Origin of the sequence: Pseudomonas sp. 51_B (genome assembly GCF_017491595.1) — a bacterium.
Lineage (GTDB): Bacteria > Pseudomonadota > Gammaproteobacteria > Pseudomonadales > Pseudomonadaceae > Aquipseudomonas > Aquipseudomonas promysalinigenes.
Genome location: NZ_JAFGYW010000005.1, coordinates 106,073 through 217,628, shown reverse-complemented (window position 1 = coordinate 217,628; position 111,556 = coordinate 106,073). Strand labels below are relative to the sequence as shown.

The following is a 111,556-nucleotide window of genomic DNA, read 5'->3' as shown; positions in this document are numbered from 1 at the left end:
GCTGCGGCTGCTCCCACCCAAGTGGGCTGCACCTGCAAAGCTACTGGGATGCCGACGGCATTCACCTGCTGTGCCGGCATTCACCCGACAGCACCTTCATCGGCTGGCCTGGCCTGGTCTATGGTGGCCTGCTGGCCATGTTGGTCGACTGCCATTCGAACTGGACGGCGATGGCGCATCACTACCGCGCCGAAGGCCGGGAAGCGGGGAGCCTGCCGCGCATCGATTGCGTTACCGCAAGCCTTGGGCTGAACTACCTCAAACCTACCCCCATGGGCGTGGAGCTGCTGCTCAGGGCCCGGGTCGAAGGTGAAGTCGGGCGCAAGACGCGGGTGATCTGTGAAGTCTGGGCCGGCGATGTGCTGACGGTGAGTGCCGACTCGGTATTCGCGCGGGTGGATACCGAAAAGCTCAAACTCAAGGCCCATGGCAAGGCCAGTTGATCAATGGCCGGTGATGGTCAGCCGCGCGGGATGTCACTACAGTGGTACGTCCACCCACAAGGCTAAAAACCACCATGACCGACTTGAGCGCTTTCTCCATCACCCGTAAATGGCCCGCCAAGCATCCCGAGTGGCTGCAGCTGTACTCGCTGCCCACTCCCAATGGCGTGAAGGTCTCGATCATGCTCGAGGAGATTGGCCTGCCCTACGAGCCGCACAAGGTCAGCTTCGATAGCGATGACCAGTTGAGCCCCGAGTTCATCTCGCTGAGCGCTAATAACAAGATTCCGGCCATCCTCGACCCCAATGGGCCAGGCGGCCAGGCGCTGGGGCTGTTCGAGTCGGGGGCAATCCTGCAGTACCTGGCGGAGAAAAGCGGCCAGCTGCTGAGCAACGACCCGGCCCAACGTTATCAAACCCTGCAGTGGCTGATGTTCCAGATGGGCGGCATCGGGCCGATGTTCGGCCAGGTGGGTTTCTTCCATTTCTTCGCTGGCAAGGAATACGAGGACAAGCGCCCCCGTGACCGTTATGTCAATGAATCGAAGCGTCTCTTGGGTGTGCTCGATCGGCACCTGAAGGGGCGTGATTGGATGGTCGATGAATACAGCATTGCCGATATCGCCATTTTCCCATGGGTGCGCAACCTGGTAGAGCGCTACAACGCCCGCGAACTGGTAAGTTTCGATCAGTTTGCGCAGGTGCAGCGGGTATTGGCGAAATTCCTCGAGCGCCCGGCGGTACAGCGTGGCCTCAAAATCCCAGCCTGACCAGCGAGGCTGAACCTCGAACGCCGCAGGTGTGCAGCATGCCCGTTGAATTGATTGGCGCAAGCGATGCCCATCGCGACTTCGCCCGTGACCTTACTCGGCGGGCGATGTTGCCCTATTACCACGAGTTCGGCCTATTGTGGGTCGAGGAGGCCTTCGATCAAGCGTGGGCTTGGCGCGAGCAATGGCTGGTGATGCAGGATGATCAGGTGCTGGGTTTTTGTAGCCTTAGCCAGGATCGGCAGGCACTGTTCATTCGTGAACTGCACCTGAGTGAGCAACACCGGGGGCGAGGGGTAGGCAGTCAGGTATTGCAGACACTGGCGGGATGGGCCGCGCAGCGCCGTTTGCCGCTGCTGCGATTGATGGTGTTCAAGAGCAACCCGGCGCGGCAGTTGTACCTGCGCCAGGGTTTCATCGACATGGGTAACGATGAGTGTTTCGTGAGGATGCAACGGGCCATTGGTTGACCGCTACCGGCCCGGCAAATCACTGCAACCGATACCTCATGGCTGCCTTACCCGCACCGTTGCGCCCTGGCGAACAGTCGCCTCTAGCAGCTGCCCTTGCAGCGGCAACAAGTCACCAATCAACAGGTTCTGCAACAACGGTTTGCCGTCGAAGCTGTTGCCGCCCAACACCACGTCCCGAACCCCCTCGACCCTGACCAGCGCCTTGCCGACCCGGCCAAGGCGGTTGCCACTGAGCAGCAACGGCCCGGCCAGCGGCGTCGTATTGCGCAGGCTGACGGCGTATTCGGCGGTATTGCCGATACGGTTGTCCAGCAGGGCCACGGCGCCGACCTCGCTGGCGTCCACTGCGCTGCCTTGGCTGCTGGCCAGCAGGTTGTCGTCGATTACCAGTGGCGCCGCCGCAGTTGGTGTCAGGCTGCGCAACTGAATGCCGTTGCCGCGGCTGTCGCCGATGCGGTTGCCAGCCAGCAGCACTGCGCCCTGTTGTTCGGTGATTTCGATCCCAGCCTTGGTCGCGCCAAGGATAAGGTTGTCTTCGACCAAGGCCCGCGTCTTGCCACGCAGTCGTACGCCGCTGTTGTTGTCGATGCCACGTAGTTGGTTGCCTTGCAACTTGACCTGGCTGTTCTGCACATCCACGGCGTATTGTTGCGAGCGCTCGAACTGGCTGGTGCTGATGGTCGCCTGGCTATGCTGCAACTCCACCGCCGTGGACATTTCGCTGAACTGGCTATCGCGGATGATCACCGTGGCCAGGCGAGTACTGGCTGCCTGCTGAGAACTTAAGGCGGTGGTCAAGCCCCGCGAGAGGTTGGCGTTGTAGCCCAGGCGCTTGAGGGTCGAACCCAGCACCTGGGTATGGCTGCCAGCCCAGGCCACAACGAAGGGCCGCCACGCGCGGTCGGTGCTAGCCGGTTTGTCGCCGGCCATGCTCTGCAGGCTGGACTGGTTTAGGCTAAGCCAGCCCTGGTTGATCAGTGCCGTACCGGAGAAGCTCGCCAGGTACAGACTGGTGCCTTCAAGGACCAGGCCGGCGTCGCTGCCGATCATCAGCGGGTAGCTCAACAGGTAGCCGTCTTTGTAGCGCTTGAGCACTCGCGGGTTGTTGAGTGCGTCATGCAACTGCGCCAGCGTGATACTGCCACCACGGAGCATCACCACTTGTGGGTGGTGTGCCTGATAACCGGCGATGGCGCGGAACAGGCCGTTGTTGACCAATGGCTCGAAGGGCCAGCTGCCGGCCTGAGAAGAAAACATCGGTTGCAGGCTGACACTGGCACGCCCGGCCGGGCGCTGCCGTTCGGTTTGCGCAAAGGCGACTGCCTGGCGCACCTGCTGGCGCAATTGATCGGCCTTGAGCTGGCGTTGCTCAGCCGGCAGGGTATCGACGATCTGGTTGGCCGGTAGCGCCTGGCTGGCGGCCTGGGCAGCGCCTGCCAGCCACAGCGCAGCCAGGCAGGTGAAGGAAAAGCGGGCGAGGGCAGCCATGGGTCAGCTCCTTGATCCGGGCACAGGGGAATAGAAGGCTTTGATCGGGCCGCCGAGCTGGCTGTAGTTGTCCACCTCGCCGTCTTGGCTGTCGTACAGCTGACGCGCCAGCGCATGGCCAGGATTGCGCTGCAGAAACGGGATCAGCCACGCCATCTTGTATGGCGCCACATCGCTTTGCGACTGGCCTTTGAGTTCCGGTAGGTCGGCGGGGTCGAGCACCGTGCGCGCGGCGAAATTGGCCAGCAGGTCGAGTGTCTGCTGGTCTTGGCTGCTCCACGGCAGGCCGTTGGCGCGCGCCGACTCGCTCAGCAGCACCAGCGGCACCAGGGCGTACTGGCTGTAGTTGGCTGCCAGCTTGCTGCGCGCCACCTCCAGCGGCAGGTAGGCGTAGTTGCCCTGGTTGGAGCGCACGGCCTGAGCCAGGCCGCGGCGCAAATTACCATCGGCCCAGCGGATGAAGTCGTCGCGGCCAACCAGCATGCCGGTGGCTGCCACCGCCCAGGCTGCCCAATAGTCGTGGTTGTTGAAGTACACGCCGCTGGCGCTGCGGCGGGGGTCGTATTCACGGATCACCAACTCGCCAAGGTCGGTGAACCAGGTACGCTGTGCATCGCTCAGTTGCAGCTTGCCGTTGCTGGCTGCCTGGGTAAGCAGCACGGTGCCAGCCATGGCCGCAAGCGCCCATTTGCGCGCCGCCATGCCGGTGCCGGTGGCATCAGGGTTGAGCAGGGCGCCAGCGTCGGCCCAGCGCTGCAGCCACTGGTCCTGACAGGCCAGCGCCATGTTGGCGTCCTGCGGCTTCTTGGCGCCCTGGAAGCGCTTGCTGGCGTAGATCAGGCCGCCGACGAACTGCTTGACCTGCTTGCCGATACGTTCACTGTCGGCGTCGGGGCTGCTGCGCAGTGTCGACTTGCTTGCATCGCGCTGGTCGTACTTGCTCTGCAGGCGCAGGCTGCCGGTAAAAGGTGCTGGCGGTTCCTTGGTGCAGACCAGGGTACGGTAATCGGCAATCATGGCCGATTGCGGCGTGGGGTGTGCCGGCCAGATGGACTGCGCCGCATGGGCGTGGGGGAACACGAGGCTCATGGCCAGTAACCCGATGCCCGGTAATAGTTTGCTCATAGGCATAGACGGGTCTCCACGGCGGTCGCTGCGGTACCGGCCTTGGTCGGCTCCATGAATACCGATAACAGGTTGGCGCCGGCGAATTCCGGTGCTTTGCTCAGTTCCAGATAATATTGGCCGCCAGTCACCGCCGCCTCACGGCGGAACCACACCTTGTCCCGCGCGCCGTTGTCGTAATAGACGATGATGTAGAAATCCTTGACGTTCTTGTCGCTCAGACGAATGTCCAGAAAGCCTTTGGAAAGCGACTGGCGGCCACTGCCCGCATTGCTCAGCAGCTCGATGCGCTCACCCACCTTCAAGGCCGGACGCTTGAGTTTGCTTTCCAGAACCTGCTGGCTTGCCGCGCAGCCGCCTTGAATGGCCGGCACCAGTTGCCGGTACATCAACGGCGAGTCCAACCGGTAGTTGGCCGGCAGCTCCCAGACGATCAGCTTGGGCGGTGCCTTGGGCTTGTAGTCGCTGGACAACAGGTACTCGAGCAGCGAGCCGTCTTCGCCAACCCCAGGCAGGGCATAGTTCAGTACGTCGACGTTCAGGTATTGCTTGAGGTAGCCGTCGAAGTTGAACTGCTTGCTTTCGTCCTCGCGGGCGGCGGCGTTACTGTCACCCACCAGGATCACCTCAGGGTCCGGCGCGTCATCGAACAGCGCATCGCCGCCACTGGCCACCGGAACCGTCTGGTAGCCACGCACGTACTGAAAACCATAGTTGTTGCCGCACAGTGAACTCATCGCCAGGTTCAGCGTGCCGTCCTTTGGCACCATCACGCCCGGCTCGGTACGGTATTGCTTTTTGGTCAGCCCGGCATAGAACGGTTGGCGACGGATTTCTTCGGCCATCAGCTTCGCCGTGGCCTCAGCCCCAGCTGGTGTCCAGTGGTGGTCACGGCGGAAGAAGTACTCGCCTTTGGGCGGCTGCTGTACCAGTTGCATCATCGGCGCTACCACCGCGCCGCTCTGGCGCAGTTGGCCAAGGTAGGTGGCGAGATTACCGCTGGCGCGGGCGTAGTCGAAACCGTGCAGCTGGTTGGCGAACAGCTTGTCGCGGTGCATCAGCCCGCGGGTCGGCTGGATCGCCATGGCCACATGAATGCCCTGGCGTTCGAACGCATGCATCAGGCGCGCGAACTCCGGGCGCATCGGTGCTGGAATACCGAATTCATTGGTCAGGTCTACGGCCGAACGGAACAGCCAGCGATCCTTGCCAGGCACGATCTCGCGCATCAACTTCATGCGCCCTTCGGCATAGCGTTGCGGGTCGCTCAAAGCCGGGCACACCATGCACTGCAGGTTCTCGCAACCAGGCTTGCCCGCCTGGGCGGGTTGCGCGGCCTGGCTGGGCAGGCTGAGCAGCGCGATGGCAACGCTCAGGGCAACAGGTACAAGGGTCTTCATGTGCCATTCATCCTTGCTGAGCAATCGTCACTCGGTCGGGTCGATGCTGTTGGCCAGGGTCATGCTGCGGTTGCCCGGCAGCAGTACGTAGCTGTACGAGCGCCCCTTCTTCAGGAACTGCTCGTCGAAACTGGCAACTTTGGTGTCCTGCTGGTAGGCAGCGAAGTCGATCTTGATCTCATTGACCATGCGCGTGCCGGTCTCACCATTGCCCAGGGTCTGCACCACGTCGTGCTTGCCATCGGAGGTCTTCAGCGCTGCCGGGTTCTGGGTCAGGTTATAGAAGGCGATCTGCGCCTTTTTCGGCTCATTGACGTACTTGTCGCTGATCAGCTTGAGCTGCTTGCCGTCGTACACCACGGTGCTCGCGGCATTGGCCTTGAGCTGCGGTTCGATGGATTTACCGGCGATGGTGATCTTGTGCGGGCCTGCGGGTGTGAACCGATAGCCGCTGAGCTGCCCGGCGGCGACCCGCTGCGGGTTGACCTTGCCACTGAGGCTGACGTCGATGTTGCTGTCGGACAGGTTCAGCACCCGCACGAAGGCCGAGTCGGCAGGGGCCACGGCGTCGTATAGGTCAGCGTTGCCCTCGGCAGCCAGAACGGTATGGCCGGCGGTGGCCAGGGCGATGGCGGTGAACAGGTGGGTAAGCTTCATTCGGACTCTCCTTGATTCGTCAGAAATGCTGGGGCGCAGCGCTACGGCTAAGTGAGCCTGGGCGGTGGGCGAGCAGGGTGCGTAGCGGGAATTCCCACACCACGGTGTCGATCTGGGAACTTGCCAGTTGATCGCTGGCGAGGAACTGGTTCATCGCCTCGAACGGGCCCCGCGCTTCCACGGCAATGCTCAACAGGTCGCGGTTGAGCGCTTCCTTGAGAAAGCCGACGAAGTTCCAGTCGTCGATCTTGCTGTAGCTGGTGCCGACCAGCATCAGGCTCTGGTCTTGTTCGGCGAACAGGTCGTCGGCACCTTGCTCGGCCTTGAGGGTTTCGTAGAGGGCGATGGAGTTGGGGCCGAACTGGGGGGCCAGGCGGGCGTGGTCGAACTGGATGTAATTCATCAAGTCACCCTTGACGCTTTTGTCGCCGGCCTTGTGCGAAACGTAGACTTGGTCGCCGAGCAATTGCGGGCGCTGACGTGCCAATTCATAGGCCGACAGCCGTGCGCCTTCAGGGCTCCAGTGAGTGTCGGACTTGAGAAACAGCTGTGGGCCTTCAAGGTTGGCGAGGAAGGCCGCACGCAACGGCACCACATCCATCTGGCGGCCTTGCAGCTCGCTGACAAAGCGGTCGTAGAGGCTGATTACCCGTGGGTCGAAAGCATGCTGGGCGTGGGCTGCGTAGACGTCGAGCTTCATCGGCAATGGCAGAATAACCAGGTGCTTGCCATGCTCTGCCAGTTGCAGGCGCACCTTGGCGATCTGCTCAAGTTGTGCCGCCAGATTGGCGTCTAGATCGTTGGGTACGCGGTATTCCTGATTGCTGTAGAGCCAGCCATCTTTGCCAAGTACCACGCCCTTGGTGCCTTCTCCAAACAGATGGAACTGGGCGTCGGCCCACAACTCAACCGACGGGTCGCGCAGGAAGAAGCGCTTGTCGTAGGCTTGCTCGAACTTGCGCAGCAGTTTGCCGTCGACGAACAGGTTCCAGGTGTCGGTCGAGGTGCGCGCAAAGCTGAACACCGGCGGCAGCGAATAGAGGAACATGGCCGCCAGCACCACAATGAACACAATGCCGTTGGCCTTGCTGGCCGAATTCATCACCGGATACATGGCGTTCTCCTAGAACTGAAAATACAGAAAGGGTGAGAACGAGTTGGCTGCCAGGCTGCTCAGGGCCAGCAGGAAGCCCCCCCACAGCATCACGCTGTGCAACGCGCCGACATGGCGCATGAAGTAGCCTTCCTTGTTGCCGGCGTAGAAGCGCAAATTATTGATGCCGGCCAGCAGCAGCCAGGCCAGCGCCACCAGAGCGAAGGCCATGGCCATCTTCGAGGCACCCAGCACATACAGCTCCAGCGAGCCGAAGCCGTTGAAGCCGAACAACGCCTTGTAGATATCGATGCTGTGGCGCAGGTCCATGGTGAAGAACAGCGGCATGCTCAACAGGATCAGCAGGCCGGTGCGCAGGTGTCGGCCGAGCTTGTAAGGCGCGCCAACCTTGGTCGCCAGGTTGAACTTGCGCTCCAGCACCATGCCAACGCCAAAGAACAGGCCCCAGCAGATGAAGGCGAAGCTCGCGCCGTGCCACAGGCCCGACAGCAGCATGGTCCAGATCAGCGCCGGCATTGCACCGGCCACCCGTTTACGCACCAGCGGCATGTACACGTAGTCGCGCAAAAAATGCGCCAGGGTCATGTGCCAGCGTGCCCAGAACTCGGTGATGCTCTGCGCCACGTAGGGCTGGTTGAAGTTCTCCGGGAAGCGAAAGCCCATCATCAGTGCCAGGCCCAAGGCCATGTGGCTGTAGCCGGCGAAGTCGAAATACAGCTGCAGCGTCGAGATCACCAGGCCGAACCAGGCGTCGCTGAACTGCAGCGTACCTTCGCTGACGAACAGCACGTTGATCGGTGCCAGGCGGTCGGCGATCAACACCTTCATGATGAAGCCGAGCATGAAACGGCAAACCCCCAGCGAAAACAGCTCCAGCGAGTGGGTGCGCTCGCGTAGCTGTGGCGCCAGCTGGCTGTAGCGCAGAATTGGCCCGGCCACCAGGTGCGGGAACAGCGCGACGAAGGCGGCGAAGTCGATGAAGTTGCGCGTGGGCGTAGCGTCCTTGCGGTAGATGTCGACGATGTAGCTAAGGGCATGGAACACGTAAAAGGAAATGCCCAGTGGCAGGAAGATGTTCTCCAGCGTCCAGGTATTGATGCCCAGCGGTGCGAGCAGCATGGCCAGTACTTCGGCGCCGAAATTGGCGTATTTGAAATAGCCCAGGGTCGACAGGTTGCCGGCCACACCGATCCACAGAAGGCGCAGAGCCATGGGTTTGTCGCCGGCATCCAGGCGTGCCTTGATACGCAGGCCGAACCAGTAGTTCCAGTAGGTGATACCGACGAACAACAGCAGGAAGTCTGGCCGCCACCAGGCATAGAAGATGTAGCTGGCGGCGACGATCACCGTTGACCGCCACTGCGCTTTGGCCAGGAAGTACACGGCCAGGAACAGCGGCAGGTAGAGGAACAGGAACACATTGGAGGCGAAGATCATGGCACGGCCCTTCCTTAGTAACTGATCACCACACCGACGCTCAACTGGTAGTCATCGCCGGTTTCCAATGCACTGCCGGCATTGAGGTAACTGGCGCTGACCAGCGCGTTGACGTCCAGGTGTTTGCCATCGATAGCCACCGGAAACATCTTCCAGTAGTAGTTGAGGTCGATCATTTGCCCGACGTTGCGCCCGTTGCCCTGGGTACCTTGGCTGATGGCGCGGTTACGCTGCGTGCGCTGGTCGCCGTTCATGCGGATCGGTAGGGTGCCGTCGGGGTCGCGCAGTTGCAGTTGGGTAACCCGCAGGTCCAGCGCGCTGCGTGGGGTGGGGCGGGTTTCCACGGCGAAGCCGTAGTAGCTCAGGTTGCGCAGGTCCAGGGCGACGAACGAACTGGTCAGGCGGGTGCTGTAGGAGCCAGTACGGGTGATGCGGTCGGACTGGATCGCGTTCAGGCGAAAGCCATCGTTTTCATCGCTGGGTTTGTCGGTCAGGCCGCCGCGCAGGGCCAGGCGTGGCGTCCAGGCCAGGCTGTCGAAGCGCTTGCCGACTTCGCCGAGCACTGCCCAGCCTTTGCTGCTGTGGCCGGTGGTGGTGACGCCGTTGCCATTGGTGTTGTCCATTTTGCCGTCCAGCGCCGCCAGTTCCAGGTGGTAGTCACTGAGCACTGGGTAAGGCAAGTTGTCGCCCTTGAAGAACAACCCGTAGCGCATGCCCTTGAAGTCGTAGCGGTCGTCGGCGTCGTGCCCGCTGTGGTCGTTCTCGTGCATCAAGCGCACGCCAACCTGGTTGTTCTGGCTCCAGCGATAGGCGTATTGGCCCATCAGGTAGGTCGTGCGCTCCTCACTGTCGGGCAACTGGTTGACGTCGGTGTTGTAGTTGTAGAACTTCTGGCCAACGGCGAAGAACGCTTCGGAGAAGGTGTCCTGGAAGTTCAAACGCAGCGACTCCAGGCTGTCATCCCACCAGATGCCATAGTCATCGAAGAAACGCTGGCGGCCAAATGAGGCTGAAAAGCGCGGGTCGTCACCGATTAGGTTGCGCTTGACGTACAGCTCGCGCATTTCGGCATACCAGCCTTCGGGCTGCTCGCGTTCGCTGCTGTTGGTCGCCTCCAGGGTCAGGTTGCTCGACTGGCTGGAGTCATAGTTCAGCCACAGGCGGCCGTAGACCATCCATTTCGCCCAGCGCTTTTCCGGTGAGTACCAAGCGAACGACGGTTCGTAGCGCAGGCTATAGAACATTTCCCGGTTGCTGCCGACTTGGGAGTCTTGCGGGCCATAGCCGGTTTGCACGGTGAGCTTGTTGAACACTTCGGAGGTGATCACAGGTTCGCTGCCATCGGCGGCTACGACGCGTACCGGCTCGTTGCTGTCCGCTTCAGGGCCGGTGATTTCTTCGGCGGCAAAGCACGCCGGCACGCTCGCCAGGACGAGCAAGGCGCCAAACAGGGGGTGGTGCGCTTTCACAGGGTGGCCTCCTTGAATAGCCCGTTGCGAGCGGCCATGGCGCGCTCGATGTCATCCTTGGGCAGGGTTTTTTCCAGGCGCCTGACCAGGCTTTTGGCGCTGCGCTCGCCCAGGTCCAGCGCTACGCGGGCATAGGTGTAGGCTTTGACTGGGTCGTGACACAGCGCGCGGCCGTAGGCGTGCAGGGTGGCCATGCGGTACCAGGCAGCGGTGTTGCCTTTGTTGGCTTCGGCCTGGAATAGCGCCAGGGCCTTTTCCTGGTCAGGTTGGTCCTCGACCCCCTTGCTGTAGTACTCACCCAGCAGCAAGCCGGCACCGGGGTAACCACTGGCACGCAGTTCTTCGATCAATGCGCGGGCCTTGTCCGGGTCCATGGTCAGCCAGTTGTTGACCATGTAGAACTGGGCTTGCAAGGCCTTGGCCCGCGTCGGATCGCGCGGGCGCACCTGATCGATCAGCGCCTGGGTTTCCTCGGCGTTGTGCTCGGTCGGGTTGGAGATCATGTAGTTGGCCTTCGATACCATCGCTGGTACGTATCCGCGGGCCACCGCTACATCTCGCCAGCGTTGAACGCGGGCGGTAGCCAGGTCCAAGGCGTCTTGCTGAGCCTTTTCGCGAGCCAATTGCTCGGGTGTCGGCGGCAGCTTTTCGGCACCGGCTGTGCCGTTCTGGCTCTCATAGCGGTCGGCATCCTGTTCGGCACGCTGCACGCTGGCAATGCTGTCGAGCAAGGCGGCGATGCGGTGGATGTTCTCCACCGGCAACTGCTCGCGTTCTGGCTCCAGTTGGTCGGTGAATGCTGGGAACAAGCGGTCCTGCTGCTCGCCGAGAAAGGCGTAGTAGCGGTCGATGGCGCGGGCATCCACCTTGACCGCCTGGCGGTACCAGCGTTCGGCTTCGCTGCGCCGGCCTTGGCGTTCGGCCAGCACGGCATGGTAGAGCTCCGGGCGGCAGTTGAGCAGGCAGGCCTGTTCGTACAGCGCCAACAGTTGTGCGGCCTGAGCAGGTTCGACGAGCTCGGGATAGGTCAGAAACACTTCCAGCGTGGTGCTGGTGTTACGCGGGTCGAGGTTGGCCGGGTAGCGCGTCAGTGCCTGGGTCATCCATGGGCGCTGCGCTTCGCGCAGGTGTGGAGTGCGGTCGATCAGGCGAGCCAGCGAAGCCAGCGCCGGGACCATGCCACGGCCATCGGCGAAAGCCTTCTGGTACAACGCCACCACTTCTGCGGGACTGGAGTCTGGCCGTGCGGCCAGTACATCGCCAAGCAGCAAGGTGCTGGCCAGATCGCCACGCTCAGCCAGTTGACGCAGATCGCCAGTGACCTCTGCCGATGGGTCCTTGTATAGCGTGTAGCGGATCTGCTCCAGGCTCTGCCCGGCGCTGGCCGTGCTGGCGCAGGCCAGGGCCAGGCTGGCCAGCAGCAGGCGGGGGGGCATGTTCACGGTCATGGCGTTATCGTCCTTGGCGGTTTAGCGCGCAGCGCCAAACGGCAGGCCCAGGAACAGGTCGACCGCCACCGCTTTCTGGTAGGCATCGGCCGGCAGCGGGCTGTCAGGCTCGATTGTCAGTGCCAGATTGCGGTTGGCCTCATCGACACGCGCATCGACCACCTTGCCGCTGTAGTGCTGGTCAAGGCCGAACACCTGCATGTCCACCGACTTAACCCGCTCGATATCGGCGAGCTTGTCGAACGGCAGATTGGCGCGCACAAACATGCCTTGCGCCTTGGGCAGCAAGTGCATCAGTGGCGCCTCCTTGTAGCCGTAACCATCCACCCGCGGGCTTGGGTAGTAGACCTGGCAATCGCAGGGGCTGTTGATCACCGTCTCGATGGTGGCACGGCCGAGCAGGGTTTGCAGGTCACCCGGCGACAGGTCGGCCACAGCCTTCATGTCGGCAGGGCTGGTGAAGCTGGTGGCCAGCTGTGTGGAAATGCTGGCCAGCGGCTGCCCGGCGTGCACCTCGGTGGCACCGGCAGGCAGCAGGTATTTCACATAGCCATTGTCGGGCATGCTGATGACCTGGGCGTTGGTCGCCACCTGCGCCTGCAGCGCCGGGATGCGGAAGAACAGCAGGTAGCCTTTGTAACCAACGAAGGCCAGTGCGGCGATGCCAGCGGCGGTGTACAACAGCGTGCCCGTCAACGCCTTCAGGCGAGCGCCTGGAGTGCGGGCGCTGGCGTACTTGTGCTTGCGTTCCTTGATGTAGTTCTCGCGCTGCATGACCGTGAACAGGCCATTGATATCAGCGATTTCTCCAGACATGTAGGCGCTGATCAGGTAGCGCAGAATGTCGCGCTTCTGCGCATCGAGGTCGACGAACTGCGCGCCCACCTCGCTGCCACGCTGCGAGACGATACGGATCTTGCTGTCGATGTTCAGGTCGATCTGGTTCAGGCGCAGGCGTATGGAGGCGTCATACAACGCGCCGATCTTCAGGGGGGCGTCGTGGCTCAGGCCCAGGCCGCCCAGGGAAATATCCTGCAGGGCTACCTCGAACGGCGCCTGGCCGGCACTGCACAGGCGCACGCGGGCGTTCATGCGCGTGCGCACATACTGACGCTCGTCGACCGCTTCGTGGACGATGTTGGCCGCTGTTTTGCCCGGGGCCGCGGGGATGTTCGTGGTACTCATATGCAGGCGCCTTTCCTTAACGTTGCGAGAGTTCTAGAAGAACGGTGATGACCCCGAAGAAGATGGCGACCGACGAGCACAGCATCGCCTTCGAGGACCAGCGGTTGAGGCTGGCATCGAAGTCGACGCTGCCAGTGGCCAGAGTGGTCTTTTGCCGCGTCCAGCTTTGCTGGTCCATGTGGAACATCGCGTAGACCTTCATCAGCGAACCGACGATCTGGTTGTAATAAAGGACGAAGGGGTACATCGGGCTCACCGGGTGCCCGGCGAAGACGAACAGCACGGTCACCAGGCTGCGCGAGATCAGCACCCAGAACAGGTACACCAACAGGTACTGGATGCCGAACGCCACACCGGCCACCACCGAGGCGGTCAGCCCCATCAGGCAGGTCCACATCGACACCCGCTGGTCGAGCAGCACGTACAGGGTGAACAGCCCAAGGCGCGCGCGGCCGAGCAGGGCCGTGGCGCGAAAGTTCTGGCGCAGCGAGTTGCCGTACCAACGGAACATCAATTGCCGCGTAGCGATGAAGAAGCTGTCGCTGGGTGGATGCTCGACGGTCAGGGTGTGGCTGTCTGGCACGTAGAAAGTGTTCCAGCCGGCGCGCATCAGGCTCAGCCAGCTCGACTTATCGTCACCGGTGAGGAACTGGAAGCGACCGAGCCGCCAGTGCTCTAGAAAGTCGGCCTCGACATCGCGGATGAACTCGGGGTCAGTCATCACTTCAGCGCGGAAGAACGACAGCCGCCCGGTCAACGTCAGCACCCGGTGTGATAGCGCCATCGAGCACATGTTGATGTGGCGTTGCACGAACCGCATCGAGTGCCATTGGCGCATCCATCGGCTGCCCTCGACTTCGCAGAACTCGTTGGTGGTCAAGCCGCCAACGTCCGGCAGCACGGCGAACAGCTTGACTGCCCGCTCGACACAGCCGGGCAGCATCATGGTGTCGCCGTCGACCACGCCTACCACGGCATCACTGAGCGGCATCTGCCGCGACAACGCCCTGAAGGCATGGGCCAGGCCGTCACGCTTGCCGGTGCCGCGGGCGCGGACGATCACCAACTTGATGTCGTCGCGGTCCTTGACCTCATTGCGCATGATGTCCTTGATGAAGTTTTCGTCGCCTTTCTCGACGATCGAAGCGATCACCGTGCAGGGCACTTTCAGCCGTTGCACCTCCTGGAACACCGACTGGTAGACCTTGAAAGTGGTCATGGTGGGAATGCGAAAGCTGGTTACCACCATGAACATGTGCGAGGGCAGCGCCGCATCGCCCAGGCGCTCCACCCGGCGGCGCAGCCTTGGAAATTGCCAATGCAGGAAATACATGCCGCGCACGTAGTGAACGACGGCGTTTCCATAGCGCCACATCCCCAGCGTGCCGATGATGAAGATGAACAGGTGGTGGTTTGGGTCCAGATACTGCGGGGCGACCATCTCCGACGCCAGCGCAATCAGCCCGGCCAGGCACGCCCAGCCGAAGAAGCTGGCGCCTGCGCGCAGGTAGCCGGGTGCTACGAAGGGTGGGTGCTGTCGATCCATGTCGCCTTGACTCCTTTTTTGCCGGTGGCCGCGCGCCACACCGCCCAGGGGTGACCCTGTGGCGGGTGGAGCAGGGTGGGTGCTGGGGTGGTTACCAGCAGATGCCCTGGGTTTGGCTGTCGCTCAGGCCAGGCATGAAGCCCACCAGATCGATCACCTGTTTGCCGTGGCCGGCTTGCAGCACGCTGGCAAAGCGTGGGTCGTTGTTACCCAGCACGATCACCTCGGCTTCCTCGATCACCTGCTGCAAGTTGCCGTGCAGCAGCGACGAAACGTGGGGGATCTTCGCTTCGATGTACTCCTTGTTTGCGCCATGCACCCGGGCGTACTCGACGTTCTCGTCGAAAATGTGCAATTGGTAGCCCTTGCCGATCAGGCGCTCGGCCAGTTCCACCAATGGGCTTTCCCGCAGGTCATCGGTGCCGGCCTTGAATGCCAGGCCCAACAGGGCGATCTTGCGTTTGTCCTGGCGTTCGATGAGGTCGAAGGCGTTCTGCACCTGCGAAGCGTTACTGGCCATCAGCGAATCGAGCAGCGGCGCCTTCACGTCCAGGCTGGCGGCGCGGTAGGTCAGGGCACGAACATCCTTGGGCAGGCACGAGCCACCAAAGGCGAACCCTGGGCGCAGGTAATAGCGCGACAGGTTGAGCTTGTGGTCCTGGCAGACCACATCCATCACCTCGCGGCCGTCGACGCCGGCAGCCTTGGCAATGTTGCCGATCTCGTTGGCAAAAGTGACTTTGGCGGCGTGCCAAACGTTGCAGGTGTACTTGATCATCTCGGCCACTTCGATGGTCTTGCGGATCACCGGTGCGTCGAGCTCCTTGTACAGCGACTCGAGCAGATCGCCCGATTGGCTGTCCAGTTCCCCGATTACCGTCATGGCCGGGAAGTCATAATCTTTGATCGCGGTGCTTTCGCGCAGGAATTCCGGGTTGACCGCTACGCCGAAATCGACGCCAGCTCGCTTGCCCGAAAACTCCTCCAGAATTGGCACCACCACATTCTTGACGGTGCCTGGCAGTACGGTGCTGCGCACTACCACGGTGTGGCGGCTAGCTTTGTCGCGCAGCGCCGTGCCGATTTCCCGACACACCGCTTCCATGTACACCAGGTCCAGATCACCGTTCTTCTTGCTCGGGGTGCCGACGCACAGCAGCGACATATCTGTGGCAAGAATCGCCCCTTGCACATCGGTTGTTCCGCGCAGCCGGCCATTGTTCACGCCCTCTTGCAGCAGTTGTTCCAGGCCGGGTTCGACAATGGGCGACTTGCCCTGGTTGATCAGTTCGATTTTTGCCGGGGAGATATCGACCCCCAGCACATGATGGCCGCGGGCCGATAGGCACCCCGCGCAGACCGCGCCAACATAGCCAAGTCCAAAGATACTGATGTGCATAGATCCCTCTCTCTGGGGCGCGGCAAGGCCGGCCGAGATACATCGTTTATGAATTTTATAAGTGGCAGACGCGCAGAAGTAAGCCGCGCTCGGAAGTGGCGTTGCAGGCTGTTTCTTAGTGGTCTGATTACAGACTAAATGGATTTTAATTTTTGTTGCAAGCGTTGTTGCTCGGTAATTTAAAAATAACTTTAACTTTCTTCGTTAAAGTTAAAAAACACTTTAAAATCAATAACTTAAAGTTGCTGTTAGTTGGGCGCCAAAAAAATGAATGCCTGTCGTGTGGCGATAAAGTGACGCCAATCACATGGCGTCGGCCCGGTTCTGCCGCTGGCGCGACACCCCTCAATGGACTGCATCCATGAATAAAGACCTTCAAAATCAAGGCTTCTGCTAGGGTCGTGCTGGCTTGCGACACTGCGCGGCGATGGGCATAGTGCTTGTCATCTCTACAACTGCTGGCACGGGCGTGATCAGCAGCCATGAAGGCCAAGGAACGAGGAGATCTGGCATGAAAGGATTCGGCCCACGCCTGCGCGAAGAGCGTGAACGTTTAGGCATGACCCAGCGGGTATTTGGTGACATCGGGGGCGTCGAACCCAACGCGCAAGGCAAGTACGAGAGCGGCGAGCGCACGCCTCGGGCGGACTACTTAGCGGCCTTGGCAAACCGAGGAGTGGATGCACTGTATGTGCTCAGTGGTCAGCGCACCCCTGCGCCGCTGGAAAGCCTGACGGCCGATGAAACCGGTCTATTGGGCGCATTTCGCCGTTTACCTGCGGCTGACAAGGCAGCGTTGCGGCATGTGCTGGGGCGTTTGGCGGGTGAGGGCAGTCGTGTGGAATCGGCGCCGCAGATGCAGCCTGGGTGTCGGACATTTCTGACGGAAGTTTTACGCTAGGTCCGCCATGAAAAATTTTGTTAAGGTGACGGGATCCAATCGCCCTGTTGACGAGGTGTCTGCTTGATTAGGGTCCTAGTGGTCGACGATCACGATCTGGTTCGAACCGGTATTACTCGCATGTTGGCCGATATCGATGGCCTGCAGGTGGTAGGTGAGGCGGATTCGGGCGAATCGGCGCTCAAGCTCGCCCGGGAACTGAAACCTGATGTCGTGCTGATGGACGTGAAGATGCCTGGCATCGGTGGCCTTGAAGCCACCCGCAAGTTGCTGCGCAGTCACCCTGACATCAAGGTGGTGGCTGTCACTGTCTGTGAAGAAGACCCGTTCCCCACCCGGCTGATGCAGGCGGGTGCCGCCGGTTACCTGACCAAAGGGGCTGGGCTTGACGAAATGGTTCAGGCCATCCGCATGGCCTTCGCCGGCCAGCGCTACATCAGCCCCCAGATCGCCCAGCAACTGGCGCTTAAGTCGTTCCAGCCTCAAGGCTCGCCCTTCGATGCGCTGTCGGAACGAGAGATCCAGATTGCCTTGATGATCGTCGGCTGCCAAAAGGTGCAGATCATCTCCGACAAGTTGTGCCTCTCGCCCAAGACCGTCAATACTTATCGTTATCGGATCTTCGAAAAACTCTCGGTTACCAGCGACGTCGAGCTGACGCTGCTGGCCGTTCGCCACGGTATGGTCGACGCAAGCCTCTAACCCTCATGTCTCAAATTTTTGATGCCAGCGCGTTCCTGGCCACCTGCAGTGGCCGCCCAGGCGTATACCGGATGTTCGACGCCGAGGCGCGGTTGCTCTACGTGGGCAAGGCCAAAAACCTCAAGAAGCGCCTGGCCAGTTATTTTCGCAAGACTGGCCTTGCGCCGAAGACTGCTGCGCTGGTGGGCCGCATCGCCCAGGTGGAAACCACCATCACCGCCAATGAAACCGAGGCATTGCTGCTTGAACAGAACCTGATCAAGCAGTGGCGGCCGCCGTATAACATTCTGTTACGCGACGATAAGTCGTACCCATACGTTTTTCTCTCGGACGGCGAATTTCCGCGGTTGGGTATTCATCGTGGCGCCAAAAAAGCCAAGGGGCGTTATTTTGGACCGTACCCCAGTGCCGGAGCCATTCGCGAGAGCCTGAGCTTGCTGCAGAAAGCTTTCTCTGTCCGCCAGTGTGAAGACAGCTATTTCGCCAACCGCACTCGCCCGTGCCTGCAGTACCAGATCAAGCGCTGCAAAGGCCCGTGCACCCGCTTGGTCACGCCCGAAGAATATGCCGAGGACGTACGTCACTCGGTGATGTTCCTCGAGGGGCGCAGCCAGCAGTTGGGCAATGAGCTCAACGAAACCATGGAGAAGGCCGCCATGGCTCTGGATTTCGAGAAGGCTGCCGAACTCCGCGACCAGATCGCCCTGCTGCGACGGGTGCAGGATCAGCAGTACATCGAAGGCGGCTCTGGCGACGTCGATGTGGTGGCCGCCTTCGTCAACCCGGGCGGCGCATGCGTCCATTTGATCAGTGTTCGCGGCGGCCGGGTGCTGGGCAGCAAGAATTTCTTTCCGCAGGTGGGTATCGAGGAGGAAGTGGCCGACGTCATGGCTGCGTTCCTGTCGCAGTATTACCTGGGCAATGCCGAACGTGAAATGCCGGGTGAACTGATCGTCAACGTGCTGCACGAAGACTTTCAGGCCATCACTGACGCCGTGCAGAGCCTGCGGGGTCGGGAGCTTGCGATCAGTCATCGCGTCCGGGGTACCCGCGCCCGCTGGCAACAACTGGCGGTAACCAATGCCGAGCAGGCCCTCAATGCCCGGTTGGCCAACCGTCAGCATATGGCTGCGCGTTTCGAAGCGTTGGCCGAGGTCCTCGGCCTGGATGAAGTACCGCAGCGTCTGGAATGCTATGACATCAGCCACTCCAGTGGCGAAGCCACGGTCGCCAGCTGCGTGGTGTTCGGCCCGGAAGGCCCGATCAAGTCCGATTACCGGCGCTTCAATATCGAAGGGGTGACAGCAGGCGACGATTATGCCGCCATGCATCAGGCCCTTACCCGCCGTTACGGGCGCATCAAGGACGGGGAGGGCAAGTTGCCCGATGTGCTGCTGGTCGATGGCGGCAAGGGCCAGTTGAACATGGCCCGCGAAGTGATGCAGGAGCTGGCCTTCAACGATCTCACCCTGCTGGGTGTGGCCAAGGGCGTAACGCGCAAGGCCGGCTTCGAAACGCTGTATCTGAACGATGTGGCCCATGAGTTCACTCTCAAGGGCGATAACCCAGCACTGCACCTGATCCAGCAGATCCGCGATGAAGCGCACCGTTTTGCCATCACTGGGCACCGTGCCCGGCGTGGCAAGGCCCGACGCACTTCGAGCCTGGAGGACGTTGCCGGGGTAGGACCCAAGCGCCGCCGCGACCTGCTGAAACACTTCGGCGGCTTGCAGGAACTCAACCGCGCCAGTGTCGACGAGATCGCCAAGGCGCCTGGCATCAGTAAAAAGCTTGCCGAGTCGATTTATGCCAGCCTGCATAGCGAGTAGAATGCCGGGCTCAACCCGCAGCCAGTCGTACCGATGAATATTCCAAACCTGCTCACCGTTCTGCGCGTCCTGCTGATCCCAATCTTCATCCTGCTGTTCTACATGCCTTATCACTGGAGCTACATGGCCGCCAGTACGGTGTTCGCCATCGCCGCTGCCACTGACTGGCTGGACGGTTACCTGGCGCGCCGGCTGCAGCAGAGCACCCCATTCGGGGCCTTCCTCGACCCAGTGGCCGATAAATTGATGGTGGCGGTGGCTTTGGTGCTGCTGGTGCAGGTGCACGCCAACTTCTGGCTGACATTGCCCGCAGCAGTGATCATCGGCCGCGAAATTGTGGTGTCAGCATTGCGCGAGTGGATGGCGGAGCTGGGGGCGAGGGCGCATGTGGCGGTTTCCAGCCTTGGCAAGTGGAAGACGGCGGCGCAGATGCTGGCGCTGGTGATTCTGTTAGGCAACCCGCCCGTTGTGAATTTCTGGGTGGTATTGGGCTATGGCCTGCTGCTGGTGGCGGCCGCGCTCACCCTGTGGTCGATGGTGCACTACCTGGTGGCAGCCTGGCCGCACCTGCGCGAAGGCTCTGAAAAAAAATAAAACTTTTTTGAATCAAGGGGTTGACGCTATTTCAGATATTGCTAGAATGGCACCCATCACGACGCGGGAATAGCTCAGTTGGTAGAGCACGACCTTGCCAAGGTCGGGGTCGCGAGTTCGAGTCTCGTTTCCCGCTCCAAATTAAGATTTATAGCGTTCTACAGAATTCTGTAAATCATCGAAAAAAGACGCTCAGGCGTCTTTTTTTCGTTCAAGTCCAATTCATTCGGACTCGTGGGCATTCGGGCCCTTCAAGCAATGAGTCCATGAATTAATAGCGTCCAGAGCCCATGTTCGTTGCTGAAAAAAGAGCGCTGAGCATCACGGGCATCCAGCCTTTGCGTCAAACCAAAGAGCTCTTGCATGGCTTTCTCGGAAGGGAAGGTTTGCCATGCTAAGGCTATCGGTAAGAACTTTACCCTTGGCGCTGGCTATTGCCCGTCAACCGGCGCGACAGCGCCTGGTGGTAGTCCGAGCGCGATCGATGAGCCCACCTACCACATGTGAGGCCGTGATTTATCGTGGCATATCTGGCGAGCAGTGCCACGGCAGCACCGCTTCGTAGTCTGTTACCGACGAGGCATCCGGCAACCGCTCGAGTATGTGGCGCAGCCCCGTATAGGGCTCTTGGCCGTTGACCTTGGCACTTCCGACTAAGATAGAGATCTGCGCACTGGCCGTGGCGCCCTTGGGTGTGTCACTGAATAGCCAGGCATTGCGTCCGATGACAAATGGCTTAATCGCACGCTCGCCAGGTTAATGTTGATCTGTAAATGCCCGGCCTCGACATAATGCTCCAAGCGACTCCAGTTGTTTGCCAACAAGTGTTTCTTTTCGAGCCCAGCTTACATAGCTTGAAGCGATATCACGGCCACACCGACAACGATAATCACGATTGATAAAAACTTTCTCACGACACCACCTGGAGCAATATCTTCGGCGATAAACTTCGGGAGTAGTTTCGTTGCCAGAAACCCTAACGCTAAAACGAATAGCGGGTGAATACTGACGACAACCGAAACCAAGGCAGCACCGCCTCCCGCTGCAAGTGCAGCCATGAAAAAAACATAGCCGCCAACATCAAAAATGTTTGTCACTCCAAAAATCCCAAACTGCTTTAAATTCAAGGTCTTTAGATCGTTAGTAATGAGTCTCCGCCATTTCGGCACCAACAAAAGCAACATGCCGCCTAGAGCATAACCAGCAAAGTTAAAAATCAGCACCGACTCCAAGCTTTTCAATTGCAGTATCTCGTCTGAAATAACAGTTGAGACAGCCCCAAAAAAAGCTGAAACCAACAAAATAACTACATGTCTGGGGTGGCCAAGCCCTCTTATTGTCTGCCTAGACATGCACAATATTAGAATGCCAACAACGATCATAGCAAAGCCAGCCACCTGCCATGATGTTGGGATGGCATGAAAAATCAAAATGGATGCTGCCAATACGAAGATTGGTTCAGATTGGTGAATTGGGATCACTACAGATACATCCATGTCTTCTAGTGAATAACTATATGCAAAGTATTGCAAAAATATTGCAAGTCCTGAGCAGATATTAATCACTGCTATGTGCAAATCTAAATCAGTAGGCTGAAAATAGGCATAAATGGCTCCTGCAAAGAAAATATTTCCAATGCTCAGTAGGAAAATAAAGGAGATGCAGTTTGAGGTGATATGGTTAATGGCAAATTTATCAACAATATTTGAGAGGCTCCAAAATAGCGGGGCCAGAAGTGCGAAGTATAACCAGGTCATTATTCTCTCCCGAGAACCTCAAGAATGGTATTTTTGCTGTCAATCAACAGCTCGTTCGAAAAGTCATCAGTATCATGATCAAAGATAAATGTATTATTGTAGCCAAACCCATCAGATGTCTCGAGACTCACTATTTTATCTAGAATGACTGGAAGCTCGTTGAACCGTGATGAGTGGTTTTTCTTCAATAGTTTTATCGCGTTCCCGTAGTGCGCTGCTTCATCTTTGGCTGCATTGCGGATCCATTCGGACAAGCAGTCGGGTCCAAGGCTATCAAAAAGTTTGAAGTCTTGTTTGTAAGCCCTGGTGCTAGTTATTTCATCAAATGCAATCGATACCAATATGGTGAACTCATCAGCCATGAACGATGAGATAGAGTCGAACTCCGGCTGCCTGGATTTAATTGCCCTGTCAATATCATCTTCGAGAAATCCATACAAAACGCTATTGATCTTCCTGAGGCCTCTGTAGTGATTTTGTTCATCTAAGTGCCAGAGGCATACGAACTCTAGAAAATCATCGCTCAACTTTAAGTCACTTCTATTTATTAGGTATATCAGAAAATGTTTAGAATCGAATTCTGAACTCATGTCATGCCAGAAGTGTTCTTGCCGAGACTTAATGACTTCCTGAGAGCCCGTGATGCTCTCTGAGGTCAGATCTTTAAGCAAGTCAACTGAAGACCAGTCATAACTTTTCAAACCAATGGAGGACTTCGAATAGCTCACGATTACGCTCCTTGCAATTATTCCATGAAGTTTTTAAACTGCCACTTGTCAGACCGGGAGATGGCAAACAATCCTTTGTCTTCTTCTATTGGGCTCCAATCTGTATATTCGCCTAGCATCTCGCCCAGATAGGGCCTAGCACTATCAAGAATAAAATTGAAGTCCATCTCTTCTGCCTCAACGATGCCGCAGTGAGGGTTATTAATTGCCCATTTCATGCCCGATACCACACCGGCCACGACTTGCAATGAGGTAGCAGAACTTTCAGCATTATGCTTCTGCGCTACCGCGTTCTCTAGATAAGATCCAAACCAATAAGCATTTTTTTCATGCCCCATTATAAGTACGCCAAGATAATCGCCTCCAAAGGCGATATCCCGACCATGCAAGATTCTTTTATCTGGCTGCGAGTTCCAAGAGCATCCACTAAGCTCGTGAATTGAAAGAACTGCGTCATTGCAAGGGTGGTAAGCATAATTGACAGTGGGCCGATAAGTAGCCTGTCCATTATCAAAGCAGGTTAGATAGTCAGATAGAGAAATCGACTCATTGTGAGTAATCAAAAAACCTAAGCAGGGGCCAAAGGCGGGTGTCCAGGTTCTCAATCTGACCGAGGCACCCGGGCGATTCAAGTAAATTGCACTATTGCAGCCAGTAGTATGGCGCTGCCCCTCTGGCGGAAAACTAAGCTCATGAGTCCCCCAGCCTAACTCAGCAGGCTGGCAACCCTCACCAATAAAGCCATCAATTGACCAAGTATTAACAAACTCACCAGGTCGCTTGGGCAGCTTTGCAATCTGAGTATCATGCTCCGCGATGTGAATTGTTTTCACGCCGAGATCCGCACACAGCTTCGCCCACTGCTGACGGGTCTGTGGGATAGGCTGACTGACACCAAATATGTCACTGCGAAGATTCAGAAGCGCCTGCTTTACGAAATGAGAAACTAGACCCGGATTGGCACCATGCGCCACCACGGCTGTAGGGCCATTTTGACATTGAGACTTTAATGCAAGCATCGTTTCTCTCAATGCGTAATTTGTACGTTCTGCAGGCTCTGCATCTGCATTCACATAATGTCCAGCCCATGGTTCAATGCACGTATCAATGTACCTTGCTCCCTTTTTCTGGCAAAGCGATACAAGGTCGACACTGGAGACATCAACTGAAAGGTTGACTACAAATGACTCGGCGTCCAAGTCACATAACAACTCCTCAAGATTGTCCCTGGTAATACTTTCTGCCACCCACGTCATAGGACTGACGAATTCGGCACTTGGTTTCTTGGCGCCACATGGATCTATCACCTTAAGGCTTTTAATATCTCTACCAAACTCAGTGAGCAGATTCGGCATAAGCGCAGACGCGATAGTTCCGTAGCCAATCAATACAATATTCATAGGTTTCTTCCTTAACACGTTTTGTGAGCGGACAGGGAGGTTTACCTCGTCTCAAATTTAAAATTGGTCGCTAGGTGCAATATGCGCAGCGCTTAGCGCGGCGAAGCGTGGGCAGTGCTTAACTGCAAATGCGCCTGCGATTTATGTCGACCAGAAGTTCAAGCTGCGCCAAGCAGACTCAAGTTTCTGGAACTCGGGGTGATGCAGGATGGCATCCATCTGTTTGCTGAGAACCCGGTTGATCTCGGCAATCATGTGATCGACACTGTGTTTATTGATCAATTGATCTGGATCATGACTTTCAAGGATTTTGGCAATAACGGCAGCTGCGCCCTGGCGCGCGACTTGATAACCCTCTTGGCTGGGCACCAACTTGGTTTCTGCCATGATTTGCTCGAGCAGCGTGGCGTTGCTCAGTGTTGCTGTTGTGACTTCAGCCGTTACGGTCGAGTTGTTTTGTTTTGACATGGTGTCGCTCCGTTGTCTCAGTCTTCTTCTGGCGCCTAAAGCACCAGGCCCAGTCCTTCTGCCAGCTGCTGGCACGCTTGCTCGTTGTTCAGCAGGTGCCGCAACTGCTTGCGGAACATAGGCACGTTGCCCAATGGGCCTTTGAGGGCGACGAGCGCTTCGCGAAGCTCCAGCAGTTTTTTCAGCTCCGGAACCTGGCGGCCTATGCTGTCTGGCCCGAAATCATTGATGGACTTGAACTGCAGGCTGACTGCGAGCCCCGCCTCGGGCTGTGCTCAGTTCAGAGGGCACAGACATGGCCAGGTTGACATAGGCATCGTTCAACACGTTGTTGAACGTGTGTTTATCGATGCGCATTACAGGGCGGTCTTCATGCGCGCGGTTGTCCAGGCCGAAATCGCCCAGCACCAGCATTTTGCGCGATAGCTCTATTTCGACTCGTTCGTCGCCGGTGGCGGGTCCGTGCTTGATGTTGATGCGCTCTTTGGGGGCAACGGAGCCGGATGATCTGCTCATGGCTATATATCCTTGCTGGCGTGAGTCCTATATGTAGGAAGCGTCCTACAAGTTGGCGTTTAATATTAAACGTTAGTTAAGCAAGCGACCGGGGCTTGAATGTCATTTTGCTAAAAAACCATGCGCTTAAAGTTTTGCTGAAGTCGAGTTTGAATGTGTAACAAAATAAGTTCTTGTAAGTAGTCGTGTTGGTGTACTAGGCTCTTTCGCTGTTGGGGAGTTGCCGGCTGGGTGCTGGCGTCTGCGTGCTAGCGAAGAAGATAGTCGTAAAGGGATGGCCGCAGTGTATCCAAATGGATTTTGGCTTTTATTAACACTGTGCTCGAGGCCTGTAGTGGCATTCGAGCCAACGGACCGTCCGCGAATTTTTTCTAACACTGAGCGTTTGGCATGTTTCGACCTGGCAGCCTGCACTCCGGCGCACACAGGGAGTGATCAGCGCAAGAGCACGACGCGCATATATTGCGTCACGTTGTGGCGCAATAACTGGCGCGTGCGCCAGGTGACTTGAGGTTTCGTCTGAGCCTTGCGGAGGACTAGGTGATGATTTGGGTACCTGCTGACACTTTGGCCTCACCTGCGGCCCCTTTGCATCGGTTGTTGGACACGGTGAGGGAAAACACCACACTTTCTTCTGCAGGCGCTGATTCCCCCGCAGAGGCTCAAGCGCTGCAACCGAGAAGCAGCGACCCCGAGCAACGGCAGGCATGGGCTATTCAGCGGTCTTTTGCCGGGCTGAGCGCCATGCTGCGGGTAACGGGCGAGAAGCCCAGCTACTACGATGAAACCCTCGGTGCCATTGCGGCGGTCCATGATTACGCCAAAGCGGTCAACGACAGCCCCGACAGAGGCAAAGCAGCACTCGAGGCTGTGCATCTGCGCTTTTCGATGAAAGGGCAAGATCCAATTGGCACCTTGCAGCGAGTCTCCACCGGCTTGCCAGAGCCAATCAACCACCAGGTCAGGAAACTGGCGGATCAAACGGCACAAGTGCTGAATGTCGAAGCTCTGCGCGAGCTGGAGCGACGCTGGGATGTCGAGGTGTACAGTTTCTTCCAGCAGCGCTTGGCTGAACGCTACCCCTTCGTGGTACGGGCGCCGGATGTCTCGTTGGACGACTTCGAAGCCTTCTTCGGGCCTAAGGGGCGGCTGCAGCAATTCCATGACCAGTACTTGAAGGTTTTCTTGAAGGATAACCTCGAAGCCCTGCAGGCCGGCCAGCAGGGGCAATCGCTGATCCGCAGGGATGTGCTCGAACAACTGGAGCGCGCAGATCGAATCCGCGAGACCTTCTTCGATCAGCGCGGCAACCTGAGCGTGCAGTTCAGCATCGAACCGTTGGGGTTGAGTGCCAACCAGCGCACGAGCTTATTGGACCTGGACGGTCAACTGATTTCCTACACCCATGGCCCGAGCCAGATCACCGGCATCGTCTGGCCAAACACTTTGGGGCAGCAGGTACGCAGTAACCTGACCTTGCTCAGGCAGAACGGCAGCAGCAGTAGCCTGGAATACCGAGGCCCCTGGTCGATGTTTCGCTTGCTCAGCCGCGGATCGCTCAATGGGCGGACGGCGACCAGCGTGGATCTGAGTTTCAGGACTGGCGATGGCGTGATGCGGTACAGGCTCAGCGCCCAGAAGGCCTACAACCCAATCACGCAAGAGCCTTTCAAAGGTTTTCGGTTGCCCCGAGGGTTGTTGCAGAAGTCGGCCCAGCTTGGGGGTGACCACGCAAGCCGGTCTGTCGCGAGGTAGTTAAGGCAAACGCAAGAGCAGGCCAGTGAATCGAGCACTCGCTCCCGTATCAGTAGCAGCGCCGCCCAACGCACTGCGATGGCTAACTAAAACGGGTGCGCGCTCGCTAATTAAATAATGGGGCTTAGCGGCTTGAATGGTGCATTCGAGTCGCTACCTATCAAAAATGTCAGTTTCGTGCATTTCTGATCTTATGTAAGTTGCTACTTGTTGCGAAATAGCCCATCCATGGAGTGGAACCTGTGCCTAAATCTACCAATTCGCTCGCATTCGCGGGAATGATGTTGTACCTCCCAAGCCTTTATGCTGCCGCAATCGCGACGCCAGCGGCGACTGTGCAAAGCTATCTAGCTCCGTGCTTCGAAGCGGGTAAAGGCGTCAATTGTGAAGTCTCGGCTGTGGCGCTCACCGGGGAGAGCCTCGTACTTGCCAATGACAAGCAAATGCCTAAGGCAGGCGACCCAGCAATATTCACGTTGAAGCTCGACAAGCAAAAGATTGTCGGTACTCCCTCATACTTGGAAAGCAGCATGCTGCGAAGCGCAGACAAGTTTGAGGGGCTGACCACCACGCTCGACGGGAAGTACGTCATTGCCATCACGGCCTTCAATAAGGAAGGAACAGCGCAGAATCCTTCGGCAGACGCCTTGAATACGCTGCTTTACTGGCCAGTTGGCAATCCAGAGAAAGCAGCGATCATCGTTCCATCGACCCGTGGCCAGATTACCAGCTCGCGTGGGTTACGAGAACGGATCGGTAAAGCGGTAGGCTCGCCTTATTTTCAGGTCGAAGCGCTCTCAACCGCCCCTGGTGATCGTCTGCTAGTGGGCATTCGTAAGTTCGGAGTCAATAGCAAATCCGCAGATTATGCGTTCTTGCTGCTGTCGATTCCTTGCTCAATCAGTGAGCAAGGGGTCGAGCTTGGCGACGAGGTTGAGACCCTGTGGAACCTAACACCTGACCAGTTGGCCCAGAGGCTGGGAATGGAGGCCGGTGCGTACCCAGAGTTGGGTATTTCTGGTATTGAGTTCGATCGCTACAACCAAGATCGCTTTTACGCAGTCACAAGTTTCGAGCGCGATGACAAGATTGGCGGATTTCTCTGGGTCTTGCCGCTTACCGAAGGCAAACCCGGTAGGCCACAGCCTGTAAGACTAAATGATGGTTCTGCGCTGGCCTTCATCAACAAGCCAGAGGGGGTCGAAGTGCTGGATGGTCGCAGTGTATTGATTGTTCATGACGATGATCGAATGAAAATCAAGGAGCCTGAGAGTAACGTGCAGCGCCAGGACCATGAGTTTGTATACAGTGTGGTGACATTCGGGAACAAATAGTTCAGCGCGCACTGGCCGTCGTACACGGGGCATCTTTGTTCCGTAAGACGAAGCCGTTGGCGTGGCACCCCGATTCAAATGGGAATCTTCTATGCACGGGTGTGCGCATCTGCTGGAAACGATGGTCAGTTTGGGTGCTCATCGAAACCTTGACAGCGTGAGCCCCATCATTTTTTACCAGTAGACGCTGCGTATTCAGAGCTGATTGACTGGACTTACGCCGCTGACCGGGCGCCCTACTATCAAAGGACTGAATAATGCGCTCCCATATGACCTTTTTACTTCTACTCACATCGTTCTGGGGTACCCACGCGGCTGCGTTGGATGCTAACGAAGAGGCCGGTGCTGACGCCCCGCCTGCCCAATTTCTAGTCTACTCGGTAACCTGGCAGCCCACGTTCTGCATCATGCGCCCCATGACTGGAGGTTGTGATCAGGTGCCTCAAGCATTTTTGACCCACGGTATATGGCCGTACAGCGCGAGTGTAGGCGATCGTACCAACCGCCACCCGCAGTTTTACAGCACCTCTCCAAGCTGTAAGGGTGAGGCTTGCGCAATGAGTGAGAGCGATATGAAGCACGTTCTCGCCAATGAGGCCTTGAGAAAGCTGGTTACCCGCGATCCTGAAGGGATGTTCGCCCACGAGTGGAGGAAACACGGTACCTGTTCGGGCAAAACCGTTCAGCGCTACTTTCAAGATTTCGTCGACCTTAGAAAGTCGGTCGTCATCGAGAATCCGGCGAAATTCGACAGCATGATCGGGCGCGCTACGCCGTTCGCGAAAATACGTAAAGTCTTCCCAGCCAACACGGCATTTCGATGCTACCGAGATCACAAGGGCGAACAATACCTGCACGAGGTTTTTTACCTGGTCGACGAGGGCGGCCATCCCTACGAGCAGGAGAAGAATCTGCAAATTGGTGTCCAGTGTGCTGAGCAGGACACTTGGATTCCTCGGGGGGCGCTCCGATCCGGGGGTTGAAGCGCTAATAGAGAATCCGATACCTCATCGGGTATCGGATTCCTGGGGTCAATTGGCTTATTCGAACAGATTCACGATGCTGTCAGACAGCGTGCTGTGCTGCTTTGACCACGCCCCGGTAAATTGATAGATACCATTAGCCTTGAGATAGTGCTTGATAAAGTGGAAGTGGTAATCTGCCGCAATCTGGAACAGGTAAAGATCACTTTTGGCGTTTACGTAGGTCGTGCCATTCTTGTCGAGCACGCCTGCCAACACCGCTTTGGCATCCGGCTCTGGAAGGGTGTCGATCTGTGCCAGGGGTTGTTCGGTCAGCACCCGTTGCCATGCCAATTGCGAAACTAACCGACCTGGTACGAATTTGCCGAGTTCGCAAGGTGTTTCTATCGCTTGTTTGGCATTTCGAAGATTGGCTTTGAATGCTTCATCCATTTCAAGCCGGCGCCCAGTCTTGGCTTGGTGGAACAAACTGGTCAGCTCGACCCAGGCGGCTTCATATTCCCTGGGGTTGTCTCGCTCGATCGTTTTTCTAGGGTCTGACCAGCACGGCTTGTAGCGGAACTTGACCGAGCTGAAGTCTGGGAAGTGCCCTAGCCAGCCGTGGCCCAGGTAGCTGGTTGCATTGGGAGTGGCTTCGAAATTCGAATTAGGCACGTGCTGGGTCAAATAACCAATGGTGCTGTTATGCATGGTCAGCACCGTCTGCTTCCAATCTTGGGACGAGCCATCGGTGTAATAGATACTTTGCCGCCCAAGCCCTTGTTTTAGCGGGTTCCAGGAGTCTGGGTCGTAGTCTGCATCCCAGTAGGTATTCATCACGTTGTCCAGGCCGCAATGGTCTTGATGCGCCCAGGTATCGGCAATCACGTGCGCCCGCACACCCAGCAGAATCAACTTGAACCTGTGCAGGACGTCCGAACGATCGGTGTCTAGTATCTCTGGGCCACCTGCGGCCAGGCTGATGATCCTTGCCAAGCGGTCGTCGTCGGTTGCGCACAGCACGGCGTCCTCAACCAGCTTTCTCGACAGTGCACTTTGCGGCCGATTGAGCATTTGCCCGAACTCTAGGTCTTTCACTGTGCCCGGGTTGTATTTTCTTAATATGTACTCGCCGCCTCGGGTATCACGCTTGATGTGGCGAGGCAAATAATCGGCAACGGTTGCGCCATGGACGTCCTCTCGGCTGGGCGTGCCTGCCGGGTCGTCGTAGTTGCCAGGGATGAAGTGATAAGCGCACCACACGCTGTCTTCAGGATGTTTGAAGGTATCCCAATATCCGTGTTGGAAGGTGTAGCGAGGCTTGTCCATCTTGGCAATGATTGTGTAGTGAGCGGACTTCTTTGTCTCACTCACCAATGACCAGTCAGCGTTGTACTCGCCCTCATGAAAGAAGTCGATAAAGTTGGACGCCTTTGCAATCAACGTTGCATCGGCGTTGTCAAACCCTGCACACATTGCTGAGTGGAAAGTGCCGTAATAATGAAAATCCTGATCCATGCTGCCTCCCGTGGGCGGTTATATGATGGAAGTCGCCCGGGGGGAATGTATAGCCGCGACGCAGGCGTGATGTCAAACTGATATCGCTTATTAGTTAATGCCTATCTCTATGATTAAGATTCAATATATTGAAGTGTGTATGTGTGATGCTCGGTTAATAGCGATTCGCTTCGAATATTTCATGGCTTAAAAGGCGAGGGCCCCAGTCATACCCTCTTGAACGAAAAGAGCACGATCAAGATTTTCATGGGGCGAATTTGAACCCGCCTCAATGAGGCACTACGCGTAGCAAGGCGTTAGTGACGGCCCGCAGGCTGCGAATGGGATGATTGAAGCAATTGCTCACGCCTGGATGGGTCGTGGTCGGTGATCCTCGACTTTTCGAAGCACTGCTCGATCTGCTCGAAACAACCCTCAATGACTTCCACCAGCCTCGGATCGAAATGCTGGCCAGCCTGCTCCCGGATAAACGTCTGCGCCCGTTGAGCGCTCCAGCTGGGTTTGTAAGGGCGGGGCATCCGCAACGCATCATAGACGTCGCACAGCGCCACGATTCGCGCGGCGAGGGGTATCGCCTCGCCGCTCAGACCCCGTGGGTAGCCCGAACCATCCCATTTCTCATGGTGGCAGTAAGCGATCTGCGCCGCCATTTCAGTCAGCTCGTCCATCGCGCCATTGTGCAGAATGCTGTAACCGATGCCGGGATGCTCCATGATGACTTGTCGTTCCTGTTCGGTCAGCGGCCCTTGCTTGAGCAGAACGTGGTCAGGAATGCCGATCTTGCCAAGGTCATGCATGGGCGCTGCCATTCTCAGACGCTCGCACCAACTGGCGGGCTGGCCAATCGCTGCCGCGATCAGTGCTGCCGAATCGCCAATTCGTTGGATATGATCACCGGTTTCGTTGTCCCGATAACTCGCAGCCCGGCCCAATGCGCGGATCGCAGCGCGGTAGCTTTCCTGCAATTGCAAGGTGCGCTGCAACACCTGTACTTCCAGATCGAGATTGGCCTTCTGTAGGCGGCTGGTGGCCTGCGCCAGGCGCAGACAATTGCGCACCCTCAATACCAGCTCGGGCAGGTCCAACGGTTTGGGCAGATAGTCATTCGCGCCCAATTCCAGGCCTTTACGCCTGCTCTGAGCGTCGGTCAGCGCAGTAAGTATGATGACCGGCTGGCGAGAGCGATCCCGCTCGCTCAGGTGTTCCAGTATCTGAAAACCGTTAGGCTCTGGCATATCCAGATCGAGCAATAGCAAGTCCCATGAGTTGGTCTTCAGCCACTGCAGCCCCGCAGCCGAATCAGAAAAACACGTGACATTTGCCAAGCCGAAGGCTTTCAGGCTTGAGCTGAGCAAGCGCAAGTTAGCAGCGACATCGTCGACGACCACGATGCGCACATCGTCTGGAATATCAGTGAACATGGGTGAACTCCTGTTCCAATAACGCCGTGAGCAATTCAGCGAGTTCTTCACGGCTCACAGGTTTTGCGAGCACTCCCTGAAATTCGATGCCCAGCATTGCCAGCTTGCGTGGCTCGCTACCTATCAAGACCACAGACATCTGCGCGGCACCGGCTGCGCGCCGTATTCGGCCGAGCAGCTCCAGTGGCTGCTGCTCGGGATCGCAGTCAAGCAACAGCACATTCGGTGCTCCGTGCTCGCGCGCTCGTATCAGGCACGCCTCCAGCGTGCCGTGCACGAAGCTGGTACGTTTGCTCACCAGCATCGGTAATTGGAGGACGATGTCCACATCGCTGCCGGCATAGAAAACTGTTGGTGAGGCCTCGTCTTGCTTGTATTCCAACTGCTCGGCATCAGGTAGCTCGATCCAGAAGCGGCTGCCTTCACCTGGCACGCTGTGAACGCCCATCGAACCGCTCATCAGCCCGGCCAACTCTCGGCATAGCGCAAGGCCGATTCCTGTGCCCTGGATCGCGGTGTTTTCCTTGCCCAAGCGTTGGAACGGCTCGAACAGCTCGGCCTGTAGCTCAGGCTCGATGCCCATACCGCCATCTTCTACATACAGGCGCAGGGCCCCGGCCAGCGACTCGGCACCTGCGCACAGCATACCCTCGGGGCGGTTGTACTTAATCGCGTTGGAGAGAAGGTTCAAGAGCACTTGGCGCAGACGCCTGGGCTCGGCCTGTACCCAAAAGTTTTCCGGTACAGGCCGCAGCTCAAGCCTGAGCCCGACCGCCTGGGCTTGAGCCGCCATCATCTCAGCGCACTCCTCCAACAATGGGGCGACTTGAACTGGTCGCAGGCTTAGGTGCTGGGTTTCTGCTTGCAGGCTCGACCAGTCCAGCAGATCGTCCACCAGATTGCCGAGGTGGCTGCTCGCTGCCAGGATCTCCTGGGTCTGGTCCCGGACAACTGCATCCTGCACGTGCATCTGCATCAGCTGGCCAAAGCCATGGATGGCATTCAGGGGCGTTCGCAGTTCATGGCTGATGCTGGAAATGAATCGCGACTTCGCCCGGTTCGCCGCTTGCGCTTGGTGGGTTCGCTCCTTAAGGTCGGCCTCGGCCAGCTTGAGCCTGTCGATATCGACCAACGTGCCTAGCGCAGCGCGCTGGGTACCCACCGAGACATCGAGCATGCGACCTTGGCACAACACCCACAAAGAATTGCCGTCGGCCTGACACACCTTCAACTCCAACTCGATACGCTGGGTATTGCCACTGCGAAGGCTATCGAGCACCCCCTGGAATTGCCTCGCGCTTTGGGCATCAAGCCGTTCCAGGAATGCTTCACGGGATATCTGGTTATTGGGCCACCCCAGGCGCTTGCACAAACCACCGTGCAGGCTCATGCAATCATCTTCCAAGTGATACTCCCACATGCCCGACGTGGGGTAATCCATGATCAATGTTAGGCGATGCTGTGCCATGCGTCGATGCAGATCGCTGGTTGCCAACTGCCCGCCCATGGTCAGCACGTCGCCAGCCATCGCGTCGAGTTCTTGAATCTGCGATTCGGCACGCAATGGTTGCCATTGCCCTTTGCCAATTTCGCTCAGCATGCCTCTGATGTCGTCGATGGTTTTGCGTAAACGCTCACTGAGCCTGCGCGAACGCCGCCACAGCACACTGAAATAAGCGAGGTAGAACAGCACCAGACCGGCGATCATCAGGTAGCCGATATTACGATAGTGGGCCGCCAGTGCGTTCGTGGTACTCATGACCGCTTCCTTGTCGACAACTGCCAGCAGATGCCACCCCGTACTGCCAATCGCGCTCCAGGCGATCAAATGCTCTCTGCCTTTGAGCGCCAGTTGCAGGTTGCCTGATGGGCTGTCGTTCAATTGGCTGGCCAACCGTGCGGTGTCGCTGCGTAACCTTAAATTGAAGTTCTGTGGTTTGAACTGCTCGGTGCTGAGCTTGTTTTGGCTTGGCACCTTGAGTAACTCCTGCAGGTCGAAATCGTGTTCGGCTTTTTCAGGCATCGCCATGATGGTTCCATCACGTCCCACCAGCAACATGTAGCCATCCCAAGGCACATTGAGCTTTTCCAGCTGGCCTAAGACGCCGCCGATGGTTACATCGATGCCAATCACCCCTTCGAGGAAGTCGGCTGTGTAGACGGGCGCGATCGCCGACATCATCCAGCCGTGGCCAGCGGGGTCTAGGTAGACGTCGGTCCAACGCGTTTCTCGTTGTGGGTTGTGCGCCGAGTCAGCCAGATAATAAAAATTGAAGTCAGGTATGCGCATGTCGGGCGGATATTGCTCGTCGGTGCGAAACCAGGGGTAAATGCGGTTGTAGCTGTCCCAACTGTTGAAATAGAGGCTGGCGATGGTCGCATCATGGCGTTGGATTTCCACGAACACGGTATCCAGCGTGGCCAGCCGGGCGACTTTGTTCAGGTCGTGGTGCTCCAGTGGGGTAGCGGCCGAGTAGAAAGAAGCTGCGCCGCCTACGTCGGTAGCACTGAACCGTGCGCCTTGCGGTGATACTGCCAGGGTTTCTGTGGTTGCCGGGGCTGGGCCCTGCAACGCACGTTGGGTCAGACGTGCCAGCAAGCTTGCAGTGGCGCTGATGTGCTCAAGTTGATTCTCGATGATCTGTGCATTCTGCTCGGCGCTGGCGGCCAGGCTTTCGCTGGCACTACGGTCCAGATAGCCCAGTTGTGCGTCGCGGATGGCCTGGTTGCTCAGCAGATAGCAGCCAACCAGGACCGTTTCGACGAGCACCAGCGGTATCAATGCGCTGCGCATGAATGCGCGCCACATCCACTGTCGCAACATGACACGGCCATGGCTCTTGCTCATTTCGCCTCCTTGCATGCCGACTGGCAGCAACGATAGTGGCATACAGACACTATTCGTTTTATCGCTCACCAGCTCAAATTTCAAACTCCCTTCGTCGACTCATTCTAGGAAACAAAGGAGCGTTGCAAACGTGTCTTTTCAGGGCGGAGCGAAATAATAAAAATTTCCAAATCGCAGGGGATATCCCCAGTTTATAAATCGCGGATGCAAACCTGTCGCTTTTACACGTAGATAGCAGGCTAAGTACTGACGTGGCTCAAAGATGCATGCAAAAACGACAGATGTAACAAGATAATTCTCAGTGGCGGATTGACATCAAATAGCCACCTATTAGGCTCCACTTCATCTCATACCTGAGACAGGTGCCATCACCCAGAACCCCATCCCGACCGCCTCGCCCGAACCGCAGGACGCATGTGAGCGCTAACGACTAGCCATACACATAACATTGCCTACAGCGTTCAAAGAGGGTTTGCATCATGCGAACTAATCTTCCGGTCACTCAAAAAGAACTCGAGTTTTCAGCAGGTCAGCGGCTGATTTCCGCAACCGATCTGCACGGTAAGCTCACCTACTGCAATGACGAATTCGTGGCGGTAAGTGGCTATACCCGTGAGCAACTGCTTGGCAGCCCCCACAACATCGTCCGGCACCCCGATATGCCCAGTGCGGTGTTTGCGCACATGTGGTCCTACCTTAAAGAAGGCAAGAGCTGGATGGGGGTGGTGAAAAATCGCTGTAGCAACGGCGACCACTACTGGGTCAACGCTTATGTCACACCGATCTTTTCCCAGGGCGTGCTGACCGGCTACGAGTCGGTGCGGGTCAAACCTGATCGAGACCAGATCCAGCGCGCGATCGACCTGTACGCCAGGCTCAAGAATAACAAGCAGACCAGGGCTGTTCGCGAGCGCCTGGGGTTCTGGGTACGCATGCTGCTGCCGCCCACGTTGATGGCGGCAGTCAGTGCCGGAGTGTTCGAGCTGGCCGGCACCTTGCCAGGGGCTCTGACCGCCGCCGCTGGCATGTTCGCGCTGCAAGGGCTTGCCGAAGTGTTGGCACGCAAGACACTCAACAGCATCCGCAGTGTTTCGGCAGGCAGTTTCGATAGTGAGCTGATCGCTCGAACCTACACCGATGAGCGGGGCATGGCTGGGCAACTGCAGATGATTCTGATCAGTGAACAAGCCAAAATTCGCACGGCGCTGAGCCGCTTGGGCGACTTCGCCAACCAGACAGCGGCGCTTGCGACCCAGAGCCAGTCACTGTCCCGCCAGTCCGAACAGGCCCTGACCAAACAGCGGGACGAGGCTGACATGGCCGCCACCGCCATGAACCAGATGGCAATGTCGATTGCAGAAGTGGCCGTGCATATCAATCACACCGCCAAAGCAGCCGATGAGGTCAACCTCCTCACCCAGACCGGTTCGCAGGAAGCGCAAAAGACCCGGCACGTCATCGAGAAACTGGCAGAGACGGTCGAAGCTGTGAGCCATTCAGTCGAGGGGCTGGCCAACGAAACTCAGACCATACAGCAGGCGGCGAACATGATCCGTTCGATTGCCGAACAGACCAACCTGCTGGCACTCAATGCGGCCATTGAAGCTGCACGAGCCGGGGAACAAGGCAGAGGTTTTGCCGTGGTCGCCGATGAGGTACGGGCCTTGGCTTCTAAGACTCAGGAGTCCACGCAGACCATTCAGCGCATCATTCAGACCCTTCAGGACGTGGCCAATCAGGCAGTGGCCGTGGCGCGCCAAGGGAGCGGCGAAGCAGTCAGCGGTGTGGCCCAGGTGATCAGCACGCAACAAGCGTTGGACGGTATCAACACCGCAGTCAGCCGTATCCATGAGATGAGCCAACAGATGGCTACCGCTTCAGAGCAGCAGGCCCATGTTGCCGAGGAGATTTCCCGGCAGATCACCAGCATCGCCCAAGTCTCGGAGCAGAACGCCGATATCGCCGAAAACTCTTGCGCGTTGGGCGGCGACCTGGAGAACACCGCTCATGCCCTCAATGCGTTGGTCACACGGTTCAATGGCTGAATCCAATCGGCAAGATGAGGTGAAAAAATGGCTGGTTTACTGGAAACCGTCGACAGCCGCACCCAGCTGGCTGGCAAGAACCGTCTGGAGTTATTGCTGTTTCGCTTCGCGGACAAGCAGCGCTACGGCATCAACGTTTTCAAGGTGCGAGAAATCCTGAAGTGCCCACCGCTGTCGCACTTGCCTGGTTCGCACCCCGTGGTCCGCGGCGTGGCCAACGTACGTGGCAGATCGATCTCGATTCTTGACCTCGCCCGGGCTACTGGCCTACAGGCGTTGGAAAACCTTGAGCAGGCCTACGTCATCATCACTGAGTACAACGGCCGTACTCAGGGCTTTCTGGTCAGTGCGGTCGAGCATATCGTCAACCTGAACTGGGAGCGCATTCATCCGCCACCCGGTGCTAGTGGGCGGCACAACTATCTCACCGCCGTCACCAACGTCAACGGAGCATTGGTCGAAATTATCGACGTGGAAAAAGTGCTGAACGAGGTGTCGCCGGTTGCGGAGCAACTGAGCGAGGCAACCCTTGATGCCGCACTTCGGCAGCAGGCCAGCTGCTTCAAAGTACTGATCGTCGATGATTCTTGCGTGGCGCGGCGGCAAGTTAGCCGGTGCCTGCAGGCTATAGGCGTTCAGGTGTTGGCCTGCAATGACGGCGGCCAAGCGTTGGGAATGCTGAACACCATGCTGGCCGAAGGCAAGCAGCCCCCCAAGGAGCTGCTGATGATGATCTGCGATATCGAAATGCCGGAGATGGACGGCTACACGCTCACCGCGCAGGTTCGCGCCAACTCGCAGCTGGCGAGCCTGCACATTGTGCTGCACACCTCTCTTTCCGGGGCGTTCAATGAAGCCATGGTTAAAAAGGTTGGCGCGGATCAGTTCCTCGCCAAGTTCCGTCCTGACGAACTGGCAGGCCTGGTAACGGCGCGCATCCGTCAGTTCGCTCTGGATACATCCCTCGGCGAGGCAAGTCAGCCATGTTCGAATATCTAAAAGATGTACGTGCTCCAGGCTGCCCAGAGGTGGCTTGCCGTTTGGCTGCCATGGTTGCGCATCCCTATGGGTTGAACAAGCTGGAACGCTTGATGGGCGATATCCTGATTCACGCCGACCATCGTGAGGGCCGTATGTGCCGAGTCGCTCGCCAATTACACATTGCCCAATGGGAGTTGGAGGTCATCTGTGCGTCGCGCAGCGTCGATCAGTTCAACCTTGCTTTGCTGGCAGCCCATGGCCAGCTGGCGAGTATGCTCGAGATGGACTGGGCCGAATACTGCCGCCTGGTATGTAGCGAGCAAGCGGTGTAGGGGTTTGGCCTGGCCGTGCGCAAGTCAGGGCGCAGCGCACGGCCAGGTTCACTCATCGCTGAGCCAAGACGCATTCAGAAGTCGAACGTCACCCCGGCATACAAAGCCCGGCCATCTCCAGGTGAATGCAGCGAGGCATCGGCACCATCAGGGTCGTACCAGACGTACTCGTAGTAGCGGTTGGTCAGGTTCTTCAGTTGCAGGTCCACACTCATCGTTTCGCTGAGCTTGTAGGTCGCGCCCAGGTTCATCAGTACGTAGCCGCCGTACGTGCCCTGGGTATTCTCACGCTCCAGGTAGTAGTGGGTCTGGCCGTTCGCCCAGGCGCTCAGTTGCAGGGCAGGGGTGGCCTGGTAGCTGATGCCGGTGTTCCACAGGTGGTGCGGCACGTGGTCGATTTCCTTGCCTTTGCTGGCGGGCAGTGCGCTGCTGGGCTCAAGAATTTTCGAATACTGCCAGGAATACGACATCCACACTTCGGTACGCTCGTCCGGGTGCAGGTTGACTTGCAGATCGTAACCCCAGCGACGCGTTTCACCGACGTTGTCCGACTCGCCACTCGGGTCATTCAAGCGACGGCTCACTTCGCCAGAGGCGTCTTGACGCCAGTAGGCCACGCGGCCATCGATCCAGCTGGCTGGGGTGAACTTGACGCCGGTTTCCCAACCTTCGTTGATCGATGGGTCCAGGTCCTCGTTGCGTGGCGGCACCTTGTAGGCTGCGGCGCCGGTCCCGACTTGGAAGGTGCGGCCCCAGTTGGCGTAAACGCTAGCGAACTTCCATGGCGAATAGACAATGCTGAGCTTGGGCTGCTTGATCAGCCCGTAGTCGTTGATGTCGTAGTCCTGCCCGGTGATCTTGTTGGTGAAGTCACCACTGATCTTGTCCACCCGGTACGCGGGCACGATCTTCAGTGACTCGAAGGGTTCGATCTCTGCCTGCACGTAGGCCCCGACGGTGTTGAAGTCGAAGTCCTGGTCGCGGGTCTGGGCCTGACGCACCCGTTCCACGGTGCGATAGCGTTCGCTGCGGTTCTGCTGCTTCTGCACATCGCTGCCGCCTTCCAGGGCGAAGGCGTGCAGCCAGTCCACCTGCGGCCGCCAGGTCAGCGAGGTGATGGCGCCGTACTGGTCTTCGTAGGTGTCGCGCTCCTGTTGTGAGCTGGTGCGCCAGTACTGTGTCCAACGGCGGTCGTCGAAGGTGTTGAGGTAGGTCTTGGCCGACCAGGACAGGGTGTCGGCCAGGTCTGTGTCGAAGTGCACGCTGACCTGGTTCATCCGCCGCGTGCCTTTGTCCGTGGCGTTGTAGGCGTTGCTCATGCGCGGGTGATGGCGGGCATCGTCTTCGGTCAGGTAGCCGGCCTCCTGGGCTTCGGACTCGTAGTGGCGGGCGATCAGGCCAAGGCGGTAGCTGCCATCGTCAGGGGTGTAGAACCACTTGCCGCCAAAGCTGTAGCGCTCGGTGTCGGCATGGTCGCGATAGCCGTCGACCTGCTGGCGACCGAAGAAATAGTTCTGCGTCCAGTTGCTGGTCTCGATGCCCTTGGCCAGTTGCACTTCGCGGGTGTTGAAGCTGCCGTAGCGCACGCGCGCCTTGTTGTAGTTGCCGCCGGTGCGGGTGTTGATGTTGACGTTGCCGGCGATGTTGTTCAGGCCGTAGCGTGGGTCGCTGGTGCCGCGCACCACTTCGATGCTGTCGATGTCCATGGGGAACACCGAGTCGATGAAGGGCATGTTGCCGTCGTTGGTGTTGCTGGGGATGCCATCGATCAACAGCTTCACTGCGTTCACTTCGCCTTCGCCATTGAAGCCGCGAAACGATAATTTGCCCGAGGTGGTGCCTTGGTTGAATTCGGTGAGCATCACCCCTGGCGCGCGGTTGAACAACTCCCAGCTGTAGGTCACGGGCATTTTTTCGAGGATATCGCCGCCCAGGATGTCCACCGAACTGAGCACGCTGCTGGTGGCCAGCGGGCCGCTTTGATTGCCGGTCACGGTGACCGCGCCGAGGGTAAGGGTGGAGTTTTCAGCGGGTAGTGTTTCGGCACCGGCCAACGACAATGGGCTGAGGCTGTACAAAGCGAGCACAGGCAGAACGGCACGTGCGGTGTAACGGAACGCAGACATGAGTGGTTTCCTGGAAACGGTCGAGCAGGGCTGCACACCGCAGTCACGGGGCAGCTGTGGGCAAGCAACGACGGCTCAGGCCAGGGGGGAGGCGCGGGGGTTCAGCTTTGGCCACTGTTCGCGTGGCAGTGGCAGCCTGTGGCTGTCACCGAGCAGCAGTGCGTCGGGCCAGAAGCGGGGAAACAGGTGGCGATAATAGTCGCTGGCCAGCAAGGCATGCCCGGCGTGCCCGCAACAGCAGTCACCCGCCGGGTGTTTCGTTTCCGGTTGATCATCGAGTTGCGGCAGCTCGGCCTTGAGCTGCGCCAGCAATGACTTGGGCAGGCTCTGCGCACCATGCAGGCTGCAGAAGCTGCCGAGGATCAGTGACTGGCTATCGATGCGGGGTGTTTGCAAGGCACGGTCGAGCGGCATCGCCAGCAGGTTGAACAGCACGGCGAAGCAGGCAAACAGACACAAATGTGCGCGAGCACGTAGAGTCATGACGCCCTCGGATGGATGAGGCGAGCATTAAGCCGCATCCTGGTGTCGCTGTAAAAGGTCAGCGCTGCGCCACTTTGTCGCGTGATGGCGCAGCAACTGAACCCATCACAGCACGATGTAGTCGCTGAACTGGCGGATGCCTGCATGTTCGCCCTCGACCAAGTGCACATAACGCCCGCTCACCAGGTCCACCGGCAAACAGTCGTCGATATCGATTACCGCGTCTGTATGGGGTTTGAACCAGCCCTGTGCCATGCGCTGTTTGCCCAGGCGCTTGGCCTGGGCCTTGTCGACGGCTGCCACCAGCGCGTAACGATGCGCCTCGCCGAATACCTGCCGCTCATAGCCACCCAAGTTCAGGAAAAACAGGCGCATGGAGCCAGGCCCCGGTGCTGCCTGGCTCAGCTCGACCCGGTAGCCATCGACACCGTCGACTTCCAGCCAGGAGTCTATGTGCAGGCCCTCAGGGCTGCCGAACCACGTATGGCGCAGGTGCGGGTGCAGTTGCGCCAGGCTATCGGCCTGGGCAAAAACCACGTCATGTACCTCTATGCGTGCACGAGGGTGGCGACCGCCAAGCATCACGATATAAAGCATGATCAATCCTATCGGGCAGCGAACAACGCGCTAGTGTGAACACTGCAGCATTGTTCGCCAAGTTCGACCTTGTTTGGCACCCCTCAGAGGCTGCGCCGCCTTAGTAGCGCCACTGCACAGCAACTTCCAGACTGCGTGGTTCACCCAGGTAGTACTGGGTATTGGTCTGGTGGATGAAACGGGCGTAGACCTCGTCGGTGAGGTTGCGCAGGCGGGCGCTGAGCTGCACGTGCTGGTCCAGGTCGTGGGTCATGGACAGCCCGTAGACGGTATATGACGGTACCCACGCGGTGTTGGCGGTGTTGGCGTACACCGACGATACGTAGCGGGCGTCGGCGCCGAGCTGCCAACCGGGTGCCAGGTCGTAGGTCAACCATAGGTTGGCCACCCGGTCAGGGATGTTCACCGGCGTCTTGCCTTTGCGCGAATACACCACACCACTGATGGTCTCGTTGAATTCATCGTATTCGGCGTTCACCCAACTGAAGTTGCCTGCCGCCAGCAACTTGGGCGTTACCTTGAACGAGGCCGCCAGTTCGATACCGGTGGAGGTCTGCTGGCCAGCTTGCTCGGTGGTGTTGGGCACGGTCGAGGAGGGCACCGAGATGTTCTTGCGCACGATCCGGTAAGCCGCTGCGGTAGCGCTGCCGCGTCCGTCGAGGAAGTCGAACTTGCTGCCCACTTCGACCTGCCGCCCGGTGCTGAGGTCGAAGTCACCGACCTGGCTGATCGACGCACTGGTCAGGGTGCCTCCCGGCGGCTCGGCCGAGGTGCTGTACTGGGTATACAGGCTGACGTTGGCGGTCAGGTCGTAGACCAGGCCCAAGCGCCCGGTTATGGCGTCCCAGCGCCGGTCCAGTTTGGCTCGCGCCACGTGGTCGACCACGTCGAAATCGATGTGGTCGTAGCGCAGCGCAGTGACCAACGACAGTTGGTCGGTCAGGCGAGTGCGGTTCTCGACGAAGGCCGAAGTGGTGTTGGTAGTGCTGCTGCGGCCTTTGCTCATGGGGGCGCCCATGCCAGGTATGTCGAGGAAGTGGCCGGGTGCGAAGCCATTGGGGTCAACGGTATCGAACGCACCCTTGGACAGCGGGTAATTGGTCTGCTGGTTGGTGCTGTAGTCCATGCCCAACGCCCAGTCGCTGGCCATGCCCAGCAGCTGGCTCTGATGGGTCACCTCGACCTTGTCGCCGTTGACTTCCTGGTCGTGGCGCTGGCGGTAGCCACCGGAGCGGGCGATGGCGCTGTTGTCGGCGTTGTAGCGATACACCTCGAGGTTGCGGTAATCGCGCTGGCCGTTGTAGTGGTAGAAGGTATTGCGCAACTGCGTGTTGTCGTCGAAGCGATAGTCGGTGATCGAGCGCAGCCAGCGGGTGCGCTGCTCGTAGCGACCATCCTTGACGTTGTAGTTGTTGAAGCGGTTGTGTTTGTCGATATGCAGTGTGCCCGCCAATGGTTGCAGCACCGGCGTGCCCCAGTATGGGCTGTCTTCTTTCTCTTCCAGGTATTCGATGGCCAGAGTGTGGGAAAGCTGGTCATTGATGTCGCTCAGCAACGAGAAGGCCAGGTTACCGGCTCCGTTCGCCTGCCGGTCGATATAGCCATTGCTGCTGGTGCGGCTATAGTCGAGCCGAGCATAGTGGCGTGGGCCGTCGCCGGTATTGAGCGCCTGATTGACCCCGACCGATGTTTCCATCGTGTCGTAGCGGCCGTAGCTGATGCGTCCTTCGAAGCTGTCTTGATCGCGGCTGGCCAGCTTGGTGATGACGTTGAGGCTGCCACCTACTGCGCCACTGCCGTTGAGGAATGACGAAGGCCCGCCGAGCAGTTCGACCCGGTCATAGATCCAAGCGCCCACTGGGCGTGCGGCGGCGCCGTATTGCAGGTTGATGCCATTGAACAGCTGGCTGATCTGCGCGCCATTGAAGCCTCGGTACGCTACGTAGCCACCCCAGCCGGGCGGTGCCGAGGCGTTTACGCCGGGCAGGGCGTTGGCCGCGTCCTGAAAGTTACGCGCGCCGATGCGCTCCATGGTGCCACGGTCGGCGACACTGACCGAGGCCGGGTTCTCGCGGGCGCTGAGGTTCAGGTTCGAGCCGCTGCCGATGGGGCGGTCAAGGTCCAGGCGGGTTGCTTGATTGGGCGGCTCGGCGCTGGCGGTAACGTCGCTGGCGGGCAGGGTGAGGGTATTGTCCTGCGCCCAGGCACAGGTTGCGCTGCCAACGAGCAGCGCCAAAGTGGTCATGCGGAACATGCAAGGCTTCCTGGCTGAAAGGGTAAGCGCACGCCGTTAGCCGATCAGACGGCATCAAGGCGTGGCGATGTCAGAGCACAAGAAGCGAGGCAGGCGAGGCGCGTGGATTGACCCTTGGCCAGCGCTGTTTGGGCAGACGTGGCGTGGGTTGCCTGGGTAGAAAGGTACGTGGTTCGCTGCCGAGCAAGGCCAGTAGGCCGAAGAACACGGCCAGCAGCGTAGCGCTGAACAGGCTGGCGATTACGCAGTCGGCGCCGGTAGGCAGCACAGGGTCGGCGACGTCCTGGTTGGCACTGCCTGTGCCGCTGCTATGCGCCGCGCACCAGGCGGCGTCGTTCAGGCCGGCCAGGCGCAACCCGGCCATTTGGCCATGCCCCATGGCACACAACAACGAGCCGAACAGGATGCTGAAATACAGCACCCAGGCGACTTTCGAATGTGTGTGGCGGGCCAGCGTCATGGGCAAAGCTCAGGCATTGGTCAGGGCAATCGGCCACGGATTCTACAGGTTTTGCAGTCTCTGAAAAGTGTGCGCGTGCAAGGACTCACTCGCCAGGGGTGTAGCGCTGCAGTTTTGCGCGCTGGCCCTTCAGCTTTCGGCGTACTCCAGCGTCCGGTCCATCTGAGGGGCGGTTTCTGGCAGTGCTAGCCACACCAACAGCCAAGCGGCCGTGGCGATAGCGGCCAAGGTCAGGAATGCGGCATCGTAACCTGCCGCCTGAACCACCAGCCCGGCTATGCCAGGGCTCAAAGCCGCGCCCAGGCCAAAGGCGGTAGTCAGCGCGCCCAGGCTTACATTGAAGCGGCCAGTGCCTGCCGTCAGATCCTTCACTACGATGGGGAACAGCGCGCCGAAAATGCCGGCACCCACGCCATCGAGCAATTGCACACCCACCAACCAGAAGGGGTTGTCTGACAGCACATACAGCGCCCCGCGCAGTGCAAGCACGAAAAAGCCAGCCACCAGGAAGGGTTTGCGACCCCACTGCTCGGCCTTGTTGCCGACCAGCATTGCCATCGGCACCATCACCAGTTGCGCGGCAACGATACAGGCCGAGGTCAGGGGCGTAGCCAGACGCAGGTCGATCTGCGAAAGCTTCTGACTGACCAGAGGCAACATGGCGGCATTGGCCAAGTGGAACAGTGCGCAGCACACGGCGAACAGCAGCAAGGTGCGGTTGTGCAGCAGCACCTTGAGGCCAGCGGGCTGATCGTGGCCATGGGCCGCGTCGCTCAAGCCCCGTGCCTGCTGATGATCGATGGCGTCAGCGGGCACCCTGGCGACGGCGATGATACTCATGACCGTCATCACTGCCATGAGGTAGAACACCACGACCGGCCCGAACAGATACGCAAGCCCGCCAGCAAGCAGTGCCGAACAGGCATTGCCAGCGTGGTTGAAGGTTTCGTTGCGCCCGAAACGACGGGTGAACGCCTTGGGCCCAGTGATGCCCAGCGTGATGGCCGCAATCGCGGGGGCGAATACCGAACCGGCCAGGGCGCTGACGGTCTGGGTCAACGCCACCAAGGTGAACGATGCCATGAACGGTAGCAGCAGGCAGCTACCGGTCACCAGCAAGGCAGCGATGACGATCACCGCGCGCTTGGCCCGGGTGCGGTCGATCAGTGCGCCAGCTGGCGTTTGCGCCACCAGCGCTGTCACCCCGGCCAGAGTCATCACCAAGCCGATGCTCGCCGGCTGCCACTGGTGTACGGCGAGCAGATAGATGGCCAAGTACGGCCCTAGCCCATCGCGCACATCGGCCAGGAAAAAGTTCAGCCAGTCGAGTGCGCGGCTGTGCACGGCACTTTGCTTAATAGCGTCCAAGTCTGCGCCTCGATCGGGCATACGCACCGTGTTTGACTAACGTGCCGGGCTCAACCGACGTGCAGCCGGTTGCGACCTTCCTGCTTGGCGACATAGAGCGCGCGATCAGCCCTTTCCAACAGCGATGACACCAGGTCTGGCTGGCTTGGGCTGATGCAGGCTATACCGATACTCACGGTCACCTGTGAGAAAGGACTGTCCGGGTGAGCGATAGGTTCCAGCGCCAGGCGTTCAAGCATGCCTTTGGCAATCATGGTTGCGCCCGCGCAGTCTGTATCGGGCAGTATGGCGGCCAGTTCTTCGCCGCCATACCGTGCAAGCAAGTCATTGGGCCGGCGCAAGCAGCCGGCCAGTGTCGTGGCCACACGCTTGAGGCACGCATCACCTGCAGGGTGGCCGAGGCTATCGTTGTAGCGCTTGAAGTGATCGATATCGATCATCAGCAAGGCCAGGCTTGCATGGCTGCGTTGTACCCTGCTGGTTTCCTTGGCCAGGGTTTCGTCGAAAAAGCGCCGGTTGGCCACCCCAGTCAGCGCATCGTGTTTGGCCAGGCGCTCCAGCTGTTGATTGGAGTCGAGCAGGCGTTGCTGGGTGATGAGCAATTCGCCTTCGGCCTCACTGCGCCGGCGCATTGCCCGGATCAGCAGCCAACCGATGCCCCCCGTCAGCCCTAGCAACCCGCACACCACCAGTACTGACAGCTCAGTTTCCAACCGCCACCCGGCCAGTGACTCGTCCTTGCCCAGTGCCACGGTGGTCACCAGCGGCTGGCTATCGCTTTTGCGAAACGCATACAAGCGGGCAACGCCGTCCAGGCTGGACTTGTATGACGCCGTGCCGACGGAACGGTCCACCAGGTATTTGGCGTACAGGGGCGAGCGTGAAAAGTTGCGGCCCATGTCCTGCTCGCGGAAGGGGTAGCGCACCAGTAGCGCACCATCGGTATGGGTCAGCCCGATGGCACCGTCCTGGCCCACGTTGATCTGGCCGAACAGGCGCAGGAAGTTCTCAACGCCCAGTGTCACCGCCACGACCCCGGCGAACTGCCCTTGGGCATCGTCGAAGCGCCGGTTGATGGTGATCACCCACTCATGGTTGGCGCGGCTGCGGATCGGCATGCCGATGAATGGCTCGCGCGAGGGGTCGTCGCGGTGGTGGATGAAATAGGCTCGGTCGCTGCTGTTGGCGCCTGCCGGAATGGGGCGATTGGAGGCCATCAGCCAACTGCCGTCACGACCGTAAACGGTAATGCCGCTCAGCTGGGGCATCAGTGGCTGCTGGCTGGCCACCAGTTGTCGAAGCCGCTCGATCTGTTGGGGGCCGCTACCTTCGGTTTCCAGGCGCTCGACCAGGCCCAGCAGGATCACCGAGCTTTGCCGCACGATACCGTCTGCATAGGTGGAAAGGGCCTGGGTCAAATTCAGAGCATGGACGTTGGCTTCCTCCAAAGCTCGCTCTCGCGAAGCGACGACCTTCCATAAGGTCAATGAAGCGAGGGAACAACCAATCACTGACAACAGCAGAACGACTAGGTGAATATCTCGCTTCACGGTGATTCCTGATGTAAGTCCATTTCAGGGGTGGCGCATTGCTATATTTGAGCGCCCAATCCGCCCGTTGTGCAACTAGCTACGGTTTATCGCTTCAGCCCCCGTGGAGGGTTCGGGTGCCTGCAACCTGTCGATGACGCTGTGTGCCAGTGCGTGATACAACGAAACCGGTGATATCCAGCCTGAAATACCGGTTGCCAACAGCGTGGTCGCCAACATCGGGATTGCCAGGTCCGGGCTGTGGGTGAGTTCGAGCACGATCACCGAAGCGGTCAGCGGTGAACGGGTCACACCGGCCAGATAGGCGCCCATCCCCAATAGCGCACACGCCTGCGGGTCGACGTCAGGGAGCAAGCCCAGCAGCGGTGCGAAGGCCGCCCCGATACTCAGTGACGGTGAAAACAGGCCGCCGGGGATGCCGGCAAGGTAAGACGCGACATTGGCCAGGAATTTCCAGAGCAGAAACGTAGGGTCCGTAATAGGTTGCGCTTCGAGCAGTTTGCGGGTTTCTTCATACCCTGTACCGAATACATGGTTGCCCGAGATCACGCCGAGTACAGCCAGCACCAGCCCGCAAACGGCAGCGAAGCGCACTGGATAGCGCCCGCGCAGTGCACACATACGGCCTAGGATGCCCTTGTTGGATGGCAGCACCAGCTTGGCGTACAACCCACCCAGAACGCCTCCCAATACCGCGCACGCAGGGACCACGATCCACCCCCAACCGATGGGCAGGCGCCCGCCGATCTGGCCGAAATAGGCATATTGGCCCAACACCCCTAGGGTCACGATGCCACCGATCAGTACTGCCGTGAGCACCAGCCCGCTGAAGCGTTGTTCGAAGGTCCGGCTGAGTTCTTCGATGGCAAACACCACCCCGGCCAATGGCGTGTTGAACGCGGCCGCGATGCCCGCAGCGCCACCCGCCAGGATCAGGCCAGCCAGTGTGCGCCGCCCATGCAGCCCAAGGCGGCGGCCAAAGGCATAGAGCACGGCAGCGCCGATATGCACGGTCGGGCCCTCTCTGCCAACCGAACCGCCGACTGTCAGCGCGCCAAGGGTCAGTAACATGCGCGCGCCAGCCACAGGCAGTGACAGCAAGCGCGCTCGCAACCGACCGGAGGGCAACTCCAGCGCCGCAATGACCTGCGGGATACCGCTGCCTTTGGCATTCTCGAACCAGCGGTGGGTCAGCCATGCGAGCAAGGCAAACCCCGCAGGGGTGACCACCAGTGGGGACCAGGGAGCCCATTCCAGCAGTTGTTTGAACGATGCGAATGCAGCGTCGGCCAGCCAGGCGAACGCCAGGGCCGTCAGCCCAACCAGCAATGCACCGATCCAGAACGCCAGGCGTTGACGCCAGGCTCGCCAGGTCGTTTGGGCCCAGGATGAGGGTAGCGGGGAGGGCGTGAGTTGAGGCATCGGACGCACAGATTGGTTTGAAGGCTGAAGTATGGTCGATTTCACCGTTCGATCCCACCTGCAGCTGTTTTCGCCGACTTCAGATTCCCTTCAGATTCGCCCCAGATAATCCGCCCATCGCACCCAGTTGGGGGATTTTCATGAGCCAGATTCAATGGAGCAGCCTGCTCCCGTTAGCGATCGGTACCCATGCCGATCACCATGCTCGTTTATCGCTTCATTCTGTTGGAGACCCTGGCCGCCCAGGCCTGGAGCACTTCATCCACCACTGCTTTGCCACAGCGCACCACGCGGACGTGCAGCATTACCTGCCCGAACTGCTGGCCTTGCACGATAGCCACGGGCAACTGGTAGCCGCCGCTGGCGTGCGCCTGGCCGCGCAGGGCCCGTTGTTTCTCGAGCGGTATCTGGACCAGCCGCTGGAGGTGCAGGTGTCCCGCATAGCCGGCACCGAGCTGCCCCGCACTGGCATGGTCGAGGTCGGCAACCTGGCATCGCTCAGCGCCGGCAGCGCACGCATCATGATCATTGCCGTGACCTGGTTGCTGGCTGCGCGCGGCTTGCAATGGGTGGCCTTCACCGGCGCCGCCACGCTGATAAACAGTTTCCAGCGGCTGGGGCTGGTGCCGACGGTATTGGCCCCGGCCGACCCCGAGCGCCTGCAGGGGCAGGTCGATCAATGGGGTACCTATTACGACCAACACCCCCAGGTGTTCGCCGGCAATATCGGCTACGGCTACGATGCCTTGAGCCGAGCCGGCGTGTTCCAACGCCTGGGCTTTCCCGCCCGTGCCGAGGAGGCAGGCCATGCCGCATGAGTTGCAGCAATTTCGGCAACGGTTGGGCGAATATGCAGCCGATCATGTCGAGGCGGTGGCGGTGCAAGGCCAAACGCACCGCTATACCTATCAGCAGTTGCTCGGCGAAGTCGGGCTGCGCACCCATGCCATGCATGGGCAACCGGCAGGTGCCTTGGTGTTGGCACTGGACAACGGCCCAGATCAGTTGTTCTGGGACTTGGCCGCGCTGTTCGCTGAACGCCCTTGCGTGATCGTGCCGTCGTTCTTCAGCGCCGCCCAGTTCGACCACTGCATCAACCAAAGCGGTGCATCGGTTGTGTTGTGTACGCCGCGGTGGGCGGCGCAATTGGCGGGCAAGGGCTTTGTACAGCAAGGCGAGTTTTGGGTCCGGGAGGCGTCGAGCCGGGTTGCTTTACCGGTCGGCACCGCCAAGGTGACCTACACCTCTGGCAGTACCGGTAGCCCGAAAGGGGTGTGCCTGAGCGCTGGCAGCCTATTGCGGGTAGCACGGGAGCTGGAGGCTGCCAGCCGTCCCACCTCCCCACAACGGTACCTGGCGGTACTGCCTCTGGGGGTGTTGTTGGAAAACCTCGGTGTGTACGCCGCGCTCATGGCTGGGGCCTGTGTGCAGCTTTACCCGCAGGAGCAGCTGGGCGTGGGCGGTGCCAGCCAAGTGGATTTCAAGCGCCTTCTGGGCGCCATTGCCCTCAGTGGCGCACAGAGCTTGATCCTGGTACCGCAGCTGCTGCTGGGGCTGGTCACGGCCATCGAACGCGGGCTGATGCAGGTAGGCCAGTTGCGCTTCGTTGCGGTGGGAGGGGCGCGGGTCTCGCCCAGCTTGCTGGCGCGGGCGCAGGCGGTGGGGTTGCCGGTGTTCGAGGGCTATGGGTTGTCAGAATGCGCTTCTGTCGTGGCGTTGAACCGTCCGGGGGCGATGCGCCCTGGCAGCGTCGGCAAACCACTGCCCCATGTTCAAGTGCGCATTGCCGAGGATGGTGAGGTGCTGGTTGCCGGCTCGACCTTGCTGGGTTACCTGGAAGACGCCCCTGTCACTCAGGCATGGTGGGCCACCGGCGATCTCGGGCACCTAGACGCAGACGGCTATCTATACCTCGATGGGCGCAAGAAGCACCAGTTCATCACCAGCTTCGGGCGCAACGTCAACCCAGAATGGGTCGAGTCCGAGTTGACCCAGGGCGGTGTGATCTCTCAAGCGTTCGTGCATGGCGAAGCCTTGCCGCGCAACGTGGCACTGCTGTGGCCGCTGGACCCTAACCTCAGTGATCTTGCCATTGACCAAGCCGTGCAGCGTTGCAACGCGCAACTGCCTGATTACGCCCAGGTGCATGCCTGGCACCGCTTGCCGGCCCCCCTGAGCCAGCAAGACGAAACCTTGACCGCCAACGGACGCCCGCGACGCCAGGCGATCTTCAAGCGTTACCAAACCCTGTTATCCGACCTTCTCAAGTGAGGTACGCCATGTCCTTTTTCGACACGCTGCAAACTCAAACGGCCCAAGAGCGTCAGGCATTGTTCGCCGTGCCGGTCATCCGTGATGCCCTGGCTGGCAAGGTCAGCCTGGACAGTTACATCGCCTTTCTGACCCAGGCCTACTACCACGTTCGTCACACCGTGCCGCTGATGATGGCCTGTGGTGCGCGCTTGCCGTCGCGGCTGGAATGGCTGCGCGGCGCGGTGTGCGAGTACATAGAGGAAGAGTACGGCCATGAGCAGTGGATTCTCAATGACATCAAAGCCTGTGGCGGTGACTGGGAGGCGGTGCGTGATGGCCGTCCGGCGATGCCGATCGAACTGATGGTCGCCTACTTGTACGACTTGATCGCCCGGGGCAACCCGGTCGGGCTGTTCGGCATGGTCAATGTGCTCGAAGGCACCAGCATCGCCCTGGCCACCCAGGCCGCAGGTACTATCCAGAGCACCTTGGCGCTGCCTAACCAGGCGTTCAGTTACCTCAGCTCGCACGGTGCGCTCGACCAGGATCACATGGTGACTTACAAGCAACTGATGGATCGCCTCGAAGACCGCGCAGACCAACAGGCGGTTATCCATGCCGCCAAAATCGTCTATCGCTTGTACACCGATATGTTCCAGGGTTTGCCGCGAGCCGGGCAGCAAGAGGTGCGCCATGCGATTGCCTGAGTCCGTAGTGGTCCTTACCGGCGCCAGTGGTGGCATCGGGTTGGAATTGGCCGAGCAGTTGTGTGCTGCGGGCGCTCAGGTGCTGGCGGTCAGTCGGCACATTGGTGAGCTTGCAGGCCTGATGAAGCGCTACCCCGGTCGCCTGCGTTGGCAAGAAGCCGACCTGCGTTGTGCCGCCGGCCGCGGTGAGGTGGTAGCCCGCGCCCGCGAGATGGGTAATGTCAACGTATTGATCAACGCGGCCGGGGTGAACCGCTTCGCGCTGCTAGACCAGTTGGACGAGCACGCGCTCGATGAGTTGCTGGACATCAACCTGAAGGCGCCGTTGCAGCTCACGCGCGCGTGCCTACCGCTTTTGCGTGCCCAGCCCAAAGCACTGGTGGTCAATGTTGGCTCGACCTATGGCTCGATCGGCTATCCCGGTTATGCCACCTACTGTGCCAGCAAGTTTGCCTTGCGCGGGTTCTCAGAGGCGCTGCGCCGCGAGCTGGCCGACACCACGGTCGATGTTCTGTATGCCGCCCCTCGGGCAACCCGTACCTCGATGAACAGCAGTGCTGCGACAGCGCTGAACCAAGCGCTGAAGGTCGGCATGGATGATCCGGCGGATGTTGCGCGGGCGGTGCTCGAAGCGGTGCAGTCTGAACGTAGCGAGCTGTACCTGGGGTGGCCGGAAAAGCTGTTCGTGCGCATCAACGGCATGTTGCCAGGGGTGGTCGACCGCGCCCTGCGCAAACAACTGCCGGTCATTCGTCGTTATATTGGTAGCCACTCGAAGGAGTCGATCAAATGAAGCGTCTGTTGGTGGCCAGCTTGCTGGCATTCGCCCCCTTTACCTGGGCATTGGACCAGGCGGGTAGTCAGCACCTGAGCGATTTGCAGCAGCGTTGGGCGCAAATTCAGTATCAACTGCCCAAAGAAAAGCGTGCCGATGCATTCGAGAAACTGGCTGGCGATGCTGCCGTGTTCGTACGTCAGTACCCGGGCACGCCAGAACCGCTGATCTGGGAGGGGATCATCAATAGCAGTTGGGCAGGTGCAACGGGTGGCCTTGGGGCACTGGGCAAGGTCAAGGCCGCCAAGGCCAGCCTGGAGCAGGCCATGAAACTGGACCCCAATGCCTTGCAGGGCTCGGCTTACACCAGCCTGGGCACGCTGTATGACCAAGTGCCTGGCTGGCCTATCGGTTTCGGCGATGCCGACAAGGCAGATGCCTTGTTGCGCAAAGCCCTGCAAATAAACCCCAATGGCATCGACAGTAATTACTTCTGGGCGGATCATCTGTACCGGCAGAAACACTACCCTGAGGCTACCGCTGCCCTGCAAAAAGCCTTGCAGGCCCCACCTCGGCCAGGGCGTGAGCTGGCAGACCAGGGTCGCCGCGCCGATATCGATGCTTTACTCAAGGCTATCAAGGACAAACAGGACTGACTATGCGGCTGCTGCTGGTTGAGGATGACATCGCACTGGGTGAAGGAATCTGCGACGGGTTACGCCAGGAGGGTTACACCCTCGACTGGCTGCGCGACGGTGTCAGCGGTTTGCATGCACTGCAGCATGAGGCCTTTGACCTGGTGATTCTCGACCTTGGGTTGCCCCGCATGGATGGTATCGAGCTACTGCGGCGGGTGCGCGCTGGCGGCAATTCGCTGCCAGTGCTCATCCTCACCGCCCGGGATGCCCTGGACGATCGTATCAATGGCCTGGATGCTGGCGCTGACGACTACCTGGTCAAGCCGTTCGACGTCAACGAGTTGAAGGCACGTTTGCGTGCCTTGCTGCGGCGTAGCGCCGGGCGTGCCAAGGTTCTGATCGAACATGCCGGGGTCAGCCTCGACCCTGCCACGCAGCAGGTGCACTACAACGGCGCTGAAGTGGTGCTCACGCCGAAGGAGTATGTATTGTTGCACGAGCTGCTGGCGCAACCGGGCAAGGTGTTCACCCGCGAGCGCCTGACACAGTTGCTGTATGGCTGGGACGAAGAGCCTGAAAGCAATACCCTGGAGGTCAATATCTACCACTTGCGCAAGAAGCTGTTCAACGGGCTGATCCGCACCGTGCGCGGTATCGGCTACCTGGTCGAGGCCAAGGCATGAGTTCGTTGCGCCAGCGCACACTGTGGCGCGTGATGTTGCTACTGCTGCTGGGTACCGGCCTGCTGGCGCTGTACAACTACCACGACAGCCGCCGGGAAATTAACGAGGTGTACGACGCCCACCTCGCCCAGAATGCACGCTTGCTCCAGGGTGTGATGAGCATGCCGGTGCAGGACAGCTCGCGCCAAGCGCTATACGAGGCGTTCAACGCAGCGTTGAGCAAGGCTGGGCGAGGGCAGGTGGGGCACCCTTACGAAAGCAAGCTGGCCTTTCAGGTGTGGCAAGACGGTGTCGGTCGCTTGGTCCATACCGCCAGTGCACCGACCCTTGACCCACCGCCGTCGGCCCCTGGTTTCTACGATTTCATCAGCGCCGGCGAACGCTGGCGTGGCTTCGTCCTACCGGTACCGGAAAAGCACTGGGTCATCTGGGTGGGCGAGCGCAATGACGTACGCTACGACCTGATCGATCGTATCGTTCGGCACACGCTGTTCCCGTTCCTGCTCGGCAGCCTGGCGTTGGCGCTTTTGGTTTGGGTGGCGATCGGCTGGGGGCTACGGCCGCTGCAGAACATGGCCACGGTGATTCGCAACCGTCATGCCGAGTCCCTCGAACCGTTGCAGTTGGTACCGTTGCCCTCAGAGCTCGAGCCCATGCAGGCCGCGATCAATCGCTTGCTGGCCCAGATCGATGACTTGCTGCGCCGTGAGCACCGCTTCATCGCCGACGCTGCCCACGAAATGCGCACCCCGTTGGCCGTACTGCGTCTGCATGCCCAGAATGCACTGGCGGCCGGCAATGAGGCCGAGCGGCACAAAGCGCTGGGTTTTCTGATCGGGGGCGTCGACCGGCTGACTCGGGTGGTCAACCAATTGCTAACCCTAGCGCGTGTCGAGCCGCGCCCTGGTTTACGGGCAAGCGCTCGGGTAGACCTGGCCGAAGTGGTCACCGATACCTTGGCTGACCTGACCCCGTGGATACTTGACCGCGGCCTTGAGCCCTCGCTGGACATCGATGAAGGTGAGCATCACTTGGCAATCGATGCCGGCGCCTTGGGTATTGCGCTGCAGAACCTGGTGTCCAATGCGGTTGAACATTCACCACCGGCAGGGCGCATCATCGTGTCATTGCGCCGGCGCGACAGCGCCTTCGAACTGATGGTCGAGGACGAAGGGCCGGGTATCGATCAAGCCAGCCTTTCTCGAGTGTTCGAACGCTTCTACAGTCGCAACAGCCCCAATGGTGCAGGGCTTGGGCTGTCGATCGTCGCGACCATCGTTGACCGCCTTGGCGGTCAGGTGCGCCTGGATAACCGCCCAAGCGGCGGGCTGGCTGCCAGTGTGCTGCTGCCGTTGGATTGAGCGCTGCGGCGATGATGCTCGGGGGGCGCAGGTGCCGCTTGAGTGTCGGTGACTGGGTGAGGCCATCAGCAACATGGCGAATTGAGACTATAGTGACTTCTTAAAACCAGGTCAGTGGGTGCCATGTCTACGATCGATCTGTCGTCCTCGCAAAGCCTTCGCAAACGCGTGTTGTTGGCCGGGGCGTTGAATATCGGCTCCATTGTCGCCTCTCAGGTGATTCGCCTGGGCGGCAACCTGATCATCACCCGCATGTTGCTGCCAGAAATGTTCGGCATCATGGCCATTGCCACTACGGTTTCGGTGGTCTTGTTGCTGCTGTCGGACGTAGGCCTGAAGCAAAACATCATTCAGAGCCCGCGCGGTGACGACCCGCTGTTCCTCAATACCATCTGGTCGCTGCAGATCATTCGCGGCCTGGGTTTGTTTGTGGTGATGCAACTGGTGGCGGTAGCGTGCTGGGTTTCTCAGCTCTACCAAATGTGGCCGGAGCACTCGACCTACGCCGACCCGCAGTTGCCTGGGGTGTTGGCCGTTACTGGCTTTTTCGCAATCATCTTCGCCTTCCAGTCGACCAAGATCGATGTGGCCATCCGCGCCTTCCAGCAGAAGAAAGTGGTCCTGGTCGACCTTGTATCGCAAATTGCCGGCCTGCTGGTGATGCTGATCATCGGCTATCTGACGCGCTCCATCTGGGCGCTGGTGGCTGCCGGCCTGGTTTCCACCTTGGTGACCACGGTACTGAGCCATTGGATTTTTCCGGGGCACAAAGACCGCCCGCAATGGGACCCTGCAGCACTGCGTGAGATCGTCAATTACGGCCGTTGGGTATTTCTATCGTCCGCTGTCGGCGTACTGGCCATGCAAGGTGACCGGATCTGGTTCGGTGGCAGCATGACGGTGGCGCAGCTAGGGGTCTACTCGATTGCCGTAAGCATTCTCGGAGCCTTTCAGCTCAGCCTGCAGCGGCTGGCCGGTGCAGTGGTGTTGCCGGCCTTCAGCGAAGCGGCTCGCAGTGGCGACATGGACCGCCTGCGTCGCCTGTATTTTCGCTTCCGGCTGATGTTCGATGTACTGACGCTGTTCACCTGCGGCTTCTTGTTCACTGCCAGCCCACTGATCATCCATTGGCTGTATGACGATCGGTATCACGATGCAGGGCATATGATGGCTGTACTGTCATTGTCGCTATTCACCCTGCGCTACGGCCTCACCCACCAGATATGGCTGGCATTGGGGCTGACCAAATACTTGGCAATGGACAATATCATTCGGCTGGTAGCGTTGTTCACCCTGATGCCGTTGTTGTTGGCCATCGGTGGGGTGAATTACGCGCTCTGGGGGGTGGCGCTGCATACCTTCTTCACGCTGTTTTTGATCTTCAAGGTCAGCCACCAATTGGGCATGTTGAGTATCAAGCGTGAATTGGCGGTGCTGCCTGTCATGCTGGTGGGTGCCTTGTTCGGCCAGTTGATCAGCCAGCTGCTCGCCTGAGCGGGCGGCTTGCAGGCGCGGTGAGCGGGTAGGCGCCAAGGGCCTGTTTAATCGCCGCGGGCCGTCACGCGGTGTTCATAAGCGGTTGCTAAGGTGTCGCTCCTTTCAACTGGCATAAGGTAGGCGGCCCTGTGAATTTCGGCGCAACTGGCAAGCCGTTTCTGCTGCGCTCCAGTGACATGTCCAGCGATGAGTTCGCCGCGCTATTCATGCGGCTCTACGGGAACCTCTACGCCGAAATGCAACCGCTGGGCGAAGGCATCTGCATCGCTGGCGTCTACGGGCGGTTCGATGGCTTGAGTGTGCGGCGCATGCAGTACAAAGGTGACTTCACCATCAGGTTGCCGGCGCCTCAGGACGAAATAACCTTCGTGCTACCCACAGCGGGCAAGATCATCTTCGATCACCGGAGCCAATCGATTGGCACGGGTCAGGTGGGCCTGGCAGTGGACAAGCTGGACATTCGCTCAATACGCATCGGCGAAGGCCACGCTCACTGCGGTTTGTCGATTTGTCGCAGCGCAGTGACTCAGCGCCTGTCGACGCTGCTTGATCGGCCTCTGCCCACCCCGATTCGTTTCGCAGATCAGGTAGAACTGAACAAGCCGGCGTTTAAAGGCGTCAGTGCATTGCTGTCGTTCGCCACCGGAACGCAGTTCGACCCTTTGATCAACACTGGTGTGCTGCTACCGGCGCGCTTGAAAGAAATGTTGGTCGATGCGTTGCTCGAAACCTGGCCGCACAACTACAGCCAGGCGATGAGCAGGCCTGTGCCGGCGATCGCGCCTCGGCATGTGAAACGGGCAATGGCTTACCTGCGCGAGCACCCCGCTCAACAGCTTAGCGGCAGTGAATTGGCGACACTGGCCAATGTCAGCCTGCGAGCTCTGCAGGATGGCTTTCGGCGTTTTGCCGGCGTTTCGATCATAGCGTTTCAGCGTCAGGTGCGGCTGGAGCAGGCGCGTGAAGTGCTGGCACGTGGCGAGGGTGGGTCGGTGGCGCAGGTTGCTCTGCAACATGGCTTCAGCAATGCCGGACGGTTTGCCCGATACTTCCAGCAGGCATTCGGTGTCACGCCGGCAATGGTTCGGCGCCGCTAGGCTGGGGCCACACCGTGGCCCCGTTCAAGCGTCAGAAGGCGTAACTGGCTTTTAGGTTGCCACTGACACCTCGGCTGTTCCCGCCGCCTATGGCGGCAATATCTGCCCCGATGCTCATCGCGCCTTGTTTCGCTACCAGCTCGAGCGCGCCAGTGAATTGATCGCGGTTGGCAAAGGCCGCCCGCTGTGCGACCGCCAGGCCCTGCAAACGGCTTTCGCTTTCGAGCTTGTGGCCGCCCAAGGCATGCGCGTAACCTAACTCCACCCCTGGCAGTAACTGCCAGCCTTCCAGGGCCATTGGTGCAAAGGACGCTTTGAGGCGGGTGACGGCGGTGCTGCTGGTTTGCTTCACGTCGTTCACCTGCATGGCAAGGTCGCTGCCTCGCTCGGCAAATCCGTTGAGCTGCAAGCGGCTGCCCTGTAGGCCAAGGCTTGGTTCCAGAACAAGGCCGCCAAACGGCAGGCGATACCCCAGTGCCAGGCTGGCGCCCGTTAGCGTGCCGTGGGTGTTGCCCTTGGCCGTCCCCAGGCCGCCACCAATCTCGCGTTTACTCGTGTAATCGAGCCAGCCAGCGCTGGCATCGGCATCGATGAACAGACCGTGATCCAAGCCATTGGGTGCAAAGCGCGCACCCAGGCTAACAAATGTCAGATCGCTGTCAGCCTCGCCGCCGGCAGAACCGATGGTCCCCTGGCTGTAGCCAAAACCGGCATGGCCCCCAAGCTGCTCGGAAAAGCGCTGAGTCATGCCAATCATTGTACCTCGGCTGTGTTCGTTGCTGCTGGCAGCTTGGGCTGAACGCTCGGTGCCCAGGTAGCCAACCAGCGCAGTACTCCAAAGGCGCGACTGGCCAATCTTGAGGTCGCTGGCGTCGGTAAAGGGCGCGGCGGCTCGCTCAATCATAGAGCCCTGGCGCAGCAGGTAGCTGGCGGCATCGGCATGCACTTGACCCCCTACCGACGATTCGACGCCGCCCAGTGTTCCCGCATCGATCGCGGACTGCAGGTAATAGTTGTAGGCGCTGTAGGTACCTGACAACGAGCTGTCCTGCAACTGACGCAGCAGTTGCGCGCCGGCGGCGGCGTTGCCCCTCAGGCCGGCTTCGCCTGGCAGCATGCTGTAGCGCACCATCTTGCCTCGCAGCACATAGATGGTTGCTTGCGACAGCCCCAGGCCCTGTTTCAAGTAGTTGTCCATGCTGGCGTAGGTATTTGCGACCTCATCGAGGCCCGCTTGCAGGTAGCTTGCCTCGACCCCCAACAGCGGTGCGTAAATCTGGGCCATGCCTGACGGCATACTGGCCAGTGTCGCTTTCACACGTTCAGCGGTGTAGTCGTTTGTTGCCAGGTAGTTGCTCATGATGGTTGCGTCGTCGACACCGGCGATGCTCAGCAGCACGGCGGCGGCCCACCCAGTGCGGTCCTTGCCAGCGGTGCAGTGAAACAGCGTGGCACCCTCGGCGCTGGCCAGCTCGTTGAACAGCACGCTGAATTGCCGGCGCATACCGGCGTCGTTGACGAAGGCGCGGTTGGTCTGCTGCATCATGGCCAGCGCCTGGGCAGCGCTGGTGAACGACATGTCGACGATATTCGAGCCGGAACTGGTGTTGCCGATGATATCGATGTTGGTGTAGCTCGCGCCGGCAGGCAGGGTGTCGGGTGTGCTGGCGATTTCACTGGGTGTGCGCAGATCGAAGACATGCTCGATGCTCAAGCCGTCGAGCGTGGCGAGGTCGTCAGCTGTTGGGGTCAGGGCGTTGGAGCGATAGAACACCGCGTCACGCAGGGTGCCGTCGTGGCTTGTGGCGTAGGCGCTGGTGCCGCCGGCTATGTCTCGAAAATTGTCCATGCCGACCAGGCGGGGTGTATCCAGCGGGCTGGCGGCATGGGCGGCGGAAACGGCCAGGGTCAGCAGTGAAAACGGGCAGAACAGGCGTTGCAACACGATAGTAGCCTCAGTGGGATGGTTGAGCGGGCTACTGTGGGTGGGCGAGATGAAGCTCAATGTGACAAGTTGCTGTGCAGCCTCGATGGCTGCGCGTTCTGGCCTATAGGCTCGCGATCTGTCTGCCAGGATCAGGCCTAGGAACATCTGATCTGCTTTTTTTCAAGTAACCTGCATCTGTAACCGTATCAGCCTGGAGCAGACAATAGTTTCATCTGCTCCACCACACTGAAGAGGTTCAAATGGGCAAGCTTGCGCTATTTCTAAGTGGCTTTCTGTTGCTGACCCTGCTGGTTGGTTTGCTCGGTACCATCCCGCCCGGCTAAGCCGCTCAGCCCCGCCGGCCCATCTAACCTGCATTGATGGGCCAAGCACCTCCCAAGCTGACTAATGGTAGGTGGATACCGTTCTCTCCTGCAAAAGCCTCGTGTAGTCTGCGCTGCGTCAGAATGGGTCGCGGTCGCGACCTGGTATTTTGCCTCGGGAGTCAGAACATCGATGGAATGCAAAAAAACCACTTCGCCAATGCTGGAGTGGCGCAGCCGTTATCTGAGCGAAGGTTTCCTCGATGAAGATCAGTACGATCAGGCACTGCGGTGTGCCGAGGCTCTGGAGCGCACTGGGATGATCAGCGCGCAGGAATGGATCGAGATGGTTAAGGCGGCGAATGCTGCCCTGTTACACGTGCGATAAGTCCTTCATTGCGCGAGTAAATCTGTCCACAAAAAACGTGGGTAGGTCTGTGGATAACATTCTGAAAGCCAGATTTCCTCAGGCCTCTGTTAAATTGAGCAGAATTTGAACAGCGCTTAATCCTTTCGATCGGGGGCACCTTCCCCAGCTTTGCGTAAGGCATGCAGCAGTTCGCGCACTCGGGCGGGCAACTCGCCCGAAGGATAAACGGCGTGCATCTGCGGGTCCTGTCCGGTGCTTGAGGTCAGCCGGTAATCCGGGCATACCCGCACCAGGCGGCCAGCTTTGACCTGGTTTTCTGCCACCCAGTCTGCCAGGCGTGCAATGCCGGCGCCGGCCAATGCGCTGTGGTAGACCGCGTCACCGGACCCCAAACGCAGACGCGGGTGAGGGCGCAGGCTGATGATCTGGTCATCGCGGCAAAAGTGCCAGGCTTTGAGGATGCGTGGTGCGGTATGCAAGATCAAAGCGTGCGCCTGCAACTGTTCCGGTTGCTCGGGCATGCCAGCACGCGCGACATAGGTGGGGCTGGCATACAGATGGCGGCGGTATCGCCATAACGGGTAGCCAACCAGTTCGCTCGATTGGGGGAAGGCGCCACGGATCACGAAGTCTAACTTGCCCTGTAACGGGTCCATTGCAGCATCGCTGTAGTGCACATCGAGGGTCACTCGCGGATGCCGCTGGCTGAACCGGGCCAGTACGCCAGGCAACACGTGCTCCCCCAGCAGTTGGGGCGCGGCGAAGCGCACCCAGCCCTCGGCGCTGCCGCTAAGGGCGGCCAATTCCTCTGCGGCGTCGCGTTGCACATCCAGCAAGCGCTCTGCGTGGGGCAGTAACCGCTCCCCGGCTTCGGTGAGGGTAACGGCGCTAGCGTTGCGGTTGAGCAGCTTACACCCGCTGTTATCCTCCAGGGTTTGCACAGCGCGAGTCACCGCGCTGGGTGAGCGGCCTAAGGCACGTGCGGCTGCAACGAAACTACGCTTGTGCGCGACACTGACGAACGCCTGGATTTCGCGCAGCATGTCCAATGCCATTGAGGGCTCCTGATTGCAGTTTTCGCAACATGGCATTTCAACACAGGGACGCCGTTTTGGTTAGCCTTGCAGCCTGCTTTCACTGCCAGGAACCGTATCATCATGGATATCGCCGTACTTTCCTTGTTCGCGTTCGCGGCCGGACTGATCGATGCTGCCGTCGGGGGTGGCGGGTTGATACAGATTCCGGCGCTGTTCAACGTACTGCCCTCAGCGCAACCTGCAGCTTTGCTGGGTAGCAACAAGCTGGCTTCGGTGTGCGGTACGGCCTTCGCCGCACGCTCATTCATCCGCAAGGTGACCTTGGACTGGGGCCTGATCGTGCCAGCGGCGCTGAGTGCCTTCGTTATGTCGTTCGCCGGGGCGGCTACGGTTTCGCTGGTGCCCCCCAGCTTGATGCGCCCTGCGGTGCTGGTACTGATCGTGCTGATGGCGATATACACGTTTTGCAAGAAGGACTTCGGCACTCTGCACAAGCCCGCGAAGATCGGCCGGCGTGAGCAGTGCCTGGCTGTAGTGATTGGCGGGGCGATTGGTTTTTACGACGGCCTGTTCGGGCCTGGCACGGGTAGTTTCCTGATCTTCCTGTTCATCCGTTTCTTCGCGCTTGATTTCCTGCACGCCTCGGCCTCGGCGAAGGTCGTCAACATCGCTACCAATCTGGCCGCTCTGGTATTTTTCGTGCCTTCGGGCAATGTTCTGTATGCCATTGCCCTGCCGATGGCAGTGTGCAACATCCTCGGCGCATTGACCGGTACCTGGTTGGCTGTGCGCAAAGGGGCAGGGTTCGTGCGGGTGTTGTTCCTGGTATTGCTGTGCGTGTTGATCGCCAAGCTGTCCTGGGACCTGCTGAACTGACTCAGATCACCTGGCGCTGCACCTGTTCCTGCTCGACACGGTTGCGGCCCTGCGCCTTGGCACGATAGAGCGCCTGGTCGGCACGGGCCAGCAACTCGTCCAGGGTGGGCGCCGGTTGCTCTGGGGTGCAGCCTGCAAGGCCGATGCTGACGGTGACCTGCAAGCGGGCATTGCCTTGGGCCAGCTGCAGGTCCTGCACCGCCCGGCGTAAGCGTTCGGCGGTGAATATGGCCTGCTGCGGCGCCAGCCCAGGCAGCACCACCACGAATTCTTCGCCCCCCAGGCGGGCCAGCAGTGCATCAGTGTTCAGCTGATCCTGCAGCGTGCGCGCGACCAGGCGTAGCGCTTGGTCACCCACGGCGTGGCCGTGACTGTCGTTGATCGACTTGAAGTGATCGATGTCGAGCATCATCAAGGTCAACGGCAGCCATTGGGAATGCTGCTGGCGGCTGTCGAGCAAGGTATTGGCGCGGTGGCTGAACGCGCTGCGGCTGAGCAGGCCGGTGAGGTGATCGATTGTCGCCTGATGTGCCAGGCGCGCCAGCAAGCTGCGGTTGGCCTGGCTGACGCAGGCCACCACCAGCGGCCCTAGGACCAGCATGGCAATGCCCAGGCGAGCCGACATCAAGGTAGTTACCCCTGACTCGCTTTGCGGCACGCTGAAGTGCATGAGGTTCTGCGCCACGGCCACGATCAGTGTGCTGCCTGCGGTGAGTGTCAGCAACGACACCATGAAGGGCGAGTAGGTCCAGGCACACCAGAGCAATGCGGCAATCGGAAAAGCGATGGCGCCTGGCCCGCCGAACGCGATACTCAATCCCAGCGAGGCCAGCAGCAATAACAGTGGAGCAAGGCGGATTGGCTTGGCGCCGCTGCGTAACAAGGCTCGGGCCGAGGGCGCGGTGAGCAGGATCGGCAGCACCAGAACGCCAGTCGAGAACTGTTCGCTGAACCAGGCAAGCCAAGTGGCTCGTAGTGATTGCTCAAACCATGGCGTAGCCATCACACAGGCAAGGCTGGCGGCCATCACCGCGCCAGCCGCACAGGCGCCGAACACACTGAGCACCCCATGGGGCGTGCGCATTCGCCGATGTGCGCGTGGCGGGCGCGATAGCAACCACCAGACGGTTACTATCACTGCAAGGTTGCACAGGTTGAACCACAGCGCTGGCCCCCAGGCACTGCCGCACACAAGGTCCGCCGCGACCATCGCTACCCATACCAAAGCTAAGCCCACAGGGCTGGCCAGGCGTGGGTAGCGCAAAAGCACGCCAGCCAGTACTGCATTGACCGGCCAGAACAGCGACAACGATTCGATCGGTCGAGCCAGAATGCCTGCCAGGCTTAGGGCGAGGGAGAGCCCGAACAGGGCCAGGGGCGACAGAAAGCGCAAGTGTGCTGGAACAACCATAGGCTCGACCGACAAGCGGAAACGAAATCCAGGACAGCGACATTAAGCACCTGGGGTATTGGCGTGTCAGTGTGTTGGCTTGGGGCGCTTGATGTCAATGTGCCAAAAGGCGTAGGTGGGTGCCTGCTGTCCATCGACGTTCGCCAGACCACCTAAAGGCCGAAAAACCAGGGCACCATGATCACCGTCACCAGCATCACCAACAGCGTGAAGGGTACGCCGATTTTCACGAAGTCGCCAAAGCGATACTGGCCAGGCCCAAACACCAAGGTGTTGACCGGCGATGACACGGGGGTCATGAACGCTGCCGATGCCGCCAGGGCCACGGTCATCGCGAACGGATAAGGTGACATGCCCAATTGCGTGGCCGTGCTGATCGCAACCGGCGCCATCAGCACGGCGGTGGCGGTATTGGAAATGAACAGGCCGATGACCGCCGTCACCAAGAAAAGGCAGGCCAACATCGCCAGCGGCCCGGCCCCGCCTAGCAGGTGGACTAGCGCACTGACCGCCAAGTCGATGCCGCCCGTTTTTTGAAGCGCCTGTGCAAATGGCAGCATGCCAACGATCAGTACCAGGCTCTGCCAATGAATGGCGCGGTAGGCACTGTTCATGTCGATGCATCGCCCGGCGCCCATCAGCAAACAGCCGATCAACGCGGCAATGACATTGGGTACGACGCCGCTGACCATGAGCCCGACCATCACAGCCAGGCTCAGCAGGGCGTAAGGTGCTCGGGCGCGGGCTGGCGCCACCTGGTCGATTTCGGCGGGCAGGCTCAACACCAGAAAGTCCTTGGGCTGGCCTTGTAACTGGCGCACGGCCTTCCATGGTCCGACCACCAGCAGCGTGTCGCCCATGCGCAACTTCTCTTCCACCAACTGCGCTTCGATCGCCGCTTGTTCGCGGCGCAGGCCCACCACGTTGAGGCCGTAGCGGCTGCGAAAGGTTAGCCCCAGGATTGTCTTGCCGATCAATTGCGAGCCTGGGGGCAGCGACACTTCGGCCATGCCCAGCTCTTGGGATTGATCTATGAAGTAAGCCGCTTTGAAATGCAGTGGCTCCAACTGCATGGTCTGGCACAGGCTGCGCAGATTGTCGTGGTTGGCGAACAGGTCCAGTAGCAGCACATCGCCCTGTTGCAACACCGTGGCCGAGTCGGCGGCGATCACCCGGGTGGTGAACTTGTGTTGGCGTTCGATGCCGATCACATTGGCGCCGTGGCGTGTTCGCAACTCCAGTTCCCCGAGCGTGTGGCCGATCAGGGGTGAGTGTGGGCGGATACGCAGGCGTCGTTCGCGGCCATTGAGTTTGTAGTCGAGTACCAGGTCGAGCAACGTACGGCGGCTCTCCACCCGACCGTCCTTGCGCACTTCGCCATTAAGCCAGTGGCGGGTCAGTAGCATGTAGGCAATTCCCAGCAGCAACACTACCAGCCCGAACGGCGTGAAACTGAAGAAGCTGAACCCCGCTGCGCCATGGCGTATCAACTCGCTATGCACCACAACGTTCGGCGGTGTGGCGACGAGGCTGAGCATCCCGCTGATCAGCCCGGCAAAGCTCAGCGGCATCATCAATCGACCAGGGGAAATCTTCAGGCGCGCGGCGATACTCAGAACCACCGGGATGAAGATCGCCACCACACCGGTCGAGCTCATCACCGAGCCCAGCCCAGCCACCGAGATCATCAACAGGACCAAGAGGCGGGCCTCGCTGTTACCGGCCCGCTCGCTCATCCACTCGCCAATGCGGTAGGCGATGCCAGTGCGCACCAACCCTTCGCCTATCACGAAAAGCGCGGCAATGAGTACCACATTGGGGTCGCTGAAGCCTGCTAGGGCCTGCTCGATGGTGAGGATGCCCGTCAAGGGGAGGGCGAGGATCACCAACAGGGCAACGACGTCCATGCGAGGGCGGTTGATGATGAAGAGCGTTACGACAATGGCCAGCAGGCCGAGGACCCAGAGCAGTTCCTGGTTCATAGGGCAGGGTGTTCCTTCACTCAAGTGGCACGCAAGGCAGTCAGTGTGGCAGCTTGTTGTGAAGAGGTGTTGATGTACTGCAGGGTGGGCGTCATTGGGCGTGATGAAAAGGGCCGCAACTAGCGGCCCTGATTCCTGGTGTCATTCAGTGACGACGGTGATGGCGGTGCTTTTTTCTGCCGCTCTCGTCACCCAAGTGGTTGCCCAGGGCTCCCCCGGCTGCACCCCCAAGGCCCGCACCGACGGTAGAGCCGGTAGAGCCGCCGACAGCCCTGCCCAGCAGCGAGCCGCCTGCCGAACCGAGCCCGCCCCCTATTGCTGCTTGGGTACGATTGCTTTTCTTGGCAGCCACAGCACTCCCTGCAGCGCCGCCAACACCGGCGCCTATGGCTGCGCCGGTGCGCCCGCCAAGTTGCTGGCCGACAACGTTGCCCAGAACGCCGCCCAGGCCTCCGCCAATGGCGCTGGTACCGTCACCGGCGAAAGCGCTTTGGCACAACAGCAGGCCCAAGGCAATGGAAGGCAGAGTCAGACGCATGATTGGAACCTCAAGGGAATGGCAGGTGGAGATGCAGCAAATGTTGGGCACCACGGCAGGCAAAACGATCAAACATCAGTAACGGCCGCCGCGCCATTGGCGATCGTCATCGTCGCGGTCATGCCGATGATGGTGGCGATGGCCGCGGTCGTCATCGCGCCAGCCGCCGTCATCACGATGGTGGTGGTGATAGCAACCTGACAAAAGCAGAAAGGCAGCAATCAGCGAACAGCTTGCGAAGCGGGTCATCGGTTTATAGGTCCTTGATCTGTATAGGTTTACGGGACACCTACTGAGACTGGGATCGATCCAATTGGTTTCCAGGGCGTGCAAAAAAATGCCGTGCGAGCGATGAGAGGCATGCTTGCACGGCGTTGAGGCTGAGTTTGGGCAACCTTAGGAAGCGGGGTGGATCGCCAGCACCACGCCATTGGTGATCTGGATCAGCACGTAATGGTCACCCATGCGTACCCAGTGGCTTTCTTTCTCTGGAGCGGGCAGGCCTTTGGCTTTCCAGTTGGTGATGGCGTTTTCATCGCGCTTGTACTGGTCTGGCGCTTTATCTCCGACCTTCAGTTCGCGGTTGTGGGTTTCAGGCGCCTTGACGCTCTCTTCTGCCGAAGGGGCAGCAAAGCTCACTACGGGCAAGCTGGCAATCAACAGGGCGGGTAGAAGATGTTTGAATTGCATGGAGCTCTCCTTTGTTCGGTTACTATCTGCGACAGCGGCCTGCTTGGGACAATTCCTTTGCAGTGCTAGAGTCGCTTTCTTTTTTTTGCCCCGAGGATGGAACATGCGAGCAATTCTGCCGATGGCTGCGGCGCTGGTATTGGTCGGTTGCGCGAGCGCGACCATGGAGGCGGCGCGCGCCGGCAAACCTGTGGCTCGGCTCGATTCGCAGAAGGCGCCGGAGCTGGTGGCTCAGTGCATTCAGTTCAGTTGGCAGAAGGAGGAGGTATTCGGCGATGACGCTGGAGGCTACCTGCAGCCGCGCAAGCAGGGCGGTTTGACTGTTTATACCCGCGAAGCTGAGTCGTTCGTCGATGTATATCCGCAGGCTGGCGGCACGCGGGTGGATTACTTCGCGCAAAAAAATGACAGCATGGCCTTGCAGCGTCGAGCGGCGGCGGCGACCTGCTTGTGACGTTTGTGCTGTGGGCCACGTCGCGGGTCGCCGTGACGTGGCCATTGCCCATCAGGACAGGAAACCCCCGTCGACATTCAGCGCAGTGCCGGTGGTATAGCTGGAGGCGTCGCTGGCCAAATACAGCACCGCCCCGGCCATTTCCTTGGGGTCCGCAACGCGCTTGAGTGGAATCTGCTGCAGTGCGGTGTTGAGGATGGCATCGTTCTTCACCAGCGCGGAGGCGAACTTGGTGTCGGTCAGCCCTGGCAGCAGGGCGTTGCAGCGAATGCCAAATTGCGCGCACTCCTTGGCAAACACTTTGGTCATGTTGATCACTGCTGCCTTGGTCACCGAGTAGATGCCCTGGAACAAGCCGGGCGTAACGCCGTTGATCGAGGCCACGTTGATGATGCTGCCACCACCGTGCTTGCGCATCAGCTTGCCGGCTTCTACCGACATGAAGAAATAGCCACGAATATTCACATCGACGGTTTTTTGAAACGCATTAGGGTCCGTGTCGAGCACGTTGCAGAACTGCGGGTTGGTCGCAGCATTGTTGACGAGAATATCCAGTCGCCCGAACTGTTCGCCAATGCCGGCAAACACTTGCTGTATCTGATCCATTTCACCGATGTGGCAAGCGATGGGGGTTGCCTTCCCGCCTGCGGCGATAATGGCGTCGGCCACCTGCTGGCAGCCCTCCAGCTTGCGACTGGAAACGATCACGTGGGCACCCTGCTGAGCCAGCAAATGGGCAATGGCTTCGCCGATACCACGGCTGGCACCGGAGACGAAGGCGATCTTGCCGTCGAGGTCGAACAGTGAAGTCTTGGGCATGCTGGTTTCCTTGTTGTCTGGCATCAAAGTGGGGATGTGCCGATGACTTGCAGGCTCATCTGCTCCAGCAGCCGGTTCATGTGAATGAACTGGGCGAAGCGTTTGTCCTGGGTCTGGCCGTGGTGGTAGCGGTAATAGATTTGCTGAACGATACCGGCCAGGCGGAACAGGCCATAGCAGTAGTAATAATCGAAATTGTCCAGGCGGATACCGGCGCGCTCAGCGTAGTAATCGACGAACTGGCGCCGAGTGAGCATGCCGGGCGCGTTGCTGGGTTGGCGGCGCATCAGTTGCACAGGCGCAGGGTCCCCGGCTTCGATCCAGTAGGCCAAGCTGTTGCCCAGATCCATCAGGGGGTCGCCTAGGGTAGCCATTTCCCAGTCGAGCACGCCGATGATGCGCATGGGGTTATTGGCGTCGAGGATCACGTTGTCGAAGCGGTAGTCGTTGTGCACGATGCCTGGACGTGGGTGGTCGGCAGGCATTTTATCCTGGAGCCAGTTGATCACCTTTTCCCAGCGAGGCGCATCCGCAGTCATGGCTTTTTCGTAGCGGCTGGTCCAGCCTTCGATCTGGCGTTGTACATAGCCTTGCGGCTTGCCCAGGTCTTGCAGACCACAGGCGCGATAGTCCACCTGGTGCAACTCGACCAAGCGATCGATGAAGCTTTTGCACAAAGCTTCGGTTCGTTTGGCGTCCAACCCGAGCTCCGGGGGAATGTCTGAACGCAGAATTACGCCTTCCACCCGCTCCATGACGTAGAACTCACTGCCGATCAACGAATTGTCGGTGCAGTGGGCATAGGCCTTGGGGCAGTAAGGGAAGCCGCTGTTGAGTTGGTTGAGGATGCGAAACTCGCGGCCCATATCGTGGGCCGATTTGGCTTTTTGGCCGAAAGGGGGGCGGCGCAGTACGAATTCACGGCTTGGGTAACTGACCAAATAGGTGAGGTTGGACGCACCACCAGGAAACTGACTGATGCGTGGTGTACCCTCAAGGCCCGGAATGTGGCTTTTCAAATAAGGGTCTATGACCGCTGCGTCGACTTCTTCGCCGGGACGTACCTGGGTGGACTGATCGGTGAGGGTCATGCGTTTTCCTTATTTTCTGGCGCAAGGACTATTGGTTAATCTAATGGCCTGGCAGCATTGGAACAAGCGTGCCATGTACCCTATAGGCCAGCGTGTTGCTGGGCGATCACCGCACCGAATGCTGGGCATAAAAAAACCGAAGCCGCTCAGGCTTCGGTTTTCATAGGGAGCAGTAAAGCACCCGTTCAGGCAGGGAACAGCTCGCTGAGTTTCATCGACAGCATCATGTCGCCTTCAACGCGCAGCTTGCCACCCATGAACGCCTGCATGCCGTCCGTTTCACCGCTTACGATCCCCTTGAGAGTCTCGCTGTCCATTACCAGCGTGCAATTGGCGTCTGGGTTCTCGCCTTCCTGCAGGTCGCACGTGCCATCCTTGATGATCAGCGCGTAGTGCTTGTTTTCGTCAGTGATGTTGAAGCCGTACACCAAGTCCAGGCCGGCAGCAGCGGACGGGTTGAACTTCTCTTGCATCTTTTTCACGGCATCAGCTACGGAGGTCATGGTGCATTCCTTATAGAGTGATATTCGCATCCCCGCAGGGACAAACAAGCCGGGCTCAACGGTAGGTGATGAGCTCCGGCGCCCTCAACAGCAGCACATGTGCTTGGCTGTTGAAGGAAGCCAGTGCCACGTCACGGCCGCGGAACTTCAGCTGGCTCAGTGACGTGTTGATGATCTGCCAGTTCAGCGCAAAGGCCTGGCTGGGAGTGATCCGGGTTATCAGGTGTAGCAGAGCGGCGATGGTGCCACCGGAGGTGAAGACGGCAATGTTGTCGCCGCTGCCTGCGGTGCTTAGCACCCGCTGCAAGCCGCCTTCGACCCGGCCGATGAAGGCCTGCCAGGTCTCCAGCTCGCCATCGCTGTGATCACCAGCGTGCCAACGCTGGACCATGAGCGCGAATAGGCGCTGGAACTCGCTGCGGTGCTGCGCAGCATTACGCAGTACTTCACCGGCGTGTGGCTCTTCAATTAGCAGGCCTGGCAGCAGGGCACGAATCACGCCGTCGGCGTCGAACTCATTGAAGGCCGGGTCGGTCTCAATGTTTGGGACTGGGCCGCCGAAGGTGCTCAGCGCCTGCACCGCATGCCGCGCGGTGTCCTGCTGGCGCCGCAGGCTACCGGCAATGCAACGATCCAGACGCAACCCGACTTGGCCGAGGTGTTCACCCAGTGCCTGGCTCTGGCGCACGCCCACAGGCGAGAGGACGTCGTAGTCATCTGCACCGAAGGAAGCCTGGCCGTGTCGGATCAGGTAAAGATTGCCCACTGGTGTATCCGGCGTTGAAGGTTGCTGCGAGGTTAGGATGCGCTAGAGAGGCTGTCAACGAAAAAACATACAAGCGTTTGAAAAGGTTGTTTGAACTGTGTTGCTGACGTTTACCATCAGCTGGCGATGGCAGGGGCTCAACGGTATGCTTGCAAGAGTTTCGCGCCAATCTGGCGCAGGTTCATAAGGAGTCAATGTGGAGTTTCTTGCTGAATACGCAAGCTTCCTCGCCAAAACCGCCACGCTGGTGATCGCTATCCTGGTGGTGCTCTCTGCTGTCGCTGGTTTGCGCGGCAAGGGGCGGCGCAAGGCGGGTGGGCAGCTACAGGTCACCCGCCTAAACGAATTCTACAAAGAGCTGCGCGAGCGCCTGGAAAGCGGCTTGCTAGACAAAGCGCAGCTCAAGGCGCTGCGCAAACAGCAGGCCAAGGCGGAAAAAAAGCAGCACAAAGGCAAAGGCCAAGAGAAGGGCCGAGTGTTCGTGCTCGACTTCGATGGCGACATCAAGGCTTCGGCCACCGAAAGCCTGCGTAACGAGATCACCGCACTGCTTACTCTGGCCACTCCGCATGATGAAGTGGTGCTGCGCCTCGAAAGTGGGGGCGGCCTGGTTCACAGTTACGGCTTGGCAGCCTCGCAGCTGGCGCGCATCCGTCAAGCCGGCATTCCGCTCACGGTGTGCATCGACAAAGTCGCGGCCAGCGGTGGATACATGATGGCTTGCATTGGCGAGAAGATCGTCAGTGCCCCCTTCGCCGTGTTGGGTTCGATCGGCGTGGTGGCGCAGTTGCCCAATGTCAACCGCCTGCTGAAGAAGCACGACATCGATTTCGAAGTGCTGACAGCTGGCGAGTACAAGCGCACCCTCACTGTGTTTGGCGAGAACACCGAGAAGGGCCGGGAGAAGTTCCAGGAAGACCTCGACGTCACTCACCAGCTGTTCAAGGATTTCGTAGCCCGCTATCGTCCGCAGCTGCATATCGACGAAGTGGCGACGGGGGAGGTCTGGCTGGGTGTTGCTGCACTCAATCGCAAGCTGGTCGATGAGTTGCAGACCAGTGACGAGTACCTCAGTGACCGCGCTCGCACGGCCAATCTGTTCCACCTGCATTACGCCGAGCGCAAGAGCTTGCAAGAGCGAATAGGCATGGCTGCCAGCGGCAGCATCGAGAACGCTTTGGTGGGGCTGTGGAGCAAACTCAGCCGCTTGCGCTAACACCTTGAACCCGCTGAAATTTTTTTCTGTTCAGGGGGTTGCAAGGTTGCAGGAATGTAGACATAATGGCGCCCATCGAAACGCAGCAAGCTCTGAAAAGACGCGGTGTTTCAAGGAGATAGCAAAGCGCAAGCAGCTAGCTCCGAACTTTGAGGCCGAGTAGCAAAGTGGTTATGCTCCGGATTGCAAATCCGTCTACGCCGGTTCGATTCCGACCTCGGCCTCCACCATTCGAAAGCCCCGCAGATTAACGTCTGCGGGGTTTTTCTTTTGTGCTCAAAAAACCATGTCTAAGGCGCATCTGCATCAAATGATGATTGAGCATTTTGTTTGTTGCGATGAATGTTGGTGTCGCTCATCGGTTTTTAACGCAATTCTGGAACCTTCATCCCGCTGCTTAGGGTCGGTTTGATAGGACTGACTATCAATAGCTTGGGGATCACTTCTCATGAGTCATGATAAACATGAGCGCCAATATCAGGCGTACCAAGCTCTCAAAGCATTGAGTGATCTGGCGGCAGATACCATGAAGCAGATCGCTTACGAGCAGATGGAGCATATCGATTGGGACGAAACTTGCCGTCGTCACCGCGAGGCTTTTGCTCACTGGATCGAATATGCCGAGATGCAACGCAGGCGCGCCATCGACCCACCTGACGCCGGACCTGCAAGCCGAAGTTCACCTAAAAAACCGCCCAGTCGATACGGCATGCGTTAGGGTCTCGTGAAAAGTCTTGAGAGCTGGACATGTAGTATCAAGACAGCGCGAGGAGGAGTGCGCTCAACGCTCACTTACGATTTTCAACGCTTTTAAAACGAACCCTTCTTGCAACTTCAATGTGATTCATAAAGTTTGCCCCCGGCTGGTCGCTACCTGCGGGGGCCACTTGATTGATTTTCCCTGCCCAAAGCAACCTGCCCTCAGGCAGGTTGGCATTGAAGTTTCAGGACCGGTACTGGATCGTGTATGAGTCATCTGGCTGGGGTTCAATGATGACGGGCACACCAAAGATCTTACCGTTGCATTCACTAACGACACATCGATGAACGGAGCCCTGCTTGAGTTGAGTCCACAATCCTTCATCATGTATGACGATGCACAGGACGCGCTTCTCTGGATCCTCGCTGACTTGAGGCTCCAGGTAGTCTAGATCGCACCCAAACCCCTGCTGTGTTAGCACTGGGTCGAAACCGATCACCACCCCATGCCTTTTCAGATCTTCCCGAATACGCTCGATCACCTCATCCGCTTCTTGTTTCAACATGATCGTCACCCCACGGTGCTTGTACCACTTAAACTTTAGCTGACCTTTGTGGTTTGGGTTAGTTATCGGATCAATGACCAAATGCCTGCGCTAGCCGCGATGGTAGAGGGCGGCTCGGTATTCAACCATGGCTCAGCGACAAAGCGCTGATGATACAAACTGATCCATCCTCGGCGGGAGTCGTCTCGGAATAGTCGATTTGGTTGTAGATCCCGCCATGAAATTCCAATAGGTGATTGGCCCACGTGTGATCGAGCTGTAAGCCGCTCGACGATCTGGAGGTGCCGTTGCATCTGGCAGTCACCTTGACCTCGCCTGTAGCGGCGGCGTGGATGATAACGTCGAACACCGCCCCCAGTGGCACGCCCTGTAGGAGGGTGCTGTTGACAGGGTTGGTTTGGTCGTAAGTCTGTCTGAAGCCAAATGTGATGTTGCCTTTGTTCCAGAACACCTTCAGTGGAGGGCTGTCATCTCCACGCACGTGCATCTGGCTGACCACCACCTTTTTCGCCGAATTGACCTTGGTCAGCGACATGGTCTGTCGACTCCAATGCTCAGGCGCGCTACCGATTGTCCAATTCTGTGTCTCGGACCATTCACAACGGGTTCTGTGGGTACTCTTGCTGGACGCGCCTTTGGTTGGAGCCCACAGCTGGATCGACCCGTCATCGAGCATTTTCACTACACGTGGAAAACGTTCGATAGCTTCTGCACCGTTAATTTCTAAGGCAACGGGGTTGGTGGGGGAGGCTGCCAGCGGGGTAGCAATCGTTAGATTACTGATATTTACGGTCATGATCCCTCCTGCCGATAAATGATTGGCTTGGCAGACTCCTGCCAGGCCTCAAGCATCGATTCGCTTCCCGTCGGATTGTTTGACCGTCAGCGGGAAGGTTGGCGATACTGTATTTATGTACAGTATATCGGGATCATGCTTTTTCAATACCCCGCACCAATACAGCATGTGCATGGGTTCACAGTTCAAAAAAAGAAAACCCGCCAAACAGAGGCGGGCCTAAAGAACGTACGGAGCACAATCAGATTGCCTCAGCACTTGTCATTGAATCGTGAATTTAACGTGTGCTGGGTGTGCGGCGTTTCTCATCCGGAAAAAAAGCCCGCAGCAAGGCGGGCGATAAACGTTCTGAAGGGAGCGATTGAATACTGAGGGAGGCCGGTTAACTCAGCATTAACCGCGATGGATTGACCTTCAGCGGCTATGGGCCTATACAAGCATGCCACACGACCAGGAGCCATCATGCGCGACGAAAACGACTTGCACGAGCCTGAGCACGATCACCTGCTTGATCGAGAATTCCTTGATGAAGAGTTCGAGTTAGAAGCGGATGCTCAAGGCGCCGAGGACGAGATCGAGGGCGACTTGCTGGATGACCTCGACGACGATGAGTACGACCACCCAGCATGGCATGATGATTTGGACGACTGAATCAGCGCCCGTCGATCGAGAAGCGTCCTGGGCCGCTGGCTGCCAAGGCCAGCAGGCCGCCACAGATGCTGAGGTTTTTCAGAAATTGCGTCATGTTGGCGGCGCGCTCTGGGTCGACCATGTTCCAGAAGGGATGGCCAATCAGCGCGGTGCCCAGCACGAACAACACGAACAGCAACGCCAACGGACGGGTATAGAAACCCAGTATCAGCAAAATTCCCACGATGAACTCCATCACCACCGCGACCGCTGCCGCCACCATGGGAGCGGGTGCGCCCAGCGAGGTCATGTAGGCTACAGTGCCGTCGAAGCCCGTGAGCTTGGCCCAGCCTGAAACTACGAAAAGCACCATCAATAGCACGCGAGCAAGCAGTAGAAATAAGTCGCGTTGGCCGGCCAACAGTGAATAGCGCATGGTTGCGTACCGAAAAATAGAGACAAGTTCCACTTTAGCAGCTGCGCTAAAACCTGCCGGACAGCAAAAAGGCGCCGCGAGGGCGCCTTTTCGACGAATATAGGGATCAGCGGCCGGGCTCTTGCCTGCTGTCTAGGATGGTGCCTCGACCCGGACTCGAACCGGGACGCCGTTAGGCGGCGCATTTTAAGTGCGATGTGTCTACCAATTTCACCATCGAGGCACGACGGATGCCGTGGATTAGACCTGAAAAACTTGCATAAATCAACGATTTAGATAGCTGCAATCGTTGCGGCGGCCTTAATCGCTCAGATGACTTTTGACGTAGCGCACCGTCCGTTCAAGCGCTTGGCTCATATCTGGATGGCTCAGTTGATACTTGCTCTCCAATTGCCTGCTGATCGTCATGTCGAAACGCTGAGTCTGAATGAAGTTCAGCGACTCTGCGCTGAGAGTCAGGCGGGCTGCCACGCCTGGCAACGCTAAAAGCCACCTGAGCAGTGTTATCGGTACATGATGTTGAGGCGCTTTGACTCCCAGGATCTGTGCCATCCGTTCGAGCATCCCCTGCAAGTTGGGGGTGTGTTCATAAAGCGCCAATACCTCCCGATTGACCATGGTGTGGTCAACGGCTACGGCAATCATCATGTCAACCAGATAATCCACGCTCACCAACGGCAGCCAGTGCCTGCGCGAGCCTGGGATAGCCTTGAATCTTCCCTGGGCAAGGTTGCGAACCAGGTCGGCAAGTGGTTGCCCACGGGTGATGTGGCCGCTGCAGCTGTGTCCGCAGACCGTAGCGGGGTGAACGATCGTGTAATCGGCACACCGTTGCTTCATAGAACTGATAACTGTGAAGTGCGACTCGATCTTGCTTGCCTCGTAGCCGCCCACCCGGTCGTACACCGCCGGCCAGTCGGTATTTTCGGGACGTTCAGTATCGACCCCGATAGCGGCAAGGTGCTCAAAATTTTGTAGCATGAAACCGCCCACCATTATCAAGCGACTGCGCATGTCAGCCGCAAGCCTGGCAACGTTGAGGGCGCCTTGCACATTGATCGCGCGAGCGCGCTCCAGGGTTAGGCCCCAGGAAAATTGGGCAGCCAGGTTGAAAACGATTGAAGCTGAGGAAACCCTCAACCTGTCTGCTGAATGTAGCCCCAGCCCCTCCTGGCTGATATCACCGTGCATGGCACCGATAAGCGCAGGGTCACCGCCCAGCCGATGAACCTGGTCCCTGAGCTGTTCAATAGCCTCCGGGCGGCGCATCAACACCCAGGCTTTGTGCCCCCTGGCGGTCAGACCTGCCAGTAGATGCTGCCCAACGAACCCGGTACCGCCTGCAACGAAGCATTCAACGCCCATGCCTGACTCCTTGTTTGTATGATTGGCGCAGGCTAAGGTGTAGAGCGTGCTCTACAGTCAAGGCATTTGATATGAACATAGGTGAACTGGAGCGACGCAGTGGCGTTGGGCGTCATGCTTTGCGCTATTACGAGCAACTCGGGTTGATCGTGGCTCATCGACAGGCCAACAACTACCGAAGGTACAGTGATCAGGCGGTAAGTGACCTGGCATTCATTCAGAGTGCGCAGGCTGGCGGCTTTTCGCTGGCAGAAATCGGTGCAATTCTCGCGGCAAAGCGGGGCAAAACAATCGACTGCGCGCAAGGAGCTGCATTGGTGAGCCGCAAGATGGCCGAGATCGAGGCGAAGATCGCCGCACTGAATGCCACCTATGCCATCTTGGAAGCGGAGCGCATCAATCTCCAAGCCAGTGCCATCGCCAATGGCTTGTTGATCAGTTGAGTGTCATTAGGCTTGCTGCATGCCTTACCCACGACTGCCGGATCTGAGTGATGCACAAAGGTATAACGCCTTGTTATATCAGTTCAGACCCTGCCACCTATGCTTAATGAAAGCAGACTCCGTTTAGCTCCTGAGCATCCAGCCATGACGCAGTTTTGGCTGCATTGAGATTTGGGCTGACTCGTTGTCTCTGAGTCTATGCAGTCAACGAGCGCAGTGCTGGTTGAATCTGACCGTTGATGAGCCGATACAACCAGCGCTGTCTTCCCCAGGTGTGCTTAGTTAAGCTAACCAGATCCTTAGCGCTGCGCCCGTGGAGGCTGCATGCTTTCAGCTGAATGTGTCGATCACCCTGCCATGCCAGCTAGCCGCTATGAGCAGCTTGTGCAGTCTGTAGTCGACTATGCCATCTACATGCTAGACCCCGATGGCCGTGTGGTGTCGTGGAACGCAGGTGCCCAGCGGATCAAGGGCTACGATGCCGATGAGGTCATAGGTCAGCACTTCTCACTGTTCTTCACGCCGCAGGACTGCGCCGATGAGCGCCCGCAACGCTTGCTCAAACAGGCGCTTGAACAGGGCAGAACACAGGACGAAGGCTGGCGTGTACGCAAGGACGGCACGCAGTTCTGGGCGTTGGCGGCCATGGATGTGATCCGTGACGAGCAGGGGCAAATCGTCGGCCTTGCCAAAGTCACTCGAGATATCACTGACCGACGCGAAGCAGCCCTGCAACTCGATGCCGTGCGCGCCCAGTTGTTCGAGGTGCAAAAGCTCGAGGCGTTGGGCCAGCTCACCGGCGGGCTGGCACACGACTTCAACAACCTGCTGACCATCATCATCAGTTCGGCGCGCATGGCCAAGGCCAGCCCGGACCCCGTCCGCGTCCAGCGCATGATCGAGCATATTCTACAAGCCGGGCAGCGTGGCACTGAATTGACGCAGCAATTGCTGAGCTTCGCTCGCCATCGACAACTGGAGGTCACGCTGCTCGCCCCCCTTGAGGTTCTGGCGTCCACTCGTGGTCTGGTCGAGCACGCGTTACCACGCGAAATCGTGTTGCACGAGCGTTTGGACTGCGACCTGCCGTTGATCGAGGTCGATGCCGGCCAGCTGCAGATGGTGCTGCTGAATCTGTTGTTCAACGCGCGCGACGCGATAGGCGAGCGGGGCGTGATCGAATTGGCTGTCCACCGCGTCGACCTGGCAGGTGAGGTGGATGGGTTGCAGGGCAGGTTCGTGTGCTTTGAGGTGCGTGACAGCGGCGAAGGTATCGAACCTGAGGTGTTGCCACGTATCTTCGAGCCTTTCTTCACCACCAAACCTTTTGGCAAAGGTACGGGGCTCGGCCTCAGCCAGGTTTACGGCTTTGCCAAACAGAGCAATGGCGCGATCAGCGTCCACACTCAATCTGGCCAGGGTACGTGCATGCGCCTGTATCTGCCGGCCTATCAGCCCGGTCCCCGGGCGCAAGAAGACAGGTAGCCAACATGGTGCAGGCACTCAAACGGCTGGTCACGGGGATTCAGGGGCTCGATGCGCTGCTCAAAGGTGGGTTGGTCGCGGGCGCTTCCTACATCGTTCAAGGCCCGCCTGGGGCGGGCAAAACCATCATGGCCAACCAGTTGGCCTGCGCTCATGTGCGCGATGGTGGCAAGGTCCTGGTAGCCACCCTGCTCAGCGAGTCCCACGAGCGGTTGTTCCAGTACCTGGCTACCTTGTCATTTTTCGACCCGGCCTTGGTCGGCGATCAGATCCAGTTCGTCAGTGCCTTTGACACCTTGGAACAGGAGGGGTTGGATGAGGTGGTCAAACTGCTGCGCCAGGAAATCGGCAAACAGCAGGCGAGCCTGTTGATCGTCGATGGAGTGCTCAATGCCCGGGTGCGAGCCGAAACCACGTTGGACACTAAAAAGTTTGTCTCCGAGCTTCAAGGGCATGCAGCGTTCGCCGGTTGTACGGTGCTGCTGCTGACCAGCGCTCGCCTCGATGACAATAGCCCCGAGCACACCATGGTCGACGGCGTGATCGAGTTGGGTGAGCAGTTGGTCGGCAGCCGCTCGGTACGTCATGTGCAATTGCGCAAGACCCGGGGCAGCGGGGCTTTGTCCGGTCGCCACGAGTGCCTGATCGACGAGTGTGGGGTGCACGTCTACCCGCGTCTCGAAGCGCTCTACAGTCAGCCCAGTCAACTTGGGTCGGCCACCCTGAGCCGCATATCCACGGGTGTCGAGACTCTGGATGAGATGTTGGGCGGTGGCCTGACGCTGGGTTCGGTCAGCCTGTTGATGGGCCCCTCCGGAATTGGCAAGACCTCGATGGGGCTTGCGTTTCTGGCCGCCGGCAGCGCGGCACAACCGGCCTTGCATTTTGGATTTTACGAGACGCCTGCCAGGTTGCGGTTGAAGGCGGCCTCGATAGGCTACGACTTCGCAGAGCTCGAGCGCCAGGGGGCTTTGCATTTGTGCTGGCAACCAACCACCGAGGGCCTGCTGGATCAGGTAGGTGCGCGCCTGCTGGAGATGGTGGAGCGTACAGGTAGCAAGCGCGTGTTGATCGACAGCCTGGGTGCTTTCAGCCGGCTGGCCACTGAACCGGCGCGGCTCAATGCATTCTTCCGGGCCTTGGTCGGCGAGTTAAGGGCGCGGGACGTCAGCGTGATGCTCACATGGGAGATGCGCGATATCTTCGGCTCGGAAATCACAGCCCCTGCGCCGGACCTATCAAGCATCGTCGACAATCTAATGTTGATGCGCTTCGTCGAAATGGATTCGCAATTGCGACGTATGCTGTCGATCCTGAAAGTACGCGACAGTCATCACGATCCTGCGCTGCATGCGATGCACTTCGGGCCCCAGGGTATCAGCCTGCACAAGGCGTTCGAGGGCGCCTGCGGTGTGCTTTCGGGCACCCCTGTTGCACAAGGAGGGGCTGATCAAGCCGGGCGATGAACACCATACTGATTGTCGATGACGAATACCTGATCGCCGATATTCTTGGGTTTGCCCTGGAGGACGAGGGCTTTCTGGTGGAAAAGGCCAGCAACGGTCGCAAAGCGCTGGAGGCTCTCAAAGCAAAGCGAGTTGAGCTGGTGATCACCGACTACATGATGCCTGTGCTCAATGGTGAGGAGCTGGTGAGGGCGATTCGTGATGAGCTGGCCTTGCCCCACCTGCCGGTAATCTTGATGAGTGGCGCTCAGGCCAGTCAAGGGCGCCCAGAACTGTTTGCTGCAGTTTTCGACAAGCCCTTCGACATGGACAAGATGATCGCCAAAGTACATGAACTGCTAGGCGACTGATAACAGGCTACGTGAGCGTCCACCCTGCGATCAAGCGCGTCCGTGCGGCTTGAACCGAGGCTTTGTGGTCACTGCTGGTCGTCGTGCTTCTCTGGAGCCGGGCTACCGGCCTGGATACGTTTGAAGATTTCTTCACGGTGCACCTGAACATCTTTCGGTGCGTCGATGCCAATCCTCACCTGCATCCCTTTAACGCCCAGAATGGTGACTTTGATGTCATCATTAATGACGATGCTCTCGCCAACCTTACGGGTGAGTATCAGCATGTAGTTCTCCTTGGTGATATAGAAATCCGGCGAACCATTGGGTTGCGACGGTGGGAGCTCGTCCCTCTTCCTTCTCATTAAAGACGCTTTCGGCGCTTAGTAATTCCCCGAAAGACAAATTCTGTTGCGTGTCTTCAGTCACAGATGCCCAGATATCGGCGGTCAAGCGCGTCGGCGAAGGTGCTCGCTGGCAAGAATAGGGGGGATCGACATTTATTGGAAATTTCTCTGCCTGATCGGGCAGATAGTTCGTCTCAATCATCCGTTTTGGTTTCCAGAGCCTGAAGAAACAGCAACAGTGCCACCTCTTCTGCATCGAGCCCTTTGCGTACACGCCGGCTCGGCAAGTCTGCCAGGCGTCCTAAAGCGTAATGCTCAAGCACGGCGGGGTGAATATAGCAGCGCCTGCACACTGCCGGTGTGTTGCCCAGCCTTGCCGCCACTTGCTTGACGATGGTGGCGATCTGGCGTTTGGCTTCGCTGTCCGGCTCCCAGGCCAGAGGCCGCAACAGGCTAAGTGCCAGGCTGCTGCCCGCCCAGGTTCGATAGTCCTTGGCGGTGAAGTCGGCACCGGTCAGCTCCTGCAAAAACTGATTGACCTCGCTTGAACCAATACTGTGCCGTTGCCCATCGTCATCCAGGTACTGAAACAGCGCTTGCCCTGGCAGCTCCATGCAGCGCTTGAGCAGATTGGCCAGGCGCCTGTCTTGCATCGTGACGTTGTGCTCGACCCCTCGCTTGCCACGAAACTGGAAACGGATCGTACTGCCTTGCACCTGGACATGGCGATTGCGCAGGGTTGTCAGGCCGTAGGACTTGTTGTCGCGCAGGTAGCGTTGGTTGCCGATGCGGATCAACGTGTGGTCCAGCAAGCTCACGACCAGTGCCATGACTTTCTCACGATCCAGGCCAGGGCGCGCTAAGTGAATTTGCAACTGCGCGCGCAGTTTGGGCAGGGCTTGAGCAAAGGCCAGCATCCGACCGTATTTGTGCTGATCTCGCAGTTCCCGCCATTGGGCGTGGTAGCGATACTGTTTGCGGCCGCGTGCATCGCGGCCGGTCGCTTGCAGGTGGCCTTGTGGGTCGCTGCAGATCCAGACGTCGGTGTAGGCCGGTGGGATCACTAGCGCGGCGATGCGTGCAAGGGTCGGTTTGTCCTTCACCCGTTGCCCGTCAGCATCGAGGTAGATGAAGCGATCGCGCCAGCGGCGCCGAGTAAGGCCCGGCTGGCTGTCTTCGACGTAGTGCAGGCTTGGAGGCAGAGGGCAGTCGAGCATTGGCATCAGGCCTCGGTAGGGTTCCTGATCAATGGACAACGGCGGCATCAATGATGCTCACCCCAGTAATGCCACCGACTTGATCTGCGCGTAGAGCATCTGACCGGGGTGCAGTCCAAGCTGGTCGGCAGAGAAGCGGGTGATCCGCGCCAGCAAAGCGTTGCCGCCAGCATCCAGGCTAACCAGCATATGGGCCGGGTTGCTCGACGGGCGTGTCATGCAGACCTGCACCGGCAGGCGGTTGAGAATGCTTGAAGTATCGTCGGCGCGCAGCGCCAGGCTTACATCTCGCGCTTGGACTTTCACCCGTACTGTGCTGCCGATGCTGTGCGCCGGGTGGGCGATTCGTAACACGGGTCCATCACGTGCGGACAGGCGCAGGTCCAGCAGCCCGTAGTGCGCGTCGTGGCCGACGACCGTCCCTGTTAACACGACCCCGGCGTCCTCGTCCTGGGCCAGGGGCAGGTCAAGGCGAGCCAACGTTTCGCTGATCGGCCCGCTGGCGATCGCCTGGCCTTGTTCCAGTAGGACCAGGTGGTCGGCCAGCCGAGCCACCTCGTCCTGGGCATGACTGACATACACCAAAGGGATATCAAGTTCGTCGTGCAGCCGTTCCAGATACGGCAAGATCTCTCTTTTGCGAGGCCCGTCCAGTGCGGCCAACGGTTCATCCATCAACAACAGTTGTGGGCTGCAGAGCAGTGCGCGGGCGATGCCCACCCGTTGTGCCTCACCACCAGACAACGTAGCCGGTTTGCGGTCGAGCAAGTGGCCGATGCCCAACAATTGGCAGGCTTGATCAAGGCTGACCTTGCGCGCCGCTTGAGCGATGCGCCGCCAGCCGAATTGCAGATTGCTGCGCACTGACAAGTGGGGGAACAGGCTGGGCTCCTGGAACACGTAGCCCACCGGCCGTAGATGCGGCGCCAGAAAATGGCCGTGGGCGCTATCTTCCCAGATGACACCATTGACCTCGATATAGGCGCTGGCAGCCCGCTCCAGCCCGGCCAGGCAGCGTAGGCACGAGGTTTTGCCTGAGCCGGAGTGGCCGAACAAAGCGCTGATGCCTCGGCCAGGAAGGTTGAGGTCGATATCCAGGGTGAAGTCGTCGCGCGCCAGCTTCAGTCGCGCCACTATCGATCCGCTCATTTTAAGCCCAGCCTATTTTGGCGCGGCGCCCGGCATACAGCAAGAGCAGCACCAGGAATGAGAAAATCAGCATGGCGCCGGCCAGCCAGTGGGCTTGTGAATAGGCCATGCCCTCGACATGGTCGAAGATCTGCACTGAAACCACCCGCGTCTTGTCTGGGATGTTGCCGCCGATCATCAACACCACCCCGAATTCCCCCACCGTGTGGGCGAAACCGAGAATGCTGGCGGTGACAAAACCCGGGCGTGCCAATGGCAGCACAACGTGTACGAACGTGTCCCAAGGGCTGGCTCGCAGGGTGGCGGCCACTTCCAAGGGGCGCTGACCAATGGCGCTGAAAGCGTTTTGCAGCGGCTGCACCACGAAAGGCATGGAGTAAACGGTCGAGCCGATCACAAGGCCGGTAAAGCTGAACACCACGGTACCCAGCCCCAATGCCTGGGTAGCCTGGCCCAGCCAGCCATGGGGCCCCAAGGCGATTAGCAGATAAAAGCCGATCACTGTTGGAGGTAACACCAAAGGCAACGCCACCACTGCACCCACTGGCCCGCGCAGCCATGAACGCGTGCGGGCCAGCCACCAAGCGATGGGCGTGCCGACGATCAGTAGGATCAACGTGGTCAAGCTGGCTAGCTTGATCGTCAGCCAGATCGCACCAAAATCACTGGCATCCAGGGGCATCAGATTTCATAGCCATAGGACTTGATCAGCGCAGCGGCCTTCGGGCCTCTGAGGTAGTCCACCAGGGCTTTTGCCGCGGGGTTTTCCTTGCCTTTGTTGAGGATCACTGCATCCTGACGGATCGGCTCATGCATGCTGGCCGGTACTATCCAGGCCGAGCCACTTTGTACCTTGCCGTCTTTGTAGATTTGCGACAAGGCGACAAAGCCCAGCTCGGCGTTACCAGTGGACACGAACTGGAACGCCTGGGTGATGTTCTGGCCTTCGACGATTTTGCCTTTGGTGGCCTCGGTCAGTTTCAGTTTGTCCAGTACTTGAGTCGCTGCCAGCCCATAGGGCGCAGTTTTCGGGTTGGCGATCGACAAATGCTCGAATGCGTTCTTTTTCAGCACATCACCTGCTGCATCGACGTAGCCGGGCTTGGCCGACCATAGCGCCAGGGTGCCGATGGCGTAGGTGAACCGCGAGCCAGGAACGATCTCTTTCTCAGCTTCCAGCTTCATCGGCGTGCTGTCGTCAGCTGCGAGAAACACTTCAAACGGCGCACCGTTCTTGATCTGCGCGTAGAACTGCCCGGTGGCGCCGTAGGCTGCGACCAGTTTGTGGCCGGTGTCCTTTTCGAAGTCCTTGGCGATGGCCTGAATAGGCGCGGTGAAGTTAGCAGCGACCGCGACCTGCACCTCTTCAGCACACGCGCTATTGAGGTGGATCAGGCTGGCCAGGGTGGTGGCGGCCAAGGGCAGAAGGCGAATGCGCATGTAGAGAGTTCCTTAGAGGGTTATCGTTATGATGTTTAATATATAGCGATAAACCAAGAATCGGAAAGGGCCTGGCAGGGCGGCCAGATCAAAACTTTATAGCGCTATCTGCTCCAGGGCTTTAGCGGCGATTTTTCGGGTCAGTTGCTCGGCCGGCAAGTGCCGGCCAAGGCGCAGCGCCTGGCCTGCCCAAAGATTGCTGAAATCGCTGTTGCCTTGGGCCTCGGTTATTGCCCGCAACGGCAACAAGGCACCGCCTGCGAGCGGGAAGCGCGGAGCCAATTCACTCATCGGCCCCAGCTCCCGCATGATGCGGTTATTGATGCCCCGTGCCGGGCGCCCGGTGAACAGGTTGGTCAACGCCGTGTCACTGGCCGACGCAGTATCCAGCGCCTGGCGGTGGGCAGGGGAGACATTGGCTTGCGGGCAGAACAGGTAAGCGGTGCCGATCTGCACTGCGCTGGCACCTAGTGCCAATGCAGCTACCAGTCCACGATGGTCACCGATGCCTCCGGCCGCGATCACCGGCAGGCGAACCGCATCGGCCACCTGAGGCACCAGGGCAAAGGTGCCTATCTGGCTGTTGATGTCCTCGCTGAAGAACATGCCGCGATGCCCGCCCGCTTCGTTACCCATGGCAATGATCGCATCGCAGCCATTGGCTTCGAGCCATAGCGCTTCCTCGACCGTGGTGGCGCTTGATAACACCTTGGCCCCGCTAGCCTTCACCCGTTGCACAAAGGAAGCTTCGGGCAGGCCGAAATGAAAGCTCACCACCTCAGGGCGCATCTGCTCGACCAGCACGCAGCTCTGTTCATCGAATGGCGCCCGGTTGGAAGCTGGCGTCGGGGCCGAGAAGTCGGCGCCGACTTCGGCATAGTACCTTTCAAGTGCCTGCTTCCAGCGAGCCTGTTGGGCGCTGTCGGGTACTGGAGGCTGGTGACAGAAGAAGTTCAGGTTCAGCGCAAGGCCAGGGCACGCCGAGCGGAAGGTTTCGATTTCCTCACGCACTTGCTCGCCAGTCAGCATGGCGCAGGGCAGGGCGCCAAGGCCTCCTGCCTTAGCCACTGCAATGGCCAGGGCCGAACCGCTGGCTCCGGCCATTGGCGCTTGGAGAATGGGCAGTTGGATGTTCAGCAAATCGAGGATACGCCGGTCGGGCCAGTTGCTCATGCGCTTCTCCTTGTGGCTGCTGCCTTACAACGCTTTGCTCACCTGGATGTCGCTGATCTTCTCGGCGTCATCGCCGTGGATCTTGCGCAAGGCTTGCATGGCCTGCTCGTGGGAAGCGTCTGCCATCACCGCAAAGTCCCAACGGCGTTGGCCGTCGAGTTTGTACTTGATGACGTATTTGATGTTTTGGGTCATGGCGTGCCTTATCCGAGTTTCGATGACGAGCGGCGGATGATCTTGATCTTGTGAGTCAGGTTCGGTTTGCGCGTGACCGAGATCGGCCGGCTTGTCACGGTATCGATGGTGATATTCCAGAAACCTGTGCTGGGTACAGTGATCTTGGCGGGAAAGCGCTCGAAATGACCACCGTGGTAGGTGTGCCGGCCGCCGTTCTTGAAGCTGCGGAAATTGGCGTCGTTCATCAGGCGAATGTTGCAGCGCTGGGAGCACTCGATGACGACGATATCGTCCTCGTTGAGATGCTCGCGCTGGTGTACGAATTTCATTGGGTGCTCCGCAAAAATGGGTTCTGCAAAGGCAAACGATAACACGATGTCGGTTGCCACGGCGGCGCCTGGTGGTGTCTGGCAGATAAAACGGCCAAAGCGGGGAGCAAAACTGCCTGGCTGTTGTCGTACGCACTCTTGTTAGTCGAGGTGCGGCAAATGAAGTGGATGGTGGCAGCAGTACTGCTGACCTTGGGAGGTTGTGCCAGCGTTTCTGAACTCGAGCAGTCTCACGAAACCCTGGATGTCATGTCGGGCAAGGCACCCCAGGAGTATGCCGACTGTGTGAAAGAGCATTTGGCAAACAGCCGTGATCCCCTGGTCGAGGAACCCAAGGGTGACGGCGTGCGCCTGATTGTCCCGCAGAAGTTCACTCCAGGCAGTGGCCCTGCGGCCTTACTGGACATCAGCAAGCGCGCCAATGGCAGCAGCATCAAGCTGCATGAGCGTCTGAGCAACTTCCCGCTGCGCTCTGGCGATGTGCGCAAGGCAGCTACCGAATGCATCTCAGGTAGTTGATCTAGCGCAACGGGTGCGCGGTTAGCAGGCATATTGCCAGCCCTTTGTCGGCTTGGGCGTTGTTGCGGATAACCTGGCAGGGCTAGTATCCATTTGCTTATGTTTTTTAAGCCTAAGCTTATAACAAAAGAAATGGAGATTCGTGATGACACCGTTAAGGCACGTCCTGATCGGCAGCCTGCTGATCCTGGCCTGGCCGGCGGCGCATGCCGCCGATGGCCAGAAAGTCTTTACCCAAGGCGGGGCCAATCCCCTCGCCATGGCCTGCCTGGGTTGCCATGGCCCCGACGGTAACGGGGTAGCCGCAGCAGGTTTTCCCCGCCTGGCGGGCCTACCGGCCGCTTACCTGAGCAAACAACTGCGAGACTGGCGCAGCGGCAGCCGCCAACAGCCGGTCATGGCGCCATTGGCCAAGGCCATGAGCGAAGATGAGATCGAAGCGGTCAGCCGCTACCTGGCGGGCCTTCCAGGTCTGCCCGCGCCGGATGGGCGCCGCCAACAGATAGCCAGTAATCCTACCGAGCGCTTGGCCCTCTACGGTGACTGGAGCCGTCAGATCCCAGGCTGCGTTCAGTGCCACGGCCCGGGTGGCAGCGGAGTTGGTGAGCATTTTCCGCCCCTGGCAGGTCAGCCCGCCGCTTACCTCATGGCTCAGCTCAACGCGTGGCGCGATGGCAGCCGCAGCAACGACCCCAATCAGTTGATGGTAGGCGTGGCCAAGGCCATGACTGACGCCGAAGTGAAGGCGGTTGCCGAGTACTTCGCTCAACCCGCCAGCCAGGAGGCCAAGCCATGAGAATGCTCTTGCCAACATTGCTATTGCTGGCCACGGGTACGGCATCAGCCACTCAGGCGCCCATCGCCATGGACGACCAGTCGCAACTGAACGTTCCAGGTAGCCAGGCGACACCTCAATTCGCCCCACCTAGCGAAAACGATATTCCGGACAATGCCTTCGGCAAGATGGTACGCGAAGGGCACGCGCTGTTCGTCGACACCCGCAGACTGATGCCTGAGGCTGTTGGTAACGGCATGAACTGCAGCAATTGCCATCTGGACCAGGGCCGGCTGGCGCATTCGGCACCGTTGTGGGGTGCCTACCCGATGTATCCGGCTTACCGAAAGAAAAATGACAAGGTCAATACCTTCGCCGAACGTATTCAGGGCTGCTTCCAGTTCAGTATGAATGGCAAACCTCCTGCTGCCGATAGCCCGCAGATGACAGCCCTGTCTGTGTATGCCTACTGGCTATCGACCAAGGCGCCGACGGGAGTGGAGATCGCCGGGCGCGGCTACCCTGAGGTGCCGCAACCTAAAGGTGGCTACGACTTTGCGCGCGGCCAGCAGGTGTACCGCGAACAATGCGCCATCTGTCATGGTGACAACGGTGAAGGGCAGAAGGTGGCCGGCGAATACGTGATGCCACCGCTCTGGGGCAAGGACTCGTACAACTGGGGCGCCGGCATGCACCGGATCAATACCGCTGCATCGTTCATTAAACACAACATGCCGCTTGGCAAGGCGGGTAGCCTGAGCGATCAGCAGGCCTGGGACGTGGCTGCCTGGGTCAACCGCCACGAGCGGCCACAGGACCCGCGTCTGGTGGAAGGCTCGGTCGAGAAGACAAGGTTGAAATTCCACGCCAATGACGGTATCAACCTGTATGGCCAGAAGGTCGAGGGGGTGCTGATCGGGCAGGGTAGCGGCAACTGAAGTGCTGCGTCGCCGGCCCCATCAGCCACACCTGAAAGGGCCGGTTGACGAGATGTTCACGATTATTCTGGAACTATCTACACTCAGTTGTCTCGTATATTGGCAGCAGTCGTCACAGGCAGGGCATTGTAAGCTGCATGCCGCCTGATTAGACTGCGCCGAATTCCACAGGCCTCGCCTTTGTTTAAGGATGTTTATGATCAAGAAATGCTTGTTCCCGGCAGCCGGCTACGGCACGCGCTTCCTGCCTGCTACCAAAGCCATGCCCAAGGAAATGCTGCCGGTGGTCAACAAGCCACTGATCCAGTATGGCGTTGAAGAAGCATTGGATGCCGGTCTGAACGAAGTCTCCATTGTCACCGGGCGCGGCAAGCGTGCCCTGGAAGACCATTTCGACATCAGCTATGAGCTGGAAAACCAGATCAAGGGCACCGACAAGGAAAAATACCTGGTCGGTATCCGTCGCCTGCTTGACGAGTGTTCGTTCTCCTACACGCGTCAGACCGAAATGAAAGGCCTGGGCCACGCCATCCTGACCGGCCGCCCGCTGATTGGCGACGAACCGTTCGCGGTAGTGCTGGCTGACGACCTGTGTGTCAACCTCGAAGGTGAAGGCGTGCTGGCCCAGATGGTTGCGCTGTACAAGAAGTACCGCTGCTCCATCGTCGCCATTCAGGAAGTCGACCCGCAGGAAACTAACAAGTACGGCGTCATCGCGGGTGAGGAAATCAAAGACGGTATCTTCCGTGTTGACTCCATGGTCGAGAAGCCGAAGCCTGAAGATGCCCCGTCGAACCTGGCGATCATTGGTCGCTACATCCTGACCCCGGACATCTTCGAAAAGATCGAGCAAACCGAACCTGGTAAGGGTGGCGAGATCCAGATCACCGACGCGCTGATGAAGCAAGCTGCCGAAGGCAATGTGATCGCTTATAAATTCAAAGGCCGCCGCTTCGACTGCGGTGGCGCCGAAGGCTACATCGAGGCGACCAACTTCTGCTTCGAACACTTCTACAAGGCTGGCAAGGCGTACTGATTCGCCCTTGCTGGGACCAGAGCCATCCTTCGGGATGGCTTTTTTGTTTGCGGCGGCCTTAGGCGCTATGCTGAGCGCCAGCCAAGGAGACTGAATACATGGCCTACGATTTTGATCTGTTCGTGATTGGCGCCGGTTCCGGCGGTGTGCGTGCGGCGCGTTTCGCTGCTGGTTTTGGCGCAAAGGTGGCAGTGGCCGAGAGCCGCTATCTGGGTGGCACCTGCGTTAACGTAGGTTGTGTGCCCAAGAAACTGCTGGTGTACGGCGCCCACGTCGCTGATGAGCTGGAGCAGGCAGCTGGCTACGGCTGGACCCTGGAGGAGGGGCACTTCGACTGGGGCACACTGATCGCCAACAAGAACCGCGAGATCGAGCGCCTCAACGGTATCTACCGCAACCTGCTGGTCAACAGCGGTGTCACCCTGCTTCAGGGCCATGCACGCATCACCGGCGCCCATGAAGTGGAGGTCGACGGCCAGCGCTACAGCACCGAGCACATCCTGATTGCCACTGGCGGCTGGCCTCAAGTGCCTGACATACCGGGCAAGGAACTGGCCATCACCTCCAACGAGGCGTTCTACCTCAAGCAATTGCCGCGACGCGTGCTGGTGGTCGGCGGCGGCTATATTGCCGTCGAGTTCGCCGGTATTTTCCAGGGCCTGGGTGCTGACACTACGCTGCTGTACCGCGGTGACCTGTTCTTGCGCGGATTCGATGGCTCGGTACGTACCCACCTCAAAGAAGAGTTGGAAAAGCGCGGTTTGAACCTACAGTTCAATGCTGACATCCAGCGCATCGACAAGCTTGAAGACGGCACGCTCAAAGCCACCCTCAAGGACGGCCGTGAGCTGCATGCCGATTGCGTGTTCTACGCCACCGGCAGGCGCCCCATGCTCGACAACCTGGGCTTGGAAAACACCGGTGTCGAACTGGACGAGCGTGGCTTCATTCGCGTTGACGAACAGTACCAGACCACTGCGCCGTCAATCCTTGCCATTGGCGATGTGATTGGCCGTGTGCAGCTGACGCCGGTAGCCTTGGCCGAAGGTATGGCCGTGGCGAGGCGGCTATTCAAACCTGAGCAATACCGGCCAGTGGATTACCAGAACATACCGACTGCCGTGTTCAGCCAGCCGCCGATCGGCACCGTTGGCCTGAGCGAAGAGCAGGCACTGGAAGCCGGGCACAAGGTACAGATCTTCGAAAGCCGCTTCCGCGCCATGAAGTTGACCTTGACCGACATTCAGGAAAAAACCTTGATGAAGCTCGTGGTCGACGCCGATACCGATAAGGTGTTGGGCTGCCACATGGTCGGGCCGGATGCCGGCGAGATCATCCAGGGCCTGGGCATTGCCCTTAAGGCTGGCGCGACCAAAATGCAGTTCGACGAAACCATTGGCGTACATCCGACGGCTGCGGAAGAGTTCGTCACCATGCGCACGGCAAGCCGCTGATGCTATAAGCCCCATCGGCGGATTGCCGTCGATGGGGCTATGGTGCAGGTGTGCAATCCTTTGCTCAGCCGATTCCCTTCTATTAATAGTTAGCCGTTATAGCCAAAACCAATCACAAGCATGAGCTTTGCCAATGAGCCTTTATGGGAGTCAGCCGGTAGGATTCTATCCATCAACTGATTCCAACCCCATGAAGGAGTGTCTCTCATGCCAATCATCAACAGCCAAGTCAAACCGTTCAACGCCACTGCCTACCACAAAGGCGAGTTCGTTCAGGTCAGCGAAGCCGATCTGAAAGGCAAGTGGTCTGTGGTGTTCTTCTACCCAGCCGACTTCACCTTCGTTTGCCCCACCGAGCTGGGTGACCTTGCCGACAACTATGCCGAATTCCAGAAGCTGGGCGTGGAAATCTACGGCGTGTCGACTGACACCCACTTCACCCACAAAGCCTGGCACGACACCTCGGACACCATCGGCAAGATTCAGTATCCACTGATCGGTGACCCGACCCACGTGATTTCGCGCAACTTCGACGTGCTGATCGAAGAAGCCGGCTTGGCCGATCGCGGTACTTTCGTGATCAACCCTGAAGGCCAGATCAAAATCGTCGAACTCAACGATGGCGGTGTTGGCCGCGACGCAACTGAACTGCTGCGCAAAGTCAAAGCTGCCCAGTACGTTGCCGCTCACCCAGGTGAAGTATGCCCGGCCAAGTGGAAAGAAGGTGAAGCGACCCTCGCCCCATCCCTGGACCTGGTCGGCAAGATCTAAACCGATGAGCCTGCCGCGGGCGGTGATCAGCCGCCAAAGCTGAAGTACTCACCGCCCCGTAAAAGCGCCCGGGCGAACTCGCCTGGGCGTTTTTGTATCCGAGTTTTGAAAAAGGAATCGCCCGTATGTTGGACGCCACGCTTAAATCGCAACTGAAAACCTACCTGGAGCGGGTCACCCAGCCGATCGAGATCGTTGCCTCCCTCGACGACGGCGCGAAATCCCGCGAACTGCATGACCTGCTGGTGGAAATCGCCAGCCTGTCGAACCTAATCACTCTCAGCGCGGATGGAAGCGATGCGCGTCGCCCTTCATTCTCGTTGAACCGTCCAGGGGGCGATATCAGCCTGCGCTTTGCCGGCATCCCCATGGGCCATGAGTTCACCTCGCTGGTGCTGGCGCTGCTGCAAGTAGGCGGCCACCCCTCCAAGGCCAGCGCCGAAATCATCGAGCAGATTCAGGCGCTCGAAGGTGAGTTCAACTTTGAAACCTACTTCTCGCTGTCGTGCCAGAATTGCCCGGATGTGGTCCAGGCCCTGAACCTGATGGCGGTGCTCAACCCCAATGTACGCCATGTGGCCATCGATGGTGCGCTGTTCCAGGATGAAGTCGAAGCACGCAAAGTCATGGCGGTGCCAAGCGTCTACCTCAACGGTGAAGTCTTCGGCCAGGGCCGCATGGGCCTTGAAGAGATTCTTGGCAAGATCGACACCCAGGCAGGCAGCCGTCAGGCCGAGAAGATCAACGCCAAGGATGCATTTGACGTGCTGGTGGTCGGTGGCGGGCCTGCCGGGGCTGCTGCGGCTATCTACGCCGCCCGTAAAGGCATCCGCACAGGTGTCGCTGCCGAGCGTTTCGGCGGGCAGGTACTGGACACAATGGCGATCGAGAACTTCATTTCGGTGCAGGAAACCGAAGGGCCCAAGCTTGCCATGGCGCTGGAAGAGCACGTCAAGCAGTATGACGTTGACATCATGAACCTGCAGCGCGGTGAGGCGCTGATACCGGGTGCTGCAGGCGGTCTGCATGAAGTGCGCCTGGCAAGCGGCGCTTCCCTCAAAGCCAAGACTGTGATTCTTGCAACTGGCGCTCGCTGGCGCGAAATGAATGTGCCCGGTGAGCAGCAATACCGTGCCCGTGGCGTGGCTTACTGCCCGCACTGCGACGGCCCGTTGTTCAAAGGCAAACGTGTGGCTGTGATTGGCGGCGGCAACTCCGGCGTGGAAGCGGCCATCGACCTGGCCGGTATCGTCGCCCATGTGACGCTGATCGAATTCGACGGCCAGTTGCGTGCCGACGCGGTATTGCAACGTAAGCTGCACAGCTTGGCGAATGTCGAGGTGATCACTAGCGCGTTGACCACCGAGGTGGTGGGTGACGGCGAAAAGGTCAGCGGCTTGCGTTACAAGGATCGCACCACCGATCAGGTGCATGATTTGGCACTCGAAGGCATCTTCGTGCAAATTGGGCTGCTGCCGAACACCGATTGGCTCAAAGGTACCGTCGAGCTGTCGCCACGTGGCGAGATCATTGTCGACGCCAGGGGCCAGACCAGTGTCCCAGGGGTGTTCGCTGCAGGGGACGTCACCACTGTGCCGTACAAGCAGATCGTCATCGCGGTGGGTGAGGGCGCCAAAGCCTCGCTTGCGGCGTTCGACCACCTGATTCGCACTTCTGCACCCGCTTGAGCCATTGAAAGCAAAGCAAACCTGAAGGTGTCTATGCTTGAACAGGACACCTTCAGGAGCTTTATCATGACTCTGATCAGCCGCGAACCCTGGTGGCTAGTCCCGCCCAAGCCTGGGCAGGTAGAACAGGATCTGCACTGGGGTTACCTCGAGATTTACGCCGACGGGCGTACCGTATTCGTCGATCAACGCCCTAGCGAACAGGAGTTGGCCGAGCGCAAAAGCTGCCGTAACTTTCCAGACCCGGAACAGTAGCAGGCTCAACCCTCCAATTCGGCCAGGCGTGACTCCAGCGCAGCAATGCGCGCTTCAAGCGCTTCGATACGTTCCTCCGATACACCGGCGCCGCTGCTGCGACCGCTGCCTTCCACTTGTCGTGCGGCCAGAATTGCCTCGATCTCTGCGGGGTCACCCAAGGCATGGGTGTAGCGGTCTTCCCGTTGCCCTGTCTGGCGTGGCAGGTGCAGCGCCAGGTTTCGTGAAATCAGGCGTTCAAGCTGATGCTGGATCTGCTCGGTGTCATCGAAGTCATGCAGACGGCTGCTTCGTGTAAGCAGTTCGTTGAGCGTTTGTGGCCCTCGCAGGAACATCAGCCCCATCAGCACCAGTTGAGCTGGCACCAGCTCCAGCGCCTTGTCCACCCGATGCTCCCAGCGGTCAGCACGGCTGCCCATCTGCAGGCGGGCCATGCCCTGGCCTTCCAGGGCGCGCAGCGCCTGGCCGACCTGGCCCTGGGACAGGTTCATCACCGGTTCCCGGCTGGTCTTCTGGTTGCAGGCCAGGACCAGGGCGTTGAGGGTCAGTGGGTAGCTTTCCGGGCTGGTAGCCTGCTTTTCGATCAGCGCACCGAGAATGCGGACCTCAATGTTACTCAAGCGGCCTTCGCCTGCGGGTTGATGTTCTGACATGGCCCTGTCTCATTGCTGGGGGAAGGCCACTAGCGTAGGTAATGCTGCGGTGCAAGGCAATCAGGGGCCGCTTGAAAGGGCCCCCATGCTCAAGCGCTGCGGCGCTCGTTGGCCAGGCAGGCCGCTGCAGTGAACAATACATCGGTGGAGGAATTGAGCGCCGTTTCGGCCGAATCCTGTAGCACGCCGATGATGAAACCTACGGCCACCACCTGCATGGCGATTTCACTGGGAATGCCGAACAGGCTGCATGCCAGCGGAATCAACAGCAGCGACCCCCCCGCAACGCCTGAAGCACCGCAGGCGCAGATCGCGGCCACCACGCTCAGCAGCACGGCCGTCGGCAAGTCAACCGCAATGCCAAGCGTGTGTACTGCCGCCAAGGTCAGCACGGTGATGGTTATCGCCGCGCCCGCCATATTGATGGTCGCCCCCAGCGGTATGGATACCGAATAGGTATCTTCGTGCAGGCCCAGGCGCTCCGACAGCGCCAGGTTGACGGGTATGTTGGCCGCCGAACTGCGGGTGAAGAATGCAGTGATGCCGCTTTCGCGCAAGCACATCAACGTCAGTGGGTAAGGATTACGGCGGATCTTCCAGAACACGATAAGCGGGTTCATCACCAATGCCACGAAGAGCATGCAGCCGATCAGTACCGCTAGCAGGTGCAGATAGCCAAGCAGGGCGCTCAAGCCTGACTCGGCCAGCGTCGAGCTGACCAGGCCGAAGATGCCAAGGGGAGCGAAGCGAATGACCACGCGTACGATCAGCGTGACGCCGTTGGACAGGTCCTCGACCACGGTTCGGGTATTCTGGCCAGCATGGCGCAGAGCGACTCCAAGGCCGATGGCCCAGGTCAGCACGCCTATGAAATTGGCGTTGAGCAGCGCGTTGATCGGGTTGTCCACCGCACTGAGCAGCAGGTTTTGCAGCACCTCGCCGATGCCCCCCGGTGCACTGAGGTCCGCCCCTGCGGCATTGAGCGCCAATGGCGAAGGGAACAGCATGCTGGCGACCACTGCCACGGCCGCGGCAGCGAAGGTGCCCAGCAGGTAGAGCCAGAGGATGGGGCGGATATGGGTTTCCTGGCCGTGACGGTGGTTGGCGATCGACGCCATCACCAAGATGAACACCAGTACAGGCGCAACGGCCTTCAGCGCGCTGACGAAAAGTTTGCCAAGAAAACCCACGTCAAGGGCTATAGAAGGCGCTAGCAAGGCCAGTGCGATACCGGCCACCAGGCCGATAATGATCTGGGTGACCAGGCTGGTGCGGTCGAGGAAGTGGAAAACAGGCGTCATGTGTAGCAGCGTCTCTAGTCTTGTAAGGGCGCGACTCTAGCATAATCAACCCGGTGCTTTTCGACGGCCCGCCGCTACCAGTGGAATAACTCCCGTCGTGCGCCCTCGGTGATCGCCACGATACCTGGGTGCTTGACCTTGCGTTCCACCGAAATGGCATAAAACGATTCTTGCACTGCCTCGGTCTGGCCAATCAGCTCCACACCATATTGGCGGCACACTTCATCGGCTATCACGCTGGGTGCAACGAACACCCCGCTACCAGACTGCCCAAAGGCCTGCATCAACGCGCTGTCGTCGAATTCACCGATGATCCTAGGTTGGACCTGCTGATCCCCGAGCCAGCGCAGCAGGCGGCTGCGTACCACGGTTTCAGGGCCAGGAATCAGCAGCGGGGCATCGTGCAGGCAGGCAGGGAAGGGGCCTGCATGTTGCCTGGCCAAAGCGGGCGTGGCGAAGAAGCTCAGGCCGCATTCGCCCAGCTTCTGACTGTAGCCTTTGATATCCAGGTGGCTGGGCATTGGGCTGTCGGAGATCACCAGGTCCAGGCGCTGGATCGCAAGGTCCGCCAGTAGCCGTTCCAGTTTGTCTTCCCGGCAATTGATGCGCAGGACCTCCTCCAAGGCCATGGTCGGTGCCAGCAAGCGGTAGACGATGGATTTGGGCACCACATCCGCCACCCCCACCCTGAACAGAATCTGTTCTTGTGGGCCGGCCCTGAGAATGGCCTCCAGCTCGCCGCCAAGCTGGAACATCTGCTCGGCGTAGACCAGCGCCTGACGACCGGTCTCAGTCAGCTCCAACTGCCGGCCTACGCGCTGGAAAAGATCGAGCCCGTAGGTCTGTTCGAGCAGGGTGATCTGCCCGCTGATGGTTTGTGGCGTCAGGTTCAATTGAGTACTGGCCCGGGCGATGCTGCCGGTCTTGGCCACCACCCAGAAGTAATGCAGCTGGCGATAATTGAGCATGGGGCAAATCTGGATTCGGAAAAAACGAAGTATACACCCCGAAAATACGAATTTTCCTGAGGTTTAAGCGTCTTTAGAATGCCTCTCATCAGGCGCTTGGCGCCGTCGGTATTACGAAGTGAGGACACCATGCTGCATTTCAAATCCATTGGCACTCCCTTGGTACTGGCTCTGGCGCTGGTGGCCCTTGCCGGCTGCGACCAGGCTGAGAAGTCGGCCCAGCAATTGCTTGACCAGGCGGCGCAGTCGGCTAAACAAGCGATAGACGACACCCACAAAGCCGCCCAGCAAACCTTGAGCGATGCCATTGGCAGTGAGGGCCAGAAGCCCGAAAGCGGCAAGCCAAACACCACTTCCCAAGAAATTTGACCCCAACCGCCGCTGCAGGATTAGAAAATGGAATATCTGCTGGAACTCGCTGCAAGCCCTACCGCCTGGATCGCTTTGGCTACCTTGGTGGCCATGGAAGTCGTCCTGGGCATCGACAACCTGATCTTCATCTCGATCCTCACCAATAAGCTGCCAGTGGAGTACCGCTCCAAAGCACGACGTATCGGTATCAGCATGGCTTTGATCATGCGCTTGGCACTGCTCAGCACAGTAGCCTGGATCGTGCAGTTGACCGACCCTGTGTTCGAAGTATTCGGCAATGCCTTCTCCTGGAAGGACATGATTCTGATCGCTGGCGGCCTGTTCCTGCTGTGGAAAGCCACGAAAGAAATTCACGAGAACGTCGACCCACACGGCGCCAAGGAAGAAGCCAAGGTTTCGTCGACAGTGACCTTGGGCTTCGCTGCGGCTATCTTCCAGATCTTGCTGCTGGACATTGTGTTCTCGGTCGACAGCATCATCACCGCCGTTGGCATGACAGAGCATCTGCCGATCATGATCATTGCCGTGATCACCGCTGTGATCGTGATGATGGTGGCTGCCGATCCGCTGGCCAACTTCATCAATGACAACCCTACCGTGGTCATGCTGGCGCTGGGCTTTTTGATCATGATTGGCATGACGCTGATCGCCGAAGGGTTTGGCGCTCATGTTCCAAAAGGGTACGTGTATGCGGCGATGGCATTCTCGACGGCGATCGAGGTGCTAAATATCCTGGCTCGCCGAGCACGCCTGAAGCGCGGCGCAGCTTAACGTTGATGAAAAAAACGGGGCGCTCGGCGCCCCGTTTGCATACACCTTAAGAAACCTCAGTGCACCCCGGCATGCTGCTGTGCCCTTTGAGTCGGCCGTGCCTTGGCCGGGGCTTGTGGTGGCAGCGGATGATGCTGGGAATGACGCCTTACGATACGTAGAACACCCCATAGCATGGCGGCCGCGACACTCAGCCACATACCCACCAGCATGAGAATAGCCATGGTCAGGCTCATGTGTGCCTCCTTCTCTTGGGCCAACTTGTGGTTTGCCCTCCAGACACTGCTTTAGTCTAGCTGCCTGCCCGTGACGTTCCATTGATCAAAGGTCGATTGCTTAAATCGATTGATTCCAATCGCTCGTCAGACTATTCCCGAGCTGTATGTAGCCTTATGATCAGTGGCAAAAGCTGGGCGCTGCCCGCCCGGCATCGGAACAAGCGAGTATCCATGGAGCAATATCCCTGCAAGCGTCGATGGGCTGGCCCAGGCCAGCTATTGGCTGCCTGCCTGGTGGTGGCAACTCTGAGCGGCTGCGCCAGTGCCCCCCATGCAAACCTCAAGGGCATGCCACAACGGGTCGAAATCAGCAGCGTGCCGTTCTACCGCGGCAATGCCAACCACAGCGGGGCTATGGCCCTGGCCGCGCTGCTGTCCCAACAGCGCGCGCCGATTACACCAGGCTTGCTGGACAAGCCACTTGATCTTCCAACAGGCGTCGAGGCACTCGGCACCAGCATTCCAAAGGTGGCACGCGAGTACGGCATGGTCGTGTATCCCCTGGATAAACAGCTGGATGCATTGCTGACCCAAGTGGCTGCTGGCAATCCGGTACTGGTGCGTTATCGAGAGGGCTCGGCGTGGTGGGGCGAGCCGCGTTACGCGATCCTGATCGGCTATGACAGTTTCAAGCGGCGCGTGCTGCTGCGTTCTGGTATGCACCGGCGCCAGACGGTGGCTTTCGATGACTTTGCTTCGGCGTGGGCAGAGGAGGGAAGTTGGGCGGTGCTGGTTCAACCGCCTCGCCAGCTGCCAGCGCAAGTCGACCCTCAGCGCTGGCTTCAAGCTGCCGACGAACTGGCGCGAGCCGGCCAGGAGATTGCGGCAAAACAGGCTGTGCGCAGCTTGAACAGGTAGTGCCGGGGGCGAAGGCCTGATCGCCGTACAAGCGCAATCAGGCCAAGCCCGTCTACATCAGAAACCCAGACGATCGCGCAGGCTATAGTACCAGGCGCCAATGGCGCTGAACGGTACCCGAAGCATCTGGCCGCCGGGGAATGGATAGTGCGGTAGTTCGGCGAACGCGTCGAAACGCTCGGCCTGACCACGCAGCGCTTCGGCCAGCACTTTGCCCGCCAGGTGGGTGTAGGTCACGCCGTGGCCCGAGCACCCTTGGGAGTAGTAGATGTTGTCGCCGATGCGCCCAACCTGGGGCAGGCGCGACAAGGTCAGCAGGAAGTTGCCGGTCCACGCGTAGTCGATCTTGACGTTTTTCAACTGCGGGAATGCCTTGAGCATCTTCGGGCGAATGATCGCTTCGATGTTGGCTGGATCGCGCGCACCGTACACCACACCACCGCCGAAAATCAGGCGTTTGTCGCTGGTCAGGCGGTAATAATCGAGCAGGTAGTTGCAGTCTTCCACGCAGTAGTCTTGGGGTAGCAAGGTGCGGGCGAGTTCTTCACCCAGTGGCTCGGTGGTGATCACCTGAGTGCCGCACGGCATCGACTTCGCGGCAAGCTCTGGTACCAAGTTGCCCAGGTAGGCGTTGCCAGCGACGATGATGAATTTGGCGCGGACCTTGCCCTGAGGGGTGTGTACCACCGGGTTGGCGCCACGCTCGATGCGCACGGCCGGGGTTTGCTCATAAATGATGCCGCCCAGCGACTCGACCGCGGCCGCTTCGCCCAACGCCAGGTTCAGCGGGTGGATGTGGCCGCCGCTCATGTCCAGCATGCCGCCGACATAGTTGTCGCATGCCACGACCTCACGGATACGCTTTTGGTCCATCAGCTCCAACTGATTGTGGCCGAAGCGTTCCCACAGGCGCTTTTGCGACTCCAAGTGACCCATCTGCTTGCTGGTCAATGCCGCAAATACGCCACCATCTTTGAGGTCGCATTGAATGTTGTACTTGGCCACGCGCTCACGGATGATGCGCCCGCCCTCGAACGCCATGTGGCCCAGCAGTTGTGCCTGCTTGGGGCCAACGGTGCGCTCGATGACGTCGATGTCGCGGCTATAGCTGTTGACGATCTGACCACCGTTGCGGCCCGATGCGCCGAAGCCGACCTTGGCGGCTTCGACAATGCTCACCTTGAAGCCATTTTCCAGCAGGAACAATGCACTGGACAGGCCGGTGTAGCCGGCACCGATGATGCAGATATCGGTTTCCACCTCACCCTGCAGCGCCGGACGTGGCGGCACCGGGTTAGCCGAGGCGGCGTAGTAGGACTGGGGGTAGGGGGTGTTAGCCATGCTGCAGAAACCTCGTGTTTTATATTTTTAACGAATGTACCGATGCTATCAATAATAATAAACACCCGCTAGTCGTCCGTTGAAAATCCTTTACTGGCCTGATGCAGGCTGTTTTCTATAAACAGTTTTAGATTCAGTGAGTTAGCACAAAAAAAAGTGTTGACACGCTTTTGGGATTGCGTAGAATGCGCACCACACGACAGGCACATAGCTCAGTTGGTTAGAGCACCACCTTGACATGGTGGGGGTCGTTGGTTCGAGTCCAATTGTGCCTACCAAACAAAGCCCCGGTATTCGGGCATCGAAAAGGGCGATCCGTATGGGTCGCCCTTTTTGCATTATGATGCATTTAAAATCCCGCGATCAGACCCTTAGAAAAAATCTCAAAGTTTTTGATTTTTTTGAAAAAAACGCTTTACAGGGGTAAGCGGTATCACTAATATGCGCACCACACGACAGGCACATAGCTCAGTTGGTTAGAGCACCACCTTGACATGGTGGGGGTCGTTGGTTCGAGTCCAATTGTGCCTACCAAACAAAGTCCCGCTTCGGGGCATCAAGAAGGGCGATCCGCAAGGGTCGCCCTTTTTGCATTCTCAGTTTCAGCATGAAGCAGCATGTAACCTTTGGTCGCGGGCGCTGCTCTGAGCGCCCATGGTAGAATCCGCGCCTTCGAATCTGGAGGTACACGCGTGCGCAAACTGGCAGTGGTAGTGGCAGTGCTGGCCCTGGCGGGCTGTGAGAACGAGGTCGAAGGTGTTCATCAGCAGGTCGCCGAGCACCTGCACAACCCAAAGACGGCCAAGTTTGGCAACGTGCGGATCGACACCAAGGGCACCATCTGTGGTCAGGTTCGCGGCAAGGACGATGCTGGCCAATACGAGCCTTACCGCAGCTATGTCGCCATCAAAGGTGCCGATGGGCAGTACGAAATCATCGTTGATGACGGCGGCGACAATCTGCGTATCCGCGAATACTGCGGCGGTGCCGACCTGCAACGTCGTGCCGAGGCCCTTGCGGGCCAGCCGGCTCCTGAGGGGTGGGATGTCGAGGTGATCCAAGGAGCCAACATGGGCGCCCTGAGCGACATGACCGCTCGCCTGATCGAAAAGGGCATCCCGTCCTCGGTCGAGTACCGCGACGGCAAGCCCGTGGTGCTGATGGGGCCATTCCCGAGCAAGGCCGAGGCCGACGCACGCAAGGCAGAGGTAATGGCCAAGCTGGGTACCGATTCGATCGTCATCCAGCACGGTGCTCAGCGTTAACTGTAATCTCTAGCCGTCCCCGGCTATGCTTGATTTGGGACAAGCCAAACGGGGAGGGCCTCATGTCTACGCTTGAGCGGGCCATTGCCGTTGCTGCTAGGGCTCATGAAGGGCAGTGTGACAAGGGTGGAGCGGCTTATATCCTCCATCCGCTGCGGGTGATGATGCGGGTCAATACACCCGAGCAGCGTATCGTTGCTGTGCTGCATGATGTGATAGAAGACACGCCGCTCACCCTCGCCGATCTAGCGCGGGAGGGCTTCCCACTGAAAATTCTTGCCGCGTTGCTGGCCTTGAGCCGCAACCAGGGGGAAAGCTACCAGGATTTTGTGGTGCGCTTGGGAAGTGACCCTTTGGCACGTACCGTCAAATTGGCCGATCTTGCCGACAACAGCGACCTCTCTCGTATTGCCACGCCAGGCCCCGCCGACCTGGCGCGGCTGGCCCGTTACCGTGAGGCCAGTGCTTACTTGCAGACGCTGGCCTAGACCTCAATCTTCCTTGGGCACCGTCCAGAAGATCTGCACGCCACCATCATCGCGGTGGGCGAGGGTAACGTTATCGTTCTCGGCGATTTCTTCGAGCAAGGTTTCCCAATCATCGGGCGACTCGTGTTCGTGGCGGAAGATCAGCGCGGCGCGGCTGCGCTGGGCGAGGGGGTTATTGATGATCTTCTGAATGCGCAGGCCCAGTTGCTGGTAACTGCTGGCGGTTGCGGAGTCGGTGTTGGCCACGGGGGCGATTCCTTGTTTTTGCTGTATGTGCGTACAGTATTTGAAGGCAAGGTATTTCGCAACGGGCTCTATACAGGATTTTCGTGGCTCAGTTAAAGCAAAGGCCGGTGTGGGCGCCACGCCGGCCTTAACTTGAGTTAAATCAATACTCCCAGAAGATGCGTTGCAGCTCTTTGCTGTCCTGTGTCTTGGTCATGGCCACCATCGCCAGAATCCGCGCCTTCTGCGGGTTCAGGTCATGCGCCACCACCCAGTCATATTTGTCGTCAGGCTGTTCGGCATTGCGCAAGACGAAGCCGCCCTGGTTGACGTGGGAAGAGCGGATGATCTGCACGCCGTTCTTGTGCAGCTCTTGCAGCGCGGGTACTACGCGCGACGATACTGAGCCATTACCGGTGCCGGCATGAATGATCGCTTTGGCACCGCTTTGCGCCAGCGCCTTATAGGCTGTATCGCTCACGTTGCCATAGCTGTAGGCAATATCCACCTGCGGCAGGCTGCTGATCTGCTTGATGTCAAACTCCGAATCGGCGGTGTGACGTTTGGCTGGCAGGCGGAACCAGTAAGACTTGCCTTCCACTACCATACCCATCGGGCCCCAAGCGCTCTTGAATGCTTCGGTCTTGATGTTCACCGCCTTGCTCACGTCGCGGCCGGACTGGATTTCGTCGTTCAGGGTCACCAGCACACCCTTGCCCCGTGACTGCTTATCGCTGGCCACGGCTACGGCGTTGTACAAGTTGAGCATGCCGTCGGCAGACATTGCCGTGCCTGGGCGCATGGAGCCGACGACTACAATCGGCTTGTCGGTCTTTTCAACCAAGTTCAGGAAGTAAGCCGTTTCTTCCAAAGTGTCGGTGCCGTGGGTGATGACGATGCCGTCGACGTCTTTGCTGTCGGCAAGCTCGGCAACGCGCTTGCCGAGCTTTAGCAGATCGTCATTGGTAATGCTTTCGGAGGCAATCTGCATCACCTGCTCACCGCGCACGTTGGCAAGTTCAGCCAGCTCTGGAACACCGGCAATCAGTTTGTCGACGCCCAGTTTGGCCGCTTGATAGGTTGCGCTGTTAGCAGCGCTTGCGCCGGCGCCGGCAATAGTGCCGCCGGTAGCCAGGATGACGACATTGGCCAGTTTTTGCTGGGTTTGGGCTTCTTCGGCCGATGCGGCGGCGGGCAGGATCAACAGTAGCGCCAGGGCGCTGGGAGCGAAGCTCTTTAGTGCAGCATTCATGTTTATTGTTCTCTCTCTTCCTAGTGAGATGGGTGCTGAGTCGCACACGGCAACACGCAGATTCCGTACCAAGTGGGGTAAATCAGGCAGCTGTCGCTGTAAAGCCGATCTGGCCGTGATGCCGCGGGCCATAGGCTTCGCTAGTGGTGCGCAGCTCAAGCCCGGTGGCAGCGGTATCTATTCGGCACCCCGAACGCTTGTGGAAAAGTCGTTCGGTTTTTCGGAGAAATCCCGGATAATCGAATTCATCAGCCTCTTGCGCCAGCCAGCAAAACTGATTTGACAAATCTGTGTCTTGTTTCCATAGTTATTCAACGCAAACGTTTGCGACCCGATAAAAAAACAAGATTCGGAGTCAACTCATGAAGCTGCCCCTTCCCGGTCGTCTGCTGGCCGCCGCCCTTGTGTCCTCGCTATCTGTCACCGTTGCGGTTTCTGCTGTGCATGCAGAAGAAAAACCCAAAGTTGCACTGGTGATGAAATCGCTGGCCAATGAGTTCTTCCGCACCATGGAAGACGGCGCCAAAGACTATCAAAAAGCCCATCCCGAAGATTTCGAACTGGTTGCCAACGGCATCAAGAACGAGACCGATACCGGCGAGCAGATTCGTATCGTCGAGCAAATGGTCAACTCTGGCGCCAAGGCCCTGGTGATAGCTCCGGCAGATTCCAAGGCGCTGGTCTCGGCCGTGAAAAAGGCCATGGACCAAGGCGTTGTCGTCATCAACATCGATAACCGCCTGGACCCAGACCTGCTCAAGAGCAAGGGCATCAGCGTACCCTTCGTCGGCCCCGACAACCGTAAGGGCGCGCGTTTGGTTGGCGAATATCTGGCTAAGCAAAAGCTAACCGCTGGTGATCAGGTTGGCATCATCGAAGGCGTGTCGACCACTACCAATGCTCAGCAGCGTACTGCAGGCTTCAAGGATGCAATGGACGCCGCGCAGATGAAGATCGTTTCGGTGCAGTCCGGCAACTGGGAAATCGACAAAGGCAACGCGGTCGCCGCCTCCATGCTCAACGAATACCCCGACATCAAGGCCTTGCTGGCCGGTAATGACAGTATGGCCCTGGGCGCTGTCTCGGCCGTGCGCGCCGCAGGCAAAGCTGGCCAGGTTCAAGTGGTGGGGTACGACAACATCAAGGCGATCGAGCCGATGCTCAAGGATGGCCGTGTGCTCGCCACGCTCGACCAGGCTGCCAGCCAGCAGGCGGTGTACGGCATTCAGGCTGCGCTGAAGATGCTCAAGGGCGAGAAACCTGATGTGGATGCCGACAATGTCATCCAGACTCCGGTAGAACTCATCACCAAGCCCTGATCTGAGCAGGAGAACTGGCCATGTCTGTATCGGCCAATGATGTGGTACTTGCCGCCAGCGGGTTGGGTAAAAGCTACGCGCAGCCGGTGCTTACCGACGTGAGCCTGTCCTTGCGCGCCGGCGAAGTGCTGGCACTTACCGGCGAGAACGGGGCAGGCAAGAGCACCTTGTCCAAGCTTATCTGTGGCCTGGAAGCACCCACTACAGGCCATATCACCTATCTTGGCCGAGCCTATGCACCGGGCAGCCGCAGCGATGCTGAAAGCCTGGGTGTGCGCATGGTGATGCAGGAGCTGAACCTCCTGCCGACCCTGACCGTGGCGGAAAATCTATTTCTCGACAACCTGCCTAGCCGCTTTGGCTGGATCAGCCACAAGCGCCTGCGCCAGCTGGCCACGGCTGCCATGGCCCAGGTCGGCCTGGATGCGATCGACCCGGACACACCGGTAGGCGAGCTAGGTATCGGCCATCAGCAGATGGTCGAGATCGCTCGAAACCTGATCGGTGATTGCCGGGTGTTGATCTTCGACGAACCCACGGCAATGCTCACCGCTCGCGAGGTGGAGCTGCTGTTCGGCCAAATCCAGCGTTTGCGCGAGCGCGGTGTGGCGATCGTTTACATCTCCCATCGGCTGGAGGAGTTACAGCGTGTAGCTCAGCGAATTGTGGTGCTGCGTGACGGCCAATTGGTGTGTGATGAGTCCATCCAACGCTATACCAGCGCCGAGCTTGTCAACCTGATGGTAGGCCGTGAAATTGGCGAGCATATCGACTTGGGTCGGCGCACGCTCGGCGCGCCATTGCTTAAAGTTGACAAGCTGTGCCGGGGCGACAAGGTGCGCGATGTTTCGTTACAGGTGCGGGCTGGGGAAATCTTCGGCGTATGTGGCTTGATCGGGGCCGGGCGTACTGAGTTGTTGCGGTTGATATACGGCGCAGACCGCGCCGACAGCGGTAGCATTGCGATTGGCCAGCCGTTGGCAACGGTCACCATCGACTCGCCCAAGGCTGCCGTGAAGGCGGGCATTGCGCTGATTACCGAAGACCGCAAAGGTGAGGGCTTGCTGCTGACTCAATCGATCAGTGCCAACATCGCCCTGGGTAACTTTCCGGCCGTATCCCGTGCCGGCGTGCTCGACCGTGACGCGGAGTACAGCTTGGCCGAGCGCCAGATCAGCGCCATGCGCATCCGTAGCGCCGGGCCTGCTCAGGTGGTCGGTGAATTGTCTGGCGGCAATCAGCAGAAGGTGGTGATCGGCCGCTGGCTGGAACGCGATTGCCAGGTGCTGCTGTTCGATGAACCTACCCGAGGCATCGACGTCGGCGCCAAATTCGACATATACGGCCTGCTGGCCGAGCTGGCGCGCCAGGGTAAGGCCCTGATGGTGGTGTCCAGCGACCTGCGCGAGCTCATGCTGATTTGCGATCGCATTGCCGTGCTCAGCGCTGGCCGCCTGATTGATACCTTCGACCGCGAACACTGGAGCCAAGACCAGCTTCTGGCCGCCGCCTTTGCCGGCTATCAAAAACGCGATGCCCTGCTGCACGAAGCAGCGCCCAGGATGGATGCATGAAAACCACACCCCTCGACACTCCAAGAGGCGCATCTGTGCGCCGCAGCGGTAGTTACTTCGGCCTGGGCACCTATCTGGGCCTGGCCGGCGCCTTGCTGGCGATGATCGTGCTGTTCTCGTTCCTGAGTAGCCACTTCTGGTCATACGCCACGTTCAGCACCTTGGCCAATCAGATTCCCGACCTGATGGTGCTGGCCGTGGGCATGACCTTCGTGCTCATCATCGGCGGTATCGATCTGTCGGTCGGTTCGGTGCTGGCCCTGGCGGCATCCACCGTCAGCGTGGCGATCCTGGGCTGGGGCTGGGGCTTGCTGCCCGCGGCCTTGCTCGGCATGGCGGTCGCCGCCATGGCTGGGAGTATCACCGGAGCCGTCACGGTTGCCTGGCGCATTCCTTCGTTCATCGTATCGCTAGGTGTGCTGGAAATGGCCCGTGGCCTGGCGTATCAATTCACCGATTCGCGCACCGCCTATATCGGCGATGCCTATGCCTGGTTTTCCAATCCACTGGCCTTTGGCATCTCGCCCGCATTTGTCATCGCCTTGCTGGTGATTGTGCTGGCCCAGTTGGTGTTGACCCGCACTGTGTTCGGTCGTTACCTGATCGGTATAGGTACCAACGAGGAGGCCGTGCGTCTGGCTGGCATCGATCCGCGGCCCTATAAGGTGCTGGTGTTTGCCTTGATGGGCCTGCTTGCCGGGCTCGCTGCACTGTTCCAGATTTCGCGGCTGGAGGCAGCCGATCCGAATGCCGGCTCTGGTATGGAGCTGCAGGTGATCGCCGCCGTGGTGATCGGTGGTACAAGCCTGATGGGCGGGCGTGGCTCGGTAGTCAGCACCTTCTTCGGGGTGCTGATCATATCCGTGCTGGCCGCAGGATTGGCGCAGATTGGCGCTTCGGAGCCCACTAAGCGCATCATCACCGGGGCGGTCATCGTCATCGCCGTGGTGCTCGACACTTATCGTAGCCGGCGAGCAGGTCGGCGGAACTGACAACATGGCAACTATCAAAGACGTCGCGGCCCTTGCGGGCATTTCCTACACCACGGTGTCTCATGTACTCAACAAAACCCGCCCGGTCAGCGAACAAGTACGGCTCAAGGTCGAGGCGGCCATCAGCGAGCTCGACTATGTGCCCAGCGCCGTGGCTCGCTCGCTCAAGGCCCGCAGTACTGCCACTATCGGTCTACTTGTACCCAGCAGCGTCAACCCGTACTTCGCCGAGCTGGCCCGGGGCATCGAGGATGCCTGCGAGCGCAATGGTTACTGCGTGATCCTGTGCAATTCCGATGACAACCCGCAGAAGCAGCGCAATTACCTTCGCGTATTGCTGGAAAAACGCATCGATGGGCTAGTGGTGGCTTCGGTCGGGGAGGATGCCGACCTGTTGCAGAGCCTGGCAGGCGTGCGCACACCAATGGTGATCGTCGACCGTGAGCTTGAGGGCGTGGATGCAGACATGGTGCGCATCGACCACGAGCTGGGCGCCTATTTGGCGACATCCCATCTACTAGAGCTGGGCCATCGTGATATCGCCTACATTGGCGGCCCTGCGCAGACGGGCGTTACCCAGTTGCGTCTGAGCGGTTTTCGTCGAGCGATGGCGCAAGCCCAGGCCCCGGTAGAGGCGGGGAGGGTGTTGCATTGTGATTTCACCAGCCCCGGTGGCCATGCCGCCGCTACGCAATTGCTCGACGGCGAGCGGCCGACGGCGATTTTTGCCGGCAACGACATGATCGGCGTCGGCGTGCTGCGCGCCGCCGCCGAGCGCAACATCAACGTCCCCGGTGAGCTGTCGGTCATCGGCTTCGACGATATCGAGCTGAGCCGTTACGTGTATCCGCCGCTGACCACCGTCGGCCAATCGATCCGCGAGCTGGGTGAAAGTGCTGCGGCTCTGCTGCTGTCGCGGATAATCACGCAAGGTCGTGATGCGCCTTGCCAGCGGATTGTCGCGCCGCGCATCGTGCTGCGTGAGTCTACCGGGCCGCGCCCGGACCTGTTCAACGATTACCGCTAAGGAATTGCTAGATGAATGCCAAGGTAGTGGTGGTCGGCAGCCTCAATATGGACCTGGTGGCCCGCGCCCCGCGGCTGCCCCGGGCGGGTGAAACCCTGGCCGGCGATAGCTTTTGCACGGTGCCGGGTGGTAAAGGTGCCAACCAGGCTGTGGCGGCCGCGCGCCTGGGGGCCGGCGTGGCTATGGTCGGTAATATTGGCGACGATCCTTACGGGCTGCAGCTGCGCCAAGCTTTGGAGGCAGAGGGTGTGGACTGCCAGGGGGTTAGCGTGTGCCCTGGCGTGTCCAGCGGGGTTGCGTTGATTACTGTCGACGCCGCAAGCCAGAACTGCATCGTCATCGTTCCAGGAGCCAACGGGTTGCTGTCGCCTGAGGCGGTGCAGCGCTGCGATGCCCTGCTGCAGGCCGCCGAGGTGATCATCTGCCAACTTGAAGTGCCGCCTGAAACCGTGGCCTGGACACTTGCCAGGGCGCGCTCGCTGGGTAAGCGGGTCATCCTCAATCCGGCACCTGCCGTTGGGCCCTTGCCGGCGCACTGGTTCGCCAATATCGACTATCTGACGCCCAATGAAAGTGAAGCACAAGCGCTGACGGCGATGCCGGTCAATGACTTGGACAGTGCCCGGCGCGCAGGCGAGCGTTTGCTGCAATTGGGCGCTGGCAAGGTGATCGTCACCCTTGGTGCGCAAGGCGCCTTGTTGGTCAGCCGTGAGGGCAGCCAGCATTTCCCGGCGCCCGTTGTGCAGCCGCTGGACACCACGGCGGCTGGCGATACCTTCATAGGCGGTTTCGCCGCAGCGTTGGTGCAAGGCCAAGAGGAGGGCGAAGCCATCGCCTTCGGTCAGCGCGCGGCCGCATTGTCGGTCACCCGTGCCGGTGCCCAGCCGTCCATTCCTTATCTGGTGGAGCTGGCCCCATGAAAAAGACCACGCTCTTGAACATTGCGCTGTCGCGGACCATCGCCGGCATGGGGCATGGCGATATTCTGGTGATCGGCGATGCCGGGTTGCCAGTGCCGCCAGGCGTAGAACTGATCGATCTGGCAGTTACCGCGGGGATGCCGGATTTTGCCAGCGTGCTGCGCGCTGTCTTAAGCGAATTGCAGGTGGAGCGCCACGTGCTGGCTGAGGAGATGCAGACGGTGGTGCCGCCTGCTCTGGTAGAAATCGAGCGCCTGAAGGGCAAGTTGGGCAAGCGTGAATGGCTAAGCCATGACGCCTTCAAAGTGCTCACACGTAACGCGCGGGCTGTGGTGCGCACGGGTGAATGCCAACCGTACAGCAACATCGCATTGATAGCCGGCGTCACGTTCTGAACAACTGAAAATTTACCTGCGCTGTGGATCCTTCAAGCGATACGCGGTGCTCTGCGATGATGTTGACGGCAACAGGAGTGCCTTATGCTCAAACCTTTGTTAACAGGGCTCACCCTTATGGCTGCAGTTGCCACTACCCACCTTCAGGCCGCTGCCCGTGACCTGATCATCGACACCGACCCTGGCGCCGACGATGTGGTTGCACTGTTCCTGGCAATGGCCTCTCCCGAAGCATTCAACATCCGCGCGATTACCACCGTTGCCGGCAATGTGCGCCTGGAAAAGACCTCGCGCAACGCCCGCTTGGCGCGTGAGTGGGCTGGCCGTGAAGACATTCCGATCTACGCCGGAGCGGGCCGACCGCTGGTGCGCGCGCCCATCTACGCCGCCGATGTGCATGGTGAAGAAGGCCTGACTGGTGTGCAGGTGCACGAGCCGAAAAAGCCCCTGGCCGAAGGCAATGCCGTGCAGTACCTGATCGACACCTTAGGTAATGCCAAGCCTCACAGCATCACCTTGGCCATGCTCGGCCCTCAGACCAACCTTGCGCTGGCGCTCATTCAGCAACCGCAGATTGTCACCGGCATCAAGGAGGTGGTGGTCATGGGCGGCGCGCATTTCAACGGTGGCAACATCACGCCTGTGGCTGAGTTCAATCTCTATGCCGACCCGCATGCTGCGCAAGTGGTGTTGGCCAGCGGTGTGCAAATCACCTATCTGCCGCTGGATGTCACCCACAAAATCATCACCAGCGAGGCCCGGCTCAAGCAACTGGCAGCTGTCAATAACTCCGTCAGCAAGCAGGTAGTCGACATTCTTCTGGCTTATATCAAGCACGACATGGATGTATACGGGATGCCTGGTGGGCCGGTGCACGACGCCAGCGTCATCGCTTACCTGCTCAAACCTGAGTTGTTCAGCGGCAGGCGCATTCATATGAGCATCGATAGCCGGGAAGGCCCGACGTTTGGCCAGACGGTTGCCGACTGGTACGGCGTACTCAACCAGCCAGCCAATGTGCTATGGGTCAATCAAGGTGACGCTCAGGGCTTCTTCGACCTGCTCAGCGCGCGCCTGGCCCGCCTGCAATAATCGCATGGGGCGCGTAACGCTCGATTACCTGGTCGATGAAGCTGCGCGCGGCTTCGCCGCCGCGGTCGCGTACCAGCAGGTCGATTGCAATCAGCAGCAGCTCTTCGGGAGTACTGGGGCTATAGGCGCTCTGGCCCTCCGCCCATTTGACCTTGATATCGGCGTCGATGCTGTGGCTGCTCATGAAAGGCTCTCGCTTGGGCCCGGGACGGAGGGGCGAACACCGGATCCTGGTGGTCGAAGAAGGCATTGTGCCTTCAATTCCTAAAGTAAATCATGACTTTGCGGCGCATACCAAGCGACTCGTCGGGCGAGCGGTAAAATTCGGTCACGATTGCTTTTGCCTCGCATGTCTCGAGATCGGGCAGACTTGTGCGGTTTTGCAACGATTTCAGAGTGGAGTTGTCGGATCAGGCAATTCCCAGATCGATTTTAGGAGGATTCATGTTCCGTACCCGTGCGTTCCTGGCAACCCTGGCGGTGGCATCAGTCTTGGCCGGTTGCAGCACCGACGGCAACTCGGGGGGAGGCAAGGCTGCTCAGGCGTCGGTGGGCAGCGATGGCCGCTGTCAGGCCAGCGGTGCCGATTTCGCCATCGGCAAGCAGGGCAGCGCCGAGTTGCTCGAACAAGCGCGCAAGGCCAGTGGTTCGCAGATAGCTCGCATTCTCAAACCACGCGATGTGGTCACCCTCGAATACCGCTCCGAGCGCCTCAATCTGAACGTGGATGAACAAGGGGTGGTGACGCGCGTTAATTGTGGTTGATCGCATTTCAGGCTGTGCTTGAGCATTGCGGCTGTTCAACGCCCCAAAAAAAAACCCGCCACAAGTGGCGGGTTTTTTTACAGCTGCCCGAATTACTCCGGACGAACCTGCGCAGCCTGCATGCCCTTCTGACCGCGCTCGGCGACGAAGGAAACAGTTTGGCCTTCTTTCAGGCTCTTGAAGCCGTCGGATTCGATGGCTTTGAAGTGTACGAACAGGTCGTCGCCGCCGCCTGCTGGGGTGATGAAGCCGTAGCCTTTCTCATCATTGAACCATTTGACGGTGCCTTGTTGGCGATTGGACATGGGGTGAATCTCCAGACATTTTAATTTTCAGTAGTGCAATGTGGCCGAGGCTACGGAGCACGGGTGACATCATAGTCTAATTCTGCGCATCTAGCGCCTTTTACCTTCGCAGGATATTGATCCAAGGCAAATAACGCCTCAATCACCCTGTCCATGGCTCATTTGGGCTTGCACGCATTTTGTACGGCAGTTTGCGCCCTCTGCATCAGCTTGGCATCAACGCCGTCGGTGCTGTCCAGGTCTGCGATCTCCTTATCGGTGAAATTCTTCTTGATTGCCTCAGCGCCGCAGGTGCAGTGCTTTTTCGCGGTCGCGGCGTCAACGCCCTGTCCGCTGGCCACCTGTTGGCATTGGGTCATGTAGTGGGCCTCCTTCCCGGCAGGGAAGTTGCCAGCGTTGGCAGCCACAGGCAGCAGCAGGGCGCCAGCGGCCGCCAGGGCCAGAAGGGACGGTACTCGCATAACCAGTTACTCCTTGGGTTAAGGTCACAGCAAGAGTAGGATGCTTCCCAAGGTCTGATAGGAAAGTTTCTGCGTTAGTTCACCGCACCTGCCTAATTTCCAAATAATTCTGCGTGGCGTGCAAGCCCCGTG

At 59.2% G+C, this 111,556-nt stretch carries 110 protein-coding genes, 5 tRNA genes and 4 pseudogenes (1 of these 119 only partly in view); 57 read left to right on the top strand and 62 right to left on the bottom strand.

The window, feature by feature from the left end; translation table 11 throughout:
- The 3 genes from J5M56_RS09135 to J5M56_RS09125 all read left to right on the top strand — a co-directional run.
- Window positions 1-443: the 3' portion of a PaaI family thioesterase gene (locus tag J5M56_RS09135; RefSeq protein WP_060478027.1), read on the top strand. The gene continues 58 nt to the left of window position 1, outside the view; the window shows 443 of its 501 coding nt (coding positions 59-501); its start codon lies off the left edge, out of view; it ends in the stop codon at window positions 441-443.
- A 74-nt stretch (window positions 444-517) separates the two neighbouring features.
- The gene (locus J5M56_RS09130) at window positions 518-1,213 is read left to right on the top strand and encodes a glutathione S-transferase N-terminal domain-containing protein (protein ID WP_207936550.1); all 696 of its coding nucleotides are present in this window, start codon (window positions 518-520) and stop codon (window positions 1,211-1,213) included.
- 38 nt (window positions 1,214-1,251) lie between these two features.
- Entirely contained in the window at window positions 1,252-1,683 is a 432-nt protein-coding gene (locus J5M56_RS09125; RefSeq protein ID WP_060478025.1) for a GNAT family N-acetyltransferase, read from the top strand.
- A gap of 36 nt (window positions 1,684-1,719) precedes the next feature.
- Here the strand turns inward: J5M56_RS09125 and J5M56_RS09120 are convergent, their stop codons facing one another.
- The 11 genes from J5M56_RS09120 to J5M56_RS09070 form a co-directional block, all read right to left on the bottom strand.
- A complete protein-coding gene (locus J5M56_RS09120; protein ID WP_207936548.1) occupies window positions 1,720-3,174 on the bottom strand; it encodes a right-handed parallel beta-helix repeat-containing protein in 1,455 nt (484 codons plus the stop codon).
- 3 nt (window positions 3,175-3,177) lie between these two features.
- Entirely contained in the window at window positions 3,178-4,305 is a 1,128-nt protein-coding gene (locus J5M56_RS09115; protein WP_207936546.1) for a polysaccharide lyase, read from the bottom strand.
- The gene (locus J5M56_RS09110) at window positions 4,296-5,699 is read right to left on the bottom strand and encodes an alginate biosynthesis protein AlgX (protein WP_186478014.1); all 1,404 of its coding nucleotides are present in this window, start codon (window positions 5,697-5,699) and stop codon (window positions 4,296-4,298) included. Before J5M56_RS09110 ends, J5M56_RS09115 begins: the two co-directional genes overlap by 10 nt.
- A gap of 27 nt (window positions 5,700-5,726) precedes the next feature.
- Window positions 5,727-6,356 (bottom strand): alginate O-acetyltransferase AlgF, encoded by a 630-nt coding sequence (locus J5M56_RS09105; protein WP_060478022.1) that lies wholly within the window; start codon window positions 6,354-6,356, stop codon window positions 5,727-5,729.
- A gap of 19 nt (window positions 6,357-6,375) precedes the next feature.
- The gene (locus J5M56_RS09100) at window positions 6,376-7,470 is read right to left on the bottom strand and encodes an alginate O-acetyltransferase (protein WP_207936544.1); all 1,095 of its coding nucleotides are present in this window, start codon (window positions 7,468-7,470) and stop codon (window positions 6,376-6,378) included.
- 9 nt (window positions 7,471-7,479) lie between these two features.
- The gene (locus tag J5M56_RS09095; RefSeq protein ID WP_207936542.1) at window positions 7,480-8,907 is read right to left on the bottom strand and encodes an MBOAT family protein; all 1,428 of its coding nucleotides are present in this window, start codon (window positions 8,905-8,907) and stop codon (window positions 7,480-7,482) included.
- Between the two features lie 14 nt (window positions 8,908-8,921).
- On the bottom strand, window positions 8,922-10,376 hold the full coding sequence (locus tag J5M56_RS09090) for an alginate export family protein (RefSeq protein ID WP_207936540.1): 1,455 nt from the start codon (window positions 10,374-10,376) through the stop codon (window positions 8,922-8,924).
- Window positions 10,373-11,824, bottom strand: coding sequence for a sel1 repeat family protein (locus tag J5M56_RS09085; RefSeq protein WP_207936538.1), 1,452 nt, complete (start codon window positions 11,822-11,824; stop codon window positions 10,373-10,375). The genes J5M56_RS09090 and J5M56_RS09085 overlap by 4 nt, the downstream gene beginning before the upstream one ends.
- 21 nt (window positions 11,825-11,845) lie before the next feature.
- Entirely contained in the window at window positions 11,846-13,009 is a 1,164-nt protein-coding gene (locus tag J5M56_RS09080) for a PilZ domain-containing protein (protein ID WP_060478017.1), read from the bottom strand.
- Window positions 13,010-13,025: 16 nt separating this feature from the next.
- Window positions 13,026-14,555, bottom strand: a complete 1,530-nt coding sequence (locus tag J5M56_RS09075) for a glycosyltransferase (RefSeq protein ID WP_207936536.1) — start codon at window positions 14,553-14,555, stop codon at window positions 13,026-13,028.
- Window positions 14,556-14,646: 91 nt separating this feature from the next.
- A complete protein-coding gene (locus J5M56_RS09070) occupies window positions 14,647-15,954 on the bottom strand; it encodes a UDP-glucose/GDP-mannose dehydrogenase family protein (protein WP_060478016.1) in 1,308 nt (435 codons plus the stop codon).
- Between the two features lie 511 nt (window positions 15,955-16,465).
- Between J5M56_RS09070 and J5M56_RS09065 the strand changes: the two genes are divergently transcribed.
- From J5M56_RS09065 to J5M56_RS09045, 5 genes are all read left to right on the top strand, one after another.
- On the top strand, window positions 16,466-16,855 hold the full coding sequence (locus J5M56_RS09065) for a helix-turn-helix domain-containing protein (protein ID WP_060478015.1): 390 nt from the start codon (window positions 16,466-16,468) through the stop codon (window positions 16,853-16,855).
- A 63-nt stretch (window positions 16,856-16,918) separates the two neighbouring features.
- Window positions 16,919-17,557, top strand: a complete 639-nt coding sequence (uvrY, locus tag J5M56_RS09060; protein WP_186478019.1) for a UvrY/SirA/GacA family response regulator transcription factor — start codon at window positions 16,919-16,921, stop codon at window positions 17,555-17,557.
- A 5-nt stretch (window positions 17,558-17,562) separates the two neighbouring features.
- Window positions 17,563-19,386 carry an excinuclease ABC subunit UvrC gene (gene uvrC, locus J5M56_RS09055; RefSeq protein WP_186478020.1) on the top strand — a complete coding sequence of 608 codons (1,824 nt, stop codon included), beginning with the start codon at window positions 17,563-17,565 and terminating at the stop codon, window positions 19,384-19,386.
- 33 nt (window positions 19,387-19,419) lie between these two features.
- The gene (pgsA, locus tag J5M56_RS09050) at window positions 19,420-19,980 is read left to right on the top strand and encodes a CDP-diacylglycerol--glycerol-3-phosphate 3-phosphatidyltransferase (protein ID WP_060478012.1); all 561 of its coding nucleotides are present in this window, start codon (window positions 19,420-19,422) and stop codon (window positions 19,978-19,980) included.
- A 63-nt stretch (window positions 19,981-20,043) separates the two neighbouring features.
- Window positions 20,044-20,119, top strand: a tRNA-Gly gene (locus J5M56_RS09045).
- A gap of 377 nt (window positions 20,120-20,496) precedes the next feature.
- Here the strand turns inward: J5M56_RS09045 and J5M56_RS09040 are convergent.
- The 6 genes and pseudogenes from J5M56_RS09040 to tssB form a co-directional block, all read right to left on the bottom strand.
- A pseudogene (locus J5M56_RS09040) lies at window positions 20,497-20,801 on the bottom strand (transposase); the annotation flags it as partial.
- 24 nt (window positions 20,802-20,825) lie between these two features.
- Complete coding sequence (locus J5M56_RS09035) at window positions 20,826-21,737, bottom strand: EamA family transporter (RefSeq protein WP_207936534.1); 912 nt, start codon at window positions 21,735-21,737, stop codon at window positions 20,826-20,828.
- Window positions 21,737-22,465: a hypothetical protein gene (locus J5M56_RS09030; protein WP_186478022.1), complete on the bottom strand. Its 729-nt coding sequence runs from the start codon at window positions 22,463-22,465 to the stop codon at window positions 21,737-21,739. Before J5M56_RS09030 ends, J5M56_RS09035 begins: the two co-directional genes overlap by 1 nt.
- Window positions 22,466-22,482: 17 nt before the next feature.
- Entirely contained in the window at window positions 22,483-23,865 is a 1,383-nt protein-coding gene (locus J5M56_RS09025; RefSeq protein WP_207936532.1) for a saccharopine dehydrogenase C-terminal domain-containing protein, read from the bottom strand.
- 159 nt (window positions 23,866-24,024) lie between these two features.
- Window positions 24,025-24,333 (bottom strand): annotated as a pseudogene (locus J5M56_RS09020) (type VI secretion system contractile sheath large subunit); the annotation flags it as partial.
- Between the two features lie 35 nt (window positions 24,334-24,368).
- Window positions 24,369-24,849, bottom strand: a pseudogene (gene tssB, locus J5M56_RS09015) (type VI secretion system contractile sheath small subunit).
- Between the two features lie 576 nt (window positions 24,850-25,425).
- Here tssB and J5M56_RS09010 point away from each other — a divergent pair.
- The 3 genes and pseudogenes from J5M56_RS09010 to J5M56_RS09000 form a co-directional block, all read left to right on the top strand.
- Window positions 25,426-26,604 (top strand): annotated as a pseudogene (locus tag J5M56_RS09010) (type VI secretion IcmF C-terminal domain-containing protein); the annotation flags it as partial.
- 242 nt (window positions 26,605-26,846) lie between these two features.
- A complete protein-coding gene (locus J5M56_RS09005) occupies window positions 26,847-27,938 on the top strand; it encodes a hypothetical protein (RefSeq protein WP_288440002.1) in 1,092 nt (363 codons plus the stop codon).
- A 257-nt stretch (window positions 27,939-28,195) separates the two neighbouring features.
- The gene (locus J5M56_RS09000) at window positions 28,196-28,921 is read left to right on the top strand and encodes a hypothetical protein (RefSeq protein ID WP_207936531.1); all 726 of its coding nucleotides are present in this window, start codon (window positions 28,196-28,198) and stop codon (window positions 28,919-28,921) included.
- 57 nt (window positions 28,922-28,978) lie between these two features.
- Here the strand turns inward: J5M56_RS09000 and J5M56_RS08995 are convergent, their stop codons facing one another.
- From J5M56_RS08995 to J5M56_RS08985, 3 genes are all read right to left on the bottom strand, one after another.
- Complete coding sequence (locus J5M56_RS08995) at window positions 28,979-30,418, bottom strand: DUF6765 family protein (RefSeq protein ID WP_207936529.1); 1,440 nt, start codon at window positions 30,416-30,418, stop codon at window positions 28,979-28,981.
- Between the two features lie 296 nt (window positions 30,419-30,714).
- Window positions 30,715-31,839 carry an HD domain-containing phosphohydrolase gene (locus J5M56_RS08990; RefSeq protein WP_186478026.1) on the bottom strand — a complete coding sequence of 375 codons (1,125 nt, stop codon included), beginning with the start codon at window positions 31,837-31,839 and terminating at the stop codon, window positions 30,715-30,717.
- The gene (locus tag J5M56_RS08985) at window positions 31,829-34,687 is read right to left on the bottom strand and encodes a sensor histidine kinase (protein WP_207936527.1); all 2,859 of its coding nucleotides are present in this window, start codon (window positions 34,685-34,687) and stop codon (window positions 31,829-31,831) included. The genes J5M56_RS08990 and J5M56_RS08985 overlap by 11 nt, the downstream gene beginning before the upstream one ends.
- A gap of 479 nt (window positions 34,688-35,166) precedes the next feature.
- Between J5M56_RS08985 and J5M56_RS08980 the strand changes: the two genes are divergently transcribed.
- The 3 genes from J5M56_RS08980 to J5M56_RS08970 are packed head-to-tail and all read left to right on the top strand — an operon-like array spanning window position 35,167 to window position 38,045.
- Window positions 35,167-36,732, top strand: coding sequence for a PAS domain-containing methyl-accepting chemotaxis protein (locus tag J5M56_RS08980; RefSeq protein WP_186478028.1), 1,566 nt, complete (start codon window positions 35,167-35,169; stop codon window positions 36,730-36,732).
- Between the two features lie 27 nt (window positions 36,733-36,759).
- Entirely contained in the window at window positions 36,760-37,731 is a 972-nt protein-coding gene (locus tag J5M56_RS08975; protein WP_207936525.1) for a chemotaxis protein CheV, read from the top strand.
- Entirely contained in the window at window positions 37,716-38,045 is a 330-nt protein-coding gene (locus J5M56_RS08970; protein WP_186478030.1) for a hypothetical protein, read from the top strand. The genes J5M56_RS08975 and J5M56_RS08970 overlap by 16 nt, the downstream gene beginning before the upstream one ends.
- A gap of 74 nt (window positions 38,046-38,119) precedes the next feature.
- Here the strand turns inward: J5M56_RS08970 and J5M56_RS08965 are convergent, their stop codons facing one another.
- The 8 genes from J5M56_RS08965 to J5M56_RS08930 form a co-directional block, all read right to left on the bottom strand.
- Entirely contained in the window at window positions 38,120-40,171 is a 2,052-nt protein-coding gene (locus tag J5M56_RS08965) for a TonB-dependent receptor (RefSeq protein ID WP_207936523.1), read from the bottom strand.
- A 75-nt stretch (window positions 40,172-40,246) separates the two neighbouring features.
- On the bottom strand, window positions 40,247-40,654 hold the full coding sequence (locus tag J5M56_RS08960; RefSeq protein ID WP_186478032.1) for a DUF2946 family protein: 408 nt from the start codon (window positions 40,652-40,654) through the stop codon (window positions 40,247-40,249).
- A 105-nt stretch (window positions 40,655-40,759) separates the two neighbouring features.
- Window positions 40,760-41,251, bottom strand: a complete 492-nt coding sequence (locus J5M56_RS08955; RefSeq protein WP_060477984.1) for a DUF1543 domain-containing protein — start codon at window positions 41,249-41,251, stop codon at window positions 40,760-40,762.
- A 100-nt stretch (window positions 41,252-41,351) separates the two neighbouring features.
- Window positions 41,352-43,505, bottom strand: coding sequence for a TonB-dependent receptor (locus J5M56_RS08950; RefSeq protein WP_207936521.1), 2,154 nt, complete (start codon window positions 43,503-43,505; stop codon window positions 41,352-41,354).
- A 70-nt stretch (window positions 43,506-43,575) separates the two neighbouring features.
- Window positions 43,576-43,965 (bottom strand): DUF2946 family protein, encoded by a 390-nt coding sequence (locus tag J5M56_RS08945; RefSeq protein ID WP_207936519.1) that lies wholly within the window; start codon window positions 43,963-43,965, stop codon window positions 43,576-43,578.
- Window positions 43,966-44,094: 129 nt separating this feature from the next.
- Window positions 44,095-45,324 (bottom strand): MFS transporter, encoded by a 1,230-nt coding sequence (locus J5M56_RS08940; protein ID WP_225915545.1) that lies wholly within the window; start codon window positions 45,322-45,324, stop codon window positions 44,095-44,097.
- Window positions 45,325-45,383: 59 nt separating this feature from the next.
- Window positions 45,384-46,883: a sensor domain-containing diguanylate cyclase gene (locus J5M56_RS08935; protein ID WP_207936517.1), complete on the bottom strand. Its 1,500-nt coding sequence runs from the start codon at window positions 46,881-46,883 to the stop codon at window positions 45,384-45,386.
- A gap of 75 nt (window positions 46,884-46,958) precedes the next feature.
- On the bottom strand, window positions 46,959-48,305 hold the full coding sequence (locus J5M56_RS08930; RefSeq protein WP_207936515.1) for a chloride channel protein: 1,347 nt from the start codon (window positions 48,303-48,305) through the stop codon (window positions 46,959-46,961).
- 140 nt (window positions 48,306-48,445) lie between these two features.
- Here J5M56_RS08930 and J5M56_RS08925 point away from each other — a divergent pair, with 140 nt between their 5' ends.
- From J5M56_RS08925 to J5M56_RS08885, 9 genes are all read left to right on the top strand, one after another.
- The gene (locus tag J5M56_RS08925; protein WP_186478039.1) at window positions 48,446-49,123 is read left to right on the top strand and encodes a thermostable hemolysin; all 678 of its coding nucleotides are present in this window, start codon (window positions 48,446-48,448) and stop codon (window positions 49,121-49,123) included.
- Window positions 49,113-50,576, top strand: coding sequence for an AMP-binding protein (locus J5M56_RS08920; RefSeq protein WP_207936513.1), 1,464 nt, complete (start codon window positions 49,113-49,115; stop codon window positions 50,574-50,576). Before J5M56_RS08925 ends, J5M56_RS08920 begins: the two co-directional genes overlap by 11 nt.
- Window positions 50,577-50,584: 8 nt before the next feature.
- Complete coding sequence (locus J5M56_RS08915) at window positions 50,585-51,265, top strand: iron-containing redox enzyme family protein (protein ID WP_060477977.1); 681 nt, start codon at window positions 50,585-50,587, stop codon at window positions 51,263-51,265.
- The gene (locus J5M56_RS08910; protein ID WP_186478041.1) at window positions 51,252-52,058 is read left to right on the top strand and encodes an SDR family oxidoreductase; all 807 of its coding nucleotides are present in this window, start codon (window positions 51,252-51,254) and stop codon (window positions 52,056-52,058) included. Before J5M56_RS08915 ends, J5M56_RS08910 begins: the two co-directional genes overlap by 14 nt.
- A complete protein-coding gene (locus J5M56_RS08905; RefSeq protein WP_060477975.1) occupies window positions 52,055-52,696 on the top strand; it encodes a hypothetical protein in 642 nt (213 codons plus the stop codon). The genes J5M56_RS08910 and J5M56_RS08905 overlap by 4 nt, the downstream gene beginning before the upstream one ends.
- Before the next feature lie 2 nt (window positions 52,697-52,698).
- Window positions 52,699-53,361 (top strand): response regulator, encoded by a 663-nt coding sequence (locus J5M56_RS08900; RefSeq protein ID WP_186478043.1) that lies wholly within the window; start codon window positions 52,699-52,701, stop codon window positions 53,359-53,361.
- The gene (locus tag J5M56_RS08895; RefSeq protein WP_060477973.1) at window positions 53,358-54,722 is read left to right on the top strand and encodes an ATP-binding protein; all 1,365 of its coding nucleotides are present in this window, start codon (window positions 53,358-53,360) and stop codon (window positions 54,720-54,722) included. The genes J5M56_RS08900 and J5M56_RS08895 overlap by 4 nt, the downstream gene beginning before the upstream one ends.
- Window positions 54,723-54,845: 123 nt before the next feature.
- Window positions 54,846-56,216 carry an oligosaccharide flippase family protein gene (locus tag J5M56_RS08890; RefSeq protein ID WP_186478044.1) on the top strand — a complete coding sequence of 457 codons (1,371 nt, stop codon included), beginning with the start codon at window positions 54,846-54,848 and terminating at the stop codon, window positions 56,214-56,216.
- Window positions 56,217-56,395: 179 nt separating this feature from the next.
- Complete coding sequence (locus J5M56_RS08885) at window positions 56,396-57,316, top strand: AraC family transcriptional regulator (RefSeq protein ID WP_207936579.1); 921 nt, start codon at window positions 56,396-56,398, stop codon at window positions 57,314-57,316.
- Between the two features lie 31 nt (window positions 57,317-57,347).
- Here the strand turns inward: J5M56_RS08885 and J5M56_RS08880 are convergent, their stop codons facing one another.
- Window positions 57,348-59,261, bottom strand: coding sequence for a tyrosine-protein phosphatase (locus J5M56_RS08880; RefSeq protein ID WP_207936577.1), 1,914 nt, complete (start codon window positions 59,259-59,261; stop codon window positions 57,348-57,350).
- Between the two features lie 498 nt (window positions 59,262-59,759).
- On the opposite strand from J5M56_RS08880, the gene J5M56_RS08875 reads away from it, so the two are divergent.
- Window positions 59,760-59,954, top strand: a complete 195-nt coding sequence (locus J5M56_RS08875) for a hypothetical protein (protein WP_060477972.1) — start codon at window positions 59,760-59,762, stop codon at window positions 59,952-59,954.
- A gap of 116 nt (window positions 59,955-60,070) precedes the next feature.
- Here J5M56_RS08875 and J5M56_RS08870 read toward each other — a convergent pair whose 3' ends face one another.
- Window positions 60,071-60,991, bottom strand: a complete 921-nt coding sequence (locus J5M56_RS08870; RefSeq protein ID WP_186478046.1) for a LysR family transcriptional regulator — start codon at window positions 60,989-60,991, stop codon at window positions 60,071-60,073.
- Between the two features lie 99 nt (window positions 60,992-61,090).
- Here J5M56_RS08870 and J5M56_RS08865 point away from each other — a divergent pair, with 99 nt between their 5' ends.
- Window positions 61,091-61,849, top strand: coding sequence for a TSUP family transporter (locus J5M56_RS08865; RefSeq protein ID WP_060478035.1), 759 nt, complete (start codon window positions 61,091-61,093; stop codon window positions 61,847-61,849).
- A gap of 1 nt (window position 61,850) precedes the next feature.
- Here J5M56_RS08865 and J5M56_RS08860 read toward each other — a convergent pair whose 3' ends face one another.
- The 5 genes from J5M56_RS08860 to J5M56_RS08840 all read right to left on the bottom strand — a co-directional run bounded on the left by J5M56_RS08860 (window position 61,851) and on the right by J5M56_RS08840 (window position 66,470).
- Entirely contained in the window at window positions 61,851-63,275 is a 1,425-nt protein-coding gene (locus J5M56_RS08860) for a GGDEF domain-containing protein (RefSeq protein ID WP_207936511.1), read from the bottom strand.
- Window positions 63,276-63,412: 137 nt separating this feature from the next.
- The gene (locus J5M56_RS08855; protein WP_207936504.1) at window positions 63,413-65,242 is read right to left on the bottom strand and encodes an SLC13 family permease; all 1,830 of its coding nucleotides are present in this window, start codon (window positions 65,240-65,242) and stop codon (window positions 63,413-63,415) included.
- A 145-nt stretch (window positions 65,243-65,387) separates the two neighbouring features.
- Window positions 65,388-65,780 carry a glycine zipper domain-containing protein gene (locus tag J5M56_RS08850; protein ID WP_207936502.1) on the bottom strand — a complete coding sequence of 131 codons (393 nt, stop codon included), beginning with the start codon at window positions 65,778-65,780 and terminating at the stop codon, window positions 65,388-65,390.
- A gap of 68 nt (window positions 65,781-65,848) precedes the next feature.
- The gene (locus tag J5M56_RS08845) at window positions 65,849-66,001 is read right to left on the bottom strand and encodes a hypothetical protein (RefSeq protein WP_155500305.1); all 153 of its coding nucleotides are present in this window, start codon (window positions 65,999-66,001) and stop codon (window positions 65,849-65,851) included.
- Between the two features lie 175 nt (window positions 66,002-66,176).
- Window positions 66,177-66,470, bottom strand: a complete 294-nt coding sequence (locus J5M56_RS08840; RefSeq protein ID WP_060479926.1) for an RcnB family protein — start codon at window positions 66,468-66,470, stop codon at window positions 66,177-66,179.
- A gap of 103 nt (window positions 66,471-66,573) precedes the next feature.
- Between J5M56_RS08840 and J5M56_RS08835 the strand changes: the two genes are divergently transcribed.
- Complete coding sequence (locus tag J5M56_RS08835; protein ID WP_186478050.1) at window positions 66,574-66,924, top strand: hypothetical protein; 351 nt, start codon at window positions 66,574-66,576, stop codon at window positions 66,922-66,924.
- A 51-nt stretch (window positions 66,925-66,975) separates the two neighbouring features.
- Here the strand turns inward: J5M56_RS08835 and J5M56_RS08830 are convergent, their stop codons facing one another.
- The 4 genes from J5M56_RS08830 to J5M56_RS08815 form a co-directional block, all read right to left on the bottom strand.
- On the bottom strand, window positions 66,976-67,743 hold the full coding sequence (locus J5M56_RS08830; RefSeq protein ID WP_207936500.1) for an SDR family oxidoreductase: 768 nt from the start codon (window positions 67,741-67,743) through the stop codon (window positions 66,976-66,978).
- Window positions 67,744-67,766: 23 nt separating this feature from the next.
- Window positions 67,767-68,834, bottom strand: coding sequence for a phosphotransferase family protein (locus J5M56_RS08825; protein WP_060479924.1), 1,068 nt, complete (start codon window positions 68,832-68,834; stop codon window positions 67,767-67,769).
- Window positions 68,835-69,019: 185 nt separating this feature from the next.
- Complete coding sequence (locus J5M56_RS08820; RefSeq protein ID WP_060479923.1) at window positions 69,020-69,337, bottom strand: SCP2 sterol-binding domain-containing protein; 318 nt, start codon at window positions 69,335-69,337, stop codon at window positions 69,020-69,022.
- Window positions 69,338-69,392: 55 nt separating this feature from the next.
- Entirely contained in the window at window positions 69,393-70,103 is a 711-nt protein-coding gene (locus J5M56_RS08815; protein WP_186478052.1) for a histidine phosphatase family protein, read from the bottom strand.
- Between the two features lie 196 nt (window positions 70,104-70,299).
- On the opposite strand from J5M56_RS08815, the gene sohB reads away from it, so the two are divergent.
- The 3 genes from sohB to J5M56_RS08800 all read left to right on the top strand — a co-directional run bounded on the left by sohB (window position 70,300) and on the right by J5M56_RS08800 (window position 72,037).
- Complete coding sequence (sohB, locus tag J5M56_RS08810) at window positions 70,300-71,319, top strand: protease SohB (RefSeq protein WP_060479921.1); 1,020 nt, start codon at window positions 70,300-70,302, stop codon at window positions 71,317-71,319.
- A gap of 153 nt (window positions 71,320-71,472) precedes the next feature.
- Window positions 71,473-71,546 (top strand) — tRNA-Cys (locus J5M56_RS08805).
- Between the two features lie 221 nt (window positions 71,547-71,767).
- Complete coding sequence (locus J5M56_RS08800; protein WP_155500304.1) at window positions 71,768-72,037, top strand: hypothetical protein; 270 nt, start codon at window positions 71,768-71,770, stop codon at window positions 72,035-72,037.
- A 226-nt stretch (window positions 72,038-72,263) separates the two neighbouring features.
- On the opposite strand, the gene J5M56_RS08795 is transcribed toward J5M56_RS08800, so the two are convergent.
- A complete protein-coding gene (locus J5M56_RS08795; RefSeq protein ID WP_186478053.1) occupies window positions 72,264-72,584 on the bottom strand; it encodes a hypothetical protein in 321 nt (106 codons plus the stop codon).
- Between the two features lie 121 nt (window positions 72,585-72,705).
- On the bottom strand, window positions 72,706-73,380 hold the full coding sequence (locus tag J5M56_RS08790; RefSeq protein WP_207936498.1) for a polysaccharide lyase family 7 protein: 675 nt from the start codon (window positions 73,378-73,380) through the stop codon (window positions 72,706-72,708).
- Window positions 73,381-73,842: 462 nt separating this feature from the next.
- Between J5M56_RS08790 and J5M56_RS08785 the strand changes: the two genes are divergently transcribed.
- Window positions 73,843-74,031, top strand: a complete 189-nt coding sequence (locus J5M56_RS08785; RefSeq protein ID WP_207936496.1) for a hypothetical protein — start codon at window positions 73,843-73,845, stop codon at window positions 74,029-74,031.
- 1 nt (window position 74,032) lies between these two features.
- Here J5M56_RS08785 and J5M56_RS08780 read toward each other — a convergent pair whose 3' ends face one another.
- From J5M56_RS08780 to J5M56_RS08770, 3 genes are all read right to left on the bottom strand, one after another.
- Window positions 74,033-74,446, bottom strand: coding sequence for a DoxX family protein (locus tag J5M56_RS08780; protein WP_060479917.1), 414 nt, complete (start codon window positions 74,444-74,446; stop codon window positions 74,033-74,035).
- Window positions 74,447-74,584: 138 nt separating this feature from the next.
- A tRNA-Leu gene (locus tag J5M56_RS08775) sits at window positions 74,585-74,669 on the bottom strand.
- Between the two features lie 77 nt (window positions 74,670-74,746).
- On the bottom strand, window positions 74,747-75,811 hold the full coding sequence (locus tag J5M56_RS08770) for an SDR family oxidoreductase (protein WP_207936494.1): 1,065 nt from the start codon (window positions 75,809-75,811) through the stop codon (window positions 74,747-74,749).
- A 71-nt stretch (window positions 75,812-75,882) separates the two neighbouring features.
- Between J5M56_RS08770 and J5M56_RS08765 the strand changes: the two genes are divergently transcribed.
- The 4 genes from J5M56_RS08765 to J5M56_RS08750 all read left to right on the top strand — a co-directional run bounded on the left by J5M56_RS08765 (window position 75,883) and on the right by J5M56_RS08750 (window position 79,555).
- Window positions 75,883-76,254 (top strand): MerR family transcriptional regulator, encoded by a 372-nt coding sequence (locus J5M56_RS08765; protein ID WP_060479915.1) that lies wholly within the window; start codon window positions 75,883-75,885, stop codon window positions 76,252-76,254.
- Window positions 76,255-76,578: 324 nt separating this feature from the next.
- Window positions 76,579-77,739, top strand: a complete 1,161-nt coding sequence (locus J5M56_RS08760) for a PAS domain S-box protein (protein ID WP_207936492.1) — start codon at window positions 76,579-76,581, stop codon at window positions 77,737-77,739.
- A 5-nt stretch (window positions 77,740-77,744) separates the two neighbouring features.
- Entirely contained in the window at window positions 77,745-79,205 is a 1,461-nt protein-coding gene (locus J5M56_RS08755) for an ATPase domain-containing protein (RefSeq protein ID WP_186478057.1), read from the top strand.
- Window positions 79,202-79,555, top strand: a complete 354-nt coding sequence (locus J5M56_RS08750) for a response regulator (RefSeq protein ID WP_060479912.1) — start codon at window positions 79,202-79,204, stop codon at window positions 79,553-79,555. The genes J5M56_RS08755 and J5M56_RS08750 overlap by 4 nt, the downstream gene beginning before the upstream one ends.
- 68 nt (window positions 79,556-79,623) lie before the next feature.
- Here J5M56_RS08750 and csrA read toward each other — a convergent pair whose 3' ends face one another.
- The 8 genes from csrA to J5M56_RS08710 form a co-directional block, all read right to left on the bottom strand.
- Window positions 79,624-79,821, bottom strand: a complete 198-nt coding sequence (gene csrA / locus J5M56_RS08745) for a carbon storage regulator CsrA (protein ID WP_060479911.1) — start codon at window positions 79,819-79,821, stop codon at window positions 79,624-79,626.
- 254 nt (window positions 79,822-80,075) lie between these two features.
- Window positions 80,076-81,098, bottom strand: a complete 1,023-nt coding sequence (locus J5M56_RS08740) for a DNA topoisomerase IB (RefSeq protein ID WP_207936575.1) — start codon at window positions 81,096-81,098, stop codon at window positions 80,076-80,078.
- Window positions 81,099-81,155: 57 nt separating this feature from the next.
- On the bottom strand, window positions 81,156-82,247 hold the full coding sequence (modC, locus tag J5M56_RS08735) for a molybdenum ABC transporter ATP-binding protein (protein WP_207936490.1): 1,092 nt from the start codon (window positions 82,245-82,247) through the stop codon (window positions 81,156-81,158).
- 1 nt (window position 82,248) lies between these two features.
- On the bottom strand, window positions 82,249-82,929 hold the full coding sequence (gene modB, locus J5M56_RS08730) for a molybdate ABC transporter permease subunit (protein ID WP_207936488.1): 681 nt from the start codon (window positions 82,927-82,929) through the stop codon (window positions 82,249-82,251).
- Window positions 82,929-83,687, bottom strand: a complete 759-nt coding sequence (modA, locus tag J5M56_RS08725) for a molybdate ABC transporter substrate-binding protein (RefSeq protein WP_207936481.1) — start codon at window positions 83,685-83,687, stop codon at window positions 82,929-82,931. The genes modB and modA overlap by 1 nt, the downstream gene beginning before the upstream one ends.
- A 96-nt stretch (window positions 83,688-83,783) precedes the next feature.
- Window positions 83,784-84,860 (bottom strand): nitronate monooxygenase family protein, encoded by a 1,077-nt coding sequence (locus J5M56_RS08720; protein WP_207936479.1) that lies wholly within the window; start codon window positions 84,858-84,860, stop codon window positions 83,784-83,786.
- A 24-nt stretch (window positions 84,861-84,884) separates the two neighbouring features.
- A complete protein-coding gene (locus J5M56_RS08715; protein WP_186478060.1) occupies window positions 84,885-85,055 on the bottom strand; it encodes a hypothetical protein in 171 nt (56 codons plus the stop codon).
- Window positions 85,056-85,063: 8 nt separating this feature from the next.
- Window positions 85,064-85,366: a DUF1883 domain-containing protein gene (locus tag J5M56_RS08710; RefSeq protein ID WP_060479928.1), complete on the bottom strand. Its 303-nt coding sequence runs from the start codon at window positions 85,364-85,366 to the stop codon at window positions 85,064-85,066.
- Window positions 85,367-85,525: 159 nt separating this feature from the next.
- Here J5M56_RS08710 and J5M56_RS08705 point away from each other — a divergent pair, with 159 nt between their 5' ends.
- The 8 genes from J5M56_RS08705 to J5M56_RS08670 all read left to right on the top strand — a co-directional run bounded on the left by J5M56_RS08705 (window position 85,526) and on the right by J5M56_RS08670 (window position 92,802).
- Window positions 85,526-85,885, top strand: a complete 360-nt coding sequence (locus tag J5M56_RS08705; RefSeq protein ID WP_060479905.1) for a hypothetical protein — start codon at window positions 85,526-85,528, stop codon at window positions 85,883-85,885.
- A 145-nt stretch (window positions 85,886-86,030) separates the two neighbouring features.
- Entirely contained in the window at window positions 86,031-86,681 is a 651-nt protein-coding gene (locus J5M56_RS08700; RefSeq protein ID WP_186478061.1) for a c-type cytochrome, read from the top strand.
- The gene (locus tag J5M56_RS08695) at window positions 86,678-87,598 is read left to right on the top strand and encodes a c-type cytochrome (protein ID WP_060479903.1); all 921 of its coding nucleotides are present in this window, start codon (window positions 86,678-86,680) and stop codon (window positions 87,596-87,598) included. The genes J5M56_RS08700 and J5M56_RS08695 overlap by 4 nt, the downstream gene beginning before the upstream one ends.
- Window positions 87,599-87,794: 196 nt before the next feature.
- Window positions 87,795-88,634, top strand: coding sequence for a UTP--glucose-1-phosphate uridylyltransferase GalU (gene galU / locus J5M56_RS08690; RefSeq protein ID WP_060479902.1), 840 nt, complete (start codon window positions 87,795-87,797; stop codon window positions 88,632-88,634).
- 98 nt (window positions 88,635-88,732) lie between these two features.
- Complete coding sequence (gorA, locus tag J5M56_RS08685) at window positions 88,733-90,088, top strand: glutathione-disulfide reductase (RefSeq protein ID WP_186478062.1); 1,356 nt, start codon at window positions 88,733-88,735, stop codon at window positions 90,086-90,088.
- A gap of 207 nt (window positions 90,089-90,295) precedes the next feature.
- On the top strand, window positions 90,296-90,859 hold the full coding sequence (ahpC, locus tag J5M56_RS08680; protein WP_060479900.1) for an alkyl hydroperoxide reductase subunit C: 564 nt from the start codon (window positions 90,296-90,298) through the stop codon (window positions 90,857-90,859).
- Between the two features lie 125 nt (window positions 90,860-90,984).
- Window positions 90,985-92,547 carry an alkyl hydroperoxide reductase subunit F gene (gene ahpF, locus J5M56_RS08675; RefSeq protein WP_186478063.1) on the top strand — a complete coding sequence of 521 codons (1,563 nt, stop codon included), beginning with the start codon at window positions 90,985-90,987 and terminating at the stop codon, window positions 92,545-92,547.
- 66 nt (window positions 92,548-92,613) lie between these two features.
- The gene (locus tag J5M56_RS08670; protein ID WP_186478064.1) at window positions 92,614-92,802 is read left to right on the top strand and encodes a hypothetical protein; all 189 of its coding nucleotides are present in this window, start codon (window positions 92,614-92,616) and stop codon (window positions 92,800-92,802) included.
- Between the two features lie 5 nt (window positions 92,803-92,807).
- On the opposite strand, the gene J5M56_RS08665 is transcribed toward J5M56_RS08670, so the two are convergent.
- The 3 genes from J5M56_RS08665 to nhaR form a co-directional block, all read right to left on the bottom strand.
- A complete protein-coding gene (locus J5M56_RS08665; RefSeq protein ID WP_207936477.1) occupies window positions 92,808-93,455 on the bottom strand; it encodes a YceH family protein in 648 nt (215 codons plus the stop codon).
- Between the two features lie 89 nt (window positions 93,456-93,544).
- Window positions 93,545-94,756, bottom strand: a complete 1,212-nt coding sequence (sstT, locus tag J5M56_RS08660) for a serine/threonine transporter SstT (RefSeq protein ID WP_186478065.1) — start codon at window positions 94,754-94,756, stop codon at window positions 93,545-93,547.
- Window positions 94,757-94,830: 74 nt separating this feature from the next.
- Window positions 94,831-95,724: a transcriptional activator NhaR gene (gene nhaR, locus J5M56_RS08655; RefSeq protein WP_207936475.1), complete on the bottom strand. Its 894-nt coding sequence runs from the start codon at window positions 95,722-95,724 to the stop codon at window positions 94,831-94,833.
- A gap of 129 nt (window positions 95,725-95,853) precedes the next feature.
- On the opposite strand from nhaR, the gene J5M56_RS08650 reads away from it, so the two are divergent.
- Window positions 95,854-96,093: a hypothetical protein gene (locus J5M56_RS08650; RefSeq protein ID WP_207936473.1), complete on the top strand. Its 240-nt coding sequence runs from the start codon at window positions 95,854-95,856 to the stop codon at window positions 96,091-96,093.
- 27 nt (window positions 96,094-96,120) lie between these two features.
- A complete protein-coding gene (locus J5M56_RS08645; protein ID WP_186478067.1) occupies window positions 96,121-96,867 on the top strand; it encodes a TerC family protein in 747 nt (248 codons plus the stop codon).
- 56 nt (window positions 96,868-96,923) lie between these two features.
- On the opposite strand, the gene J5M56_RS08640 is transcribed toward J5M56_RS08645, so the two are convergent.
- A complete protein-coding gene (locus tag J5M56_RS08640; RefSeq protein WP_060480487.1) occupies window positions 96,924-97,103 on the bottom strand; it encodes a hypothetical protein in 180 nt (59 codons plus the stop codon).
- A gap of 156 nt (window positions 97,104-97,259) precedes the next feature.
- Between J5M56_RS08640 and J5M56_RS08635 the strand changes: the two genes are divergently transcribed.
- Complete coding sequence (locus J5M56_RS08635; protein WP_186478068.1) at window positions 97,260-98,003, top strand: peptidase C39 family protein; 744 nt, start codon at window positions 97,260-97,262, stop codon at window positions 98,001-98,003.
- Window positions 98,004-98,060: 57 nt separating this feature from the next.
- On the opposite strand, the gene J5M56_RS08630 is transcribed toward J5M56_RS08635, so the two are convergent.
- A complete protein-coding gene (locus J5M56_RS08630; protein ID WP_060480485.1) occupies window positions 98,061-99,344 on the bottom strand; it encodes an FAD-binding oxidoreductase in 1,284 nt (427 codons plus the stop codon).
- A 201-nt stretch (window positions 99,345-99,545) separates the two neighbouring features.
- Between J5M56_RS08630 and J5M56_RS08625 the strand changes: the two genes are divergently transcribed.
- The 4 genes from J5M56_RS08625 to J5M56_RS08610 all read left to right on the top strand — a co-directional run bounded on the left by J5M56_RS08625 (window position 99,546) and on the right by J5M56_RS08610 (window position 101,097).
- A tRNA-Val gene (locus tag J5M56_RS08625) sits at window positions 99,546-99,622 on the top strand.
- Between the two features lie 179 nt (window positions 99,623-99,801).
- Window positions 99,802-99,878: transfer RNA gene (locus J5M56_RS08620), tRNA-Val, on the top strand.
- Between the two features lie 158 nt (window positions 99,879-100,036).
- Window positions 100,037-100,609, top strand: a complete 573-nt coding sequence (locus J5M56_RS08615; RefSeq protein WP_186478069.1) for an SPOR domain-containing protein — start codon at window positions 100,037-100,039, stop codon at window positions 100,607-100,609.
- Window positions 100,610-100,671: 62 nt separating this feature from the next.
- Complete coding sequence (locus tag J5M56_RS08610; protein ID WP_186478070.1) at window positions 100,672-101,097, top strand: GTP pyrophosphokinase; 426 nt, start codon at window positions 100,672-100,674, stop codon at window positions 101,095-101,097.
- A 3-nt stretch (window positions 101,098-101,100) separates the two neighbouring features.
- Here J5M56_RS08610 and J5M56_RS08605 read toward each other — a convergent pair whose 3' ends face one another.
- On the bottom strand, window positions 101,101-101,343 hold the full coding sequence (locus J5M56_RS08605) for a DUF1654 domain-containing protein (RefSeq protein WP_060480482.1): 243 nt from the start codon (window positions 101,341-101,343) through the stop codon (window positions 101,101-101,103).
- A 142-nt stretch (window positions 101,344-101,485) separates the two neighbouring features.
- Entirely contained in the window at window positions 101,486-102,574 is a 1,089-nt protein-coding gene (locus tag J5M56_RS08600) for an asparaginase (protein WP_207936471.1), read from the bottom strand.
- Between the two features lie 362 nt (window positions 102,575-102,936).
- On the opposite strand from J5M56_RS08600, the gene J5M56_RS08595 reads away from it, so the two are divergent.
- The 7 genes from J5M56_RS08595 to J5M56_RS08565 all read left to right on the top strand — a co-directional run bounded on the left by J5M56_RS08595 (window position 102,937) and on the right by J5M56_RS08565 (window position 109,893).
- On the top strand, window positions 102,937-103,893 hold the full coding sequence (locus J5M56_RS08595; RefSeq protein WP_207936469.1) for a sugar ABC transporter substrate-binding protein: 957 nt from the start codon (window positions 102,937-102,939) through the stop codon (window positions 103,891-103,893).
- 20 nt (window positions 103,894-103,913) lie between these two features.
- Window positions 103,914-105,467 (top strand): sugar ABC transporter ATP-binding protein, encoded by a 1,554-nt coding sequence (locus J5M56_RS08590; RefSeq protein ID WP_207936467.1) that lies wholly within the window; start codon window positions 103,914-103,916, stop codon window positions 105,465-105,467.
- On the top strand, window positions 105,464-106,459 hold the full coding sequence (locus tag J5M56_RS08585; RefSeq protein ID WP_207936466.1) for an ABC transporter permease: 996 nt from the start codon (window positions 105,464-105,466) through the stop codon (window positions 106,457-106,459). The genes J5M56_RS08590 and J5M56_RS08585 overlap by 4 nt, the downstream gene beginning before the upstream one ends.
- A 4-nt stretch (window positions 106,460-106,463) precedes the next feature.
- Entirely contained in the window at window positions 106,464-107,486 is a 1,023-nt protein-coding gene (locus tag J5M56_RS08580) for a LacI family DNA-binding transcriptional regulator (protein ID WP_060480477.1), read from the top strand.
- A gap of 11 nt (window positions 107,487-107,497) precedes the next feature.
- Window positions 107,498-108,406 (top strand): ribokinase, encoded by a 909-nt coding sequence (rbsK, locus tag J5M56_RS08575; protein ID WP_186478184.1) that lies wholly within the window; start codon window positions 107,498-107,500, stop codon window positions 108,404-108,406.
- Window positions 108,403-108,801 carry a D-ribose pyranase gene (gene rbsD / locus J5M56_RS08570; protein WP_060480475.1) on the top strand — a complete coding sequence of 133 codons (399 nt, stop codon included), beginning with the start codon at window positions 108,403-108,405 and terminating at the stop codon, window positions 108,799-108,801. Before rbsK ends, rbsD begins: the two co-directional genes overlap by 4 nt.
- 84 nt (window positions 108,802-108,885) lie before the next feature.
- Entirely contained in the window at window positions 108,886-109,893 is a 1,008-nt protein-coding gene (locus J5M56_RS08565) for a nucleoside hydrolase (protein WP_207936465.1), read from the top strand.
- Here J5M56_RS08565 and J5M56_RS08560 read toward each other — a convergent pair.
- Window positions 109,865-110,077, bottom strand: a complete 213-nt coding sequence (locus J5M56_RS08560; RefSeq protein WP_060480473.1) for a hypothetical protein — start codon at window positions 110,075-110,077, stop codon at window positions 109,865-109,867. The genes J5M56_RS08565 and J5M56_RS08560 overlap by 29 nt on opposite strands.
- Window positions 110,078-110,337: 260 nt before the next feature.
- Here J5M56_RS08560 and J5M56_RS08555 point away from each other — a divergent pair, with 260 nt between their 5' ends.
- Window positions 110,338-110,658, top strand: coding sequence for an I78 family peptidase inhibitor (locus tag J5M56_RS08555; protein WP_207936464.1), 321 nt, complete (start codon window positions 110,338-110,340; stop codon window positions 110,656-110,658).
- Between the two features lie 92 nt (window positions 110,659-110,750).
- On the opposite strand, the gene J5M56_RS08550 is transcribed toward J5M56_RS08555, so the two are convergent.
- Entirely contained in the window at window positions 110,751-110,963 is a 213-nt protein-coding gene (locus tag J5M56_RS08550) for a cold-shock protein (protein ID WP_003250656.1), read from the bottom strand.
- A 158-nt stretch (window positions 110,964-111,121) separates the two neighbouring features.
- Window positions 111,122-111,424: a hypothetical protein gene (locus J5M56_RS08545; protein ID WP_060480250.1), complete on the bottom strand. Its 303-nt coding sequence runs from the start codon at window positions 111,422-111,424 to the stop codon at window positions 111,122-111,124.
- Window positions 111,425-111,556: the final 132 nt, after the last annotated feature.

Excerpts from the sequence above, each read along its gene's own strand:
- J5M56_RS08765 (WP_060479915.1), top strand. The coding sequence starts at position 75,883 with ATGAACATAGGTGAACTGGAGCGACGCAGTGGCGTTGGGCGTCATGCT.
- J5M56_RS08595 (WP_207936469.1), top strand. The coding sequence starts at position 102,937 with ATGAAGCTGCCCCTTCCCGGTCGTCTGCTGGCCGCCGCCCTTGTGTCC.
- J5M56_RS08715 (WP_186478060.1), bottom strand. The coding sequence starts at position 85,055 with ATGACCCAAAACATCAAATACGTCATCAAGTACAAACTCGACGGCCAA.
- J5M56_RS08630 (WP_060480485.1), bottom strand. The coding sequence starts at position 99,344 with ATGGCTAACACCCCCTACCCCCAGTCCTACTACGCCGCCTCGGCTAAC.
- J5M56_RS08830 (WP_207936500.1), bottom strand. The coding sequence starts at position 67,743 with ATGCCCAAGACTTCACTGTTCGACCTCGACGGCAAGATCGCCTTCGTC.
- J5M56_RS08955 (WP_060477984.1), bottom strand. The coding sequence starts at position 41,251 with ATGCTTTATATCGTGATGCTTGGCGGTCGCCACCCTCGTGCACGCATA.
- J5M56_RS09120 (WP_207936548.1), bottom strand. The coding sequence starts at position 3,174 with ATGGCTGCCCTCGCCCGCTTTTCCTTCACCTGCCTGGCTGCGCTGTGG.
- J5M56_RS08970 (WP_186478030.1), top strand. The coding sequence starts at position 37,716 with ATGTTCGAATATCTAAAAGATGTACGTGCTCCAGGCTGCCCAGAGGTG.
- modC (WP_207936490.1), bottom strand. The coding sequence starts at position 82,247 with ATGAGCGGATCGATAGTGGCGCGACTGAAGCTGGCGCGCGACGACTTC.
- J5M56_RS08835 (WP_186478050.1), top strand. The coding sequence starts at position 66,574 with ATGCGAGCAATTCTGCCGATGGCTGCGGCGCTGGTATTGGTCGGTTGC.
- J5M56_RS08640 (WP_060480487.1), bottom strand. The coding sequence starts at position 97,103 with ATGAGCCTGACCATGGCTATTCTCATGCTGGTGGGTATGTGGCTGAGT.
- J5M56_RS08760 (WP_207936492.1), top strand. The coding sequence starts at position 76,579 with ATGCTTTCAGCTGAATGTGTCGATCACCCTGCCATGCCAGCTAGCCGC.
- J5M56_RS08930 (WP_207936515.1), bottom strand. The coding sequence starts at position 48,305 with ATGCCTCAACTCACGCCCTCCCCGCTACCCTCATCCTGGGCCCAAACG.
- nhaR (WP_207936475.1), bottom strand. The coding sequence starts at position 95,724 with ATGCTCAATTATCGCCAGCTGCATTACTTCTGGGTGGTGGCCAAGACC.
- J5M56_RS08790 (WP_207936498.1), bottom strand. The coding sequence starts at position 73,380 with ATGACCGTAAATATCAGTAATCTAACGATTGCTACCCCGCTGGCAGCC.
- J5M56_RS08565 (WP_207936465.1), top strand. The coding sequence starts at position 108,886 with ATGCTCAAACCTTTGTTAACAGGGCTCACCCTTATGGCTGCAGTTGCC.
- J5M56_RS08975 (WP_207936525.1), top strand. The coding sequence starts at position 36,760 with ATGGCTGGTTTACTGGAAACCGTCGACAGCCGCACCCAGCTGGCTGGC.
- J5M56_RS09100 (WP_207936544.1), bottom strand. The coding sequence starts at position 7,470 with ATGTATCCGGTGATGAATTCGGCCAGCAAGGCCAACGGCATTGTGTTC.
- J5M56_RS08545 (WP_060480250.1), bottom strand. The coding sequence starts at position 111,424 with ATGCGAGTACCGTCCCTTCTGGCCCTGGCGGCCGCTGGCGCCCTGCTG.
- rbsD (WP_060480475.1), top strand. The coding sequence starts at position 108,403 with ATGAAAAAGACCACGCTCTTGAACATTGCGCTGTCGCGGACCATCGCC.
- J5M56_RS09080 (WP_060478017.1), bottom strand. The coding sequence starts at position 13,009 with ATGAGTACCACGAACATCCCCGCGGCCCCGGGCAAAACAGCGGCCAAC.
- J5M56_RS08900 (WP_186478043.1), top strand. The coding sequence starts at position 52,699 with ATGCGGCTGCTGCTGGTTGAGGATGACATCGCACTGGGTGAAGGAATC.
- J5M56_RS08600 (WP_207936471.1), bottom strand. The coding sequence starts at position 102,574 with ATGAATGCTGCACTAAAGAGCTTCGCTCCCAGCGCCCTGGCGCTACTG.
- J5M56_RS08645 (WP_186478067.1), top strand. The coding sequence starts at position 96,121 with ATGGAATATCTGCTGGAACTCGCTGCAAGCCCTACCGCCTGGATCGCT.
- ahpF (WP_186478063.1), top strand. The coding sequence starts at position 90,985 with ATGTTGGACGCCACGCTTAAATCGCAACTGAAAACCTACCTGGAGCGG.
- J5M56_RS08990 (WP_186478026.1), bottom strand. The coding sequence starts at position 31,839 with ATGTTCACTGATATTCCAGACGATGTGCGCATCGTGGTCGTCGACGAT.
- rbsK (WP_186478184.1), top strand. The coding sequence starts at position 107,498 with ATGAATGCCAAGGTAGTGGTGGTCGGCAGCCTCAATATGGACCTGGTG.
- J5M56_RS09065 (WP_060478015.1), top strand. The coding sequence starts at position 16,466 with ATGAAAGGATTCGGCCCACGCCTGCGCGAAGAGCGTGAACGTTTAGGC.
- J5M56_RS08795 (WP_186478053.1), bottom strand. The coding sequence starts at position 72,584 with ATGTTGAAACAAGAAGCGGATGAGGTGATCGAGCGTATTCGGGAAGAT.
- J5M56_RS09115 (WP_207936546.1), bottom strand. The coding sequence starts at position 4,305 with ATGCCTATGAGCAAACTATTACCGGGCATCGGGTTACTGGCCATGAGC.
- J5M56_RS08855 (WP_207936504.1), bottom strand. The coding sequence starts at position 65,242 with ATGAACCAGGAACTGCTCTGGGTCCTCGGCCTGCTGGCCATTGTCGTA.
- J5M56_RS08945 (WP_207936519.1), bottom strand. The coding sequence starts at position 43,965 with ATGACGCTGGCCCGCCACACACATTCGAAAGTCGCCTGGGTGCTGTAT.
- J5M56_RS08800 (WP_155500304.1), top strand. The coding sequence starts at position 71,768 with ATGAGTCATGATAAACATGAGCGCCAATATCAGGCGTACCAAGCTCTC.
- J5M56_RS08650 (WP_207936473.1), top strand. The coding sequence starts at position 95,854 with ATGCTGCATTTCAAATCCATTGGCACTCCCTTGGTACTGGCTCTGGCG.
- J5M56_RS09070 (WP_060478016.1), bottom strand. The coding sequence starts at position 15,954 with ATGCACATCAGTATCTTTGGACTTGGCTATGTTGGCGCGGTCTGCGCG.
- J5M56_RS08610 (WP_186478070.1), top strand. The coding sequence starts at position 100,672 with ATGTCTACGCTTGAGCGGGCCATTGCCGTTGCTGCTAGGGCTCATGAA.
- sstT (WP_186478065.1), bottom strand. The coding sequence starts at position 94,756 with ATGACGCCTGTTTTCCACTTCCTCGACCGCACCAGCCTGGTCACCCAG.
- J5M56_RS08995 (WP_207936529.1), bottom strand. The coding sequence starts at position 30,418 with ATGGATCAGGATTTTCATTATTACGGCACTTTCCACTCAGCAATGTGT.
- J5M56_RS08785 (WP_207936496.1), top strand. The coding sequence starts at position 73,843 with ATGCGCGACGAAAACGACTTGCACGAGCCTGAGCACGATCACCTGCTT.
- J5M56_RS08980 (WP_186478028.1), top strand. The coding sequence starts at position 35,167 with ATGCGAACTAATCTTCCGGTCACTCAAAAAGAACTCGAGTTTTCAGCA.
- J5M56_RS09075 (WP_207936536.1), bottom strand. The coding sequence starts at position 14,555 with ATGGATCGACAGCACCCACCCTTCGTAGCACCCGGCTACCTGCGCGCA.
- J5M56_RS08560 (WP_060480473.1), bottom strand. The coding sequence starts at position 110,077 with ATGAGCAGCCACAGCATCGACGCCGATATCAAGGTCAAATGGGCGGAG.
- J5M56_RS09125 (WP_060478025.1), top strand. The coding sequence starts at position 1,252 with ATGCCCGTTGAATTGATTGGCGCAAGCGATGCCCATCGCGACTTCGCC.
- J5M56_RS08820 (WP_060479923.1), bottom strand. The coding sequence starts at position 69,337 with ATGACCTCCGTAGCTGATGCCGTGAAAAAGATGCAAGAGAAGTTCAAC.
- J5M56_RS09130 (WP_207936550.1), top strand. The coding sequence starts at position 518 with ATGACCGACTTGAGCGCTTTCTCCATCACCCGTAAATGGCCCGCCAAG.
- csrA (WP_060479911.1), bottom strand. The coding sequence starts at position 79,821 with ATGCTGATACTCACCCGTAAGGTTGGCGAGAGCATCGTCATTAATGAT.
- J5M56_RS08635 (WP_186478068.1), top strand. The coding sequence starts at position 97,260 with ATGATCAGTGGCAAAAGCTGGGCGCTGCCCGCCCGGCATCGGAACAAG.
- J5M56_RS08710 (WP_060479928.1), bottom strand. The coding sequence starts at position 85,366 with ATGAAATTCGTACACCAGCGCGAGCATCTCAACGAGGACGATATCGTC.
- galU (WP_060479902.1), top strand. The coding sequence starts at position 87,795 with ATGATCAAGAAATGCTTGTTCCCGGCAGCCGGCTACGGCACGCGCTTC.
- J5M56_RS08920 (WP_207936513.1), top strand. The coding sequence starts at position 49,113 with ATGCCGCATGAGTTGCAGCAATTTCGGCAACGGTTGGGCGAATATGCA.
- J5M56_RS08740 (WP_207936575.1), bottom strand. The coding sequence starts at position 81,098 with ATGCTCGACTGCCCTCTGCCTCCAAGCCTGCACTACGTCGAAGACAGC.
- gorA (WP_186478062.1), top strand. The coding sequence starts at position 88,733 with ATGGCCTACGATTTTGATCTGTTCGTGATTGGCGCCGGTTCCGGCGGT.
- J5M56_RS08825 (WP_060479924.1), bottom strand. The coding sequence starts at position 68,834 with ATGACCCTCACCGATCAGTCCACCCAGGTACGTCCCGGCGAAGAAGTC.
- J5M56_RS08770 (WP_207936494.1), bottom strand. The coding sequence starts at position 75,811 with ATGGGCGTTGAATGCTTCGTTGCAGGCGGTACCGGGTTCGTTGGGCAG.
- J5M56_RS08875 (WP_060477972.1), top strand. The coding sequence starts at position 59,760 with ATGGAATGCAAAAAAACCACTTCGCCAATGCTGGAGTGGCGCAGCCGT.
- J5M56_RS08895 (WP_060477973.1), top strand. The coding sequence starts at position 53,358 with ATGAGTTCGTTGCGCCAGCGCACACTGTGGCGCGTGATGTTGCTACTG.
- J5M56_RS08870 (WP_186478046.1), bottom strand. The coding sequence starts at position 60,991 with ATGGCATTGGACATGCTGCGCGAAATCCAGGCGTTCGTCAGTGTCGCG.
- J5M56_RS08885 (WP_207936579.1), top strand. The coding sequence starts at position 56,396 with ATGTCCAGCGATGAGTTCGCCGCGCTATTCATGCGGCTCTACGGGAAC.
- J5M56_RS08670 (WP_186478064.1), top strand. The coding sequence starts at position 92,614 with ATGACTCTGATCAGCCGCGAACCCTGGTGGCTAGTCCCGCCCAAGCCT.
- J5M56_RS08850 (WP_207936502.1), bottom strand. The coding sequence starts at position 65,780 with ATGCGTCTGACTCTGCCTTCCATTGCCTTGGGCCTGCTGTTGTGCCAA.
- J5M56_RS08985 (WP_207936527.1), bottom strand. The coding sequence starts at position 34,687 with ATGAGCAAGAGCCATGGCCGTGTCATGTTGCGACAGTGGATGTGGCGC.
- J5M56_RS09105 (WP_060478022.1), bottom strand. The coding sequence starts at position 6,356 with ATGAAGCTTACCCACCTGTTCACCGCCATCGCCCTGGCCACCGCCGGC.
- J5M56_RS09085 (WP_207936538.1), bottom strand. The coding sequence starts at position 11,824 with ATGACCGTGAACATGCCCCCCCGCCTGCTGCTGGCCAGCCTGGCCCTG.
- J5M56_RS08950 (WP_207936521.1), bottom strand. The coding sequence starts at position 43,505 with ATGTTCCGCATGACCACTTTGGCGCTGCTCGTTGGCAGCGCAACCTGT.
- J5M56_RS08665 (WP_207936477.1), bottom strand. The coding sequence starts at position 93,455 with ATGTCAGAACATCAACCCGCAGGCGAAGGCCGCTTGAGTAACATTGAG.
- J5M56_RS08780 (WP_060479917.1), bottom strand. The coding sequence starts at position 74,446 with ATGCGCTATTCACTGTTGGCCGGCCAACGCGACTTATTTCTACTGCTT.
- J5M56_RS08590 (WP_207936467.1), top strand. The coding sequence starts at position 103,914 with ATGTCTGTATCGGCCAATGATGTGGTACTTGCCGCCAGCGGGTTGGGT.
- J5M56_RS08960 (WP_186478032.1), bottom strand. The coding sequence starts at position 40,654 with ATGACTCTACGTGCTCGCGCACATTTGTGTCTGTTTGCCTGCTTCGCC.
- J5M56_RS08705 (WP_060479905.1), top strand. The coding sequence starts at position 85,526 with ATGAAGTGGATGGTGGCAGCAGTACTGCTGACCTTGGGAGGTTGTGCC.
- ahpC (WP_060479900.1), top strand. The coding sequence starts at position 90,296 with ATGCCAATCATCAACAGCCAAGTCAAACCGTTCAACGCCACTGCCTAC.
- modA (WP_207936481.1), bottom strand. The coding sequence starts at position 83,687 with ATGCGCATTCGCCTTCTGCCCTTGGCCGCCACCACCCTGGCCAGCCTG.
- J5M56_RS08585 (WP_207936466.1), top strand. The coding sequence starts at position 105,464 with ATGAAAACCACACCCCTCGACACTCCAAGAGGCGCATCTGTGCGCCGC.
- J5M56_RS08555 (WP_207936464.1), top strand. The coding sequence starts at position 110,338 with ATGTTCCGTACCCGTGCGTTCCTGGCAACCCTGGCGGTGGCATCAGTC.
- J5M56_RS08580 (WP_060480477.1), top strand. The coding sequence starts at position 106,464 with ATGGCAACTATCAAAGACGTCGCGGCCCTTGCGGGCATTTCCTACACC.
- J5M56_RS09025 (WP_207936532.1), bottom strand. The coding sequence starts at position 23,865 with ATGAATATTGTATTGATTGGCTACGGAACTATCGCGTCTGCGCTTATG.
- J5M56_RS08915 (WP_060477977.1), top strand. The coding sequence starts at position 50,585 with ATGTCCTTTTTCGACACGCTGCAAACTCAAACGGCCCAAGAGCGTCAG.
- J5M56_RS08910 (WP_186478041.1), top strand. The coding sequence starts at position 51,252 with ATGCGATTGCCTGAGTCCGTAGTGGTCCTTACCGGCGCCAGTGGTGGC.
- J5M56_RS08700 (WP_186478061.1), top strand. The coding sequence starts at position 86,031 with ATGACACCGTTAAGGCACGTCCTGATCGGCAGCCTGCTGATCCTGGCC.
- J5M56_RS08755 (WP_186478057.1), top strand. The coding sequence starts at position 77,745 with ATGGTGCAGGCACTCAAACGGCTGGTCACGGGGATTCAGGGGCTCGAT.
- J5M56_RS08550 (WP_003250656.1), bottom strand. The coding sequence starts at position 110,963 with ATGTCCAATCGCCAACAAGGCACCGTCAAATGGTTCAATGATGAGAAA.
- J5M56_RS08965 (WP_207936523.1), bottom strand. The coding sequence starts at position 40,171 with ATGTCTGCGTTCCGTTACACCGCACGTGCCGTTCTGCCTGTGCTCGCT.
- J5M56_RS08925 (WP_186478039.1), top strand. The coding sequence starts at position 48,446 with ATGAGCCAGATTCAATGGAGCAGCCTGCTCCCGTTAGCGATCGGTACC.
- J5M56_RS09110 (WP_186478014.1), bottom strand. The coding sequence starts at position 5,699 with ATGAAGACCCTTGTACCTGTTGCCCTGAGCGTTGCCATCGCGCTGCTC.
- J5M56_RS09095 (WP_207936542.1), bottom strand. The coding sequence starts at position 8,907 with ATGATCTTCGCCTCCAATGTGTTCCTGTTCCTCTACCTGCCGCTGTTC.
- J5M56_RS08750 (WP_060479912.1), top strand. The coding sequence starts at position 79,202 with ATGAACACCATACTGATTGTCGATGACGAATACCTGATCGCCGATATT.
- J5M56_RS08840 (WP_060479926.1), bottom strand. The coding sequence starts at position 66,470 with ATGCAATTCAAACATCTTCTACCCGCCCTGTTGATTGCCAGCTTGCCC.
- uvrC (WP_186478020.1), top strand. The coding sequence starts at position 17,563 with ATGTCTCAAATTTTTGATGCCAGCGCGTTCCTGGCCACCTGCAGTGGC.
- J5M56_RS08720 (WP_207936479.1), bottom strand. The coding sequence starts at position 84,860 with ATGAGCAACTGGCCCGACCGGCGTATCCTCGATTTGCTGAACATCCAA.
- J5M56_RS09000 (WP_207936531.1), top strand. The coding sequence starts at position 28,196 with ATGCGCTCCCATATGACCTTTTTACTTCTACTCACATCGTTCTGGGGT.
- J5M56_RS08905 (WP_060477975.1), top strand. The coding sequence starts at position 52,055 with ATGAAGCGTCTGTTGGTGGCCAGCTTGCTGGCATTCGCCCCCTTTACC.
- pgsA (WP_060478012.1), top strand. The coding sequence starts at position 19,420 with ATGAATATTCCAAACCTGCTCACCGTTCTGCGCGTCCTGCTGATCCCA.
- J5M56_RS09035 (WP_207936534.1), bottom strand. The coding sequence starts at position 21,737 with ATGACCTGGTTATACTTCGCACTTCTGGCCCCGCTATTTTGGAGCCTC.
- modB (WP_207936488.1), bottom strand. The coding sequence starts at position 82,929 with ATGCCCCTGGATGCCAGTGATTTTGGTGCGATCTGGCTGACGATCAAG.
- J5M56_RS08890 (WP_186478044.1), top strand. The coding sequence starts at position 54,846 with ATGTCTACGATCGATCTGTCGTCCTCGCAAAGCCTTCGCAAACGCGTG.
- J5M56_RS08695 (WP_060479903.1), top strand. The coding sequence starts at position 86,678 with ATGAGAATGCTCTTGCCAACATTGCTATTGCTGGCCACGGGTACGGCA.